Below are 115343 nucleotides of genomic sequence, written 5' to 3' on the forward strand. Positions count from 1 at the left end.
GGGACCAGGGCAAAGAAATGGCCCAGCACAAGAAAACCACCCTGGCCACCGGGATCGACATCTACTTCTGCGACCCCCACGCACCCTGGCAACGCGGCACCAACGAGAACACCAACGGCCTGCTCCGCCAATACCTCCCCAAAAGCACCGACCTCACCCAGCACACCGCCAAGGACCTCGCACACATCGCCACCGAACTCAACGGACGACCCCGCGAAACCCTCAACTGGCACACACCCACCGAAGCACTCGAAGCACTACTCTCAGGCCAACAAACAATGCGTGTTGCAACCACCATGTGAATCCACCAGGCCTTCACGGACCTTCGGCAGCCGACACGTCGCCTCTGCCTTTCCTCACTAAGTCGAACGTTCACGGCGATAGTGACGAGCGGCTTTCGCCCGGTTGCCGCAGGTTTCCATGGAGCACCACCGCCTGGTCCCGTTACGGGTCGTGTCGTCGAAGTACAGCGTGCACACCGGATACGCCGAACACCGCTTGATCCGTTCCGGGCGCGCGCGCAGCAGAGTCAAGTAGCCGTAGGCCGCGAGCCACGCGGGGCGCCAGGACGGCTCCCCGACCTCGATCACCTCTTCAGGGCCGCCCTGTCGCAGTTCCGGCCGCAAGCGCCCTCGCTCCAGCACCGCGTTCAGGGCGCGTTCAGCGGGATCACCGGGCCTTTCGAGCAGCTCGCGCAGGACGGAACGCGTGTGACGTAACGGTTCCTCCGCGCCCGGCTGATCCGGAAGACCCCACTCGGCCAGCCAGACGCCGATCCCTCTGGGTTCGTCGAAGACGTCCTGCTGAACACCACGATCGGGCCACGTGGTGTTCAGCAGATCCAAGGCGATGGGCTCGCCGGACAGAGGACGTTGCAGCACACCGGCATCCTACCCTTCGTCGATCGCTTGACAGGTTAGGTTCTCGCATGCTTGTCTCTAACCGTTCTCAAGACTTTAGCCGGTTAGATCAAGTCTCAAGGAGTACCTCCATGTCCGAAGCCACCCGTCCTGCCAGATCCGGAGAGGTGTTCCACCACACCGCGACCGTCGACGGCCACAGCGTGTTCTACCGGGAAGCCGGCGACCCCACGGCGCCGACCGTGGTGCTGTTGCACGGTTTTCCCACGTCGTCGCAAATGTTCCGCAAGCTGATCCCCGCACTGGCCGACCGCTACCACGTCATCGCCCCCGACCACATCGGGTTCGGCCACTCCGACGCCCCGCCCGTCGACCGGTTCGACTACTCGTTCGAGAACCTGACCGCGATCACGATCGGCCTCGTCGACGCACTCGGCTTGGACCGCTTCGCCCTTTACATCCAGGACTACGGGGCGCCCATCGGGCTCCGCATCGCGAGCCGGCAACCGGAGCGGGTCAGCGCGCTGCTGGTGCAATCCGGCAACGCCTACGTCGACGGCTTCACCCCGTTTTGGGATGTACTGTTCGCGCACGCCAAGGACCGCGAAACCCACGAAGCGGCCGTACGCAAACTCCTGGAGCCCGCGGCGACCCGCTGGCAGTACACCCACGGCGTCCCCGCCGACCGGCTGAACCGGCTCACTCCCGACACCTGGACCCTCGACCAGGCCCTGCTCGACCGCCCCGGCAACAAGGAGGTGCAACTGCAGCTGTTCTGGGACTACCAGTTCAATCTCGACGTGTACCCGGCCGTCCAGCAGTACTTCCGCGAGCACCGCCCGCCGACGCTCATCACCTGGGGCGAGCACGACGAGATCTTCGGTGCCGACGGTGCCCGAGCCTTCCTCCGCGACCTGCCCGACGCCGAATTGCACCTTCTCGACGCCGGACACTTCGCCCTGGAGACACACGGCCCGGAAATCGCCACCCTCATCCGAGACTTCCTCGGCCGTACTTTGCACTGACCTCGATCTGGGCTACTCCGTGCCCGATCAGCCCAGCTTGAGGTCAGCCCAGCCCAGCGCGATGACGAAGCCGGTCGCCAGCACGACGAGGACGCCGATGAGCACCAGTCAGGCGACAGGCATCGCTTTGGACGGCATGGGCTGCGGATGCGAGAGCCCGGATGCCTGAGCCGAGTCGGGCGGTGTGTCACCCGGCGACACACCGCCTCCCGGTTCGAGATCGGGGGTCTTCTCGTATCGGCGGAGTACAACAGCAAGTACCGGCTCGGTGTCTTCACCGCCGACGGCGCATCGACCACCACCTTTTCCGAGGTGAGACCGGCACGCAGGAGTTCGACGCGCGGACCGGTCAGGGTCCGTCCGTCGGCGAGCAGTTTCTGCGACCAGATCGCGGCCCGGGGGCCCGACCGCCGCGCCGTCGCTTTTGTAGAGCCCAGAACCCGCCGTCCGGACCGATTTTGTCGACGCGACGACGCGACCGGCAGCCTCACCGGGTTGCTATCACCGGGAAGCATGCACTTGATCATTCACCCGCTCCTGCTGAATTCATTCGCACGCCAACCGGTGACGCACAATGATACGCACATGCGTATCATACGCAGGACGCAGCTATTTTGGGCTGAGATAACGCGAGGAGCGAGCATGATCAGAGTCAAGTGGATCCCCGGTCAGGCCGCGGACTTCGCCGGAGAGGTGCTGGTCAGCGTCACCGCGTTGACACTCGACGACTTTCGGAGCACGCCGGGCGCCTACCGGGCGGGGTACCAGCTCAGCCGCGCGTGGCCCCGGCTGCCCGGCGCGGTCGGCCAGTGGCTGTGGGCCGAACCGCTGCGCCGGCGGCTGGGCTCGGTCTCGGTGTGGCGTGACCATGAAGGTATGCGCGGTTTCGTCGGGCTGCCTGCCCACGTGGCGATCATGCGTAAGTACCGCGAACTCGGTACCACCCGCGCGACCACCTGGAGCACCGATGACGTCGATTCGCGAGTCATCTGGCAACGGGCGGACCGCTGGTTGAAAGACGCCGTTTGAGTACGGTGGGCAGCCACCAGCTCAAGTCCTCGCCCGAGCTCGTCGACTGGCCGGTCATCGGCCTGACTTTGCCTTGAGGGGTAAAGCAAAGGTGGCGGGTTGCGAAAGCCACTTTCGCAACGTTCAACGTTGCGAAAGTGGCTTTCGCAACGTCGGGGGCAGGGGTTCGGTAGCGAAGAGGGGCTTCGCTGAACCCATGGTCGAGATGCGTCGCGAAAGTGGCTTTCGCGACACCTGGGTGCCCACGGCCGCGAGCGAATCCCCGCGACCCCCACTCCCGCCACCGACTCGACCACATCTCTACGTCTCCGCCATACGGAACGACCGATATGTCGTCGAGGACTACGCGGGCGAACTGGGGCTGCGCTACGGCCGCGTCAAAGCGTAAGACTTACCGACCATCAGGATGCCGTTCCTTGTGGTGACGGACCACGGCGACAGGGCAGGGTGCGTGGTGCACCACGGCACGGCTGACCGATCCCAGAAGAGCACGCCGTAGCGGGCCGCGTCCGTGGCTGCCGACGACGAGCAGCATGGCCCCCTCGGCCTGCTCTGAAAGCGCATGGGCGGGCCGGTCGATCGCGATCACCCGACGGACGGGCACGTCCGGATACCGGTCCCGGTAGCCTGCCAACGATTCGTCGAGCAGGGGCTTTCCGCGTTCCTGGATGATCTCCCTGTCGTGCTCGGTGGGGTTGACCGCCATCGCTTCGAGTGGCAGGTCGGACCAGACGTGCAAGGCCACCAGCACGCACTCGTGCCGGTCGGCGAAGTCATAGGCGAAACCGATGGCTTCGACGCTGGTCTCGGATCCATCGACGCCCACCACGACCTTTTTCTCTTCGTCCGCCGACGGTTCGTCGCTGTCGCGCACCACCACGATCGGCCGGTGGCAGTCGTGCAGGAGTTCGTTGGCCGTCGACCCGACCAGGAGCCTTGGCAGCGCGGTGAGCCCGGATGACCCGATGACCAGCAGCTCCGCGTTCGCCGCGGCGTCGGCCAGCGCATCGGGGGCGCGGCCGGACAGCAACCGGGTCGAGACGGCCAGATCCGGCCACGTCCGGCGGCATTCCTGCGCGACATCGCCGAGCAGCGTTTCCGCGTGGCGCCGTGCCGTTTCCTGACCGGCTTCGAGGAACCCCGGACGGGGCCACGCCCCGCCACCCGGCACCGCCTCGGCCATGGGCGGGAACCCGACGACATGGACGACGACCAGTCCGCGGCCGCGGGCGGCGGCCTCCCCCGCGGCCCAGCGCACGGCCTTCCGCGCTTGCTCGGAGCCGTCATAGCCGACGACGACGGCTCCCTTGTCCACTGTGGATTCCGGTGTTGACATCGCTGCTCCCGTAGTGGTCCCTGCTCGCGAACCCATCCGGGTACCCACTCCGGCCGCGACTCACACACGACGTGCGAATCGACCCGCGCGGTCAGGCCAGTGCCGTGATCAGGCCGATCGCCAGCGCCGTCCGTTCCGGGATGTGCGTCGCGAGGACGTGTTCGAAGCGCGCGTGAGCGCCGCCTCCGACGGCGCCGAGCCCGTCGAGCACCGGGCGGCCCAGCGCGGACACGAAGTTACCGTCACTCGCACCGCCAACGGCGGTCTCGTCCAGGTCCCAGCCCGCTTCGGCGGCCACCTTCCGCGCGGCCGCGAACAGGGCCCGCGATGGGTCGTTCGGCGTCATCGGCGGACGATTCCACTCCCCTTCGACCGCGACGGTCACCCGAGGATCGGTGGCGGCCAGTCCGGCGAACACCTCGTCGATCCGGTCCATTTCGGACGGTTCGGCGACGCGGACGTCGACGCCGCAGACGGCGTTGCCCGCGGTGACGTTGCGACCGGTACCACCGGAAATGGTGCCGACGTTGACCGTGGTCCCGTGTTCGCGCGAACCCGCGGACACGAGCCGTCCGACGACCTCGGCGAGGGCGTGGATCGCGCTCGCTCCCGCGTACGGGTCCAGGCCCGCATGAGCCTCGACGCCGGTGACGGTCACGTCGAACAGGCCGACCCCCTTGCGCGCGGTCTTCAGCTTGCCGTCCAGCGACGCCTCGAAGACGAGCGTGGCGAGCGCGCCTTCACTCGCCGCTTCGATGTACGGCCGCGAGTGGGGGCTGCCGATCTCCTCGTCACCGTTGAAGAGGAACTTCACCGACGGATGCGGAAGGCCGAGTTCGCGGAGGCCTCGCAGGGCCCAGACCGACTGCACCAGGCCGAGTTTCATGTCGAAAGCGCCCGGCCCGGAGATGCGGCCGTCCTCGTCGGCGTACGGCCACTCGGCGAGCGTGCCGGTCGGCCAGACCGTGTCGTAGTGGCTCAGGAGCAGCACTGTTCCCGGCGCCGTACCCGCATAGCTCAGTTCGAGCACGTCGCCGCGGACCAGGTCGGTGTGCCGGGCCTCGGTATCCGGTGCGCCGAGGCGGTCGAAGACCCAGGACCGGATGGTGTCGAGTCCTTTGTCCAGCATCGGCTTGTCGTAGCTGTGGGTCTCCAGCTCGACGATCGTCCGCAGATCGTCGAGCATGCCGGGCAGCGCCTGCCGGGACCAATCCGTGTGTGACACGAGAATCCTTTCTAGCGAATGGGGGCACCGGGGCCGAGCGGGATGCCGAACACCCAGAACACGAAGAACAGCAACGTCCACACCACCAGCAGAGAGAACGCGAGCGGGACGGTCATCGAGAAGAGCGTGCCGATACCGGCCGAACGGCGGTAGCGCTGCAAGAAGCCCAGCGCCATCACGAAGTACGGGCTCATCGGGGTGATCGCGTTAGTGCACGAATCCGCGATGCGGTACAGCGCCTGCGTGGTCTCCGGCGGGATGTCCAGCAACATCAGCATCGGTACGAACACCGGGCCGATCAGCGCCCATTGCGCGGAACCGCTGGTGACGATCAGGTTCACCAGGGTCACCACGACGAGGATGCCCAGCATGATGACCGGCCCGGAGACGCCGGAGGTTTTGAGCAGCCCGGCGCCGTTGATCGCGGTGATCTCCCCGATGCCGGTCCATTTGAAGTAGGCAAGGAACTGGGAGATGGCGAAGAACAGCACCAGGATCGGCGCCATCTCGCGGAATCCGTGCGCCATGAACCCCGGGATGTCGCGGCTGCTGGTCACCGTCCCGGCGACCTTGCCATAGGCCCAGCCCGCCGCCAGGAAGCCGAGCGCGAGGAAGATCGAGATGGAGGTCAGCAGCGGCGACTCGATGATGCTCCCGCCCTTGCCGCGTAACGGCGACGACGCGGGCAGCACCGCCAGCACCAAGGCGACCACGAAGACCGCCAACGCGATGAGCGCGGCGAGCAGGCCCCGCCGCTCCTCACGGCTGAGCTTGAGTGAGCCGAGATCGTCTTCCTCCGCGTCGTCGTCGACGGGCATCGCCTCGGCGCGTCGCGCGAGGACCTTCTCGGTCACGAGCGTGATCACCGCGGCCAGCACGACCGACGAGGCGAGCGAGAAGAAGTAGTTGGCCAGCGGGGTGACCGAGTAAGCCGGATCGATCGTCTGCGCCGCCGCCGTGGTCAGCCCGGAAAGGATGGCGTCGGTCGGCGTGATCAGCGGACTCGCGTCGTAACCGGCGGAGATGGACACGAACGCGACCACGATGCCCAGGATCGGGCTGCGCCCCACCGCACGGAAAGCCAAGGCTCCCAACGGAATCAGCACCACGTAGGCCGCGTCGGAGGCGACGTGGGACACCATTCCGGTGAACGCCAGCGCGAAGGTCACCCACCGCGGCGACACCTTCGAAACACCGGACCGGAGCACGGCCGCGAGCAGACCGGACCGCTCGGCGACCGCCACGCCGAGCATCACCACGAGGATCGTGCCCAGCGGCGGGAACGACGTGTAGCTCTTGACCGCGTCGGTCACCATCATCCGCACGCCGTCGGCGGACAACAGGTTCTTCGCCTCGACGGTCTTGCCCGTCGCAGGGTTCACCGCCGACACTTCGGCCGCGCTGAGCCCCCAGCTGGCGAGCGCCAGCACTCCGCTCAGGAGGACGAACAGCCAGAACGGATGCGGCAGCTTGTTGCCGAGCCGCTCGACGCCGTCGAGCGCGCGCAGCAGGAGATTCATCGGACGTGAGGTGGTTCTGGCCTGGCTGGAACTCACCGGCGCGGCTCCTTTCGCGATCGGAGGCCCATTACAAACTCAAGCGACCGAATAGTGCAACCCTGAATGCGATACCGCTCGGATCAGTCACATGAGCGCACTCAGTGACTGATACATTCACCTCATGCTGACCGAACCCGACCTCGATCTGATCGCGGCGCTTCAGGTCGCCCCACGCGCGTCGGTCGCCACGCTCGCCGAGGCGCTCGACGTTTCGGCCAGCACGGTGGGGCGACGGCTGACCCGCCTCGAGGAACAGCGGATCCTCCGGGTGATCGGCCAGGTCGAGTGGAGGGCGAGGGCTCGCGGGAACCCGCGGCACGTCTGGGTCACGACCGAACCGGGCGCGTCCGGTTCGGCGGCGAAGGCGCTCGCACGGTTTCCCGAGGTCCAGCTCGCGGCGGAGACGGCGGGCCGTTCGGACGTCTACCTGGCCGTGCACGTCCCGGACCGGGCTCAGGCGCGCGAACTGCTCGCCGAGCGCATCCCCGGGGTCGCCGGTGTGGCCGGGACGCATTCGGAGCTGGTGCTACGGGCGCTGACCAGGGCCGACTCCTGGCGGTTGCACCGGCTGAGCGAAGAACAGCAGGAGATCCTCGCCCGCGAACAGGTGGTGCCAGGCACGCCGGACGGATTCGACGCCGACGAAGTGGGCCCGGACGAGCGGCGGCTCATCGGGCTGCTGGCCGGGAACGGCCGGATCACCGCGGCCGAAGCAGGCCGGATCCTCGACCTCAGCCAGTCCACCGCCTACCGGCTGATCCAGTCGACGCTGCGGCGGGGCATCGTCCGGCCGCGGGTCGAGGTCGAACCAGCACAGCTCGGCTACGAACTGGAAGCGGTCATCGCGCTGACCATCACCCCGGGCGCCATCCAGGCCGTGGCCGCGGAACTGGCGCGGCATCCGTCGGCGCGATACGTGTCGATCGTCGCCGGCACCGCTTCGGTCATCCACCAGGGAGTATTCCGCAACGAGGACGAGATGGCCGACTTCCTCACCCGCGACCTCGCGCCCTTACCCGGGATCACCGCACTGCAGGTTTCGGTGGTGCTGCGCATGCTGCGCCGGTACTGGCTGTATCGGGAAGATGGCAGATTCGCCCCGGACAGCGACTGAACCCGGCTCAGCGAGCAGCCGTGGTGACCGACGGCGACGAGGCAAAGGGGACCAGCAGGCGAGCCGCGCCGCCGCCGTCGGCGGGCACGGACCAGATGTCGCTTTCCTTCCCGTTCTCGCGCGGCAGGCCGTAGGCGATCGTGTCGTTGTCGAGCCAGACCACCTGATCGTCCACACTGCGCGTTTCCGCGAGCGGGGTCTCCCGCATCGTGGCCAGGTCCAGCACGTGTTCCCGCCATGGCCGGACGTCGCCGTCCGCCACCCGCTTCTTGAACGCGAGCTTCGTGCCGTCCGGCGACAGCGACGGGCATTCCGCGTTCTCCCGCAGCGTGCGCGCGTTCCAGGCCTCGTTGTCGCCCTGCACCAGGTAGGCCCGCCCGCCGGTGGCGACCGTGGCGTAGAACGTCCGCTGGTCGGCGGCGAACGTGACGCCCCAGTAGTTGACGTCCTCGCCGCGGTGGACCGCGTCGCCGATCCGCAGCGGGATGCCCTCGATATTGCTCGAAAGCTCGTTCCGTTCGCGATCCATGATGGCCGTACGTGTCGAGAAGGTGCCGGGCGTCGAGTACGAGTCACCGGTGACGAAGGTGGTCCAGCTCCCCATCCGGCCGGCGGGCGAGAGCTTCGCGCGGTTGGGGATGCCGGGGACGTCGACCCGCTTGACCTCGCCGAGCGCGGTGTCGACGAACCTGGCGACCGCGCCGGGCATGGGCGTGGGTTCCTTCGCCAGGCACAGGCCACCGTCCGCCGCGGTGTAGAACCGTTCGCAACTCAGCGAACTGACCCGGCGCGGGCCCCCGGGATCGGAGACGGGGACCGAGGCGACGTTCCCGTAGCCGGGCCCCGCCGCGCCGTTGCGGAACAGCAGCCGCCCCGTCTCCCCCAGTACGACCGGCCGTGCGGAATCCACCGCGACCGTCGCGTCGGCCGTCCGCCGTTCAGGGCTGTTCGCCTTGGCCTGCACGACGTACACCACCGAGGCGGCGGCGAGGGCGGCGACACCCGCCAGCGCCACGACGAACTTCATCGGGAGCTTCACCCGGTCTCCTTTCCCCGTCACCGGCAGCGGAACGGGCCCGCCTTGTCGAGCAGTTCCCCGTTGGTGCCGATGATCTCCCAGGAATAGGTCTTTCCTTTGAGTACCAGCTTCATCACTCCGTGCTTGCCCAGGATCTTCTCGACGCCTTCACGGGCCTTGTAATCGAGGTAAAGACTGTCGCCGCCGATGCCGGCGATGACCGAGCGCACGCCGTTGGCCTCGTCGACGTGCCCGTTCACATCCAGCGGCTTGGTCCGCTCGTAATGGTGATCGTGCCCGGCGAACACGACATCCGCCTTTGCCATGGCCAGCTCGTTCCACAGTGGCGCGATGCTCTTCGCGTCTCCGGAATTCCCCGAATTGAAGCGCGGATGGTGCCAATACCCGGCGATGCAGGACTTCTTGGTCTTCGCGAGGTCCTTGCGCAGCCACGCCACCTGCTCGGCGCCACCGCCGTTGTACACCGGGTCCGAATCGAGCGCGACGAAATGGAAGGCTCCGACGTCGAAACTGTAGTACGGCTTTCCCTTGGGTGTCGCGATCTTGCCGAAGTACTGTTTGTACCCCGCCAGCTCGTTGTTCCACTCGTGGTTGCCCGGCGTGGGTTTGGTGATCCTCTTGAACTTTCCCCACGTCTTGTCGTAGTAGTTCCGGAACTCTTCGATGGTGCCGTCGACGTATTGGTTGTCGCCGACCGTCAGCACGTATCGGGGCTTGATCCTGCTCACCAGCTCCGCCGTCCGCTGATGCTCGGACGGCAGCTCCGGCTTGGCGATGTCGCCGGCGAGCGCGATGACGATGCCGTCGGACGCCGACGGCCGAGTGGCCGCCTTCACCGGCACGGTCGCCCCGGACAGGTTCCCGGCCGCGTCCCGTGCCCGCACCGCGTACTGGAAGTCGAAGCCCGACGCCAGCGACGTGTCGGTGTAGGACGTCGTCGCGGTCCGGCCGATGACGTTGCCGTTGCGCAGGACTTCGTACTCCGTGACCCCTACGTTGTCGGTGGACGCGGTCCAGCCGAGCGTGATGCTCTCGGTGGTGGACGACGCCTGCCGGAGCCCGGTCGGCACCGACGGCGGCTGAATGTCGCCGTCGCCCGTCCGGACGCCGTAGACCTCCAGCTCCCACAGCGAGTATCCGTAAACGGTCGCCCGTGCCGTGCCGAAGATCCGGATGTGCCGCGCGGAAGTGTTCAGGCCGGTGAACTCGTCGAGGCCGCCGTCGCTGCCCACGACGGTTTTCACGTCCCGCCAGTTCTGGCCGTCGTCGGACGCCTGGACCTGGTAATCCTTCGCGTGGGCCGATTCCCAGAAGACCTTGATCCGGCTGATGTCCGCGGGGCCGCCGAGGTCGACCGCGATCCACTGTGGATCCCCCTCCAGACTCGCCCAGCGGGTCGTCGAATCACCGTCGACGGCGAGAGCACCACTGAAGCTCTCGTTTTCGACGGTGGAGGTCGTGGTCCGTTTGTTGACCGACAGCAGGGATTCCACCGGTCCGGCCGTGGCGCTGGAAGCGGTCACGGGTTGAGCGAGCAGGACGATCGCCGCGATCGCGGCGGTGCCCGGCTTCACCATTCGATTCACCTGTACTCCTGGATGGACCTACGTCTTCGTGGACAAACACACCCGGGTCCGGCGCCGCGTACGGCACCGGACCCCGGCCGTCAGCGGCAGGTGTACGGACCCGCCTTGTCGAGCACATTCCCGTTCGTGTCGTAGATCTCCCAGGAGTAGGACTTCCCGTTCAGCACCAGCTTCATCACGCCGTGCTTGGCGAAGATTTTTTCCACCCCTTCACGCGCCTTGTAGTCGGTGTAGAGGTAGTCGCCGCCGATACCGGCGATGACCGACCGCACGCCATTGGCCTCGTCGACGTGCCCGTTCACATCCAGCGGCTTGGTCCGCTCGTAGTGATGGTCGTGCCCGGCGAACACCACGTCCGCCTTCGCACTGGCCAGCTCGTTCCACAGGGGCGCCATCTGCTTCTTGTCACCGTAATTCCCCGAGTTGAAACGCGGGTGATGCCAGTACCCGATGACGCACGACTTCGTGTTCCTCGCCAGGTCGTTGCGCAGCCACGTCACCTGCTCGGAACCGCCCCCGCTGTAGATGGGATTCGAGTCCATCGCAACGAAATGGAAGTCACCGATGTCGTAGCTGTAGTACGGCAGGCCCTGCGGGTACCCGATCGCGCCGAAGTACTCCTTGTACCCCTTGAGACTGTCCTCCCACTCGTGGTTGCCCGTCGTGGGCTTGGTGATGCTCTTGAACCTGCCCCACGTCTTGTCGTAGTGCGCGCGGTACTCGGAAATGGTGCCCTTGTGGTACTGGTTGTCGCCAACGGTCAGCACGTACTGCGGGTTCATCTTCGCGACCTGGTTCGCGGTCGCCTGATGCGTCGAGAAGAGCTCCGGGTTGGCGATGTCTCCCGCGAGCGCGATGGTGATGGGCCCGGTGCCGCCGGGTTTGGTCGCCGCCCTGATCGCCGCACTCGCCGCGGAGACGTTGCCCGCCGCGTCCCGTGCCCGCACGGAGTAGCCGAATTCCGCTCCGGACGCCAGCCCGCTGTCGGTGTAGGTGGTCGTCGCCGTGGTCCCGACGACGTTCCCATCGCGGAGCACCTCGTACTCGGTCACCCCGACGTTGTCGGTGGACGCTGTCCAGCCGAGGGTGACGCTGTCGGTGGTGGTGGCCGTCGCGGCGAGGCCGGTCGGCGCCGTCGGTGCCTGCGTGTCGCCGCCGCCGACGCGGTCGCCGTAGATTTCGAGTTCCCACAACGAATAGCCGTAGGTCGTGCCGCGAGCCGTCCCGTGGACGCGGATGTGACGCGCGGAGGCGTTGAGGCCGAGGTGTTCGTCGATGGCGCCGTCACCGCCGACGATCGACTTGATGTCCGTCCAGGTCTTGCCGTCGGCCGAGCCCTGGATCTTGTAGGTCTTGGCGTACGCGGCTTCCCAGTTCAGTTTGACCTTGGTGATGGTCGCGGTACCACCGAGGTCGACGGCGATCCATTGCGGATCCACCATCTCCTCGCTCGCCCACCGGGTCGTGGCGTTGCCGTCGACGGCGTTGCCGCCGGCGAAATCAGGGCCCTCGACCGACGAGGTCGTGGTCGGTTTGCCGGCGGACAGCAGGGATTCCGCCTGCGCGGCGGTACCGGAAGAGATCAGCGTCTGCCCCAGCAGGACCATGGTCGCCACCGCGACACCGGCCAGGGGTGTTCTCCGTTTCATGCGAACTCCTCGACGTTGCGGAGTCGGCGAGTACCGGCGGTGGGCGGCGTCGTGTCGGCCGGAGTCGTCCTGACATTAGTTAAGTAAGTTTCCTAACGATCGCAGTGTAAAAGGTTCTTAAACTCACAGTCAACGGGTGAGCGCCCGGTGGTCGGCACCATTTGGTGGCAAGGTCGCGGTCATGGTGACGCTGGATCGGCTCGTGAACGTCCTCGGTGGATACGGGGCGCGGTTGTGGTGCTGCCCGGTATCGCGCGAGGCGGCCTTGCGCGACGTGGTGATGCACGATGCCGCCGACCCCCGCGACCTGCGCGGGGACGTGTACCTCGCCGTCGGCACGGATTCCGTCACGACGGCCGTGGACCTCGCCGCCGCGGCACAGGCGTCGGTCGTCCTGGTCCGCGGATCGGCGCCGCCGGACCCGGAGGCGGCCGAGCGGGCAGAGCGCGGCGGTGTCGCGGTGCTGCTGGTGGAGCCGGACGTGTCCTGGGGCCAGCTCGCCGGCGTGGTCTACGGGCTGGTGCTGGAAGGTCGCGAGACCGAGTCCGGCCGCGGGCCGACCGACCTGTTCGCGCTGGCCGACAGCCTCGCCGACGCGCTCGGCAGCGCGGTGACCATCGAAGACCGGCTCTCCCGGGTCTTGGCCTACTCCAGCCGCCAGCACCAGGCCGACCGGGCGCGGCTGGAGACGATCCTGGGAAGGAAGGTCCCGGAACCGGTCCGCGAGCTGTTCGAGCGGCGCGGCGTGTTCCGGCATCTCGCCGAGTCCGACGAGCCACTCTTCGTCGAAGCCGATCCCGAGCACGGGCTGACCGGGCGCATGGTCGTCGCGGTCCGCGCGGGCCGGGAGGCGCTGGGCTCGATCTGGGTGGAATGCGACCGGCCGCTGATCGAAACCCGGCGTGCGGTCCTGCGGGACAGCTCGCGCACGGTCGGCCTGCATCTGCTGCGCTCCCGGGCGAGCGCGGACCTGGAACGGCAGGTCGAGTCCGATCTGGTGATCCGGCTGGTGGAGGGCACGCCGGACGCGGCAGCCGTGCTCAGCAGGCTCGGCCTGCCGCCCGGCCGATTCCGCGTGATCGCACTCCAGGCCCACATCGGCGACGAACGCCACGCCGCGCTCCTGCTCGCGTTCGAGCGGGCGACCACCGGTTTCGGCTGGTCACGGCCTGGGCGCAGCACTTTGTTCAGCAACACCGTCTACACGCTCCTGCCAGGGGACGACGTCGAGGCGGCCAGAGCGTGGGTCGGTTCGATCCGCGAGGCACTGCCCCGCCAGGTGACGATGCTGGCCGGGATCGGAGCCGGTGCAACGTCCGTGGAACTGCCTGCGAGCAGGCGGGAAGCCGACGAATGTCTCGCCTTGCACGACGTCCGGCCCGGCACGAAGTCCGCGATCGCCTACGACGAGGCCTGGGACGACATCCTGGTGCAACGGCTGCGAGCCGCCGCCGCGTCCGGCCGTGCACCGGCCCGCGGCCCGATCACCGAGTTGCGACGGCACGACAGCGCGAACGCCACCAATTACGTCGCGACGCTGCGCGCCTGGCTCGAGGCGCAGGGAGACCTCGCCGAAGCCGCCGAGCGGCTCGACGTGCACCCCAACACGATCCGCTACCGGCTGCGGAAGATGGCCGAGGTGACCGAACTGCAGCTCGACCAGCCCGCGAAACGGCTGGCGATGATCATCGAGCTGGCCGTGTCCGAACCTGGCACTTGACCGTTCCGGCCAAAGCCGCCCGCCCTGTTTGTCGGATCCGGACAATCGCCGCGTTCCGGTTCCGAGCCATCCTGACCGCGACAGCACCACTCGTGCAGCGGAGGAATTCATGGGCGATCTCGACCGGATCGACGGCGTCCCGCGTTCGGCGATCGTGATCGGCGCCGGCGTGGTCGGCCTGTCGACCGCGTGGTTCCTGCAGGAACGCGGCGTCGGCGTCACGGTGCTGGACCGCGAAGGAATCGCGGCGGGCGCGTCGTGGGGCAACGCCGGCTGGCTCTCCCCCGGGCTCTCGATCCCCCTCAACGAACCCGGCGTCCTGCGCTACGGGCTGCGGACGCTGCTCGACCGGCAAGCACCACTGCACGTTCCGCCGTCCCCCGATCCTCGGCTTTGGTCGTTCCTCGCCCGCTTCGCCGCGAACTGCACCGGGCGCTCGTGGACTCGCGCTGTCGAGGCGAACTCACCACTGAACGAGGAATGCCTCGAGGCCTTCGACGTCCTCACCGCGAACGGGGTGGACGCGCCGACCATCGAAGCGCCGATCACCGCGGCGTTCGAGACCGCCGACCAGGCCGCGGGGCTGATCACCGAACTGCGGCACATCGGCGAGACCGGACAGGACATCTCCTACACCCGGCTCACCGCGGCCGACCTCGCCGAGCGATTCCCCCAGGCCACGGCGAGGCTCGGCGCCGGTGTCCGGATCGACGGGCAGCGCTACGTGGACCCGGGCCGATTCGTCGAGTCGCTGGCACGAGCGGTGGTCGGCAGGGGTGGCACGATCCGTCACCGGTTCGAAGTCGCGTCCCTGCGCGCACACCGCCACGCGCTGAGCGTGCGCTCCAAGACGGGCCAGACGGTGAACGCCAACGCGGTCGTGCTGGCGACCGGGGCCTGGCTGGGTGACCTGGGGCGGAAGTGGGGAGTCAAGGTCCCCGTGCGCGCCGGACGCGGCTACTCCTTCACCGTGCCGACCGACCGTCCCGTGCCCGGGCCGCTTTACCTGCCCGACATCCGCGTGGCGTGCACGCCATACCGGGGCGGCCTCCGCGTGGCCGGGACGATGGAGTTCCGGAAACCGGACGCACCACTGGATCCCGCCCGGATCGACGCGATCATCGCCTCGGCGCGACCGTTCCTCACCGGCCTGGACTGGGACCGGCGCACCGACGAATGGGTCGGCTCCCGCCCGGTCACCACCGACGGGCGGCACGTGATCGGCGCGACGAGCACACCCGGCCTCTATGTCGCGGGCGGGCACGGGATGTGGGGACTGACCCACGGCCCGATCACCGGACGCCTCCTGGCCGAGCACATCGCCACTGGGAAGCAGCCCGAGGCCCTGCGCCCCTTCGATCCCCTTCGCTGATTTCGGATGACGATGCTTCCAGACAACGAGACCCCACCGGCCGAACAGTCCGAAGTGGACCGGCTCCGCGCCGAGAACGCCCTGCTGCGCACCGAGAAGGACCTTCTGCTGAAGGCCGCGATCGGGTTCGCCACCGACGCGGGAGCCTTCCAGCGGCGGCACGACAAGCCAGAGACCCGCTGACCGACGCGGGACTCACCGAAGGTCTGTGGGGGCCGGGTCCTTTCCGCGCCCGGCCCTCACAGACGTAACGATCGAAAGGCGATCATCCTCATGACCATCGTCTCGTCAGGCCCATGGCTCACCCCGGAAGCGCACGCACGCCTGGTGCGCGAGCTCGCGACGTTGCGGCGCCCCGGCACCGACGACGAGATCGAGCACCTCCTCCACCGGCAGGCACGGATCCGGCAGATCGAGGACATGCTGCGCGGCGCCGTCGTCGGACAAGACCCTCCCGACGACGGCGTCGCCGAGCCCGGCATGGTGCTCACAGTCGAGTACGACGACGGCGACACCGAAACCTTCCTGCTCGGCACTCGCGACGAGGCAGGACACGGCGCTCTCGAGGTCTACTCCCCCGATTCCCCGCTCGGCCGCGCACTGCACGGCGCGAAGCCGGGCGACCGGCGGGAGTATCGCGTTCCCAGCGGCGGGGCCGTGGGCGTCACGCTTCTCGACGCCAAGCCTTACAGCCGCCACCGGGAGGACGCTCACTGACGATTCGGCGATGTCTGGGCTCGCGGTTCCTACTTGCCTTCGAGTAATCACTGTTTCGCTGAGCCTTTTTCTTCCTTGGTGTTCGAGGGTGAGGATGGCTTTGGCGAGGGTGGTGACGCGGTCGGTGCTGCAGCGGGCGCGGTGGAGGACGGCCCAGTTTTTGAGGGTGGCGAAGCCGCGTTCGCCGCGGCAGCGGATGCGGGAGTGTTCGGTGTTGGCGTCGAGGTAGTGCTGGGGTAGGTGTTTGCGTCCTTTGTAGGGGGTGAGCACGTCCTCGGTGATGTGGTGATGGCCGGCGAGGTCGGGAATTGCGTGGTGGCGGGCGGCGGCGGTGTCGTTGATGACGCCGGGTAGCCCTTCTGAGATCCACAGCAGCCGCCCGTAGGGATCGGTTAAGCCTTGCAGGTTGATGCCGTGGTAGCGGTGTTTGCCGGAGTAGTAGGGCTTGTTCGCGGCGATCCGGTCGATCCGGATCACCGTGCCGTCGAGGATGCCGTAGTTGTTGTGGCTCCACGCGAGTTGCCATAACGCACTGGTCAGCGTGGGTGCAGAGGCAGCGAGCAGTTCGGTGGTTTCGCGGACATACCGGAACGCGGTGGCCACGCCGATACCGAACCCTGCCGCGAGCCGGGCGTAGGTGTCACCGTTGCGCAGCTGCGCCAGCACCAGCAACGCCTGCTGATGCGGCTTCAGCCGCCGCCAGGGCGATCCGATCCGCTTCAGGTGATCACGGATGACCTTGACGACATACCGCAGCGTGGTGGTGGACAAGTCGATCGCCGAGGGATAGAACAGCACGCGAAGCTCCTGGTGGCTCCTGGGTTGACCTTGGTCGACGATCCATCTACCGGGAGCTTCGCCACGTTCACAGCCCCAACACACCCACCCCACTACCAGGATGAAAAAGGCTCGCTACATAATCACCCTTCAGTGTTGTTCGTTCGATTTCATTGTTGCTTAAAATTACGAACGCCTGTTCGATTGTTTTGCGGTATTCTTGAGGGGTGTCCGAGCCCTTCCTTCCCGAGTTACCGCAGGAACTGTGGCGCGCTGGCAAGCTGGAGCTTGCCCACGGCGTGCAGCAGTCGTTGCAGGTGATCAGGATGGCCACCGCCGGACTGGGGCAATTCTTGGCGGAGATCGAGTCTCGTGGCGTCAAAGACTTATACGGGTATGGCCGCACGGCGAACTGGTTCGCCGATATAGCGGGATTGTCGGTCGGTGAGGCGCGTGCGGTGGTGAACCGGGCCATCGCCCTGAACCCCACGCGTGCTTTGGACGGCACCGAAGTTCCTGCTGTCGCGCCCGCCACCGCCGCTGTCGCCGCCGAGGGGCTGGTCGGGGACGAGCGGATCGACCAGATCCTGGAGATCCTGAAGAAGCTCCCAGCCGATACTTCAGTTGAGGATCGGGTGAGTGCGGAGAAGATCCTCGCCAACCTCGCCCGCGACGCCGGACCTCGCCAGCTCGCCGACGCCGAGCAGAACCTGCTCGCCTGGCTCGACCCCGACGGTAACGAACCGAAAGACCCCGAACCTACTGAGCCGCGCCGGGAGATCACGCTGGAGCGCCGCAAGGACGGGTTCTGGAAGCTGACTGGTCTTCTCGATGACGAGACCGGTGCTCGCACCGCGGCGGCTTTGGAGGCGTATGCGGCGCCGCGGCCGGTGGACGAGTTCGGCCAAGCCGATCTCCGGATGAAATGCGAACGCATGGGTGATGCGTGGGTCGACATCCTCGACCTGGCGATCGCCTGCCCCGACCAGCCCGGGACCAGCGGCTACCGCACCCTGCTGCATGTCGCCATCGGACTCGACGCACTCAAATCCGGCCTCGGCACCGCCTGCTTGGACTTTGTCGGGACCATGACGGCTCGCGAGGCCCGGTTGGCGGCCTGCGACTGTTTGATGTTGCCGGTCGTGATGAGTGCCGCTGGTGAACCGCTGGATGTGGGGCGGTTGCGACGGTTCGTCACTCCCGGCCAGCGGCGTGCGTTGAACATCCGTGATGGGGGCTGCGCGTTCCCTGGGTGTCATCGGCGGCCGAAGAACTGCCACGCTCACCACATTCATCACTGGGCAGACGGAGGTCCGACGGATCTCCGGAATCTGGTGTTGCTGTGCGGTTTTCATCACCGGCTGATCCATCACGGTGATTGGGAAGTCCGGATGGCGGGCGATGGGTTACCGGAGTTCATCCCACCCCAATACCGAGATCCGCTACAGAAACCCCGGCGCAACACCCTCCACCACGTCTGACCCGAGGAGCCCGCCAGCCACACCGGCGACGGGCCCCTCGCCATGCCCAGCGAACAACACTGGGCCAAGGAAGCGTGGTCTGGCGGCCCTTGCTCAGGCACCTACTCGCAACCTGCGGCGCCCTCGTCTCACGACAGAAAGCTCGCGAGCGCCACGCTGGAGCAGGCGACCCTCCCGAGCGAGGCCCACCTTTGCCTGCTTGAAGTACATGAAGGACCCCTTCACGGAACGTTGGAACCGGAGGTCGTGCTCGAGGGACTCGTATACCCGCTCGCCATCCCGGCGAATGACTCGACCAGACCGTCGAAGCCCACGGCATAGTGAGGCGTCAATTTCACTCCGGCACACAAGCCGACATCGACCGCCATGGACAGGATCTCACCCTCGTCTCCACGAACGACGTCGTGGAGACGAGGGTGTTCCCGTTCCAGCCGATCATCGCAAACGAGACCGCCCTAAGAGTCCGTACGCTGGTTTCTGACGGCTGTCTTGGGGGTGGGCATGGGAAAGGTCGCCATCATCGGCGATGTCGGCGGGCATCCGGATCAGCTGCGCCGAGCCTTGACCTGGCTCGGCGCCACCGAAGAAGGACTTCCGCCCGATCTCACCGTGATCCAGGTCGGCGACCTCGTCGATCGCGGCCCGGACAGCGCGGGGGTGCTCGACATCGTGGCGGATCTGCTGCACGAGCGGCATTGGATCCAGCTCGCCGGAAACCACGAGACGCAATACCTGCCCGGTGAAAACGTCTTCTGGCGCGAGCCTCTCGCGGACGACGACGTGACCCGCCTACGAGATTGGTGGGCCGATGGACGACTGCGAGTGGCCGAGGCTGTACGCACCGCCGAGGGCGAAGAACTATTGGTCACGCACGCGGGTTTGACGCTCGCCGCTTGGCAACGCTTGGGAGAACCGACCTCGGCGACCGAGGCCGCGGAGTTGCTCAACGACCGCCCGGACTTGATCTGGGAGAGGGGTGAAGGGGCCGGTCCCTTGTGGGCCGAATCGGGTGCGGCGCTGCACGAACCCTGGATGGGCTATCGCGGCGTCGTCCCCTTCGGCCAGATCCACGGGCACTCCACGGTCGTGCGGTTCGCCGACCGAATCTGGCGGTGTGCCGGACGGGTCCGGCAACGTGCGGCGGTCGATTGGCACGCCCGCCATGTTCGGGTGCGGGTCGGAGGGCGTGTGTTCACCGGTGTCGACCCAGGGCACGGCCGAACCGGCGCCGCCGAGTGGCGACCGCTGGTCCTCGACGACGCCCGCGTCATGGCCTCGGGTCCGCGCTGAATCGTCCTGTGTGGACCCGAGACGGTGCAGAGTCGGACGCTGTCGATTCCGATGGTTACGGCTCGGCCGCCCAGATACCGCGGACATGCCCGATATGACGCCGCATGAGCGCCTCGGCGCCATCGGCGTCTCGAGCCTCGATGAGGTCGACGAGTTCCGCGTGTTCGCGCGCCGAGGAAACGAGTTGCCCGCGTTCGGCCAGGACCTTGAGACCGTAGATCCGTGATCGGGCACGCAGCGACCGGACGATTTCAACGAGGTGTTCGTTACCGGCCAGGCCGAGCAGCGCGAGATGGAACTCCATGTCGAACCTGACGTGATCGATGAGGTCGTGGTCGACGGAAGCCCGCTCGATCCCGGCCGCGAGTTCACGAAGTCGCTTGAGCGCGTCTGCGTCGCCCCCCGCCTCGGCGATGCGGCGCACGGTGGGGACTTCGATCAGGGCACGCAGCTCGGTGACGTCGTCGAGTTCGTGTTCGGTGGGCTCAGTGACACGGAAACCCTTGTTACGCATGGTTTCCATGAGACCTTCCTTGACGAGGTCGAGCATCGCCTCGCGCACCGGTGTCGCGGACACGCCGAACCGTTCGGCCAGCGTGGGCGCGGAGTAGACGACACCGGGACGCATCTCCCCCGAGATCACGGCACCGCGAAGGGTTTCGATGACCTCGTCGCGAAGGTTGCGACGGCCGCCGATCAAGGGCAGCCCCGTGATCGAACGTTCGTCCCCAGCCATCCTCGTTCCCTTTCACCAGGCGTTGTGTCAGTACAATGTCACATGTTACGTTGCTTCACCATGACCAGCGACGGGATCGACGCGGTGGATTACCACTGCGGTGGCGAACCGTTCAGGATCGTCACCGAGACAACGGAACCAGCCGGGGCGACGGTCGCCGAAAAGCGTGTCGCGGCCGCGGTCGACCCCGAAGTCGACGGACTGCGGCAACTGCTCTGCTCCGAGCCACGCGGGCACGCCGACATGTACGGCGGTTTCGTCGTGGCACCGGACGATCCGGGCGCCCATTTCGGCGTTCTCTTCTGGCATAAGGACGGCTTCTCCGCCGCGTGCGGCCACGGCACGATGTGCCTGGGCACCTGGGCGGTCCAGACCGGGCTGGTGCCCACAGACCCCAGCGGTGTCACCGATGTGGTCATCGACGTGCCCTCCGGACGAGTGACCGCGCGGGTGGCCACGACGGGCTCCAAGCTCACCGCGGTCGACTTCGTCAGCGTCGCCGGCTATCTCCTTCATGAGGACGTCGTGGTGGAGACGTCGCGCGGCTCCACCACTTGCGTGATCGCGTTCGGCGGCGCGATGTACGCCCACGTGGCCGCGGCGGACTTCGGTCTCTCCGTCGACAAGGCCTCGCTACCCGAACTGATCGGTCTGGGACGGAAGATCAAGAACGAGCTCAACACGAGCGCGTACGCCGAGCACCCGCTCGACCCGAGACTCAGCGGAGTTTACGGCGTGATCTTCTTCGACGATCTCGGCGACGACGAAGGCGGCAACGTCCGTCAGCGCAACGTGACCGTCTTCGCCGATGGTCAGGTGGACAGGTCACCTTGTGGTTCGGGGACCGCCTCCCGTGTCGCGGCGCTGCACGCGTCCGGGCGGCTGGCGGCGGATCGCGCACTCATCCATTCGTCGATCGTCGGTTCGACCTGGTCCGCCCGGATCGCGGACACGACCGAAGTCGCCGGGCGGAACGCGGTGATGGCCGTGGTGACGGGCCGCGCGTTCTCCACCGGCCACCACCGGTTCGTCGTGGATCCCGACGACGACCTGGTTCCGGGCTTCGTACTGCGCTGAGGGGAATCAGGAGGATTCATGGACGTCGTCACCCTCGGCCCGGAGGAGATCCGTTCGGCCGTGTCCATGCCCGCCGCGATCGACGCGGTACGGAACGGATTTCTCGCGCTGCGACGTGGCGAGTTCGAGATGCCGACGCGGACCGTGCTGCGCGACGGCGGATTCCTCGTGATGTCCACGCACCACCGGCCGACCGCCTCGGCGATGATCAAGACTCTGAGCCTCGACTTCGACGGGCGCGTACCTGCCATCGTCGGGACCGTCGTCTGGAGCGAACTCGGCCATGGCCGTCATCTCGTCGCCGACGCCACCGAAGTGACCCGCATCCGCACCGGTGCCGTCGTCGGTGTCGCGACCGACCTGCTGGCTCCGCCGGACGCGAAGACGTGCACCCTCATCGGCGCCGGCGGGCAGGCGGCCGATCAGATCCGCGCGGTGCACGCCGTCCGGCCGCTGACCGAGCTCAAGATCGTCGCCCGCGGCCCCGAACGCGCCCGCGCGCTCGCGAAGGTCCTCGGCGAGGAGCTGCGCCTCGACACCGTCCATGTCGAGACCGACGTCGATGAGGCGGTTCGCGATGCCGACATCGTCTGCTGTGCCACGACGTCCACCACGCCACTGTTCTCACATCTGTCGCCGTCCGACCACGCCCACGTCAACGCCATCGGCGCCTTCCGCCCCACCATGCGAGAACTCCCGGACGAGCTGCTCGCCGGAGCGACCGTCGTCATCGACGAACGAGACGCCGTCATCGAGGAGTCCGGGGAGATCATCCACGCACTCGAGGCGGGTGCCATCACCGAGGACGACCTCATCGAGCTCGGCACCGCGCTCACCGACGGGATCCCGAAGCGATCCGGCCGGACGGTCTTCAAGAGTGTCGGGGTGGCCATGCAGGATTGGGCGATCGCCGATCTGCTCGCTCGAGCATGCCTCGGCCGGGCAACGTGAACCCGACCAAGCCCAGGATGCCGGGTGTGGAGATCCGGGACCGCACGTGTCCTGAATCTCCACACCCGCCTACGCCTCGTCGATGAGGTCCTCGATCAGGATGGGGATGTGCCGGACCCGGATTCCAGTGGCGTTGTGGACGGCGTTCGCGACCGCCGCCGCCATTCCGACGATGCCGATCTCGCCCAGCCCTTTCGCGCCGACCGAGTTGTGCAACGTGTCCGGGTACTCGACGAAGTGGACGTCGACCTCCGGGATGTCCGCGTTCACCGGAATCAGGTAGCTCGCGAGGTCACCGTTGGCGAAGCGTCCGTTGTCCTCGACCTCCAGCCCCTCGTGCAGAGCGGCCGACACACCCCAGATCATTCCTCCGATGATCTGGCTGCGCGCCGCCGCCGGGTTGATGATGCGGCCGGAATCGAACACGCCGAGCATGCGGGACACCCGGATCTCGCGCGTCCACTTGTGCACACGCACTTCGCAGAACTGGGCGCCGAAGGAGCTGAACGAATGTTTCGTCAGCTCTTCGCCGGGCGCCGAGGAACCGGTCACCGACAGCGAGGTGCGCTTCAGTGCCCGCAACAGCTCGCCGAAGGTCATCGTCCGGTCTCCGGCCAGCACCTGGCCGTCCGCATAGGACACGTCCATGCCGTCGAACGGTGCGCCGGGGGCCGACGCCAGTGCCAGCAGTTCGTCGATCGCCTTGGCTGCGGCGATCATGATGGCCGTCCCCGCACTCGCGGTGGCCGTCGAGCCGCCGGACATGCCCCCTGGCGGCAGCTTCGAATCACCGAGCCGCGGCGTCACCCGATCCGGCGAGATGTCCAGCGATTCCCCGCCCACCAGGGAGAGCACGGTCAGCAAGCCCGTCCCCGGGTCCGCTCCGCTGGTCGCGACGACGGCCGTGTCGTCGGGCAGCAAGGTGATCTCGACCGTCGCCGGGAACCGCAAGGCGGGGAACATGGCGGTGGCCGTTCCCATGCCAACGAGCCAGTCTCCGTCGGCCCGTCCTTGGGGCGTGCGATCCGCCCAGCCGAACCGCGTCGCGCCGATGCGGAAGCATTCGTCGAGGTGTTTGCTCGACCACTGCAGGTCCTTGCCGGGTGGAGCGGTCGAGTTGTTCCGCTGACGCAGCTCGATGGGGTCCATGCGCAGCGCGACCGCGAGCTCGTCGATCGCGCTCTCCAGCGCGAAAGACCCGGGCGCCTCGCCCGGCGCCCGCATGAAGGTGGTCGGCGGGATGTTCAACGGCACGATCTTCTGGCTGATGGCCAGGTTCCGGGTGGCGTACCACTCGCGCGAGGTGCCGTGTGACGTCGGCTCGACGAACGACCGGTCCTGCGGCGTGCTGCACCACGAGTCGTGACGCAGGGCGTTGAGCGTGCCGTCGTGTTCCGCGCCGAGGGCGATCTTCTGCACCGTCGCGGCACGGCCCGCGGTCGCGGTGAAGACCTGTTCCCGGCTGAGCGCGGCTTTCACCGGCCTGCCGAGGACCCTGGCCGCCGCCGCGGCCAGGAACGCCGGGGTGGACGTGCGGCCCTTGCCGCCGAACGCACCGCCCACGAACGGGTTCACCGCGTGTACCTCGGACGGCTCCGTGCCCAGCGCCATCGCCAGCTCCGCCGCTTGGAGGTTGGATCCCTGGTTGCCGCTGTGGACCGTCAGGCCGTCGGGCCCCCACACCGCGACCGCGGAATGCGGTTCCAACGCGGCGTGGGTCTGGGGCGCGGTGGAGTACGTGGCTTCGACGACCACCGGGCTCGCGGTGAGCGCGTCCTCGATGGACTCGACGCCGGGAGCGAGGATGGCGAGCGTGGATGGTCCGCCGTCCCTACCGGGAGGCGCGTCTTCCGCCGAAGCCAGGCCGTCCTGCAACGAAGTCAGCGCGGGCCTCGGCAGGTAGGAGACCTCGACCAGCATCGCCGCGTCCCGAGCCTGCTCGTAGGTCTCGGCGACCACGAAGCCGATCGGCTGGCCGTAGTAGGCGACTTCCTTGTCCTGCAGAGGAACCCAGGTCTCACCCATGAACTGTGTGGCCGGGGTGCGCAGTTCCAGCGGATCGAACGGCGTGTACACACCGATCACGCCCGGAGCAGCTTTCGCCGCCGTGACGTCCATCGCGTCGATCTCGCCGTGAGCGATCGTGCTGAGCACGACGTACCCGTGGACCAGCCCGGGGAAGGTGTGATCCGCCCCGTACTCGGCCCGGCCGGTGACCTTCAGCGGTCCGTCCACCCGGCTGGTCATCAGCGGCTCCCCTCGGTCAGTTCGAGCAGTGCGCGGACGATGGTCCGCCGCAACAACGACGTCTTGAACCCGTTCGCGGCCAACGGGCGCGCGCCCTCGGCGGCCAGCGCGGCGGCGTCTTCGAAGGCCGAGACCGTCGCGGGCGCGCCGCGCAAAGCCGCCTCGACCGCGGGCAGCCGCCAAGGCACGGTCGCCACCCCGCCGGCCGCGACCCGGGCGTCGACGATGCGCGAGCCTTCGACCCGTAGCGCGACCGCGGCCGAGCACAGCGCGAACTCGTAGGACTGCCTGTCCCGAACCTTGACGTATGTGGAGTTCGATGCCCAATCCAACCGTGGGACCAAGACTTCCGCGATCAGTTCGCCGGGCTGGAGATCGGTCTCCACTTCCGGGGTGTCACCGGGCAGGCGGTAGAAGGAAGCCAGTTCGACGGTGCGGGTTCCCGTCGCGCTGACCAGCCGGAGCCGCGCGTCGAGGGCGACCAGTGCGACGGCCACGTCGCTGGCGTGCGTCGCCACGCACGAATCGCTCGTGCCCAGCACCGCGTGCATCCGGTTGGCGCCCGAGATCGCCGGGCAGCCGCTGCCGGGTACCCGCCGGTTGCACGGCATGGCGACGTCCCGGAAGTACGAGCAGCGGGTGCGCTGCATGAGGTTTCCGCCGATACTCGCCATGTTCCGGATCTGCTGGGAGGCGCTGAGCAGCAGCGCCCGGGAGATCGCCGGATACACCCCGGGGTGCGCGGCGATGTCGCCCATTCGCTCCAGCGCGCCGAACCGGAGCCCGTCGGAGGTGTCGATACCCCGCAGCGGCACCGCGTTGATGTCCAGGACCTGTTGTGGGGTCAGGACATTGAGTTTCATCAGGTCGACGAGAGTGGTCCCGCCCGCCAGGAAGGTGCCGGGCGAGGAGACCGCGGCCTCGACAGTCTCGGGTGCGAGCAGCTCAAAGGGACGCATCGGCCCTCCTTGCCTGCTCGACGGCCGCGATGATGTTCGGGTACGCCGCGCACCGGCAGAGGTTGCCGGACATGAACTCACGGACGTCCTCGACGTCCTGCTCGACGGCGGCGACCGCCGACATGATCTGCCCCGACGTGCAGAATCCGCACTGGAGGGCGTCACGGTCGACGAACGCCTGCTGGACCGGATGCAGCCGATCCTCCGTGGACAGTCCTTCGACCGTGGTCACCGGCTGCTTCACGGTGGCGGCCAAGGTGAGGCAGGACAGCACCGGTCGTCCGCCGACGTGCACCGTGCAGGCGCCGCACTGCCCCCTGTCACAGCCTTTCTTCGGCCCTGTGACGGCGAGCCGCTCCCGCAGCGCGTCCAGCAGGGTCACCCCGGGATCGAGACTCAGGTGTTCCGTCCTGCCGTTGACTTCGAGTGAGATGTCCACTGGATCTCTTTCCGCAGATCGTCCGGGCACGGGCCCGACGGCGTAGGTTGAGGTGGTGGGAGACTGTTCGCGAACCGAAACGGATATTCATCCGCTTCGATTTTCAAGTTAGCGGATTACAATCCGCTTGGCAATGTCGATGCTCCCCCTGGAGTCACTCCAGGTCGCCCGGGTTCCTCGGCTACATTTCACCGGAGAACGGGATCGGCGGACGGGAGGGAAGATGACGACGGGATCGGTCAACCCCCGGCGCGCGGACACCCGGCGCAACCACGAGCGCATCCTCGCCACCGCGGCGAAGTCACTGGCAGGCTCGGGTGAGGTCTCGTTCAACGCCATCGCGAAACAGGCCGAGGTCGGTGTCGGCACGGTGTACCGGCATTTCCCCACCCCGGAAGCCCTCATCCTGGCGGTCTACCAGCGCGAAGTACGCCAGCTCGTCGACATCGTGCCGAGCCTGCTCGAGAAGTTCCCACCAGAGCAGGCTTTCCGGACGTGGACCACCGACCACCTTGCGCACTACATGATGACCAAACGCGGGCTCGCCGACGCCCTTCGCGCCGCGACGGCTTCGCGCGGCGAGCTGCCCGCGGGGGCCTACGAGGCCATGGTCGGCGCGGTCTTCAAGCTGTTGCAGGCGAATATCGACGCCGGCACCGTCCGCCCGGATCTGAAGCCCGAGACCGTCCTGCGTGGACTGGGCGGCCTGCTGTACCTCGACCCGAACGGTGAGTGGCGGCGCGACGTCGCGAGCCTCCTCGATCTGCTGTGGCGCGGGATGGGCACCGACCGATCCTGACGCTGCTCATCTTTTCCCCTGTCCACAAGAGACCCTTTCGAGGGGCCGGTGCCTGATTTGCGCGGTTCACGAGGCCAATTCAGGCTACTGAAAGCAGCAAACCTGACGCGCCGGGTCGGCTGCCGAAGGTCCGTGAAGGCCTCCTTGAGGGACTCTGGGTCCCTCAAGGAGGCCTTCACGGACTTCTGGCGGCCCGCCGACCGTCCACATAGGACGCACCTGTGTCCGCTCAGGGCCGAGGGATGTTGCGGAGGTTCGCGCGGGCCAGGTCGATCATCCGGCCGACACCGCCTTCGAGGACGACCTTGCTCGCGGCCAACGCGAATCCGCCGAGCTGCCCGGCGGTGATGTGCGGCGGGACGGACAGCGCGTTCGGGTCGGTCACGACGTCCACCAGTGCGGGGCCATCGTGGCTCAGCGCCTCCTTGAGAGCCGCGCGCAGCCGGTTCGGGTCGGTCACCCGCTCGGCTCGCAGACCGGCGCCACTGGCGATGGCGGCGAAGTCGACCGGCCGGTGGTCGGTCTGATAGTCGGGCAGGCCGTCGACCAGCATCTCCAGTTTCACCATGCCCAGTGAGGAGTTGTTGAACGTCACGATCTTGACCGGAAGGTCGTGCAAGGCCACGGTGAGCAGTTCGCCGAGCAGCATGCCGAGCCCACCGTCGCCGGACATCGACACGACCTGACGTCCCGGGTAGGCGAACTGTGCGCCGATGGCGTGCGGCAGCGCGTTGGCCATGGTGCCGTGCAGGAACGACCCGATGACCCGGCGCCGCCCGTTGGGTGTGAGGTACCGGGCCGCCCACACATTGCACATGCCGGTGTCCACGGTGAAGATCGCGTCGTCCGCGGCGAGTTCGTCCAGCAGATCCGCGGCGAACTCCGGGTGGATGGGGACGTGCCGTTCGACGTTGCGGGTGTAGGCGTCCACGACCTGCTCCAGCGTTTTGCAGTGCTCACGCAGCATGCGGTCCAGGAAGGTCCGATCGGTCTTGCGTCGCAGGAGCGGCCGCACGGCTCGCAGCGTCTCCCGTACGTCGCCGTGCACCGCCAGTTCCAGCGGGGTGCGACGGCCGAGCCGGGTCGCGTCGTGGTCGACCTGTACGGTCCGGGCCTGGGGAAGGAAGGAATCGTAAGGGAAATCGGTGCCAAGCAGGAGCAGCAGATCGGCGCCGTGCATGGCCCGATAGCAGGCGCCGTAGCCGAGCAGCCCGCTCATTCCGACGTCGTAGGGGTTGTCGTACTGGATCCACTCCTTGCCGCGCAGGCTGTGGCCGACCGGTGCTTGGACGGTCTCGGCCAGTTCCATCACCTCGGCGTGGGCGCCGCGCACCCCGGCGCCGGCGAACACCGTGACGGTTTCGGCCTCGTTGATCAACTCGGCGAGCCGTGCCACTTGGGATTCGGGCGGCATGACCGTCCCGTGTTCGGTGACCGGCACGCCGCTCCCGGTGGGCGCCGCGGCCTCGAGGTGCGCGACGTCGCCGGGCAGCACGAGCACCGACACCTCGCCGCGGGACAACGCGTGCTGCATGGCGATCCGCAGCACCCTGGGCATTTGAGCGGGCCTGCTGATCTGCTCGCAGTAGCCGCTGCAGTCGACGAACAGCCGTTCGGGATGGGTCTCCTGGAAGAACCCGGTCCCGATCTGGGCGGACGGGATATGCGAGGCGAGCGCGAGAACCGGGGCACCGGTGCGGTGCGCGTCGTAAAGACCCTGCACCAGATGCGTGTTGCCGGGACCGCAGCTGCCGGCGCACACCGCGAGCTTTCCGGTCAGCTGGGCCTCGGCGGCCGCGGCGAACGCGCCGGCCTCCTCGTTCCGTACGTGCACCCACTCGATGCCCGGGGTGCGGCGGATGGCGTCGACGACGGGGTTGAGGCTGTCTCCGACCACGCCGTAGATCCGCTCCACCCCGGCCTGCACCAGGACTTGGACGAACTGCTCGGCGACGTTGGGCTTGGCCATCAGGACCCCTTCGATACTCCGGCGGCGGGACTGTCCTTCATGATCCACGTGAGTGCCCCGCCTCGCAGGACCTGGGCGCTAGGTCGGCCGAAGAACCGACCACGACGGCATAGAGATCACCGATCGTGGCGAGGGCGGAACGATGCTGCTCCGCGGCGGTCACCGGGCCGACGGCGGACGGGAGCGCGCGCGTCGCACAGGCGGCCGCCACCACGGTCGGGGCGTTTCCACGCAGGAACGCGCCTTCCGCGGTGAACGTGACACACATATGGGTCATGAACCCGGCCACGACGACGTTCTGGTGTCCGGCCGCGTCGACCAATTCTCCCAGCGGGGTGCCGACGAACGAGTTCGGCGCGGTCTTCACCACGACCTCCTCGCCCGGCGCGGGCGCGACCCGTTCGTGGATCTGGCCGATGTCCTGCTGAAGGTCGTACGGGCTGCCCTCGCCGCCGTCGTGCTTGACGTGAATGACCGTCGCGCCCTCGGCACGGGCGCGCGCCAGCAGGGTGGCCGCCTCGTCGAGCGCCGCTTCCCAGCCGTCGAGTTCCATCACGCCGCGCGTGTAGGTGTTCTGGTAGTCGACGAGGATCACCGTCGCGTCCGAGAGCGTCGCGGGAGTCGTCGGCAGGGTGCTGATCTCGCGGAGAGTGGTGCTGGTCATCGTGTTTCCTTCGCTTTCCGTCGGTACGGTTACCATCGTGGCTGACCCGATCCGATACTGGGATACGGATTCGGGTCGGCTGTGGTCGAGATCGGCCGACATCTGCGAGGAGAGAGATCGATGAGTGCTCCACAGGTGGCCGTCCTGGCGTTCGAGGGGGTCAGCCCGTTCCATCTCGCCGTGCCATCCCTGGTGTGGGGACCTGAGACTCCGGCGGGCGACATGGAGCCGTGGCCGATCACGGTCGTCGCCGTCGAGCCGGGTCGTCTCGCCACGAGCGGCGGTTACGCGATCGACGTGCCCGCAGGCCTTGACGCGCTCACGAGGGCCGACATCGTCGTCGTGCCGTGGTGGTCCGACCCGGAAGCCCCGACACCTTCGCCCGTCGCCGCCGCTTTGCGCGCCGCTCACGAACGCGGAGCGCTTGTCGTCGGACTCTGCTTGGGAGTCTTCGCGCTCGCCGACGCAGGCATCCTCGACGGGCGCGCAGCGACCACCCACTGGAAATGGGTCGGAACGTTCCGGAGGCGCTTCCCAGCCGTGGAGCTGCGCCCCGAAGAGCTGTACGTCGACGAAGGCGACGTCGTGACCGGCGCGGGTGCGACCGCCGGAATCGACACCTGTCTTCACCTGCTCGCCCGCACGGCCGGTCAGGTCGTCGCGAACGGCGTCGCCCGCCGGATCGTCGCCGCGCCCCATCGCCCCGGCGGCCAGGCCCAGTTCATCGAGCTTCCCGTTCCCGCGCCGGACAACGATCCGCTGACCCAGGTGATGAGCTGGGCGCAGTCCCGGTTGGACGTACCGCACACCATCGACGGGCTCGCCGCCCGTGCGCATCTGAGCCGGAGCACCTTCACCCGCTCGTTCCGTGCCCGCACCGGGACCACCGTCCACAACTGGCTTGTCGCACAACGCCTCGCGCGGGCCAGGCACCTTCTCGAAACGACCGTGCTCGGCATCGACGCCATCGCCGCGCAGTCCGGCTTCGGGACGCCCGCCCGTCTTCGCGAGCACTTCGCCGCCGCGCTGGGCACCACACCGACCCGCTACCGGGTCGAGTTCTCCGGCAGTGCGGCTGTCCACTGAGAAAACCTTTTCCCGCGCCCTGCCGGAAAGCGGAATCATTATTTCCGCGAACCGGCGATGCCGTGCGAGCTCGGAAAGAGCCATGCCCTACACTTGCTTTTCGCATCGACGAATAGCTCACCCCAGAGGGTGAGCTCAATCGAGTGCATTGCCTGGCGGAACTGGATCGAAGAACCCACTCCAGGGCAAGATGACCCCGGCACGAGAACCGTTCTGACGGAGGACCATGTGGAACTGTGCGGGACCCCCATCTTCGACTCCCTGGTCGAGGAAACGAGAAGGGCGGCCGCCGGTGATGGCGGACTCCCCCGCGGCGGCGAGGATAATTCCGAATTGACCGAGAACAACACCGATGCCGCTCAGGAAAATCGATGACGACCGCGTACGTGCGCGCCTTCAGCCGATTTCCAATGAATTCACGTCTCCGGGAGAATCCGCCGAATTCCGCAGATCGTCGAGCAACTCCAGCCTGCCGGTGATGACCCCGGTCAGAATCCCGCGCGCGACGGCGAGCAGCTCGGTGATCGACGGACTGGCGAGGGAGTACGACACGGTCGTGCCCTCCTTGTGCGGCACCACCAGATAGGCCCGGCGCAGCACCGCGAGCTGCTGGGACAGGTTGGCCGGCTCGATACCGAGGTCGGCGAGCAGCTCCGAGACGTGATGGTCGCGCTCGCCGAGCAGTTCGAGCACCCGGATCCGGACGGGGTGGCCCAGCGTTTTGAAGAGCTCCGCCTTCGCCTGGTACAGGGGCCTGTTCATCGGCATCCCTCTCTCGCAGGTCCTGCCGTCCGGATGACCTCGATCGTGCCCGACCACACGGTCCACTGAACCGCACCCCGCGCGGAACCGCAGCGACCACACCCGATCAGGGCACGGCCGCGTTTCTTCAGCGCGAAAAATTGCACATTTATGCAAATCTGCACATCAGAGAAAGGTGAGAACACCTGTGAGTCACGGCATGCGGGATTCCGCGAGCCTCTTGTCGATCCCCCGGCCGTCCGCGAGGAGTGGGCGGTGACCACACGGCACTCGGTCCCGGCCGCGGCCAGCCGGGCGCATCTGGTCCTCGCCGCGCTCGCGGCGGAGCTCGCCGACCTGGCCGCGAACGCCGCCCGGGCGGACTCCGCCTCGGATCACTCCGGTCTGGTCGGGTTGACGCAGCAGATCGTCGAGGCCGCCGTGGTCGCCGCGAGGCTCGACGGGAAGACCTGGCAGGAGGTCGCGTACGGACTCGACGGGGAGACACCACGGTCCGTGCGAACCCGCTACGGGCCCGCGGTCGCGCGATTCCGGGCGGATCCTTTTCCGTCACAGGACTCCCGCCGTGAAGGTGTGCCGGACAACACCGAGCGGACGTCCTTCCGCGTCCGGCGGTTGTCTGGCTCGGAACCGCATCCCGACACCACCGCCGGGTCCTCGACGGGAGAGACCCCTTCACCGACCGGACACCTCGCCCTGGTCACGATCCCGCCCGAGCAGGGCGACACCAAAACGGGGCCCGAACCGGCGGCCGCGGACGCCCGGCTGAAGATCGCGGAACGGCTGGTCGCCGCCTACGAGCGGATCGCGACCAACGACCGGCAGCCCCCGCAATGGATCCTCGACGGCCTCGCTCACGCCCGCCGCACGGCCGCGGAACTCCGCGTCCACGCGGGCACGCCGTCTGATTGACGTTCTCTCGGCAGGAAGCTACGCGGTGGTCGCCAGACCGGCTTCGCGGTCGAAGTCGTGCTCGTCGTCGGTCTGCGTGCGCGACACCATCTTCGCGACCAGGTCGAAGATCGGCGTGGCTTCCTGCGGGAAGGTCACGCTCTGCTGGTTCGCGCTCTCGGCGATCATGAACTACTGCTCCTCTAGGGTGATGACTACAGCGACCGTTCACTCTAACGGCCCCGCCGTGGTGACGGGCCGTATTCGGAGTTTTCGGCCGAAACTTTCCAGAGCGCCTCGCACTCACAGGTATTGACTGAGGTCATGGCCCTTCGGGTTCTTGACCCACTCGGTGCCGTCGGGTTTGGTGAACTTGCCGCTGATGGTGTCGAACTTGGTCCCCAGCGGGGGCAGATCCGGCAGCGGGACGTCCATCTTGCTGTCCATCAGCCGTTTGGCGATGTCCGGGGTGATCCCGGTGTACTGGGTGTTGATCTCGACGTGGTCGCGGATGCCGCGTTCGAAGTCGTTGTCCGATTTGGGGAACTTCACCTCGTCGCTGGGCTTGACCCGGAAGTCGATGCCGATGTCGGAGGCGTCCCGGTTCCCCAGGGCGTTTTTGAGGTCGACGTAGGTCTGGAGGCTCGATTCGAGCTTCTTGTAGTTCATGTTCGCGGTGTGGGTCAGCGGGATCATGTTGTCCGAGTTGCCCGGCCCACCCATGTCACCGTTCTCGAGGTGGCCGCGGATCCACTTCTCGTCGGCGCTGAGGAACTGGCTCTCGCCCGGCTTGGGGTTCTTCTTCGGGGTGTTCTCCAGGGTCTCCACCAGCTTCTCGCTCAGGTTGTTCTCCCCGTACACCTCGCCGTTCTGGTCCGTCTTGTTGCGGATGATCGAGTTCTTGTTCAGCGCGTCCACGTCGGTGACCTGCTTGGGGTCAGGCGTGTTGACAAAGTCCTTCCCGCGAGTGGAGTTCTTGTCGTAGGTGGCCCGGACCTCTTCGGTGGTGCCCGCCTGGTTCTTGGTGCGGCCGCCGCGATTGGCGTTGTCGTTCTCGGTTCGCGGACGTTTCGCGCTGCCACCGGTGTTGCCCGCGTTGTGCCCGGTCCCGCTGGTGTCCGGACCGTCGACGTGCTTGCGTTTCTTGTCGCACCACACCAGGCCGAGCGGATCCGAACCCGAGGTCGGGTCATGCGGGTAACCGGCCGGATCGGGCCCGGCGGGGAGGCCGAGCGGATCCTGGCTGAGGTAGCGCGCGGTGGCCGGGTCGAAGTAGCGGTGTAGGTTGTAGTGCAGTCCGCTTTCCGCGTCCAGGTACTGGCCGGGGAACCGCAGCGGCGTGCCGGGGAACCCGGTCAACGGCAAGCCCCACAGCGTCCAGCGGCCGCTCCAGCTCGGCGTGCCGAACGGGTCGAGCAGATCGGTCGGGGTCCCGATGGAGTCGTTCACGAAAGCGCGGAACCGGGCCGGCGCGTTGCCGTGTTCGGTCTGGGTGACGGGTTCCTCGGTGTCCGGCCGCCGCTCCCAGGTGGTGACCGTGGCACCCGCCGGGCCGGTGTGCGCCTGCTCGATCAGCGAGTTGCCGTCCCAGACGAAACGCGTCTGCTCGACGACCCGGCCGTCCGTGGCGAGCAGTTCCTTCGCCGTGCGACGGCCGAGCGGGTCGTAGCGGTACCGCCAGCGGCGGCCGTCCGGCGTGGTGAGCCCGGTCAGCCGGTTGCGCGCGTCCCACTCGTACCGCCAGATCCGGTCACCTTCGTGCCGGGCGGTACGCCGTCCGCTCCCGTCGTGCTCGTAGCGGATCACTCCGGCGCTGGTGATCGTGTTGAGGTCGTACGTGCGCGGCCCGGCTTCGGGATAAGCCATGGTCGTGGTGGCCCACTGCACGACCTTGCCCGCCTGGTCGTAGGCGATGTCCTCGCGCACGTTGTCGACCAGGTGGGTGGTGATCCGCCCGGCCGCGTCGCGTCCGAAGGATTCGCCTCCCGCGGCGTCACGGATCGCGGTGAGGTCGCCGTCGGCCGACCTGGCGAACTCGCGGTGCCGCAGTACGGCGCCTGTCGCGTCGGTGAGGGTCTGGCCGATGATCCGGTCGTCGGCGTCGAACTGCTGCCGCAACCGGGCGCCCTGGTCGACGCGCCGCTCGATCGGACGACCCTCGGCGTCGTAGGCGTAGTCGACGACGTGCTCGGCGGTCGACAGCGCGCTCGGCCGCTCCTCCTTGTCGAAGGACCACACACTCGTTGCGCCGGAAGGGGTTCGACGACTGATCGTCCCCTCCGCGGAGTCGTACGCGAAGACCACTTCCAGCCCGTCGGTGACCGTGCGCACCGTCCGGCCGTTGTCGTCCCGTTCGAACTCCACCACGGACTCGCCGTCGTCCGCACGGACCAGCTCGCCGACCACGTCGTAGGCGTAGGTGGTCTCCGTGTCGTCGGTGCGGATCCGGACCAGGTTGCCGATCAGGTCGTAGCCGTATTCCGTGACTCGCCCGGCGGGGTCGACGGACCGGATCAGCTGGCCTGCCGCGTCGTAGGCGTAGGTATGCGCTCGGCCGTCGAAGTCGGTCTGCCGGATGAGACGGCCCGCGGGATCGTATTCATAGGCCCAGGTCAGCCCGTTCGGGTTGGTCACCACGACCGGCCGCAACTCGGTGTCGTAGGTGTACTGGGTGCGCCCACCCGCCGGATCGATCTCCGCGGTCAGCATGTCGAATGGGCCGTACTCGCGGCGGGTCGTGCGCCCCGCCGGGTCGACGTGTTCGATCTCGTTGCCTTCGCTGTCGTAGCGCCAGCTCTGCCGCTCGCTCAGCGAACCGACCCGCCAGGCCCGCAGCCCTTCCACGGTCCAGCCGATCCGGGCCCGTCCCCTGCCGTGCGGGACCGAACGCGGCCTGCCGAACAGGTCGTGGTCCTCGGTCCCGGAGTCGTCGGATGCCGGGCCGGTCTCGAGGTTGATCGAGCCGGAAACCCCGACCGGATCCTGCCGCGGATCCGGCCCCAGACCGTCCGGGTAGGCCCGGTAACGGGTGTGGTCACCTTCGTCGGCCACCAGTCCGTCGACCGCGCCGTCGTCGGACCGGTTCACCAGCACCACACTGCCGTCGGGCCGGGTGACCTTCGAGATCTCGCCCTCGGCGTTGTAGCTGAACCGCGTGGTCCGGCCGAGCGGATCCGTCTTCGACCGCATCCGGTCCCGCTCGTCCCAGGTGAAGACGGTGGTCGCGCCGAGCGGATCCGTCTCGCGCACCACGTGATGCGCGGCGTCGAGCTCGAAGACCGTGACGTGGCCGAGGGAATCCGTGTAGCGCGTCCGTTTCGGCTCGTATTCGAAGGTGCAGTCGAGGAATCCGCGATCCCCGACCGTGCGCACACAGCGTCCGGCCGCGTCGTAGACGTAGCGGTACCAGATCCCGTTGCGGTCCTGCCATTCCGCCAGCCTGCCGTCAGGGTCGTAGTCGAACCGCAGTGCCCGGCCGGAGGAGTTGGTCACCTCGGTGAGGTTGCCCGCGTCGTCGTAGCCATAGCGCATGACGAAGACGTTCTGGCCATGCACCGGATCGGTCATCCGCAGGGCCTGGATCCGGCCGCGGGCGCGGTCGATCTCCAGTACCCGCCCGTCGGAATGCCGCCAGCGCGCGCCGGCGCCGTCAGCGTCGTGGTCCACCTCGATCCGCGGCCCGTCTTCGCCGAGCTCGAACGCGGTCACCGGCAGCACTCGTGACGGCGCACCCGGGACCGGAGCGAAGTACAGGGTGATCCCGGAATCCCAGGTCTCCAGCCGATAGGTGCCGGCCTCGTCCACGAGCAGCGCTCGCGAAGGCCCGGCCGTCGATTCCGTCGGCCGCCCCGGCTCCGGCAACGGGAACGTCGGCGCCGTGCCGTCGTCGGAAAAGAACCGGGCGTGTTCGGCGGTGAGCTCCAGCCGTAGATCAGCGGTCGATGCCCAGGAGCGGCCGAAGCCGGTGCCCGACCGATAGCTCGACATGTGGGTGCGGCGGATCCGGATCGGCAGCGGTCCGGCCAGCGACAGATCGTCCTGCACCATCACGACCTCGCCGGTGGCGATGTCGATCGGGTCGCCACAGAGGTTCATCTCGTCGGGCGCGGACTGCTTGGGCGGCGGGTCGGTGCGGGCCGGGGGCGGGTTTCCGTTGCTTCCGCCGCCACGGCTGCCCCCCGCCCCCGATGGGGTGACGTTGTCCCCCGCCGGACCGGTGTTGCCGTTCCTGTCCCCGCCGCCCGAACCACCTCTGTCCCCGCCGGATCCGCCCTTGTCCCCGGATGGGCCGGTGTGGTCGCCAGAGGGGCTGGTGCCTTCCTCGTCGGGTTTGGGTTTGGGCTTCGGCTCGGGGGATTTGACGTTGATGTCCTTGGGCTTGCCGGACGGCGTGACCGTCCCGCCCTTGAGGTTCTTCAACGCCTTCCCGGCGTCGTCGAACAGATCGCCCGCCTTCTTCAACAACGGGACCAGGCCCTTGAGCGCCTTCACCAGCTTCGTGGTGAGACCGGCGATCTTCGACGCGGTCTTCGCCACCGCCGCCACCACCTGCGGTACCACCCACGCCAACCCGATGCCGAGCGTGAACACCACCTGCAGCGCCCAGGAGATCAGGTGCCCGATGAGTTCGGCGATGATGTCCCGGACCAGCGTCCGGACCGCGGCGACGACCTCCCCTGCCGTCTTCACCCCGCTGCCCGCGCCCTCGCTCCCCTTCTGCGCGCTCTCGATCAGCGTGGAGGTGTTCTTGGCCTGTTCGCGGTACGCGTCGGCCGCCTCCCCCGTCCAGCTACCGAGATCCTTCTCGACCAGATCCACCAGCTCGATCGAAACGGTCCCGAGTTCCTTGGCGATGTTCGTCCAGGTCTCCGCCTGCGCCGCGATCTCGTCCGCGTTGCCGGTGAGCGCGTTGAGCGCCTCCTTCAACGGGCCCACGTGCTCGATCAACCAGCCCACACCGGCGGCGAGAACCGCGCCGAACGGGTCCATCACGGCCGTCAGCGCGTCCAGCGCGGTGCCCACCGCGCCCATGGCGACCGAAGCCCAGTCGCCGCTCTCGATCGCCGACTTCAGGTCGAGCGCGCCTTCCAGCAACGGCACGCCCGACACCGCAGTCGTCGAGTCCTTGACCGGCGCGACCAACGGATTGCTCATGACTTGATTCAAGCATGAGCCGAAACGACCGCCGTCGACACCGGTTCAGGCGATCGTCACGGTGCCGGGAAGCCGACACCCTGCCGATATCCCAGAGTGTCACTCGAGTACATGTTGTAGACGCCACCGATGTTCGTGCCCGTGACGCTGCCTGTTGTGCACATCGATGCTGCCCGAAAGGGCAAAGCGCGTGCCGAAGATCACTCGACGCGCCCGGAGTCCTTTGTGGACAGAGGGGCGACGGGCGTCTCGTGCTCGCGCCGGGTGAGCAGCAAGGGCCCGTCTTCGGTGATGGCCACCGTGTGTTCGGAGTGGGCCGTGCGTGAACCGTCCGCGGAACGGATGGTCCAGCCGTCGTCGTCGAAGATGATCTTGTCCGTCGTGCGGGCGAACCAGGGCTCGAGCGCGACGGTCAGTCCCGCCTGGAGCTTCAGGCCGCGGCCCGCTTTGCCCTTGTTGGGGATGTGGAGTTCCTCGTGCATGGTGCGGCCGATGCCGTGGCCGCCGAACTCGGTGTTCACCGGATAGCCGTAGTCGCGGGCGACCGCCCAGATGGCCGCGGAGATGTCACCCAGCCGGTTGCCGGGACGCGCCACCTCGATCGCCGCCTCCAAGGCCTCCTCGGTGGCGTGGATGATCCGCAGGTCCTCCTCGGCGGGCGTCCCGACGATGATCGTGCGCGCCGAGTCGGCCGCCCAGCCGTCGATCTTCACTGCCAGGTCCGCGGTGAGCACGTCTCCGTCGCGCAGCGAGTAGTCGTGGGGCAGGCCGTGCAGGACGGCGTCGTTGACCGCCAGGCAGATGACGTTGCGAAACGGGCCCTTGCCGAAGGACGGCGCGTAGTCCCAGTAGCACGACTCCGCCCCGCGCCGCTGGATCATGCCGCGCACGTGGTGTTCCAGGTCCATCAGGTTGACGCCGACGTCGGCGATGCTGCCGACCTCGGTGAGCACCTCGGCGACGAAACGCCCGGTCACGTGCATGCGGTCGATCTCGGCGGGCGTCTTCAGTTCGATCATGGGATCCTCGCGTGGCCGGTGGTATTATTATACCAGCACCCTAGCACTTGCCGGTATAATAATACCAACCAGTGGCCCTGTGGCGCGCGATCACCTCGGCGCCCGCCTCGCCGTGGGGGCGTGCGTCATGACAGTCTCCTTGCCACCGCGGTGCTCTCTTCCGCCGTGTCGAGTTCGACCGCCGGATTGGCGTGCCAGCGAGTGCGGGCCGGGGCGGCGGTGCCCTTCATCAGGAACGCGTCCGCCTCGGCGATCGCCCCGTCCGCCATCGTCACTCCATAGTGGACGAACGCGCCGGTGCCGATCGTGCACCCCGCGCCGATGGTGACGTAGTCGGACTTGAACAGGCCGTCTTCGAGCGAATGTCCTTGGACGACGGTGTGCAGGTTGAGCACGCAGTCGTCGCCGATGCTCACCAAGGACCGTTCGGGGATCGCGCATCCGTCGTCGAAGACACGCCGACCGATCCGGACGCCGAGGCAGCGCAGAAGGAAGGGTTTGAACGGAGTCCCGTCGAACAACGCGAGGTAGCGGGCGGGGCTGAGCTTCCAGAACCGCTCGTGCCGCCAGAAGGCCGGATCGTAGATCGAGCAGAACCGCGGCCGCATCGACCGGAAGCCCTGCACTCCGAGTTCCGCCAGCATGAGGAACGAGACCGAGAACACCAGTGTCGCCACGATGCCGGCGCCGATGGCGAGTGGGCCGAGCCGCTCGTGCAGGGCACCGGCGGCCGCGCCGATCAGCAGGACCCCGAGCAGGTGGAGCCAATGCACCAGCAGGTAGACGAAGATGGTGACGGTGTTGTGCCGGTTTTTCGCTCGCAGGCCACGGCGCAGGGCGTCCCCGGTGCTGAGATGGTCGAAACCGGTGTCACGGCGGACGGTCCGGGGGATCTCGAACGCGGGTGACCCGAGCAGGCCGACGTTCTCCCTGATCGGCCCGTCCAAGGGCACGAGGACCTTGGTGGCCAGCAGGCAGTTCCGGCCGATCCGCGCGTCCGGTGGATAAGCGATCTCGTTGCCCAGGAACGCCTGTGGTGCCACGGAAGTCCTGCGCAGCCGGAACGACGAGGCCGAGAAGTCCGCGTTGAGCAGCGAAAGGCCGTCCGAGACCATCGTCCCGGTACCGACCGTGCTGAGGAACGGCGTTTCGTGCTTGACCTCGACCCCGAAGTTGGATCCGGTCTGCTGGACCTTCGACAGGTCGTACCCCAACGCGCGCAGGTAGTGCACGATGTAGCTGCTGTCGCCGAAGAGGTAGGTGAACGCACGGAGGTTTGTCAGCCGCGCGATCAGCCGCTGGATCGCGAAATGCCTCCCGTAGAGCGGGTAGACCCGGTCCGGCCGGAGGAACAGGCCGAGCAGACGTGGGATCGTGAGGACGACGGCCAGCCCGGCGCACAGTGCCCCGAAGTACACCAGCGCCGAGTCGGCGATCTGGCCGCGGTAGAAGGCCCAGCTCGTGAAGTCCGCCGTCTTCGTGAACAGTCGCTCGGCGAGCACGTCCGCGCCGCCCAGCGTCGCGGGAAGCGTCACCAGCAGCAGGAGCAGCAGGCTGGACGCGCTGAAGACGAACGGCCTGAGCCTGCCACGTGCGACGATCGGCAACGCCCGGTAGTCCACGGTCGAGAGACGGGCGGGTGACCCGTGCCAGCTCTCGCCGTCAGGGACGGACTGTCCGGCGTTCAAGGACGACGAGTGGCCCAGTTGTGCGTTGTCGCCCAGCGTCGTGCCGATGTCGAGCACGGTCATCTCACCGACGAAGGCGTTGTCGCCGAGGGAGACCCGGCCGGTCTGGATCCTGCCCGCCCTGGCGCGGTAGCACGAGAAGTAGGCGTCCTTCCGGATGACGGCCCCGTCGCCGATGCTGAGCAGATCGGTGCAGACCGGCGGGTTCCGGGACAGGATCACGGCGCCCTTGCCGATGTCCGCGCCGAGCGCCCGCAGATACCAGGAGTACAACGGCGTGCCGGTGAACAGCATCAGCGGGCTGAACCTGATGAGTGTCTTGACCGTCCAGAAGCGCAGGTAGCCGGGACTCCACAGCGGGATCTCCCCCGGCTGCCATCGTCCGACGAGTGCCCACTTCGCCAGGATCGGCACCACGGAGAGGACGACGAACACGACGAGCCCGAGCCCGACGGCCCGCGCGTAGCCGTCGACGAGTCCGGTCGCGGCGGCGAGCCAAGTGAATCCCGTGTCCAGGATCCAACCGGAACCGGCGGCGTAGGCGAGGAAGGCCAGGAGCTGGAACACTCCACAGAGGACATACGACGCCGTGGAAGCCCGGCGCGGCTCCTCGGCACGAACGACCGTGACCTGGACCGACGTAGAAACCGACTCGGCGAGACCGCGAACAGTGGGGTTGAGGTAGACGTCTTTCGCCGACAACGGCGCGACGTCGCCGCGTTCCCGGACCAGGGCGCAGAACTTGGCCAGCAGCAGAGAGTCGGCGCCGTAGTCGTCGAAGAAATGTCCCGTCACCGAGATTCGCTCGATCCCGAGTACCCGCCCCAAGGCCTCCGCCAGGTGCAGCTCGGTCTCGGTGGCCGGTGCCACGTAGCCGACGTCGCTCGCGGTTGTTCGCGAGCCGCTGGGTGCCGGGAGATTCTTGCGGTCGGCTTTGCCCGCCGGTGTCAGCGGGATGTGGTCGAGTCGTTCGAGATAGGCGGGCACCATGTAGCCCGGCAGCAGTTCCGCCAGGCGACGGCGTAGCTCTCCGGAATCGATGTCCGCCCTGCCGTGTCGGAGGCTGTAGTAGGCGACGAGTTCGGTCGTGCCGCCGTCGGGATGGTGGGTCTCGACCACCGACTGGGCGATCCCGGGGATCTGGAGCAGTACCGATTCGATCTCGGTCAGCTCGACTCGGTAGCCGCGGATCTTCACCTGGGTATCCGCACGCCCGTGGTATTCGATCTCCCCGTCCGGGGTGATCCGGCCGAGGTCTCCGGTGCGGTAGATGCGGTGGGACGGGTTGTGCCCGATGCCGAGGAAGTCCGGGATGAACGCCCGCTCGGTCAGGTCGGGACGGTTCAGGTACCCCCCGGCGAGGCCGATCCCGGCGATGCCGATCTCCCCCAGTTCGCCCGCGGCCAGTGCCCGCGGCTCGTCCGGATCGAGGATGACGACCGAATACGTGGGCAGCGGCACCCCGATGGTCACCGGCCGGTCCGGCCGCAGCACCGACCACGTCGCGGTGACCGTGGCCTCTGTCGGGCCGTAGACGTTGAGGAACCGCCTTCCCGCTCGGTACCAGCGGCGCACGAGGTCTTCGGGACACGCTTCACCGGACACCAGGAGAAACCGCAGCCGCGGCAGGTCCTCGTCGAGGCTGGCCAGCAGGGTCGGAACGCAGCACAACGCGGTGATCCGGTTCTCCCGCAAGAATTCGAGAAGGTCGTGGCCGACGAGGGCCGCGCCGCCGGGTTTCGGCACGAGCGTCGCGCCGCACAGCAACGGCACCCAGATCTCCTCGACCGAGAAGTCGAACGCGATCGTCATGCCCTGGTACATCCGGTCGGCGCCCCGGATGCCGTAGACGTCGGCCGCGACGCTGACGAAGTTGCAGATCGAGGCATGGTCGATCGTCACGCCTTTCGGCCGCCCTGTCGAACCGGACGTGTAGACGACGTAACAGAGTTCGTCCGCCGGAGCGCCCTTCTCGGCCACGATGAGCCGCTCACCCGGAAGGGCGGCGATCCGGTCCGCGTCCTCGTCGAGGCAGACCAGCTCGACGCTGCCCGGATCGAACCGGTCACGCAGACCGGAGATCGACACCACCAGCCGGACATCGGCGTCGCGGACGATGTACGCCAGTCGGTCGTCCGGGAAACCCGCGTCCAAGGGCACGTACGCCGCGTTGGCCTTGAGCACGGCCAGCATCGCGACGTAGGGATGAACAGGTTCGTCGAAGAGCAGCCCGATCCGATCGCCGGGCCGCACTCCGCGCGCTCGAAGGTGGCGGGCGAGACGATTGGCCCGCTCGTCCAGTCCGGCGAAGGTGAGCTTCGTGTCCCCGGCGTCCACCGCGAGGCGATCTCCGAGGCCTTCTGCGCGCAGCCGGTCGCAAAGCCGCTCGTACAACTGCTCGAGCCGATCACCGGCCTGCCATCGAACCCGCTGTTCGTGGCCGTCGCAGGTCAGGACCAGGCCATCGGTGGTGAACAGGCCCGACGGCTGTCCGTACGGGCTCATGTCCTGTCCTCCGCCAAGCCGAACGAGTCATGAAGGGCGCGGACCGTCATGTCGATGGCGTCTGCGGGGATCACTGCGGTGAGCCGCGACTGCGACGTCGTCAACGACGGCACCGTGACCCGGTGGTCGGCGAGGACTCGCAGCAACTCGGGCAGGAACCCGGGGTGGTCGAGCAGCGCGGTGCCGACCACGGAGACCGAGCCGAGCTCGTCGAAAACCGAGGAGCGGGCGTCCAGCTCCATCGCGAGTTCGGCGATCGGCAGGCGAGGCTTCGAACCCCGGACGGTGAACCGGAGTTCGCCGGGATCGGGCCAGCTCAAGTTGTCCGGTCTCACCCCGCACCTCGCGAGCATCGTGAGCACGCGGGCGTACCGATCCGGGCCGTCGGCGGAAACCTCGACCCTGACCAGCCGCACCTCGCGTTCGTGTGCGATGCCGATGACCCGGGGAGTGCCTTCCAGGGACGGTTCCTCCTCCGTGACGACGGTGGACGGGCCGGGGTCCGAGGAGTGCATCACCCGCACCGCCAGCCCGTGGCGGCGCGCGAGCTCGACGGATCTGGGATGCAGCACGCGGGCGCCGAGCCCGGCGAGCTCGGCCATGGTGTCGTAGGAGATCGTCCGGACGGGACGCGTTTCCGGGACGATCCTGGGGTCGGCCGTGCGAACGCCGTGGACGTCGGTGCGGATCTCGCATTCGGCACCGCCGAGCGCGGCCGCGAGCGCGACCGCGGTGGTGTCGGAACCGCCCCTGCCCAGGGTCAGCAGCTCGCCGTCGGCGTTCCGTCCCTGGAAACCCGCGACCACGACGACCTGCGATTCACTCAGCCGTGTGAGGATCTTGCCGGGGTCGACCCGCACGATGGTCCCGGCCCCGGGTTCGCCGGTCACCTCGATTCCCGCCTGGTCACCGGACAACGACACGGCCCGCACCCCGCGCTCGGCCAGCGCCATGGCGATCACCGACGCGGAGACCTGTTCGCCTGTCGCCATCAGCTGGTCGAGTTCTCGAGGATGCGGTGGCTCGGCGAACTCTCCGGCCAAGGCGATCAGCCTGTCCGTGGTGTCCCCCATCGCCGATACGACCAGGACCAACCGGTTCCCCGCTTCGGCGATCGCGGCCACTTCGGCGGCCACGTCGCTCACCATTGCCGGCGTGGCCAGCGAGGAGCCACCGTATTTCCGTATGACCGGCCCTTCGCTTCGCGTCTTCCGTAAAGGCAGGTCCAGGCTGAGCTCGAGGTCCGGAGAAGAATTCACCAGTTTCCTTAGTGGATCGCCGCGGCGGCCGGGTTCGAATTCGGACAATCAGCCCGCAACGAATATTCTTCACGCAGGGCGGGATCTACGACATCGGCGTCGAAGTCCCCGCCAGAGAGGACTTCCGTGACTCAGTCTGCGCGGTCGGGCTGTCAGGAATGGAAAGTAGTGCGAGGAACTTTGAACGGGTACCTCCGTAAGTACGAAAGACCGGTCGTCCATTTCTCGCAGGTCATAACCTGACAGCATCGCGCAACGTTATAGCTGCGAACAGCCGAGTTCGATGGAATCGGGCCGAAAGAATGACGTATTCCCATTGCCTTCGAAATTCGAAAGTGCGACCGCGGCAAGGAACGAATCTTCCCCTTCCCTGGAAGTCGCGGGATCCTTTTACGTGTTCGCAGCCGTCGAGGGAATGCCCAACCGTCCATCGTGGACTTCGACGATCCTGTCCACCGCGGCGAGGTGGACTCGGTCGTGGGTGACCAGGACGGTGGCGGTGGCCCGCTGGCGGGTGAGGCGGGTGATCAGCTCGATGACCGCGGCGCCACGGTCGTGGTCGAGGGCGCTCGTCGGTTCGTCGACCAGCAGCACGGTGGGTTCGTTCATCAGCGCACGCGCGATGTTCACCCGTTGCCGTTGCCCACCGGAGAGCTGATGCGGGCGCCGTCCGGCCTGCGGGGCGAGCCCGACGGCGTCGAGCAGGTCCATCGCCACACCCCGTGCCGCCGCCGGGGAGCGGCCGTCGATCCGGGCCATGACCTGAAGTTGTTCGGCCGCCGTGAGGGAGGGCAGCAGATTCGGTTGCTGGAAGACGATCCCGATCTTGCGGCGGCGAAGTTCGGTGAGTTCGGCGCGAGACCGGCCGGTGGTCACCGTGTCGTCGATCGTGACGGTCCCGCTGTCCGGGCTGATGAGTGTGGCGGCGACGGCGAGCAGGCTGGACTTGCCGGAACCGGAGGGCCCGGCGACAGCGGTGAGCGCGCCGGAGGGGACGTCCAGCGTGACGTTGTCGAGTGCGGTGAGGCGGGAGTCGCCGTCGGGATAGGTGAGGGTGATGCCGGTCAAGTTCAAACTCATCGGGCACTCCCGAGTGCGGTCAGCGGGTCGACGGAGGTGATACGGCGGACGGAAAGCGCGGCCCCCAGCGCGCCGAGCAGGATCATCACGGCGGCCGGGACGAGAACGGTGGCGGGTGTCAGCAGGAAGGGCACGGCGGAGCCGCCGACGACCGCCCCCAAGCCGACGGCCAGTCCGGTTCCGACGGCGGTGCCGCCGACGAGTAGTACGACAGCCTGGCCGAGCGCGTCCTTCAACAGGAAGGCCGTACTCGCTCCGAGCGCCTTGAGAACGGCGATATCGCCGCTGCGCTGGATGGTCCAGACGGTGAAGAAGGCGCCGATCACGAGGGCGGAGATGGCGAACAGGAAGCCGCGCATCAGTTGAAGTGAACCGTTTTCGGAGGTGTAGGAGCCGATCGCGGACAACGAGTCGCTCTTCGAAACCGTCTGGGTGCCGGCGGCGCGGTCGGTGGCCGCGAGATCGGCATCGGCGGTGGTGTTCAGCGCGAGCACGGTCGCACTCGGCTCGCCGCCCGAGGGCGGCGCCGTCTTCGCCCAGACGTCGAGGGCCGCCCACACCACCGGGGTGTGACTGAACCAGGCGTCCCCGGTCACGGCGCCGACCGTCAGCGGACGTCCGGCCACGGTGATGGTGTCCCCGCTTCGCACGCCCAAGTCTTCGGCGGCGGACGTCGACAGCACCACCGAATCACCGGTGATCCTCCCGCCGTCCGGGGCGAGTGCCGAACCGGTCCGCACGCCGAACACGGAGATCCCGGCGCTGCGGTTCCCCGCGGTGGCCTTGGTGGTGGCGATGCCCAGGGGTTCGGCGCCGGTGACGCCCGGGGTCTCGGCCCAGCGCTGTCGTTGTGTCTCGGTGACAGCGGAGTTGGCGTAGGAAAGGCTCTGCCCGTCACCGGGAGCGGCGAAGACGATCTTGTCCGCGGGCAAGCCGGTGATCGCGGAGATGTTCTGCTCGCCCAACCCCGCGGTGAGCCCGGATAACAGGCCGACCAGCAGGGTGATCAGCACGACGACGGCACCCATCAGGGCGAACCGCCCCTTGGCGAATCTCAGGTCTCTCCAGGCGACGAACACGGTTCTGGTCTGTCCTCTCCGGCAGGTGGGCTGGGTACCTCTCCACGATCGCCGCCGGGACCGGCGAGGACATCTGGCCGGAGATGGCACTTCGTCCGTCGGAAGACGGCACGCCGCCTCTACCTTTGGATAGAGGCGCTCGCCGAACTTGCTCCGTAATCTGGACGCATTGTGATCACCACGCCTGCTTTGACCCCGACCAGCCGGGTGCTGACCTGGTGTCTGCACCTGCTGTTCGCCGCGCTGCTCGCGTTGGCGGCCACGCGGGCGGTGGCCGGCGGCTCGGCCCACGCGGTGGCCGTCGTCGCGACGGCGCTGGTGTGCGGTGTGGTGTACGCGGCCGGGCCGCTCCTGCCCCGCGTCAGGTCGTCACGGCAGGCTGCCCTGTGGTGGCTGATCGCCGTGGGCATCGTGTGGCTGGTCCTGTTGGCGCTGACCGCCGACGGTGTCTGGCTCGCCTTCCCGCTGTATTTCCTGCAGTTGCATCTGCTCCCGCGCCGTCAAGGTCTGTTCGCGGTGATCGCGACCGCGTTGGCCGCCATCGCCGCGTTCGCCGCCCACCAGGGTTCCTTCGTCCCGGCGGCGGCGATCGGGCCGGCACTCGGCGCCGCCGTCGCGGTCGCCGTCGTATGGGGATACCAGGCGCTGTACCGCGAAAGTGAACAACGCCGCGACCTGATCGAGGAGCTCACCGCCACCCGTGCCGACCTCGCCGAGGCACAGCACGCGGCAGGAGTGCTCGCCGAGCGGGAGCGGCTTGCCCACGAAATCCACGACACCCTCGCCCAAGGGCTGTCGAGCATTCAACTCCTGTTGCGGGCCGCCGAGAGAACTCTCCCCGACACCGCCGGGAACGCCGCCCGGTATGTCGAGCAGGCACGTCAAGCGGCCGCGGACAACCTCGCCGAAGCCCGCCGCTTCGTCGTCGCCCTGTCCCCTCCCGCGCTCGACGACACCACACTGGCCGACGCGCTGGAACGGCTCTGCGCCACCACGAGCGCCCGGCACCGGCTCATCGCACGCTTCCGCCTCGCCGGGGCTCCCGTTCCGCTGCCGACCGCGCACGAGGTCACGTTGCTGCGCATCGGCCAGGCGGCCCTCGCGAACACAGTCCGGCACGCCGACGCGTCCACCGCCGAGATCACCTTGAGCTACCTCGGGGAACACGCCACCCTCGAGGTCGTCGACGACGGCATCGGCTTCCACCCGGAGCACAGCGGCTTCGGGCTCAGCGCGATGCGCACGCGGACCGAAGCACTGGACGGAACGCTCACCGTCGAGTCCTCCCCCGGCCACGGCACGACCCTGTCCGTGCGGCTGCCCGTCGATTCGGAGGAACGCCCGTGACCTCACCCCCGATCCGGCTGCTCCTGGCCGACGACCACCCCATCGTCCGGGCGGGACTGCGCGCCTTGCTGGAAACCGAACCCGGTCTCGTCGTCACGGCCGAAGCCGCGACCGCGGAGGAAGCGGTGGCTCGCGCCGCCGAGGGCGACATCGACGTCGTGCTGATGGATCTGCGGTTCGGCCCCGGCATGACCGGGGCCGAAGCCACCGCGGTGATCACCGCGCGGCCGGACGCACCTCGCGTCCTGATCGTCACCACCTTCGACACCGACGCCGACACGCTGCCCGCCATCGAAGCGGGTGCCACCGGCTATCTCCTCAAAGACGCCCCTCCCGAAAACCTGGCGGCCGCCGTGCGCACCGCCGCCGCCGGACGCACCACACTCGCCCCGACCGTGGCCGACCGGCTCATGAACCGGATGCGGATGCCCTCGGCCGCGCTGACGCTGCGCGAGATCGAAGTACTGGTCCTGGTCGCCGACGGTCTGTCCAACCGGGCCATCGCCGAGCGGCTCCACCTGACCGAAGGAACCGTGAAGTCCCACCTGGCCCGCAGCTACTCCAAACTCGGCGTGGACTCGCGCACCGCCGCCGTCGCCACCGCGACCGATCTCGGCCTCATCCGCCGGTGAACGTCTCGCGAGTCCCGCGGATTCCGGCTGCGGTTTGATCTCGGGCCCGGTCCGTGAAGGCCTCCTTGAGGGACTCTGGGTCCCTCAAGGAGGCCTTCACGGACTCGATGATCGCCACATATGCCCCACCTGCACCAGCAGTCACAGCGGTTGCGCGTGAAGGCCCCCTTCCCTCGGCTCAGCCGAGGAAACTCGACCTTCACACCTTGCCGAGTACATGAAGGCCGGGCAAGAGGGCACCGGTACCGACCGGTCAGGGCTCGTGAGTGGTAAGGACGGTCAGAGCCAAGGTTGTCTTAGGTACCTACGGCGGGTGAGCCGGTCTCGCGAGTCTGTGAAGGACTCCAGTCAGGCGCTCACGTAAGTGGTCGCGGTCGTCGGGATGTCGTGAAGGGCACCTTTGAGACGATGAAGGTCTCAAAGGTGCCCTTCACGACATAAGAGCTCGGCGCCGGGACCATCGGAAGCGCTGAAGGAGCCGTCCGCTCATCCTCGCGTCTCGTGAGCGGTAAGAACGGTTAGAACCTTCCTTACCACTCACGAGTGGGTCAGTGCCCGAGGACGCCGCTCACCTCGTTCGGCGTTCCCGGAATCGTGCCGGTCGCGGTCTTCGTGCCCGAGGCGAGGTCCACCGAGTGGATCTCCTTCTTGCCAGGATCGGTGACGTAGGCGGTTCCGCCCCGGACGAAGATCGCCGGACGCGGCTGCTGCCACTCGATCGGTTCCTGCCAGGTTCCGAGGACGGCGATCTTCCGCGTCACGGCACCGCTCACCGGGTCGATGACGTGGATTTGACCGTCGGTGCCCAGCACCAGCGCCTCGCCCTGCGGGCCGCGGGCCAGCGACCGGAAGGTGTAGCTGGTCCCGATGTCGACGTGCTTGAGCGTCGCCTTCTCAGTGTCGATCAGGGAAATCCGGGTCGGGCGTTCGAGCTCGGCCGCTTCGTCGACCTTGTAGTCGCCCAAGGTGATCGGGGAGACGTCCGAGCCCGCCTGGTTCCCGATGCGGCCGTAGGGATCCGGGCTGGTCACCTTGGTGATGGCACCGTTGCGGTAGATCAGCACACCGGTCTGGCATCCGACCACGACCGCTTCGCCACGCGCGGCGGCTTCACCGTGCACGCCGGGGCACTGCTCGTTGCGGGCGATCTCCTTCTTGTCCTTGTCCAGCACCACGATTCCGGATCGCTTGTCCTTGTTCCCGACGGTGGTGACCAGCTCGCCGTTCGCGAGTTCGACGGCCACGCCGTGATGCGCTTCCGGCGTCTTGTGCTTCGGCGCGGGCAAGGCCGCGGTGCCGATCGTCTTCGGGTCGAAGACCGTCACCTCGCCGGTCCCGTCGGCGAACAGCACCGTCTTGCCCGCGTGCCGGACGACGTGTCCCGGCTTGGCCGCCTTCACCTCGTTGTCCGTCAGCACGGCACCGACGGCGTCCAGGACCCGGAACCCGGTGGAGGTCGAGACAAGCAGGTGCCGGTCGTTCCCGGCGGGGTTGAGCCGGTTGAAGCCCTCCAGCGGAAGGTTCTTGGCCTCCTTCAAGGTCTTCCCGTCGAGGAGGACGATGCCACCGTCATAGGTGACAGCCACGGGATCGGCGACGACCGGTGCCGGAGCCGCGCCCTTCCCGGCCTCCGCCGCCGGCTGTTCGGTCGCACAGGCGGCGAGCGCGAGCGTGCTCGCCGTCGTCGCCATCAGCGCGAGGTATCGGGTTTTCCGTGCCATTTCACTGTGCCTTTCGTCTGTTCCGATCAGGAACGGGTCAAACCGGTGGTGATCGATTCGGTGTTGGCGCGCATCATTTCCAGATAGGTGGCCGCGCCCTGGCCTGGTTCACTGAGCGACTCCGAGAACAACGGGGCCACCTGGACATGCAGCCCGGCTTGCTCGGCGAGCACCCGCGCGAGCCGGTCCGGTTGCGAGGAATCGGCGAAGATCACCGGAACCCCCGCCGCACGGACGGTGTCGGCGAGTGCTTTCAGATCCGAGGAACTGGGGGAAGCGAGTGTGGTCCCGCCGGGGATCACCGCGCCGACGACGTCGAAGCCGAACCGCTGGGCCAGGTACCCGAACACGTGGTGATTCGTGACCAGCTTCCGGCGTTCGCGCGGAATCCTGCCGAACTTCTCGGCCATCATGGCGTCGAGCGCCTCGATCTCGCCGCGATAGCGTTCGGCGTTGGCGCGGATCACCGCTTCGTCGACGCCGTCGACATGCGCGACGACCTCGTCGGCGATCGTCTTCACCGTGTCGCGCACCCGTGCCGGATCCGTCCAGAAATGGGGGTCCGGCTTGTTGTCGGCGTAGCTGATCGGGTTCGCCCGCTCCCCGGCGGGCAGCGACGGCACACCGTTTTCCTCGGCTGTGCGGACGGTGCGCAGCATGCCCTCTTCGAGTCCCAGTCCGTTGTAGACGATCAGTCCGGCGCGCTCGACCTGGGCCGCCTGCTGTGCGGAGATGCCGAAGGAATGCGGATCGGCGTTCGGCTTCATCAACACGGTCACTTCGGCCTGATCGCCGACGATGGCGCGGGTGATGTCGCCGAGGATGTTCGTCGTGACGACGACCGACTTGCCGCCGCCGGCGGAGCATCCGGCCGCCGCCAGCAGCGCCACCGCGAACAGGGCGAGCGCCAGCCGCCTCATCGGCCGGTCTCCACGATGTGACCCGCCTTGCCGCCGACCTTCAGGGTCCGGGCGCGACGGAGGTTGTCGTTGTAGTCGATCTCGTACACCTCCGCCGAAAGCGGGTTGTTGAGATAGGCACGGGTCGTATCGACCTGGATCGTGGGAGCTTCGGCGGCGGCCGCTTCGGGCGTCAGGAGCGGGATCGCCGCCTGTTCCTTCCCTGTCCCGTCGAAGGAGCGCAGCTTTCCGTCACGGGACAGCACCAGCAGCGGGCCGCCCTCCCCGACGGCGTTCACCGCGGCGACCGGTCCGGTCTCGACGTACTGCCAGCTGCGGCGCGCGACGTCCAGCGACCACACGGCGGACTCCCCCGCCCGCGCCGCGAGCGTGGAGCCACCTGGCCGGTGGAAGAACGCGGTGGCGCGTTCCTGCGCCGTGACACTGCGCGGGTACGGGATCTTCACCCCGGCGAACGCACCGTCCTTTTCGGTCACGAGCAAAGCGCCGTCCGCGCAACCGAAGACGACACCGCGCCGGGTCACCGCCTGCCCTTGCAGGTCAGGGCACGGTTGATCGATCTCCGCCACGGTCTTGCCCTGACGGTCATGGACGCGCACTCCGCGACCGAGCGGCTTTCCGGCGTCGGCCACCGTGGCGACGATGTGCTCGCCATAAGGGATCGCGATCCCGGCGTGCGGTTCGCGCGTGATCTTCCCCAGTTCGGTCACGGACCCCTTGTCGAGCGCGGCCCGATCGAGCAACGTCGTCGTACCGTCCGAATAGGACAGGGCGGAAACGGCGGGATCGCTGTAGGCCGACAAAAGCTGTTTGCCCGGTGCCACGCCGATGTCCCGGACCTTCGCCCGGTAGTAGTGGACGTGGTCACCGTGGTCGACCATCCAGGAACCGCTGTCGATCACCCGGATGGTGCCGTCGCGAGCGGTCAGGTAGCCGAAGCGGCCATCGCTGGTCACGGCCTGCACGCCGTCGACTCGTCCGACTTCGTGCACCTCCTCGGTGATGAGGTCCACGACGCGGACCGCGCCGGTGTCCGTGTCGGCGACGATCAGCCGTGACTGCGCCTCGGCCGCTTCTTCGGCGCCTTCGACATAGCCGTGCGGGACTTCCGCGGTCACCTCCTTCGGCTGCTCCGCGCCGCACGCCGCCAGGGTCAGCGCCGCGACGACCGCCGTCACTGCTTTCAGTTTCATCGTGAGCACTCGATCTCCGGTGTCAGGGAACGGAATCGCTGTCGTACGAAGGACAGGAACGCGGAAAGGAAGAACAGGAGGACCGCGCCGGCGGCGATGGTCGCGCCCGCCGCGGTGCCCCAATGCCAGGACACGAGCAGGCCGCCGACCGTGGCGGCGACGCCGAGCAACGCCGCGATGAGCATGATCGTGGTGATCCGCCGCGACCAGAAGAGCGCCGCCGCGGCCGGTGCGATGAGCAGGCCGAACACCAGCAGCGTCCCCACCACGCGGAACGACGCGACGATCGTCAACGTCACCAGCCCGAGCAGGACCGCGTTGGCCAGACGTGGCCGAAGCCCCAGCGTGTGCGCTTTGCGGACATCGAAGGTGAGCGCCGTGAACGAGCGGTGTCCCGCCAGTGCCACCACCCCCACGACGAGCAGGGTGATCGCGAGGCCCACCAGGTCGCCGGATCCGACGGCGAGCACGTCACCGAACAGGAATCCGGTGAGATCCACCGCGAACGACCGCGAGTGCGACACGATGATCACGCCGCTCGCGAGCATGCCGACGAAGAGCAGCCCGATGGTGGTGTCCTCGGACAGCCGCCGCGAACGCCCGAGCGCCGTGACGCCGAGCGCCATCACCCCGGCGCTGATCGCGGCGCCGATCAGCAGGTTCACACCGGTCAGCGAGGCGATCGCCACGCCGGGCAACATGCCGTGCGACATCGCGTCGCCGATGAAGGCCATGCCGCGCAACACCACCCAGGTACCCACGACGGCGCACACCGCCGAAACGAGCACTCCCGCCACCAGCGCACGCTGCACGAACGACACCTCGAAGGGGATCAACAACCACTCCACGCGTCACACTATAGTGGTAATGATTGTCATTATCTGAAAGAGGGTGGGATGACCCCGGACACAACGGCACTCACGATCGACCGCGCGCACGCGCACTACGGGCCCCGCGAAGTGCTGCGCGGGATCACGGCTCAGGTGCCGTCGGCCCGGCTCACCGCCGTCGCCGGCGCGAACGGCGCGGGCAAGTCGTCGCTGCTCAACCTCGTCGCGGGTGTCCTGCCGCCGACCAGCGGTTCGGTGACCCGGCGGAATCCGGGGCGCGTCGCCTACGTGACCCAGCAGAGCGAGGTGTCACGATCGCTGCCGATCACCGTGCGCGCCACCGTGACGATGGGACGCTGGGCGCACCGCGGTCACTGGCGACGACTGTCCAAGGTGGACCGGCAGATCGTCGGAGAGTGCTTGGAGCGGCTGGAGATCACGTCGATCGCGGACCGGTTGATCGGCACCCTCTCCGGCGGGCAGCGTCAACGGGCACTGGTGGCGCAGGGGCTGGCCCAGCAAGCCGGACTGTTGCTGCTCGACGAGCCATCGGCCGGTCTCGATCTGCACGCCCGCGGCCTGATCGACGAAGCCCTGCGTGCCACCGTCGCCGAGGGCACGACGATCCTGCGTGTCACGCACGACCTCGAGGTGGCGGGCCGGGCCGATCACTGTCTGCTGCTGCAGGACGGCCGCCTCGTCGGCGAAGGCGCGCCGGCTTCGGTGCTGACCCCGGAGCGCGTGGCGGAAGCGTGGGGCCTGCCTGCCCACATCCAATCGCCCGCTTTCGCGCCGGAGGCCGCCGATTCTCGCTAGGGTGGTCCGCCGAGTGAAGGGGGCACCGGTGGAAGAGACGTGGCGGCGCATCATGGCCTTGTTGTCCGAACACGCGCCGGTCACCGCGCGGGAGATCCGGCCCCCGGCGCCGGTCTCGGACCTCGATCATCTCCGAAACCGCGTCGGCTTCGAACTCCCACCCGAGCTGCTCGCCTGGTGGGCACTCATGGACGGCGTCGACGACCAGCGCGTCCGCGGAGCTGGGTACCTGATTCCGAAGGGCTACCTGCCTCTTTCGGTGACGCGAGCCGAGGACGAGTACGCCAGGCAGTCGCAGTACCCCGACCCGGACTGCTGCACCGCCGAAGGAACGCACCGCAAGAAGGCAGGACAGGACGGATTCCCGTTCTGCACAGCCATTCTCCCCATCGGCCGGGCCATCGACGGAGGCCTGCTGTGCGTCGACCTCCGGCCGGGCGAGCACCACGGTTGCGTCATGGAGTGGTACGCCAGCGACGGGATCTACTGGTCCGACTGGGCGTGCGTGACCGAGATCCTCGACGAGATCGCCGAGCGGCTCGACAACTACGTCCACGACCGTGAACTGCCCTACCGCGAACGGCATCCCGTCATCAGCGAAGGCGAGCTCAGCTGGCCTTGACCCGCGAAAGCCACCTCGCGGTGACGTCGAGTGCTTCCCGCGCGGTACTCCCGAACCCGTGCCCCGCGCCGGCAAGAGAGTGCCAATCCGTCGCGGGTCGCGCGAGAGCGGTCTCCCGCGCGATGTCGTGGGAGACGTGCTCGTCCCCCGAACCGTGGACGACGAGCGCGGGCATCGTGGACGCCAGGAAGCCGCCACGCGGGTCGAGACGAGCGAACTCCTCGAACAGCGCGGCCCCGAGCTTGAACCGTCCTTCGATGTCCAGGAACCCGTTCTCTGCCAACGAAGTCCGGTCCGAGTACAGGACAACACCCCGGGGCAGCTCCGGCTCCAGGAAGGTCCGCCGCAGGTCGAGCACCGGCTGCCAGAGCACGATCCGACACACGGGTAGCGACACCAGTGACAGTGTCGTGCTCACCGCGCCGAAACTCGAAGCCACGACCGAGACGGGTCCGTCCGCCGATTCCACCACAGCACGCAGATCGAGAAGTTCGCCCGCGATGGTCATGTCCCTCGGCCGGCCCTCACTGCGGCCGTGTCCGCGAAACGAGAACCGCAGCACCGCGAATCCCGCCGCGGTGAGCCTCGGGGCCAGCGCGGTGAAGAGTCCATTCTCCTCGAGGTCCGCGGTGATCCCGTGGACGAGCACGACGGTCTCCGGGCCGCCTTCGTGCCGGACGTGGTCGAGCCGGAGCCCGTCGGACGTCGTGATCACAGGTACAGCACCGCCGTGAGCACCATGCCGCCCAAACCGACCAACCAGGTGTAGGGCAACGTCGAGACCATCGCGCGCTCAGGCCGGACACCGGCGTACTGCGACGCCCACACCGTCTGGGTGCTGGTGGGATCGGAGACGCTGAACACCTGGTTGTAGGACGCCATCAGCCCGACGACGGCCGGAAGCGGATAGATCCCGCCGGTCACCAGCACGCCCGCGACACCTGCGCCGAGCCCGAACACGTTGAGCGGGCCGCGGAACAGGCAGAGCGGGACGAGGGCGGCGAAGACCACGACGAACCACACCGCGCCGGACGGGCTGATCGCCGCCACGATCGGTGTCAGCGCGCCCTTCGCGCCGGGAAGTTTCACCGCGGCGAGAAGCATCCCGATCGCCACGAACAGCGCGATCGGCGGCGCCGCGACGTCGAAAGCCTTGTACAGCGAACGCAGACCGCGTCCGCTGAGCTCGCCCCATTTGGTCGTCGTCACCAGTGCGTAGACCACGCCCGCCAGGAGGGACGGCACGATCGGCACCGCGAACCCGAGGGCGAGGACGATCGGCAGGAGTGGCGCCAGGAGCGCGTACCAGGGCGCGTCGCCGCGTCGGACGCGAGCCTTCGGCCTGTCCAGTTTCACCGCCCACGTGTGCCGGGCGCCGCGCCGCGTCTGGATGAGGACGTACGCGATGCCCACGACGAGCGCCAGCGGGAACAGTTTGATCATGATCGACTTGACGTCGGAGACCGGCGAGCCCAGCGCGTCGGACAGGAACTGCCACACGGCGAGTTCGAGCGGCGAACCGGCGGAAATGCCCATCAGCACCGTGCCGCCCGCGGCCACCGGGCTGACGCCGACGGCGATCATGGCAGGGATGCCGACGACACCGGCGAGCATGGCCGCCGGAGCGGAGCCGGTGATGCTGCCGCACAGGATCGACACGGCGAACACGCCGAGCGCGACGACCGACGGCCGTTCACCGCCGAACTCGACGATCTTGCGCACGAGCGTGCCGGCGATACCGGTCTCGTCCATGAGCGTGCCGAGCCAGGATCCGAGCAGGACGGCGATCATCGTGGACGCCAGCGTCGCGGAGCCGGTTTGGAGCACGCCGGTCAGGATGCTGTCCTTCGCGCCGGCCAGCGGCGCCCCGGCGAGTACGGCGATGCCGAGCGCCAGCAGCACCAGCGCGAACGCGGTGGGCAGCACCCGGGTGAGCATGAGCACCACGCCCACCGCCATCAGGACGAGAATCGCGATACCCATGGTCAGTTCCCTCCCGCGAGCGCGGTGGTGATGAGCAGCGGGCTGACGGCCAGACCGCTGCGGTGATGGGCGAACCGGTGCGCGGCGATCTCCTCCGCACCGGCGACGTGTCCGCGCAGCCGCAGCGGGCCGAGCCGGATCGCCAGATGACCGAGCCGTCGGTTCAGCTCGCGCACGTCGAGCCGATGGTGCGCGAGTTCGTGTGCCACGGCGGCACTGCGCAGTGCTTCGCGGGTGACCGGCCATCCGCGTGCCTGTGCCAGTTCTTCCACCCGGCGCAAGGCCTCGGTGTACACCACGACGGTGCCGCGCTGATGCTCGGCGAGCAGCAGTACATGGTCGCCGACGCCGCCTTCCCGTTCCACGACCTCGATGTCGCCGGAATCGCTCCCGGCGGCCAGCTCGTCGCCGTAGGCCAGCGCGATCTCCGCCCAGGTGCGCAGCTGTTCGTCGGAACGGTTCTCGTGGGTGGGCGTCGCCCGCAGCAGGCAGACGGCCAGATCGACGTCACTCATCGACGGTCCTGGATGATCATGACGACCGGCTCGTCACTCGCCCGGGTCTTCAGCTCGGCTCCGGCGAGTGCGAGCAGCTGGTCCCTGTCGAGCACCCCGGACAGATCCGCGATCTTGGGTCCCACGAGCAACCAGACCGCCGGTGCGCGGGAACCGCCGTCGCCGTAGCGGGTGTGCTGATCGGCGAGCGTGGCCAGCCGCCCTTGAGCGGCACCGGCGTCGGAGGTCTCGACGACGGCCCCGGCACCGTGCAGCCGGATCACGCCTTCGCCATCGACGACCCGTACGTGCCGGACCGGCTTCGTGAACCGGCCGAACAGGCCCTGGCGCCGGGCGGACGCGGCGAACACGCGATGGTGCGCGGTGGCCGCGACGTGCCTCAACCCGTCACGCCCGACACCGATGCTGCGCGCGACCGCGGCACCGACCGTCTCCTCGTCCACTGTGGACGCTCGATCCTTCGTGCGCAGTTCGGTGGCGCCCGTGGCCACCGCCCGCACCAGGTTGCGCTGCGGGTCCACCGTGACGTCGACCTCGACACCGGCCGGATCGGCGCCCTGCGCGACGACCGCGGCCTCGGCTTCCGTCCGCACGGCGAGGATGTCGGCGTTGGAGGGACTGGGCACGATCCGCTCGACCGACTCCCGGACCAGCGCCAGCGCCGCGCCGAGCGGGCTGATCACCTCGGCGTGCGCGGCGATCCGCCACTCGTGCCCGGAATCCTCGCCGAGGAACGGGGTGACCGCGGCGGCACCGCCTCCGCCGCCGACCAGGGTCGGCCGGTCCAGCCGGTACTCCCGGATCAGCTCGTCGACGACCGCGCGCACCGGCTTCACCGCCTGGCGCAACACCGCCCGCGCGGCTTCCTCGGCCGAAATGCCCAGGGCCGCGGCGAGTGGTGCCATCGCCAAGTGCGCGGATTCCGCCTCGGAACGCGCGTAGGAGTCGGCAGGCACGACACCGAGCGCGTTGGCGGCGCACGTCAAGGTGAGTGCGTACCGCTTGCCGTCGGCCACCTCCAGCGCCACGTAGTCGTTCGGATCGTCCGGCCGTGGAGAAACGGCGACCAATTTCGCTCCGGCCAAGGCCGACGCCGGCGCGAAACACGCGTACGGCAGGCCCGCGATATGCGCGCTGCGTGGCCCGACGTCGGTCACCGCGCGTCCGGAGAACCGGATCAGGGAACCGCCCCCGATGCCGATCGTGCGCACGTCGAGCGCGGGCAGGTAGGTTTCGTGCCCGCCGAGGTGGGCGTGACGCACCAGCACCCGGCCGCGGCGGACCACGCTGATGTCGGTGGACGTACCACCCGTCTCGAGGAACAGCCCTTCGCTGAGCTTCTCCCCCATCAGCGCCCCCGCCACTCCCGCGGCAGGTCCGGAAAGCGCCGTCAGCAGCGGACGGCGCCGCATCTCCGGCAGCGACATGACCCCGCCGTCGCCGCGGACCACCATCAACGGCGCGGTCACGCCCGCCCGGCGCACACTCGCCTCGACCAGGTCGGCGGTCGACACCATGCGCGGCATGATCCCCGCGTTCAGCACGGCGGTGCGAGCCCGCTTCGTGAGGCCGTAGAGGCCGGTGATCTCGTGCGTGGCCGTGGCGAGCAGACCGCGGTCCCGCGCGGCGGCCGCCACCGTCCGCTCCCCTTCCGGATCGTCCACACTGAACGGTTCGACGGCGACGACCACCTCAGCCCCTTGACGGACCAGGTCCTCGACGGCCGCGCCCGCGTCGGAGAGGTCACGCACCGGCGCGAACCGCACCGGGAGTTTCCGCCCGGGCGCCAGTTCCGTCTTCGCGAACGCTCCCAGCCTTCGCGTGGCGAAGGCGTCGAAACCGGTCCCGACCCCGGCGATCCCGACCGTCGCCACGTCACCTTCCAGCAGCGCGTTGGTCGCCTGGGTGGTGCCGTGCGCGAGGAACGAGACGTCCTCCGCGCCTATGCCGACGTCGGCGCGGAGTTTCTCCAGCGCCTCGAGGATGCCGTGGGCGACACCGTCTTCGTGGTCGTGGCTGGTCGGGACCTTGACCTGGCCGAGCAGCTCGAACGTACGCGCGTCGACGGCGACCGCGTCGGTGAACGTGCCACCGACGTCGATGCCGACGCGAACCGGAGTGGGCTGGGACGACTCGGACCTCACTGTCCGCACCTCCTGGGGAATGGGTCAGTAACCGCGGACTTCCGGCCAGCGCCGTTCGACACCGGCGCGGTCCAGCACCCGGGCGAACTCCTCGAACCGCGCCGGCTCCTCGCGGACCGCGTGTGGTTCGCCGCCTCCGCGCAGTGCGAACCCGGCGAGGTGGCCGGCGACCTCGCCGACGTTCCACTCCACGGGGTGCAGCCGGTGGCAGCCGTTGGTGATGTGGGTCGTGCCGATGTTCTTGCCCGCCGGCAACAGGTTCCGCATCCGCCGGGGCAGCAGCGCGCCGAGCGGCAGCTCGAACGGCACGCTCGGGACGTCGACGTAGGTGTCCCCCGCCGTGGACGGATGCAGGTCGATCCGGTAGCTGCCGACGCCGACGGAATCCTCGCGGCGTTTGCGGCCCGTGGGCCCGAGCACGTCGAGTGAGACGTCCTGCTCGACGATCGTCGTGACGGCCAGGATCCGCCGTGCTTCACGCACATAGGCGGCTTTGGCCAGGCCGTCTTCCGTGTCGACGATGTCCCGGCGGAGTTTCAGCCCGGGGAAACCGGTGCCACCGTCGAGCCTCGGCGCCTCGGTCTGCAACCAGTACAGCACCGACAACGAGAGCTGTTTGGCCTCGTGATGCGCCAGCGCCACGTCCTCGGCGGTGCTCACGCCGTCGATCTCGACCGCGGGCCGCAGCCAGTAGTCGTTGAGCGGCCAGTTCACCAGCGTGACGTCCGAGTCGAACGCGCCCGGCCGGTGCAGTTTCCTGGCGAGGATCCGGCGGAAGCCCCACAGTTCCTTGTCACCGGCGTCGGCGCTCTGGTCCGCGCTCACCGCCAGCGGATCGGTGTCCGGGTTCGGGGCGAAGGTGCGGCCGACCGGCGCCAGCGAACGCGGATCCGGGGCGAGGAAGCCGAGCAACGGGCCCGGCCAGAAGTCCGGCTGGTATTCGCGCCAGAAGCCGAACATCTCCGGCCGGTCGATCGTGTGGTCCTCACCCGCGTGGTGCGACAGGGCGAAGCAGTAGGTGATCCCTTGGAGATTGCCGGGATCGGCCTGCTCAGGGGCGTGAGGTTCGCCGTGGTCGGACTGGGCTTCGGCACCGATGGCGAACTCGGTGCCCGTGAGCGGCAGTAGGTCGCCGTTCTCGGTCGCGTCGAGCACGTACTCCGCGCGCACCGTGGTGCGCTCCCCGCCCGGCCCCTCGAAGGTGACGGCGTCGACCCGGTCGCCGCTCACCTCCGCCGCGACCGGCCGATGCCTCAGCAAGACGGTCAGCCGCCCGGCGGCCCGGTGGGGTGCCAGCATCGCCTCCAGTACGGCGAGCGCCACCCGCGGTTCGTGGCACAGCTTGCTCACCCTGCCTGCTCCGGGGTTCAAGTCGGCCAACGCGGCCGCCTCGGCACGCAACGGGTAGTGCCGCCGGTAGTAATCGCGCACGCCCTCGCGGAAAGCGCGATAGGTGGCCGTACCGCCGAAGCGTTCGATCCACGGGTTCTCGTCCGGGGGAACCGCCTGTGCGGTGAACTGACCGCCGAGCCAGTCGGTCTCCTCGGTCAGCACGACGTGATGCCCCGCCGAGGCGGCGGCCAGCGCGGCGGCGACGCCGCCCACCCCGCCGCCCGCGACGAGTATCTCGGTGCCGAGTTCGAACATGGTTGGTCCTATCGGGATCGAGGTGGGCCGACCTGTACGCCGTCCACCTGTGGGCATCGCAGCAACTGCTGCGGCGCGGTCGTCTTTTCGGTCACGAGGTCGACCAGCAGCCGCACCGCGCGTCTGCCCATCTCCCGCATGGGGACCTCGAAACCGCTCACGGCCGGCGGTCCGCCGAGCACCGCCAGCGAAAGATCGTCCGGAGTGGAGAGTCCGGCCATGTCGACGGCACGCTGGACCGCCCGGTACGCCGTGCCGGTGTCGGTTCCCTCCACCACCACGGCGGTGACCCCGTCGTCGACCCAGCCACGCACGGTCGTCGCGGTCAACTCCATGCCCTGTAACCGGACGACGCCGGTATGTGGGGCCGCTCGCAGCACTCCACGCTGCCGGTCCTCCGACGACGGCGCCTCGTCGGCCTCGCGCACATAGCGGATCTCGCGGTGGCCGAGATCGAGCAGTCGCCGTAGCACCAGCGCCGACGCGGTCACGTAATCCGCGCCGATGTAAGGGATCCGGCCACCGAGTTCCGGACGCCGTCCGATGTAGACCAACGGGAACCCGTCGTCCACCAGCCGCGACACCGGCCCCTCCGGCACATGCCTGCCGAAGAACAGACAGCCGTCGGCCAGCCGGGTGCGGCGGATCGCGGCCTCCTGGCGGGCACCCGGTCCGCTGGTGCCGGTGAACAGGATCAGGTCCTGGCCGAGATTGGCCGCCTCTTCCTCCACACCGGACAGAATCGGGTGGTAGGTATCCGTTTCGTCGGTAGGGAACGCACTCCGGAACGTGTAGAGGCCGAGCAGGTTCGACCGTGACCGGGCGAGCCGGGTGGCCACCGGATGCGGCACGTAGCCGAGATCCTGAGCCACTTCCATCACCCTCCGCCGGGTCGACTCGGCCATCCGCACGGAACGGTTCCCGCCGAGCACCACGGAAACGGTCGCCTGTGACACCCCGGCGATGCGGGCGATGTCCGCCTGCCGCGGCGGACGGCGTCCTGATGCCATTCCGTCTCCTCCAGGTGTGCTAATGCGGTTTAGCCGAGCATCTGTGCGAGATCCGGCGAAATCAAGGAAACGGGCCGATCCTGTCCGGTGTCGCCATTGAGCAGGACTAATACGTATTAGCGCCTTGACGGTGCACGGGGCGCTCCGAATGGTTGGACGAGCACGTCAACGCCGACGAGAGGGAGTGTCCGCATGACCGAACTGTCCCGCCGCGCTGCTCTGCGCGGAGCCGCCGGAGTAGGCCTCGGCCTGGCCGCGATACCCGTTCTGGGTGCCGGATCCGCGGTCGCGGCACCGGCCGGATTCCCGGAGTACCGCTACCTGCGCACCGCGTTCGACAAGAGCAAGCTGAAGTACAACCCCACCGGCGAACTGATCTTCCCGTGCATCCGCGGTGTCGCGGGCCGGGTCGCGAACCCGTTGGGCCGCTACTACCTGTACTACGCGCCGCACGACGCTCCGGGTGGGATCTGCCTTTCCTACGCGGACAGCCTCGAAGGTCCCTTCACCGAATACCCGGGCAACCCGATCGTCAAGAGGACCTGGAATCCGCACTACGACGTCTCACACGTCTCGTCGTCGCACGTGCTGTGGAACGAGGACGCACGCGAACTGTGGCTGTACTTCCACGGTGAGAACACCACGACCCGGCTCGCCCGGTCGAAGGACGGCATCCACTTCACCTACGACAAGGTCGTGCTCTCCACCGCGATGCTGCCCGCCGGCACCACGGAGACCTCCTACGCGCGGGTGTTCCGCCACAGCCTGCCTTCGCGCGGCGCGAAGTTCGTGATGGTCTTCATGATCAACGACAGGAGCAACCATCGTTCGATCGGCTGGGGCTGGTCCGCCGACGGACGGAACTGGACGTTCTCGCAGACCCCGCTGATCCGTCCCGAAGAAGTCGGTGCGAGCAACATCGGCGCCCCGACCATCGCCGAACGTGGCGGCTCGACCTACGTCATCTACCACGAGAACATCGAAGCCGGCGGCAACATGCTCATCACCGAGGTCGGCACCGATTTCGGCAAGCGCGAACACCTCGGCGTCTTCCATGCCCCGATGTCGGGCGCGCCGGACAACGGGCGCTGCGCGGCTCCTTCGTTCGGGACCATGGACGGGAAGGAGTACATGTTCTACGAAGGCGGCGCGAGGCTGGACGGCTCGATCGCGATCGCCCGCGCGGTCTGATTTCCGAGCAACACCGCGACGGCCTCACGCGCCTGCCGGGCCGGAGCCGGGTCACCGCTGATGCCCGCCGTCACGATCGCCCCCTCGGCGAGCAGGTACACCGGCTCGGCCATGGCCGACCCCGCGGCCAGCACCCAGGTCTCGATCTGCTCGTGGAACGCCTGTTTGTGTGCTCGCACCTCGGCAAGGACCGCGTCGGAGGCAGGACCGACCTCGCCGTGGGCGTTGATCCAGGCGCAACCGCGGAAACCGGGTTCGGCGAACCAGCAGCCAAGCCAGTCGAAGATCGACAGCACCCGCTCGCGGGGGTCCTGGACCTGCTCCACGTGGGCGGCCAAGCTCCCCCGCCACCGCTGATCACGCCGTTTGAGCATCGCCACCACGAGGTCGTCCTTGGCTTCGAAGAACCGGTAGATCCGCTTCAGCGACAGGCCGGACGCAGCGCGGAGCTGGTCCATGCCGACCGCCTGGATGCCGTTCTCGTAGAAGAGTTCCTCGGCGGCGTCTAGCAGGGCTTCGCGGTCCACGCGGTTCTGCTCGTCGGTGACGGCGGCCGGCATCGGGACTCCCTTGACGTTGAGAACGGTCGTTCCCTATCGTAGGCGCCAGACGTAGAGAACGCCCGTTCTCAACATGAGGAGGCCGAAGATGCCAGAAGATCGCCCGCCCTACCCGCCGTTCACGCGGGAGACGGCGCTGCGCAAGGTCCAAGCGGCCGAGGACGGCTGGAACACCCGCGATCCCCGCCGGGTGGCGACGGCGTACACGCCGGACTCCGTCTGGCGGAACCGGGACACGTTCGTCCGCGGCCGCGAGGAGATCGTCACGTTCCTGACCGCGAAGTGGGAGCGGGAACTGGACTACGCGCTACGCAAGAACCTCTGGGCGTTCACCGACGACCGGATCGCCGTCCGGTTCCAGTACGAATGGCATGACCACGCCGGTCAGCGGTGGCGCAGCTACGGCAACGAACTGTGGGAGTTCGACGAGCACGGGCTCATGAGCCGTCGCGAGGCGAGCATCAACGACGTGGCCATCTCCGAGAGCGAGCGGCGCATCCGCGGCCCGCGCCCGAAGGAGGAACACGGAACCGACTTCCCACTCCGGTGAGGCACCTCGCCGATCAGTCCACGATCGCGGCGATCTCCCACAATCCCAAGGACTTGTCGGCATAGGACCCGCCCTCTTCGGTACACCCTTCGACCAGCACGGCCAGCGGCTCCGGGAACCCGAACGGTTCCCTGCACAGGTTCAGCGGCCGCCAGTCACCCGTCGTGATGTCGGTGTTGGTGCCCAGCTCGGTGAAGGTCGTGGTCAGCAGGTACCGGGAGCCGCTTCGCCTGAGATTTCGCAGCGCCCGCTCGATGTCGGCGAAACTCAAGTGCACCAGGCAATCCCGGCACAGCACGAGGTCTGCCGACGGCAGCGGATCACCGGTCAGATCGAGCACCCGGAACTCGTGGACCGGATCGTCGTGGAACCGCGCGGCGTTCATCTCGATCAGGTCGGGGACGATGTCGGCGCCGATGTACCGGTCGAGGTCGAGGTCCACTTCACTGAGCCAGCCATAGTCCCCGCACGGGAGGTCGAGCAGGGTGCGCACCCCGAAACGATCGAGGAGGCCGGGCAGCCGGTCGCTCAGTTCCCGCGTCTGGACCGACTCGGAACCCGGCCCGGAGACCGACGAGGAACTCCACAACCGGGAGCGGAAAATGTAGGTGAAACGATCCTGGGTCCCCATGGTTTCGAGCTCTTCGGCGACCCGCCGGAAGTTGCGCTGCGCTGTGGTGATCGGTCGTTCGTCCACCCCTGGATGGTAGATCGATTCTCACGATTTGCCGGAAGACGGCATCAGCGCGTTCTCCTCGTGGTCGAGTTCGGTTTGCAGGATCCGCAGGCTGGCATCGGGCAACCGGCCGGCGTCACGCCAGCGAAGGAGCTCTTCCCGCTGCGCCTCGATGATGCTGTGCCGGGCGCGGACGGCCGCCTCGTATCCCGGAGCCCGGGGCGTGAGCGGGTTGTCCTCGAGGTAGGCCAGCCGCGCCCGGTAGCGCCGCTGACGGCTTTGAAGGTTCTTGCGCAGCGCCGCCACCGCCTCGTCCGGCACGTCGTCCTCTTCGACGAGCTGGTCCAGACGAGCGAGCGCCGCGTCCACGGCGGCGCTGCGTGCCTGATTACGCAGCCGGGCCTGATCCTGGACGTCGGCGCGCAGGCCGAGCCGTTTCAGGAGTGGCCCGAAAGTCACCCCTTGGCCAACGAGCGTCACCAAGACCACCAGGAATGCCGAAAACAGCAGCAGATCGCGCGCGGGGAACGGACTGCCGTCCGCGGTCACGACGGGGATCGCGAACGCGGCCGCGAGCGTGATCACCCCTCGGGTGCCCGCCCAGCTCAAGCCCGCGATCTCTTTGACCGTCAGCGCCCGCTCCGCTGCCTCCCCCGTTTCGTCCGCGCTGCCGAGCCGGGCGTGCAGCCGCCGCGGGAAGAGTTGGGTCAGCACCAGCCACAGCGGCCGGACCAGCAGGACCGCGCCCACGGTGACCACCGCGGTCAAGACCACCGAACCGGCCGGGTAGCCACCGAGCCCGGCGATGACGGCGGGCAACTGCTGGCCGATGAGCAGGAAGACGAATCCTTCCAGGAGGTAGTTGACCAGGCTCCACACCGCGCCCGTCTGCAACCTGCTCGCTCCCGTCTGGAGGCGGGGCGTCTGATGTCCGACGATCAACCCGGCCACCACGACGGCCAGGACACCCGAACCGTGGATGGTCTCGCCGAGCACGTAGGCGGTGAACGGCGTCGCCAGCGAGACCGCGTTCGCCGACAGGGGATCCGCCAGGACGCGGCGGGACAACCGCACCAGGAACGCCACGACCACACCGACCAGCAGGCCACCGATCGTGGCCAAGGCGAATTCGCCGGTCGCGAGCCCGAACGAGAAACTGCCGCCGACCGCGACAGCGAGCGCCATCTTGTAGACCGTCAGCGCCGTGGCGTCGTTGAGCAGCCCCTCGCCCTCGATCAGGGTCGACAGCTTCGCGGGCAGCCCGACCCGGCGGCCGACGGCCAGCGCCGCCACCGGATCCGGCGGCGCCACCGCCGCACCGAGCGCGATCGCGGCCGCGAGCGGGATCGCCGGGACGAGCCAGGTCAGCAACCCGCCGACCGCGAAGGCCGTCGCCAGCACCAGCAGGACCGAGAGACTGACGACCGAGCGCAACCTGCTGCGGATCGCCAGCAGACTCGAACCGAGCGCGGCGTTGTACAGCAACGGCGGAAGGATGACGTCGAGAACGAACTCTGGTTCCAAATGCAGATTCGGCCCGGGGAGCAAGGCGTAGACGAGCCCGACGACGGTCAGCAGCACCGGATCCGGCAAGCCGATCCGGTGACTGATCGCGCTCACCACGACGATGACGCCCAGCATGACCAGCACGAATCCGATTGCACCCAGCATGCCCCTTGTTCTACCTGACGGAAAAACCCGGCCGCGCGCGTGTCGTCCATCCAGTCACGCGTGTCGTCCGTCTGATCACACGTGCCGTCCCGTCAACCACTAGCCCCAGCAGCACGATGGCGCGTGAAGGCCTTCCCAAGTACGTGAAGGACCCCTTCACGTACTTCGTGCGACCACCGACACCGACCGTGCCACCTTTGCCTTACCCCTCGATAACACCCACGAGCCCCGGAGCAGACCGATGACCGAATGGGACGTCGAAAGAGACCAGCTGTTGAAGGCGAATGCCGGTGCACTGGCCGGGACCGCGCTGTCGAACGTCGTGCGCGAGTACCCGCACCACGAGAGCCACTGGCATCTCGAAGGCGTGCCCATCCTCTCCCCGCGCCTGTCGCATCCGTGCTTCTACGGCAGTTTCGACTGGCATTCCTGTGTGGAGATGTTCTGGGTGCTCGTACGTCTGCTGCGCCACCACGCCGAACTCGTACCGGCCGAGGAGATCCGCGAGTGCCTCGACCAACACCTGACCGTCGACGCCCTCGCGGGTGAGGTCGCCTACTTCGCCCCCGAGGAACACCGCACCACCCAACGGCCGTACGGCTGGTCCGCGCTGCTGGAACTCGCTTTCGAAACCGCCACCTGGGACGACCCGGATGCCGCACGCTGGTCAGCCGCGTTACAAGAGTTGAGCGCGGTCTTCGTGACCCGCTACCTCGGCTGGCTGCCGCGCACCACGTACCCGATCCGGTACGGGGTGCACGACAACGGCGCGTTCGGGTTGTCCCGCGCCCTGCCCTACGCCTGTCACCTCGCCGAGCAGGGCGACTCACGACTGCGCGACGTCATCGTCGAGACCGCCTGGCGCTGGTTCGGATCCGACCACGACTACCCGGGTGCTTGGGAACCGTCCGGAGCCGACTTCCTGTCCCCCGCCCTCGCCGAAGCCGAACTCATGTCCCGCCTGCTGCCCGCGACCGAATTCGCCGAATGGCTGGACAGGTTCCTGCCCGGCATCGCCGAGCGGAAACCCTCGTCACTTTTCACTCCGGCGACCGTGACCGATCCTTCCGACGGGCAGATCGCCCACCTGCACGGCCTCAATCTGCATCGCGCCTGGTGCTGGCACCGTCTCGCGTGCACCCTCCCCGAGGGCGACGACCGGATCCCCGCCATACTCGGGACCACGCACGCGCACACCCATGCCTCACTTTCACAGACCACCGGCGGTGCCTACATGGTCGAACACTTCCTGGCCTACTACGCACTCCTGCTGCTTGGTTGAGCCGGCGATGACCTGGTCGTTCCCGCGAATCACCATCGGCGCCGAACGCCGGCTGCTCGAAGCCATGCTGGACCGCAACCGGGCCGAACTGGTCGGTTCGGTGCGCGGTTTGTCGGAAGCCGACTCCCGACGGCGGCTCGTCGCGTCGATGACCACACCGATCGGCCTGCTCAAACACGCGGCGGTCGCCGAACGGATCTGGTTCCACCACGTCCTCGGCGGCGTGCCCGAGAACGAATGTGACGGTGACACGACGCCGGGCGACGCCAGTTTCGTCGTCGGGGACCACGAGACGCTGGCCGAGGTGATCGCCGAGTTCGAGCGCGCCAGTGCGCGTTCCCGCGTGATCGCCGCGGACTTCGACCTCGACGAGATCAAGACGCATCCCCGCGTCGGCGACGTGAGCCTGCGGTTCGTCCATTTGCTCTTGATCGAGGATTTCGCGCGGCACGCCGGGCACGGCGACATCCTCCGCGAACAGATCCTGTCCGAGGGGTGACCACCCGGTCAGACCAGTCACTCGCTGTTGGTGAGCCGAGTGAGGTCACAACAGGTGGCGGGACGACCGATCGAGTGAACCCACCGTGAGCACGGATGCTCGGGTTTGGCTGAAATTGACCGTAACCCGCTCTTGCGATCAGCATTCTGCATAGTGCCAAATCGTCGCGCACGACGACGAATATTCGGTACTCCACCTGCGAAGATCAGCTCGGCGGCAGATCGCGCCACGACCTGGCTCGACACCGGAAAGGCAAGTCGCCGGGCCGTCGAGGCCTCTCGACGTCATTGGGCCATTCGGCGCCACCCGCTACTTTTAGTAGTTTTCTGGGTCACCCAGACCGTTGAGCGACGCGTGCATACCGTTCAGCGCGACACACGCTGTACGACTGAACGGTCACAGTCCGCTTTCGCCAAGATGTTCTCAGCCGCACCGGTAAAGAACCGGTAACGCACGCGTGGCCCCCTGCTGTAACAGGAGGCCACGCGGATGTCCATTCGCCCGCTCGCTAGAACAAGGACAGGACAGCCGTGACCATACAGCCTGATAACGCGAAGACACCAGACAACGGTCCGCCCCGACGGGTCAAAGTCGTCATCGAGCACGTCGAAAAGCCGGCGCGGCGGGTCGCCACCTCCGCGGAAATGCTCCGCGCGGCGCGGCCTCTCCTGAGGAGCCCCGGGCGCCACCGCAAGGAGCAGACCAGGGACAGCTGGCTCTGCCTGGCGATGACGGTTCTCGCCGGCTGGGCGCCGACGCTGCGGATGTGTCTCCTCCTGGCGATCGGCGGCGGGATCGTCGTCGGCGTCATCAAGATCAGCACACCGGAGATCGGCGCTTCGGCGGGGACCTTCGTCGGTCTTCTGACCCTCTTCGGCGCCTGGATTGTCAAAGCCCGCCAAGGAAAACACCGGCGCGAGCCGAGTCTGTAGCCCGAACCCACGCCCCGTGCCGGTCGCGTCGCCGGCACGGGGCTTCGACATAGTCGGAAATTCTCCACATCCGGCCGGCGACCTCCGGTTGAATGATCGCGAAGTCCCGACATGTGAGGAGATCTCGTGCGGACAGCTAGAAGACTGGGGGCCGTGGCCGTTTCGGTGCTGGCAGCGGCCACGGCATTGAGCAGCCCGGCGTCGGCGGGCACCGTGCAGTCGTTCCACACCACGCTCGACCCCGCTTCGGTGCGGGAGTCGGTGCGTTACCTGGTCGAGAACTACCAGGTCGACGAACAGGAGGCGATACGCCGTCTGGAATTGCAGACCGACGGTGTCAAGCTGGACGAGCTGCTGCGCCGCGATCGCGGCGCCGAGTACGGCGGCATGTGGCTCGACCAGGAAAAGGGACAGCTGGTCGTGGCGATGACCGAGCCCGCGGCCGCCGAACCGTATCTGCGGGCGATGCCCGCCCGTTCCGACGTTCGCACACAACGGGTCCAGCACTCGTTGCAGCAGCTCACGGCGGCGAAGGAACGCGTCGCCGCGAAGGTCGGCGCCGGGCCGGAAGCCGTCTACCTTCCGGCGGTGAGCGAGTCCGAGAACCGGGTCGTGCTGTGGGAACGCGGCTGGGTGGCACAGGAGAAGGCGGCCATGCGCGCCGTCGCCGCCGAAGTCGACACCGCTCGCACGGCCGCGGCGGCGGAATCCGGCATGGTCGTGTCGCGCGTGCTGGCGAATCCCAACGCGCTCTCCACGCCGAACGTGGACTTGGGTTTCTGTCATCCGCTTTACTGCACCGGTTACGGCCCGATGCGCGGCGGAATCCGGCTGGATATGAAGCGGGACAACGGCACCTGGGGCGGCTGCACCAGCGGTTTCAACCTGCGGTCCACCGGCGGCGGTTTCCCCGGCAAGGGCTGGGTGCTGACCGCGGGACACTGCATGCGGACGAAGACCAACAACACGCCGACTCAGCACAACGGCAACGATGTGCTGCAGCAGCACGGCATCGAGAAGAGCTCGTACCCGTACGACTACGCGGCCTTGCCGTACGTCAACGACGCGGCGGCGACGAACTGGCTCGAAGGCCAGACCGGCCGCAACCGGGTGCTGAAGTACTGCCGCAACGGTGGCATGGACAGCAACGGTGACACCCCGTGCGGCGCGCAGGCCACCTCGGTCGACGAGTACATCACCGGCGCGCACAAGCTCGCCGACATCAAGGCGGGCTGGGTCGTCTGCGCCTCGGGGACCGCGTCGAGCGCGGTGAACTACCCCGATTCCGTGGACAGCGGCGCGGGCGCCGGCTACCTGGTCGGAACCCGCTGCGGTCGTGTCCTGTCCACGGACGTCGGCATCAACACCGACCTGTGCGCCCGTCCCGGCGACAGCGGCGGACCGCTGTTCAGCCAGGCCGATCACGCGGCGCTGGGCATCCTGGTCGGCAACCAGCAGTCCCGGTCGGGCTCCTGCCAGGCCGGTGAGCTGAACAACTACGCGCCGATCGAGACGATCACCACCGATCTCAGCGAGCGGATCGCGAGCCAGGGGTCGAAGTTCGCGGTGATCACCACTCCGAACGGCTGATCCTCAAGTACGTGAAGAGGCCCCCTTCGTCGCGAGACGCGATGAAGGGGGCCTCTTCACGTAACTTCTCAGGACGTCAGCAACGGACCCTCGTACCGCAACGAGTCATCCTCGCCGTACACCCGGACCGTCAACTCCGGCGGCTCCCACGGCGCGAACACTTCGTCGACCGTCTGGGGCACCGGCCCCAGGTCGACGTCCACCGCGAAGGTATGAGCCACGATGTCGGCTCCGACGACGGCGCCACCCGCATCGGCGACCTCCAGGCGGCTCACCCCGGCGTCGATCGCCCCGAGAACACCCGGCCTGCTGCTCCAGACCGCGAATCCGCGCTCGGTGGTGTCACTTCCGTACCCTCTGCTCATGATGTTGAACAGCGTGCTCTCTCCCTCCCGGAAGACGCACTCCGCCTCGGCGCCCGAATCGTTGTAGGCCAGCAGCCGCCCGTTCGCGCTGCCCGCCAAGAGCCGTGCGCCGGTGTGCCATCCGGCGTGTGACACCGCCTCCGTCGAGCCCGCGGTCTCCGCCGACCGATACAGCTCACTGAGGGCCGTCAACTCCGCTATCCACTGCTCGACTTCTTCATCCCTTGCTGGGGCCACTACGCGTGAACTCTCCTTTCCGACTGTCCACAATGGTCACCATTGAGGCTGACACACCCGGATGTCGATCACATCGGGGTTTCCCCGGAGATCGCTGGGGCCCGCTGCACGGTTCCGTGCAACCGACAGGCGTTAGGCCGGGCAGAGCAATCTCACGGCTTTCCCGTCATGGGGGTTTTGGTCGCACGTCGGAGTGTCGCCGGGGCAATCCCGGCGACACTCCGACGCAGAGGGGTACGGCTGATGACCGCGCAGCGCACGATCATGGACGAGATCGGCGAAATCGGTGTCTGGCTGACGGGCGAATTCGGCGGCCGCGTGTCCTCGACCATGATCAGCCGGGTGCTCAACGCGAGCAAACGCGACCTCGAAGGACGTATCGACCCCGAGGAACTGGGTGAGATGTTCTACACCCTCTGCCGGTTCCGGCTCCAGCGGATCGTGGCCGCCGACCAGCGGATCACCGTCAAGCTCCCCTGACGTTCACGGTGACGGTCTTGAGCTCGACGTACAGAGCGAGGGCCCGCGGCACCGTATTCACGGCCGAGGCCACTGGCCTTGAAGCCACCGAAGGGGCCGTCGAACCCGATAGATGCACCGTCGACGTGACCGTGCCGGTGCGGATCCGCCGTACGACGGCGAGCGCACGACCCTCGTCGGCCGACCAGACACCGCCGGAGAGCCCGTACTCCGAGTCGTTGGCGATGCGGACCGCTCTGCTGATCCAGCCCCTCCATCTGCCTCGAAGGAGGACATGGCCGCTCCGCGTGCGGCGGATCTGCTCGTCGACCCCTTCCTGGGTGGAGTTGGTGCGAGCTAGCGTCCGCCCTGCCCATGAGGATTCCGTCGCGTCAAGTGCCCGCTTCGCGACGATGGCGCGCTCACATCCTGCTTCTTGACGCCTTCGATCGGGGCGGGGACCTCCGGCGCCCGAGAAGTGGATCGGTGGCGGTTCACCCGATCAACGATCCCGGGCAGCGTCGTGCCGGACCAGAGCGTGAATGAGGCGTGAGTTAGGCGTGAATGTGGCGCACGGTTCCCTGAACAGGCTTTTCACAGACGATGCCGCCCACTAGGAACTTCGTCACCCGCTCCCCCCATGGAGCGGCGATGTCACGCTGAGTGTGCGATGGTGACGACATGGCCGCTTCGCGCAGACGATTCCCCGTGTCCTGGACCACCGTCATGCCGGTCCTCGCCATCGTCGTCCTGGTGCTGAGCTGGGGCCGCGAACTGGGCCCCGTGCCGGTGGTCGTCGTCGCGCTGGCGCTCGGCGGGACCGTGCTGGCCGCGGTCCACCACGCCGAAGTGGTCGCGCATCGCGTCGGCGAACCCTTCGGCTCGCTGGTGCTGGCGATCGCGGTCACGGTCATCGAAGTCGCGCTGATCGTGACGATGATGTCCTCCGGCGGCCCCGAGGCAGGCACACTGGCCCGTGACACCGTGTTCGCCGCGGTCATGATCACGATGAACGGCATCGCCGGCATTTCGCTCATGGTCGGCGCTCGCCGCACCGGCGAGACGCATTTCAACCCGGAGGGCAGCGGCGGTGCGCTCGCCACCGTGGCGACGCTCGCCACCGTCAGCCTCGTCCTGCCGACGTTCACCACCAGCACCCCCGGCCCTGCCTTCAACGGCACGCAGCTGACCTTCGCCGCTGTCGCCTCACTGCTGCTCTACGGCCTTTTCGTGCTCACCCAGACGGTGCGTCACCGTGACTTCTTCCTACCGGTCGACAGCGAGGGTTCTGTCAAGGAGGAGGAACACGCGGAACCGCCGACCGACAAGGCGGCGCTGACCAGCCTCGGGTTGCTGCTGGTGGCGCTGGTCGCCGTCGTCGGACTGGCGAAGGTCGAATCACCGGCGATCGAAGCGGGGGTCAGGGCGGCGGGCTTCCCGCAGTCGTTCGTCGGCGTCGTGATCGCCATGCTGGTCCTGCTGCCGGAGACCCTGGCCGCGTCCCGGGCCGCCCGACGCGACCGGATGCAGACCAGCCTCAACCTCGCCTACGGTTCGGCGATCGCGAGCATCGGGCTCACCATCCCGACCATCGCGCTGGCGTCGATCTGGCTGGACGGGCCGTTGATGCTGGGCCTCGGCGCCACACATATCGTGCTGCTGGCGCTGACGATCGCGGTCAGCGTGCTCACCGTCGTCCCCGGCCGCGCGACCCGGCTGCAGGGCGGGGTGCACCTGGTCCTGCTGGCCTCGTTCCTGGTCCTCGCCGTCAATCCGTGACACGAGTCCTCTTCGGACGGTGTTCTGTCGGTGGTCGCGGGTAATCTCTGCCCGGTGAACGCTCGGGACCGCATCCAAGAACTCGCCGATCAGATCGTCGTCCTTCGCGACGCCTACTACCGGGGCTCGCCGAAGGTGTCCGACGCCGACTACGACGCGATCGAAGACGAATTGCGCGGCCTCATCGAGGCCAACCCCGAGCTGACCCCGGATCCGAACCCGCTCGACCAGGTCGGCGCGCCCGCCATCCTGCACGCGCCCATCCGGCACTCGCGCCCGATGTTGTCGCTGGAGAAGGCGACCAAGCCTGAGCAGGTCGCGGCGTTCTTCACCCGCTTCCCGGGGCAGTCGGTGGTCGTCATGCCCAAACTCGACGGCCTGTCGCTGGCCCTGGTCTACGAGAACGGGCGGCTCGCCAGGGCCGTCACCCGCGGCGACGGGACCACCGGTGACGACGTGACCATGCTGGTGCGGGCGCTTACCGACGGCGTCCCGGACAAGGTCGACGCACCAGGCCGGGTCGAGGTCCGCGGCGAGGCCGTCATGCTGCGTTCCACTTTCGCCGCCTACAATAAGGTCCACCCGGACAAACCGCTGATCAACCCGCGGAACGCCGCCGCCGGAACGCTGCGTGCCAAGGACCCGGCCACCGTCGCCGAGCGGCGCCTCCAGTTCTTCGCCTTCGACCTCTCCACCGAACCCGACAGCGCCGAAACCGATCTCGACGGCGCGCTGAGGACGCTCGGGTTCGCCGCCGCCGACATGCGGCACTGCGAAGACGCCGATGCGGCGCAGGCCGTCATCACGACCATCGAGCAGCAGCGCAACGACCTCGATTACGACCTCGACGGTGCCGTGCTGCGCCTGGCCGATCGCGACGCCTACGCGGCCGCCGGAACCCGGTCCAGCTCACCGCGCGGCGCACTCGCGTTCAAATTCGCCGCGGAGGAGAAGACCACGGTGCTCGCCGACGTGGTCTGGGATGTCGGCAAGACCGGCAAGATCGCTCCCGTCGCGTGGCTGGAGCCGGTGTTCGTCGGCGGGACCACCGTCACCCGGGCGACACTGGCCAACCAGGAGGTCATCCGCGCCCGCGGCATCAAGATCGGCGACACCGTGCTGGTGCGCCGCGCCGGCGACGTGATCCCGTTCGTGGCGGGTGTCCTCGACGCCACCAAGCGCACGGGCGAGGAGCTGGAGATCGTGCCGCCGTCGGTGTGCCCCTCGTGCGAAGAACCGCTGACCGAACAGGGCAACAGTCGCGAGCTGTTCTGCACCAACGTCGCCTGCCCCGCACAGACCGTCCGGCGGCTGATCCACTGGGCGTCGCGTGCCGCCGCGGACATCGACGCGATCGGCGGGGTCTGGATCGAGCGGCTCGCCGAGGCCGGGATTCTCGAACACCCGTCGGACTTCTACCGGCTCACCAAGGAAACACTGCTGGAGTTCGACCGCATCGGCGAGATCTCCGCGACCCGCATGATCGAGTCCATCGACAAGAGCCGCGCCGTCGGTCTGCGCCGGGCGCTGATCGGGCTGGCGATCCCGATGGCCTCCGAAGGCACCGCCGCGCGCCTGTGCCGCGCGGGATTCGGTTCGCTGGAAGACGTCGCCGACGCGGGCGAAGAGGGCCTCGTCGCCGTGGAGGACATCGGCCCGAAGGTCGCCGCGTCCCTGATCGAGCACCTCACCCGACTGCGCCCGGAACTCGAGCGGCTGCGGGAGGCCGACGTCTCACTGGACGTGCGCGAAGAGGACCTTCCGCCGGTCGTCGCGGCCGGCGCGCCGCTGGCAGGCAAGACGGTCGTGGTCACCGGATCGATCAGCGACCCCCGTTCCGGAGAGAAGGTGCCGCGCCCCACCTTCCAGCGGTTATGCGAAAAGGCGGGCGCGAGCATCGCGTCGTCGGTCTCGGCGAACACGGACCTGCTCATCACCGGCGCCGACGTCGGGGCGAGCAAGCTGACGAAGGCCGAAAAGCTCGAAGTCGAGGTCGTGGACCAGGGCGTCATCTGGCAGCAGTTGATCGAGGCGGGCGTCGTTTAGCAGGAATCTCGTGAGTGGTAAGGACGGTTCTGGCCAAGGGTGTCCTATTGAGGGGTAGGGCAAAGGTGGCGTGAATGGGGTCGCCAAGGAGCCTGAAGCGCTCTTGACCGTCCATAAAGGACGCCAACCAGGCAACGGTGTCCATTTGGGTACTTCGCGTGGGGGTCGTGAGTGGCAATGAGGGTTCTAACCGTCATTGCCACTCACGACCCCCACGCGAAACCGTTCATATAGGCATCAACCAGACATTTCACCACTCGAAAATGTCCCTTGTGGACACTCAAGGGCGCGGCTGGCACCCGTAGTCGGTCCAGAGCCACGATACGAAGGCCTCCTGCCCACCTCGAAGCCATCGAAGGGCCCTTCCCTCGGCTCAGCCGAGGAAACCCGACCTTCACACCGTGCCGAGGTACATGAAGGACCCCTTCACTGCGACAGGCGCAAGGAAGGGGTCCTTCATGTACTCAAGAGGGCAAGAACACTGGTACGAGCCGGTCAAACCCTCGTTACCCCGCGGGCTTCGTCCGGTACCGCGGGCTCGTCGAGTGCCATTCGAAACCGCCGCCCATCCATCCCCGTAACCCGCGTAGGAACCGTTGCAGTTCAAGGGAAGGCACAGCGCTCAGCTTCTCGTGCGCCGCCTGGAAGTCCCGGACGACGTCGTTGTGCAGTTCGACGGTGATCGCCGTGGCCTCTTCGATCGAGCATTTCCGGTCGTCGGCGATCAGCAGGACCGCGTTGCAGGGCGGCGACTCATCCTCCAGGTCCTTGGCGACCGAGTGCACGTCGTTGACCAGCACGGACGCCGTGCCCGCTTGGATCGCCGCCTCACGGACCCGCGGGTCGTAGTAGAGGTTCGACGTCAGTTCGTAGCCGCCGAGGACGTCGATCAACGTCATCGACGTGTAGAAGCTGTCGTGCTGCCGGGCCGCGAGGTACTCCCAGGCGGGCGGGGATTTCCCGCTGTGGCGCCATGCCGCGTAGGCACTCCAGCTCACGAACATCGCGAAGGTCGAATAGCAGACCCGTTGGACCTGCGCGGCGGTCCCGGCTTGCCGCAGGAAGTCCGTCCCCGAGTTGAGGGCCACCAGAACCCGGTCGTTTCGCAGCGTTTCGTCGAGGTCGCGGCTGAATTCGCCCAGTGACGGCACCGGGTCCATGGCGGCCATCGCGAGCGCGAGCTTCGGCGGCAGCTCCGCCGGCACCGCACCGAGCGAGGTGTCATCGGCGTAGAGGTCGTCGGCCGCCCACCAGGCGGCGTTGAGCCGCGCGGAGATCAGCAGTTTGTCGGGATCCTCGCAGTCCGGGTGGGCGAGCATGACGAGCCTGCCGAAACCCGCCTTCCCGATCTGCTCGCATTCCTCCTCGCCGAACCCACACTCCCCCGCCCACAGGATCAGCCGTCGGTCGACCTCCTCGGCTAGCGGATCGTTGATGCGTTCGGTGACGGGGCAGTACAACGGCGGCGCGGACCCGTCGCCCCACGGCCGGTACGCGTACGCCGGGTCGAGAGCGGGTTCCCCCGGCGGCGGAGTTTCCTCCACCGCCTGGGGAACAGCGGTCAATCGGGCCACCAGCCGAGCGGCTGACGTGCCCAGTCCGCTCGGACCGGCCAGTAGTGTGGCGAGCGCACCCTGTTCGGTCATCGCTTACTCCGATGGTCTCGCGGGATCAGACGCGGTCCGCGGCGATCAGCAGGTAGTGGAAACTGCCTTCGCGATAGGCGTCCAGGAACGGGCCCTCGATCCCGGTCGCCACCGAGGACTTCGCCCGCAGTTCCCAGTACGGGATCGTGTCCGGCGTCAGGTCCACCACCGAGATCGGCACCAGGTCGTTGGCCGTCATGGCCTTGAAGTACTGGCTGCGCGGATGGATGTTGCAGGTGTAGTGCTGGTCGATCTGCGCGACGGCCTTGGACCGGCCACCGGTCACGTCGTTGTAGCAGCCGGTGATGGTGACGTAGCGCCCGCCGAACTCCAGCTGTCGCGCGTGCTCGGCGAAGAGCTCGTGGAGGTCCACGTACATGGTGCTTTCGTTGTTCCAGATCGCCTTGCGCGAACCGGTTTCGAAGCCGGTGTCGAGCATGTTCCGGAAGTGGTAGCGCACCCGGTCGGCGACGCCCCTGATGTCCGCCTGGTGATTGGCGAACTCGACCTGCTTCTCCGAGATCGAGATCCCGTCGACGTGGCAGCCGAACCGCGCGTTGGCCATGATGCTGGACCCGCCGCGCCCGCAGCCGGCGTCGAGGAGCCGGTCGTCCGGTTTGACGTCGCCGAGGTGATCGAGCAGGACGTCCGCCTGCGCGGTCTCCAGTCGGTGCATTTCGGCGATGATCCGCTCGTCACGGGTGTTCTCGGGGCCTTCCAGCACCGACCAGTCGACCTCGCCGATCCCGTAATGGTGGTGATAGAGCCCGTCCACATCGCCAAGACGCAGGTTGACCGGGTCCTTCTCCTTGTTCCAGTACGACGCCACCGACTTCTGGTATTCGGTGCGCAGCACCTTTGCGGGAGCGGGGGTACGGGCGATGGTCACGTGTGTGGTCCTTTCTGAAGCATTGTTGTTCGTCGTCGTGGCCGGCCGGGGCGTCAACGCGCGACCTCGACGTTTTCCAGAACGCCGAGCGCGTCGGGCACGAGCACGGCGGCGGAGTAGTAGGTGCTGACCAGGTAGTTGGCGACGGCCTGTTCGTTGATGCCCTCGAAGCGCACGTTCAGACCCGGCTCGTATTCGTCGGGAAGGCCGGTCTGGTGCAGCCCGATCACGCCGTTGTCCTCCACGCCGGTCCGCATGGCGAGGATCGAGGACGTGCCGCTTTCGGTGATCGGGATCTTGTCGCAGGGCAGGATCGGCACCCCGCGCCACGCGTTGACCACCTTGCCGTCGACCGTGGTGCCTTCCGGATACAGGCTGCGGCGCGTGCATTCCCTGCCGAACGCGGCGATCGCGCGCGGATGGGCGAGGAAGAACTTCGTCTTGCGGCGACGGCTGACGAGTTCGTCCATGTCGTCCGGCGTCGGCGGGCCCGACCGGGTCTGGAACCGCGATTTGAGATCGGCGTTGTGCAGCAGCCCGAACTCGCGGTTGTTGATCAGGTCGTGTTCCTGCCGCTCCCGCAGCGCCGACACGGCCAGCCGGAGTTGCTCGTCGAACTGGTCCATCGGCCCGTTGTAGAGATCGGTCACCCGCGTGTGCACCCGCAGCGCCGTCTGCGCGACGGCCAGGTCGTACTCGCGTGGCGAGATCTCGTAGTCGGCGAAGGTGCCCGGCAGCAGCGGCTCGCCGTCGTGCCCTGACGACATCCCGATCTCGGCCTCGCCCTTGGCGTTCTGTGGCTTTCCCTTGTGCGCCAGCATGTCCTGCACGTGGCGGCGCATCGCCTCGGACCGGCCGTTGAGGTCGGCGAAGTCATCGGCGCGCAGGGTCAGCACGATGACCGGGGTGACGGCCTTGACGGTGAACGGCCAGTTCCGGTCGATGCCGGCGAGCATTTCGTCACCGAAGTGGTCGCCATCGGCCATGCTCCCGATGGTGGCTTCGGTGCCGTACTCACCGGGCGCCACCTTGGCGACCTTGCCGTGCGCGACCAGCACGACCTCGTCGAGCGGCGAACCGTGGCTGACGATGGTCTCGCCGGGCCGGTACTCGTGCTGCACGAACCGGTCGGCGAGCGCGGTGAGGGTGTCCTCGTCGTCGAAACCGCGCAGCAGCGCCAATTCCGCGAGTTCCTGCGGGACGACCCGCACCTCGGTGCCGACGTTGGTGAAGGTCACCCGCCCGTCACCGATGGCGTAGGTCAGCCGCCGGTTGACCCGGTACGTGCCGCCGTTCGCCTCGACCCAAGGCAGCATCTTCAGCAGCCACCGCGGCGTGATGCTCTGCATCTGCGGCCGCGTCTTGGTGGTCGTCGCCAGGTTCCGCGCGGCGGCGGGGCCGAGACTGAGCCGCCGGTCGGCCTCCGGCGTCATGGCGGTCATCCTTCGCGGCCGAGTTCGGCGGCTTCGAGGACGGCGAGCGCGTCCGGTACGAGCACGGCGGCGGAGTAGTAGGTGCTGACCAGGTAGGAGATGATCGCCTGCTCCGAGATGCCCATGAACCGGACGTTCAGCCCGGGCTCGTATTCGTCCGGCAGGCCGATCTGACGCAGGCCGACCACGCCCTGGCTCTTCTCGCCGGTGCGCATCAACAACACGGAACTCGTGCTGGTCTGGCTCACCGGGATCTTGTTGCACGGCAGGATCGGGACCCCGCGCCACGACGGCACCTTGTGCCCGCCGAGATCGGCGCCGGTCGGGTAGATGCCGCGTTTGCTGCACTCGCGGCTGAACGCGGCGATCGTGCGCGGATGCGCGAGGAAGAAGCCGGGTTCCTTCCACACCAAGGCGAGCAGGTCGTCGAAGTCGTCCGGAGTGGGCGGACCGGTGCGTGTCGCGATGCGCTGGGTGAAGTCGGCGTTGTGGAGCAGGCCGAAGTCCGAGTTGTTGATCATTTCGTACTCTTGGCGCTCGCGCAGCGCCTCGATGGTCAGCCGCAACTGCTGCTCGGTCTGGTCCATCGGCTGGTTGTAGAGGTCGGAGACGCGGCTGTGGACCCGGAGCACGGTCTGGGCGACGCTCAGTTCGTATTCGCGCGGCGAGGTCTCGTAGTCGACGAAGGTGCCAGGCAGCAGCGGCTCGCCGTCGTGTCCGGACGAGATGTCGATCTCGGCCTCGCCGAAGTCGTTGGCACGCCCGGAGTCCTGCGTCGCCTGCTCGATCTGGGCCTGCAGCGATTCGGACTGTTCCAGTACGCGCTCGAAGTCCTGGCGGGCCAAGGTGAGCACCGTGCAGGCGGTGGCCGCTTTGGCGGTGAACTCCCAGATGCCGTCGTCGGCGACGAGGGCCTGCGCGCCGAAGTAGTCGCCGTCCTTGACCACGCCGAGCGCGGTCTCGTCACCGTACGGGCCGGGGCCGGTCTTGGTGATCTTGCCGTGCGCGATCAGGAAGACCCGATCGGCCCGGTGGCCGAATTCGACGAGTACGTCGCCTGCCGCCACCTCCTGCTGTTCGAAGCGGCGGGCGAGTTCGGCGAGTACTTCTTCGTCGTCGTATCCCTTGAGCGGCTTCAGTTCTCCCAGTTCCGCCGGGATCACCCTCACCTCGGCGCCGGCCTTCGAGAAGGTCACCCGCCCGTCGCCGACCGCGTAATTGAGCCGCCGGTTGACCCGGTAGGCGCCGCCGTTCACCTGAACCCATTCGAGCATTTTCAGCAGCCAGCGGGACGAAATTCCCTGCATCTGCGGAACGGATTTGGTCGTGGTCGCCAGGTTGCGCGCGGCGGCCCGGCCCAAGCTCAGCTGCGGATTTTCCGGCCCCTGGACACCTTCGGCGGCAGTGCCCGATTCGGTGACGGTCACAGCAAGGTCCACCCTTCGATAGTCGTGCGAACAAACAAGAACCACAAGTCGCGGCGTGCCGGTCGTACCCCGAAGTGCGGCCCCGCAGGATCAACATAGCAAGGTGTTTTTCCCGCACAAGCGCACTTTCAGGTAATGCGCCAACGCCACCCGAATGCCGCTTTTCCCATTGCGCAGTAACACTTTTGCCGACGTTACTCGACACTTTAAAGCCGCCACGCAATCGGTCCACCGATTGTTCATAGGTGTTATGCGAAGCCGCGCCGGAACTCCCGGGTGTACCCGCAATGCGGCCGTTGGAGTGGACGCGCGGAACTCTTTCGGGTCGCCTCCGCGCCCGTGTTCGGCGACAACTTGACCGACAGCGACAAAACAGAGGGTCGCGTTCGGACACTCCGTCGTGTCACGGTTCAGCCCCCTTGCCGACATGTCAGCGGTGACTGTACTGTCTTGCCTGTGCTGACATGTGAGACCCAGGGCGCAGCGCTCGCCCGGCTCGGCCGTGCCCTGGCCGACCCGAACCGCTGCCGGATCCTGGTCGCCCTGCTCGACGGAGTGAGTTATCCCGGCAGGTTGGCCGACGAGCTCGGCTTGAGCCGCTCGAACGTGTCGAACCACCTGGCCTGCCTGCGTGGCTGCGGACTGGTCGTGGCCACCTATGAGGGCAGGCAGGTCCGCTACTCGCTGGCGGACGCGCATCTGGCCCGCGCACTGCGGGAACTGGTCCAGGTCGTACTCGCCGTCGACACCGCCGAGCCCTGTGTGGACGACGCCGCCCTTCAGGTGCTCCGATGAGTTCCTGCGCGGACGGCTGCTGCGCCACGAAGTCCACAGTGGACCCGGATCGTCGTGTGGTGCTGTCGCGCCGGGTCCGGCTCCTGGTCGCCGCGACGATCACCTACAACGTCATCGAGGCGGTCGTCGCCATCTCCGCGGGAACCATCGCCTCCTCGACCGCCCTGATCGGCTTCGGCCTGGACTCGATCATCGAAGTCGCGTCCGCCACGGCCGTCGCGTGGCAGTTCTCCGGCAAGGACCCCGAAGCCCGCGAACGCACCGCGCTCAAGGTCATCGCGGTGTCGTTCTTCGCGCTGGCCGCGTACGTCGCCGTCGAATCGGTACGCACCCTGTTCGGTGCCGACCACGCCGAGCACTCCCCCGTCGGCATCGTGCTGGCGGCGGTCTCGCTGCTCGTGATGCCTTTCCTGTCCTACGCCCAGCGTCGCGCCGGGCGCGAACTCGGCTCCGCGAGCGCCGTCGCCGACTCGAAGCAGACCTTGCTCTGCACCTATCTTTCCGGTGTGCTGCTCGTCGGGTTGCTGCTCAACAGCCTCTTCGGCTGGTACTGGGCCGATCCGCTGGTCGCGCTCGTCATCGCCGCGGTCGCGATCAAGGAAGGCCGCGAGGCCTGGCGCGGCGAGCACTGCTGCTGAAAGGACCGTCATGACCCGGCCCGCACGATGGAACCGTTACTGGGACGGCAAATCCCAGAACTACGACCGGGAGATGCAGTTCCTGGACCGCAAGCTCTTCGGCGATTCCCGCGCGTGGGCCTGCGGCCAGGCCACCGGCGACGTCCTCGAAGTCGCCGTCGGGACCGGCCTGAACCTGCCGCTCTACCCCGAAGGCGTCACGCTCACCGGCATCGACCTCAGTGACGGCATGCTCGCCATCGCCCGCGGCCGCGCCGAACGCCTCGACCATCCGGTGACGCTGCGGCGGGCCGACGCGCACGACCTGCCCTTCGACGCCGATTCGTTCGACACCGTGGTCTGCACGCTCGGGCTGTGCGCCATCCCGGACGACGGCAAGGCGTTGCGGGAAATGGCCAGGGTCCTGCGGCCGGGTGGCAGGCTCATCCTGCTCGACCACATCGCGAGTTCGTCGCGTGCCGTGCGCGGTCTGCAGTGGCTCGCCGAACGGGTCACCGTGCCGATGGCGGGCGAACACTTCCTCCGGCGCCCGCTCGACAAGATCGGCGGCCTCGGCCTGGCCGTGGAGCGCCGGGAACGGTTCAAACTCGGGCTGGTGGAACGGCTCGTCGCCCGCAAATGAGCCGTGTCATCGGAATTTCATCGACGCGGTCGATCATGGTGACGTGACCTACCCTCAGCAACAGCCACCCATCTGGCAGCAGTACCCCGTCGCGCCGCCCAAGAAGGGCCCGAAGACCGGACTGATCGCCGGGATCGCGGCCGCGGCGCTCGTCGTCACCGGCGGGGCGATCGCGGTGACCGTCGCGATCACCACCGGCGGCAGCACCCCCGGTGACAGCGCCGCCGGGGGCAGCGCGCCCGAGGTCGATCCCGACCCGTTCTCCGCGCAGGCCGGAGACTGCATCTCGGCCGACGAGGACGCCGGGAGCAACGGTGCGTTCAGCGCCAGCGCCGTCCGGGTCCACTGTTCGGACAGCGCGGCCAACTACTCGGTGATGGCACAGCTTTCGTCCGGATCCGGTTCGGACTGCGCGTCCGTGCCGGGTTACGAGTACGGCAACCCCGTCGTCTACGACTTCAAGTCGGGACAGCCAAGGGAACTTTGCGTCATGCCGAAGGGCTGACGGTTTCCCAGGCCGCTTCGATCATCCGGAAGATCTCGTCGACCGCGGCCTCGGGATCGGCCGCCTCCCTGCCGATCGAATAGGCGTCGATCACGAACCGCGCGATCGTGCGACAGGCCGTCGTCGACCGGGCCAGGGCCGGATCTGCAGCGATGGCCGCCGCCAGCGATTCGGCGTGGCGCAGCCGCATCGAGTCCTCGTACTCCCGCAACGCCGGCGATTCGTCGATCATGCGCCGGATCGGAGCGGCGCCGTCCGCCGTGCAATGCCGCACCATCGCGTGGATCTCGCGGCGCAACGCGGGGACGAGGGGCTCGTGCGGGGCCCGTGCGGTGACCGCCCGCGTGAGACCTTGCTCGAAGTCCGCGTCCTGTTCGAACACCAGGGCCTCTTTCGAGGCGAAGTGGGAGAACAGCGTGGTGACGGCGACGTCCGCCTCCGCGGCCACCTCGCGGATGCCCACCGCGTCGTATCCACGTTCCAAGAAGAGCCGGAGAGCGGTGTCGGCGATCTTCTGGCGGGTCGCGGCCTTCTTGCGCTCACGACGTCCGGTCGGCACGGTCATGCGGTGACGCTATCAGATCCAAAACACTAACGGTTTCAAACACCTAACCGTTAGTGCTACGGTCGGTCGCATGAAGAAAGTGATCTTTACCGAGTTCGGTGGTCCGGAAGTTCTGCAGGTCGTCGAGGCCGAGGATCCGCACGCCGGTCCCGGCCAGCTGCGTATCGCCGTGCGGGCGGCGGGAGTGAACCCTGTCGATTGGCGTGTGCGTGAGGGGCAGGTCCTCGGTGCCCATCCGACCGTGCTGCCGTCCGGCGTGGGCCTGGACGCCGCCGGCGTGGTGGACGAGGTCGGCGAGGGTGTGGTCGATGTCAAAATCGGGGACTCGGTATTCGGCGAGGGTTCGAACACCTACGCCGAGTTCGCCGTGCTGACGGCGTGGGCCGTGATGCCCGGGGGACTCACGTTCGAGGAGGCCGCCGGATACCCCTCCGTGGTCGAGACCGCACTGCGCCTCATCCGCGAAGTGGGCGTGCGACCCGGCGAGACACTGCTGGTCAGCGGTGCGTCCGGCGGGGTCGGTTCGGCGGTGCTGCAGCTCGCCCGCGAGCGCGGCATAGCGGTGATCGGCACGGCAGGCGCCGCGAACCAGGACTATCTGCGCGGCCTGGGCGCGGTCGCCACGACCTACGGGGAGGGCTGGGTGGAGCGAGTGCGGCGGCTCGGCCGGGTCGACGCGGCTCTCGACCTGGCCGGGTCGGGCGTCATCGCCGAACTGGTCGAGCTGACGGGCGATCCGGACAAGGTGCTCACCATCGCCGATCTCAGTGCGCCCCAGCTCGGCGTCCGGTTCTCCGGAGTGGCCGGGAGCGTGCCGGACGCGCTGGCCGAAGCCGTCGACCTCATCTCACGGGGCAAACTGCACATCCCGGTCGAGAAGTCCTACTCACTGGCCGATGCCGCGGCGGCCCACGTCGACAGCCACGCCGGGCACACCCGCGGCCGCCGGGTCATCGTCGTCTGAGCCGGTTCAGGCGGTGGTCGCGGGAAGGACCACGACGCCGTCGTCATCGGCGTAGAGCGTGTCGCCGGGAGTGAAGGTCACTCCCCCGAAACCGACCGGGACGTCGACAGCGCCGACGCCCGCCTTGGAACTTTTGCGCGGGTTGGTGCCGAGCGCCTTCACTCCGAGCGGAAGCCCGGCGAGCTCGGCGCTGTCACGGACCGCGCCGTTGACGACCACGCCCGCCCAGCCGTTGTCCACGGCGGACTTCGCGATCATGTCGCCGGTCAGCGCGCTGTGCAGCGAGCCGCCGCCGTCGACCACCAGGACACCGCCGTCACCGGGGGTGGCCAGCAGTTTCTTGACCAGGCCGTTGTCCTCGTGGCAGGAGACCGTCCGGATCGGGCCCGAGAACGTCCGGTGCCCGCCGAACTGGCGGAACTGGGTGTCGCAGACGCGCAGCCGGTCGCCGTGTTCGTCGACGAGGTCGGCGGTGGTGAAGGAATCGATCACGCGCTGGAGTTTCTCACGTCGCCTCGGGAGAGAACACCGAGTCCAGCACGTGGGTGAGGATGGCGGCGGGGTCGGCCGCGGGCGCGACCGCCTGACGCAGGGCGAGCCCGATGCCCAGGGCGCCCAGCATCACGACGGCCTCATGGAGTGGCAGGGCGGGTTCGAGGCGGAGCCGTTTCGCGTGTTCGGCGAGCAGGGCGACGACCTCATCGTCGTGGCGCTGCTGGATGGCGGCGACAAGGGCGGCGGTTTCGGGCTGCTGTGCCGTCGCGGCGAGCACTTCCGCGGCCGCCGCGCTCCATTTGGCGGCATCCTTGTCCACCACGTCGACCGGAGCCAGTGCCGCGATCACGTCGTCCCGGCCGGTGGCGAGGGCAAGGGTCCTCCGCAACTCCGCGAGGTGACTTTCCGCGCCGGCTTCGATGATCGCCAGCCACAGCCCTTCCTTGCCGCCGAAGTGCTTGTAGACGGCACCGCGGGTGTACCCGGCGTCGGCCGCGATCTCCTCGACCGTCGCCGCCAGGAAGCCGCGCCGCAGGAAGACCTCCCGACCGGCCTCCAGCAAGTGTTCGTGGGTGCGCCGCTGCTGTTCGGCCCGCGTCAGCCTGGTCATCGCCCGCCAATTCAGTAACAGAACGTTTCTGGATACACGATGTTACTGTATCGTCCGGTGCATGGAGTTCCTGGCACCCGTGGCCGCGTTTCTCAGCCTTCCCCTCTTCCTGGCCGGATTCGCTTGGTACGCGGCGCGTGCCCGACGGGCGGGCGTCAGCCAGTCGCTGTTGGCGCCGATCGAGGAGATCTGGGACCCGATCTCGCACAAGACCAACATCGAGATCCAGATCGAGGCCGAACGGAGCCCGGAGACGCCATCGCCCGGAGACCCGCCCGAGCTGAAGTGGCGGCTCTAACCAGGGGCAAGGCAAATGTGGCTTATGGGTCGCGCGCTCTCCGGTCGGGTGCCTTACCCCTCAACAACCTCAGTAGCCGACGGTGAAATGCCGGTCCTGGCCCGGATTCTCGAGTTCGTCCACGACGGCGACGGCGAGGTCCTCCGCCGAGATCCCGGACGAACCGTCCTCCGCGGTGACGATGGTCGTCGTGCCCCGCCGATAGGCCCCGGTCCGGACACCGGGCTCCAGCATCGCGGGCGGACTGAGGTACACCCAATCGCCCGTGTGGGCCTCGCAGGCCTGGAGCTGACTCAGACTGGCCGAGGCGATGGTCCGCCACGCCGGCGGCACGAACGCCGGATCGTCGATCACCAGCCCGCCGGACGGCGACCGCAACGGTCCGGCGCCGCCGACGACCAGGACACGCCTGCCCGCCGCGGCGTCGAGCAGGGCCGTGACCGTGGCGGCGACGGCGTCTTCCGTGCCGGGCGCGGGTCTCGTCGCGCCCACGACGGCGTCGACTCCCCCGAAAACCGCGCTCATGTGGCTGACGTCGGTGACGTCGCCGCGTACGACGTCGACGTCCGGATGCGGGGATTCCGGTGCAGTGCGGCGAAAGACGGCTGTGACGTGGTGTCCGCGCGAAACGGCCTCGGTGACGATCCGGGAGCCTGCCATTCCCGACGCTCCGACAACGGCGATCTTCATCGGACGATGCCTTCCATCTTGGTCTTCGGGGTGATCTGGCCGGCCACGATCGAGGCAAGGGCGAGGGCGAAACCGGCAAGCTGGACCGGGCCGAGCGACTGACCGAGCAGCACGGCGCCGAGCACCGCGGCGACCATCGGCGAGAGCAGGCCGAGGACCGCGACCGACGTGACCGGCAGGGACGTGATGCCGCGGAACCACAGGACGTAGGCGAGCAGGCCGCCGATCAGGCCGAGCCAGAGGTAACCGAGAGCCGCGTCCAGGTCGATGGCGGGCGGGGCGCCTTCGAACAGGAAGGTCACCGGCAGCAGGAACAACCCGCCCGCGGTGAGCTGCCACGAGGCGAACGCGGTCGGCCCGACGTCGGCCGGACGTCCCCATCGTTTGGTGAGGGTGACGCCGAGCGCCATGGTGCCGGCGCCACCGAGTCCGGCGATGACCCCGACGAGGTCGAAACCCGCGGCGGGGCCGATCACGACCAGGCCGACACCGACGATTCCGACGATCCCCCAGGCGAACCGCCACGCGGACGGGCTCTGCCGCAGCACCGCCACGGCGAGGATCGCGACGAGGAGCGGCTGGGCGGCGCCGAGGGTGGCGGCGACCCCGCCGGGCAGCCGTTCGGCGGCGACGAACAGCAGCGGGAAGAACATCCCGATGTTGAGGCCGCCGAGCGCCGCGGCCTTCAGCCACCATGTGCCGCGCGGGAGGGTGCGGGTGATGGCGAGCGCGATCAGTCCCGCGGGCAGGGCGCGCATGAGTCCGGCGAACAGCGGATGTCCTGGCGGGAGGAGTTCGGTGGTGACCACGTAGGTCGTTCCCCAGACCATGGGAGCGAAGGCGGTCAGCGCGGTACCGGCGAGACCGGCGGCGAGGGGTGTGGTCGTCAGCGTTTTCACGCTTCTCAGCTTCGACGCCGACGATCAATGAGTCCAACACATGTTTGTCACTTGATCCATCGTGATTCAAGATGGATCCATGGAGCTTCAGCAGATGCGCTACGTCCTGGCGGTGGCGGAGACGAACAGCTTCACGCGCGCCGCGGAACGCTGTCTGGTCGTGCAGTCGGCGCTGAGTCACCAGATCGCGCGGCTGGAGCGTGAACTCGGCGCGCGGCTGTTCGAGCGCACGAGCCGCCGAGTGCGGCTGACCGCAGCGGGCGAAGCTTTCCTGCCCGCTGCCCGGCAATGTCTCGAGGCCGCCGAACGGGCCGGTTCGGAGGTCGCCGCGGCCGTCGGCGAGATCCGCGGACGACTCACCGTCGGCGTCATCCCGACCGTCGCGGCGGTCGACGTCCCGGCGGCGCTGCACACCTTCCGCGGCCGGTATCCCCACGTCCGGATCGGACTGCGGGTCGGGGCGAGCGAAAAGCTGGTGGAGCAGATCAGGGACGGGGCGATCGAGGTCGCGTTCCTCGGCCTCCCGGTGTCCGACCGGCCCCAAGGCGTGGCCACCTGCGAACTGGGCCGCGACGACCTCATCGCCGTGGTGGCGCCGGGGCATCCTCTCGCCGTCGAGTCCGAAGTGGACCTGAAGCGGCTTTCGACCGAGGTCTTCGTCGATTTCCCCGCCGGATCGGCGGGACGGGCCCAGACGGATCAGGCCTTCGCCGCGGCGGGGATCACGCGGGAGGTGGCCTTCGAGGTGACGGCCGCCGATTTCATGGCGCGGCTCATCCATCAGGGACTGGGTGTGGCGCTGCTGCCGTCGAAGTACGTGCCGAGCCTGACCGACGTCGTCACCGTGCCGGTGCGGGACGCGCCCGCGCGGATCGAGCACCTCGTCTGGAACCGCTCCACGGTCACTCCGGCCGCGAAAGCGTTCCTGGACGTACTGGGCGTGGCGCAGGCCAACGGTGTCGAACGGGTCGTTCCGTGAAGGCCTCCTTGAGGGACCCAGAGTCCCTCAAGGAGGCCTTCACGGACCGGCGATGCGCGCCGTGAGTCAGGCGACTACTCGCGCCCTTCCTTGATGATCTCGTAAAGGCTGGTCCACGAGCTGCGCCCGTGTCCCGCGGCGATCGCCCGGTCGTAGTGCGACTTGATCGCCTCCGGCAGGACGACGTCGATCCCGGCGTCCCGGCTGGCCTGCACGATGTGGTCGGCGGACGCGCCCATCATCGTCACGTTGGCTTCGTCGCCAGGGTGCTCGCCCTTCTCGACCTGCTCCGCGGCGGCTTCCAGGTAGAAGCCCATCATCGCGAAGTTCTCCTTGGCGTACGGGAGGAACTTCGCGATCGGCACCCCGGCCGAGCGGATGAGCGCGGTCGCGTGCAGGAACACCGAAAGCGCGTTCAGGAAGATGTCCAGCTGCGCCTGGTAGAACAGCTGCGCCAGCCGGACGTCTTCGCCGAGGAAGTCCGGCCGCCCGATCAGCGCCAGGATCTCCCGGTACTTCTCGAACACGTCGGTGGGACCGCTGTAGAAGACGTACGCCTCCTCCTTGCCCACCAGCGGGGCCGGCACCATGACGCCACCCGCGAGGAACTGCCCGCCGCGGGCCTTGACCCAGTCGGCTGCTTCGCGGGTCTTCTCCGGGGTGTCCGAGCTGAGGTTGACGATCACCTTGCCCGCCAAGGCGTCTTCGGCCTTGCCGAGGATGTCGTACATCGCCGCGTAGTCGGTGAGACTCAGCAGCACCAGTTCCGACGCCGCCACCGCTTCCGCCGGTGTCCCGGCTCGCACGGCACCCGCGGCGACGAGGTCGTCCGCACGGGCGGCGGTGCGGTTCCAGACGGTCACTCCGTGGCCGTTCTCCAGGAGTACGCGGACCATGGCCTGTCCCATCGGGCCGAGCCCGATCAGTGTGATCATTGTGTTTTCCTTACTTCTTGAGGAGTTCGATGACGCCGATGAGGTCTTCGGTGCCGTGTCCGTCGGCGACTCGTTTGTCCATCAGCGGCTGGAGCGGCGTGAGCAACTCGGCGCTGATGCCCTGGTCCTCCGCCGCCTGCGCCAGGTTGGGGTAGGCGGCGGCCTGCATCCCGATGTTCGACACGACGTCGGTCAGGTAGTCGCCGTCGTCGATCTGTTCGGCCGCGCGCTCCAGGAAGCCGCTCATCGCGTCGATCCAGCCGCGGAGCAGCGGCGCGAATTCACGCGCCTTGACCCCCGCCGAGCCGACGAGCGCGTACGCCTGGATGACGCCGATGAAGTACCCGTACATCCCGCTGAGCAGCGCGATGTCGTGCAGTGGTGCCAGCCCGGGGTCGGCGCCGAGGTAGTTGACGCCGCCGAAGGTGTCGAGCGCGGTGCGAGCATGGCCGAAGACGGTGCCCGATCCGCTGTAGAAGATGAACGCCGCGGGAGTGCCGATCATCGGCGGGACCGCCATGATCCCGCCGTCCAGGTACTCCGCGCCCAGGTCTTCGGCCCAGGCGGCCATTTCGCGTGCCTGGCCGGGGGTGCCGTTGGTCAGGTTGATCAGCTGCCGTCCCGCGAGCTCGGCCGCGACCGGGTCCAGGACCTCGTGCACCGAGTCGTAGTCGAGCAGGCAGGCGATCACGATGTTGTTCGCCGCGAGAGCCTCCGAGATGGTCGAAGCGACCGAAGCTCCCTTCGCCGCCACCGCCTCGGCGCGGCTCGTGGTCCGGTTCCACGCGGTGACCGGATGTCCCGCGGCCAGTAGTGCCTCTACGAGCGCGGTTCCCATCGCGCCCAGCCCCAGTACCGTCACCGGGGTCTTGCCGTGTTCGCTCATGGGACCACCGTGACGCCGCCCGCGCACGGAACGCTGCGGGTCCACGCACGGTCTTGTCGGTGGTCCGCGCTAACGTCGGTTTCGTGCGTTTCGGAGTACTGGGACCGCTCGCCGCGTGGACGACCGCGGGCGAGCCCGTCGTCGTGCCCGAGGCCAAGGTCCGCCTCCTGCTCGCCGCGCTGCTCAGCCGGGAGGGCAGGGCGGCGTCGGTGTCGTCGTTGACGGACGATCTGTGGGGCGAGCATCCGCCGGGCAATCCGGGCAACACACTGCAGACCAAGGTCTCCCAGCTGCGCCGCACGCTGGATCGGGCCGAGCCGGGTGCCAGGGAGATCGTGACGCATCAACCGACCGGGTACGTCCTTGCCGTCGAGGCCGGTGACCTGGACGTCCACCGGTTCCGCGCGCTCACCGCCCGCGCGCGTGACACCGTCGATCCGCGCGCGCGTGCCGCGCTGCTGGCGGACGCGCTGGCCTTGTGGCGAGGCCACGCGTATGCCGGATTCGAGGACGAACTCTTCGCCGTGGCCGCGGCACAGCGGCTGGAGGAGGAAAGGCTGCTCGCCGAAGAGGACAGAGCCGAAGCCCGGCTCACGCTCGGCGAACACGGCCTCCTGACCGGGGAACTGGCGGCCCTGGTGTCGCGGCATCCGTTGCGCGAGCGGCTCCGCGGCCTGCTGATGCGCACCTTGTACGCCGCCGGGCGGCACAGCGAAGCGCTGGAGTCCTACGCCGAGCTCCGGGCTCGTCTGCGTGACGAGTCCGGTCTCGAACCGGGACCGGACCTCGCGGCCCTCCACCAGGCGATCCTCACCCGCAGTCCGGACCTCGAACCCGTCCGCGCCGCCGAGCCGGTGCGCGGGAACCTGCCGGAGTCACTCACCGAACTGATCGGCCGCACCACGGCGGTCAAGGAGGTCGGCGCGCTCGTCACCGACACGCGGCTGGTCACCCTCACCGGTCCCGGTGGCGTGGGAAAGACCAGGCTCGCCATCGAGGCCGCCTCGAAGCACGCGATGGCCGACGGCACCTGGCTCGTCGAGCTCGCGGGCCTGGACAACGTCGAGTGCCCGACGTGCCCGCCCGAAGACCTCGTCGCCGTCGTCCTGGCGGCCGTGCTGGACCTCCGCGAGGAGGCCACGTCGGCGAAGTCGGTTACGCAGTCGCTGGCCGATGCCTTGCGAGACAAGGAAATCCTGCTAGTCCTCGACAACTGCGAACAGGTCGTCGAACCGGTCGCGGCGCTGGTGGAACGGCTGCTCGCGGCGGCGCCGCGGCTGCGTGTGCTCGCCACCAGCCAGGAACCGCTCGGATTGCCCGGCGAGAACGTCTGGGCGGTGCCGCCGCTCGAACTGCCCGAGCAGGCGGATTTCGCCGCCGTGCGGGAATCGAGCGCCGTCCGGCTGTTCACCGCCCGTGCCGCGGCGGCCGCTCCGGGGTTCACGCTGGACGCCGAGAACGCGGCCGTCGTCACCCGCATCTGCCGCACGCTCGACGGCATCCCGCTGGCGCTCGAACTCGCCGCCACCCGGGTCCGGACGCTCGGTGTGCACGAACTCCTCGCCCGCCTCGACGACCGGTTCGGCCTGCTGTCCTCGGGCAGGCGGGGCGGGCCGCGCCGCCAGCAGACGCTCCGCGCGATGATCGACTGGAGCTGGAGCCTGCTGAGCGAGCCCGAGCAGATCGTGCTGCGCAGGCTCGCCGTCCACGCCGAAGGCTGCGGGCTCGACGCGGCCGAGTCGGTTTGCTCGGGCGGCGGAATCGCCGCCGCCGACGTCATGGACCTGGTGTCCCGGCTCGTCGACAGGTCGCTCGTGGTCAGCAGGCCGGGCAGATCCGGCGAACCGCGGTTCCGGCTGCTGGAGTCCGTTTCGGCGTACGCCTTGGAACACGCCGAACGGGCGGGCGAACTCGACGAACTGTCCTTACGGCATGCCCGTTTCCACGTCGAACTGGCCGAACGCGGTGACACGGGGCTGCGTGGGAAGGAGCAGCGGCGCTGGCTCGACAGGCTGGACGCCGAGGGCGCCAACACCCGGCGTGCGCTGGAAACGCTGCTGAGGCTGGGAGAACACCGGCTCGCGTTGCGGCTCGTGAACGCGACGACCTGGTTCTGGTTCCTCCGTGGACGGCTCAGCGAGGCCCGTCGCTCGCTGAACCTGGTACTCGACACGAAGATCGACACCGGCGACGAGTACGCGCAGGCTCTCGGCTGGTGCACCGGCATCGCCGTCCTCGACGGCACCTGCACCGAGGGCGCGGCGGAGGACACCGTGTGGGGCATCGCCGATTCTGTCGCGCGGGCACGGACGCTGTGGTTCCTCGGCTACGCGTGGTCCACGATCGGCGACCTGTGCCGGGCGGAGAAGCTCACCCTCGGCGCGCTGGAAACCGCCCGCGACATCGGCGAAGACTGGAGCGCCGCGGCCGCGCTGAGCGACAGGGCAACCCATCTGATCGCCGGTGGGGACCTCACCGGCGCCGGCCGGATCGCCGCTCAGAGCGCTGGGGTCTTCGATGGGCTCGGCGAACGCTGGGGCTGGCTTCAAGCGTCGTTCGTCGTCGGTGTGCTGGCGTCGATAGCCGGGAATTACGACCACGCCGCCCGTGTCCATCGGGAAAGCCTTCGCCGCGCGGAGGAACTCGAGCTGTGGCCGGAGGTCGCCTACAACCTGTCATGGCTGGGCCGGACGGCACTGCTCACGGGCGACTTCGAAGGGGCGAAGGAGTTCCATGAGCGGGCCAGGACGTTGGCCGTCGAACACAGTTTCAAACCCGGCGAGGTCTATGCCGAGACAGGGCTCGCACTCGGCGAGCGACGTCAGGGGCTGTTCGAGGAGGCCGAACAGCGCCTGCTGTCCGTACTGGACTGGCATCGCCGCGTGGAGTCCGAAGCGGGCAGCACGCTCATCCTCGCCGAGCTCGGGTTCATCGCCGAGCAACGCGGAGACACGGCGAAGGCGAAGCGGCTCCAGCTGGACGGCCTCGTGATCGCCCGTCACAGCGAGGATCCCCGTGCGATCGCCCTCGGTCTGGAAGGTCTGGCCGGGGCGGAGGCAGCAGCCGGCTCGTATCGCGCGGCCGCGCGGCTGCTGGGTGCCGCGGCGGCTTCGCGGCGATCGGTGGGCGCTCCCCTGCCGAAGGGGGAACGTGGCGACGTCGACAGGATCACCGGCGTCGTGATGGCGGCGCTCGGAGAAACCGCATTCTCGGCGGAGAACGCGGTGGGTGAGCGGACACCGATCGATCAGTTGGTGACGGACAGTCAGTAGGCGCGCACCCGTATCACCACAATGGACCAGGCCTTACTTCACGTCAGCAACAAACGGTGATTTCTTTCTGTCGCCAAAGCCCCCCGACCGGTAGCGTGCGTAGCCATGCGGGTGAGGTGGGGGGCTCCCGGCGGGCCCAGGGTGACAATGCCGTGGCGAGCGGCTCCGAGGGCGGCACTGACCAGTCCTCTGACTTTGATCATCGCCGCGGTGACCGCCTTACTCGCCTGTTTCCTCGGCACCGCCGCCATCCTGCAGGCTTCGGCCGCGGGCGGTGCCGCGGTGACGTACCAGTCCGGCATCGCGTGCCCGGACTACTACGGTCCCGTCTTCAGCAAGGACACCGTCCCCGCCGCGGTCGCTCCGCAGGTCGTCGACTCGGTCCGCCGCAACGCTCCGGCGCACGGTTTCGCCGCGCCGGTCACCTCCCGGTACACGCCGTACCTCACCGGCACCGAGTTCAACGGCGACCCGAACTACAAGGTCGTTCTCGCCCACCGGGATCAGGCTCTTCCCGGCCATCTCGACCTGACGGACGGGTCGGCGGGCGCCGGATTCTGGCTCGGCACCGTCGTGGCCGGGGCCGAAGGGATCAAAACCGGGACCACGCCGAGCGTCCGCGGCACCCCGTTGCCCCCGGTGACCGGGTTGTACCGCGACCTCGCCGACCCGGCGCCGCGCTGGTGGTGCTCGCAGCAGCGGAACGCCGTCGTCAGCAGGCTCGCCAACGACCCGCTCGACTCGGTCATGTTCGCCACCGACGGGAAGACCTTCGACGACACGGTCCGCGCACTGGGCATCCCGGTGATCAAGACGCTGCACCTGTCGTTCTACGAGGCTCCTCCCAAGACCGTGAGCGAGGCCGAAGACCTGCAGGAACGTTCGAAGGCCCTCATTGCCGCGGTCAAGGCGGATCTGGGTGCCCGAGGCCTCGGTGACGCGATCGTCGGCTCGCTGCCGTTCGAGCGTTCGGTGGAGATCAGCAACCAGGCCGAATCGAATGTCCTGATCTCGATCCTGCCGCTGGCGGCCATCAGCATCCTGGTCGGCTGCGCGGGGATCGGCACCGTCGCGTTGCAGTGGTACCAGCGGCGGCACCCGCAGCTGAGGTTGCTGTCCGCCCGGGGCAGCGGCCCGGGTGCGTTGGGCCTGCTCGCGGTCGCCGAACTCGGGCTCCCCATCGTCGCCGGTGGAGCCGCGGGCGGGGTCCTCGCACGGCTGTTGCTCGGGGTGTACGGACCACCAGGTGAACTGGACGACGGGGCGATGGTGTGGGGGTCGCTCGTCGCGGCCGCGATTCTGCTCGTTTCGCTCGCGCTGCTCGCCGGGGTGATCGCGCTCCGCACCCATCGGGAGTTCGAACTCGGCCGCGTCCGCTCGGGAGGTCGCCGGCGGGTGAAGTTCCTGGCGTTCTTCCCGTGGGAACTGCTCACCGCCGGGGTCGCCCTGCTCGGCTGGAACCGGCTGGTCGACTACAGCAAGGGATCCCGGATCGGCAACCCGCTCCCCCAGGTCGACCCGCTGGCGCTCACGTACCCGGTGTTCGTCGTGCTCACCGTCGGGCTCGTCGCCGCACGGCTGGCCTGGCTCGCCTTGCACGCGTCGCATCGCGCGCGGCTGTGGTCCCGGCCGGCGCTGCAACTGGCCATCCGACGGCTCGCCAGCGCCCGCGCGCCGGTTACCGGCGTGCTCGTGATCGGCACGCTGGCGATCGGGACACTGGCGACCGGGATCGGTATCGCCCGCGGCCAGGAAGAGGCGCTGCAAACGAAGTCGGCCATTTTCGTCGGGGCGGAGACGAGGGTCGACACCGAAAGCGTCGTCGGCACCGGACAGGTCCGGCTGCCTGCCTCGGTCGCCGACAGCACCACGATCGTCGGCGAACTGACCGGCACCGGCAATGTCGTGCTGGTCGTGGACCCGCGGACGTTCCGGCGCGCCGCCACGCTCGGCCCGCTCGACGGCGCCGAGGTCGACCGGTTGCTGAGCGGCCTGTCCAGCGCCGGCGCCGGTGTCCCGGCGATCAGGATCGGCAGCGACGCCGCCCGGAAGACCGCGCTGCCCGCCGGCCTCGGGGACGCCAGGGAGATCGGCGAACTGCCGATGTTCCCGATCATCGGCACCAAGGCCGGGTACGTGATCTCCCGGGATTCGCTCGGCGCCGCACAGCTGCGCGGCGTGCCCAAGTGGAGCGTGCTGTCCAGCTCGTCGATGACCCAGGTGACCGAGGCGCTGAGCTCCGTGGGGGTGGCGACGGCGGTCAACCGCGTCACCCGTGAGTCCGCACTCGACGCGCTCCCGTTCTACGTCGTGTCCTGGACGTTCTCGTTCATGGCCCTGCTCGGCGCCGTGCTCGGGGTGGTGGCGGTGCTGTCGCTGCTGGTCGCGGTCGAAGTCCGCCGACGCCAGAACGCGCTGGCCGGGGCGCTGGTGCTGCGGATGGGGATGCGGCCGCGTGCCCTGATGGCGAGTCATCTGATGGAACTGGGCGCGCTCAGCGGGCTCGCCGTGGTCATCGGTGTCGTCTGCGGTGTGTCGGTCGCGGGGCTTTCGGTGCCACGCTTCGATCCGGCGACCTTTCTCCCGCCGCAGTCGGCGCTGCCGGACCCGACCCCGCTCGCTTTGACCGTTCTCGCCGTCGGTGTGCTCGTCGTGGCGCTGGCGGGCTGGATCGCGATGCGCTCGGTGCGCACCGCCCGGACCGCGGAGTTGATCCGTGCCTGAGAAACCCATCTTCCGGCTGCGCGGGATCGGCGTCGACTACCAGACCCCGGCGGGCACCGTCACCGGTGTCGACGACGTCACCATCGACATCCCCGCGCGCGGGATCACCGTGCTGGCGGGGCCGTCCGGCTCCGGCAAGTCCACCCTGCTGCGGACGCTCGGCCTGTTCGAGCAGCCCGTGCGGGGCACGATCTCCTTCCAGGGCACCGAAACCGGCAAGCTTCGGCATCGCGACCGGCGAGCGCTACGGCGAAACCACCTCGGCCTGGTGTTCCAGAACCCGACCGACAACCTGCTCGCGTACCTGAGCGTCGCCGACAATCTCCGCGCGGCGGCGGAGTCGGCGGGGACCGAATGCCTGCCCGACGACATCCTCGATCAGCTCGGTCTCGGCGGGACCGGCAGCTGGCGGATCTCGGCACTGTCGGGCGGGCAGCAGCAGCGGCTCGCGTTCGGCTGCACCCTGGCTCGCCGCTCCACCGTCGTCCTCGCCGACGAGCCGACGTCCCAGTTGGACGAAGGGTCCGCCGACCGGGTGCTCGACACCCTGAAGTACCTGGCGGGCCAGGATTTCGCCGTCATCGTCGCCTCGCACGACGACCGGCTCATCGAACTCGGCAGCCGGGTCGCCCGGATGCACAAGGGCAGACTGGAAAAAGTCGAAGAACGGGAGGTCGTGCCGTGACGGCGGAACCCGCCCTCGAGGCCGTCGGGTTACGCCGCCGGTTCCCCCACCCCAGCGGCGACGTCGAAGTCCTGCGCGGGCTCGAACTGCGCGTGGCCGCGGGCGAACTGGTCACCGTCTCCGGCCGGTCCGGTTCCGGCAAGAGCGCGCTGCTGGCGCTGCTGTGCGGCTTCGACTCGCCTGATTCCGGCAGTGTCCTGCTGGACGGCATCCCGATAGCGGGCGCGCCGCCGTGGCATACGTGCGCCGTCCTGCCGCAAGCACTCGGCCTCGCGAACGAACTGACGATCGCGGAGAACGTGGCGCTGCCCTTGCGGCTCCGCTCCGACGTCCCCAAACCCAGCGCGAAGGACATCCACGCGCGGGTTTCGGGACTGCTGGAGGAACTCGGGATCGGTGAACTCGGCGACCGCTACCCGCTCGAGGTCTCGTTCGGGCAGCAGCAGCGGGTCGCGCTCGCCAGGGCGGTCAGCGGGCGGCCGCGGGTCCTGCTCACTGACGAACCCACAGCGCATCTGGACGCCGGGAGCACGCCGCGGGTGCTTCGGCTGCTGCGGCGATGCGCCGAGGAGGGCGCCGCGGTCATCGTGGCGACGCACGACGAGGACGTGCACCGGATCGCGGACCGGCGGGTCCGCCTGCTGGACGGCGTTCTTTCCTGACCGGTTATTGAGCGGTGTCGTGTCAGACGGTCGGTCAGCGTTTCCTCGGGAGGTTGTGAGTCGCTCTGGCGAGTTCTCTCTAGGTGCCCGCCCCAGGTACATGATGGCCCCCTTCCTGTACCTAGGCGCAAGGATGGGGTCCTTCATGTACTTGGGAAGGGGCCTTCACGCGCTGCCTTCGCGGCTGCTGGGACTGCTAAGGAGCGACAGGACCCGCCTTCCCGTACAGGTCGTTCCCGGCCCAGTGCACGATGTCCTGCGAAGGCCGCGATGGCGGGACCGGCACGAAGTTCGCGGCGTCGTCGACGCTTCCGGTGCCGTCGTACTTGGCCTGCAGCGGGTACGGGAACACCGGCCGGGTGCGGAAGACCTTGCCGTCCGCGTCGCGGCCGGTGGCGATGGTGCGGTCCGGTGCGGTGCCGCGTTCGACCCAGGACACCAGTTCCTTCAGCGGGTCGTACTCGGTCAGCTTGTCGCCGGTCGCGCAGTGGTACAGGCCGGGCACCATGAACAGCCGCGCCCAGCTCTGCGTCGCCGCGGGGCCGCCGTTGGCGCGGGTGAGCCGCTGGTAGTAGTCGATGCTGCCCGCGGCGGGGATCGCCTGGTCGGCCCAGCCGTGCCAGATCACGAGTTTCCCGCCCGCACGGCGGAATTCGCGCAGGTCCGTCGACATCGCGTTGGAGCGGATGCCTTCCGGGGTCAGCCGGTCGAATTCGCGTGCGGTGAAGGCGAATTTCTCGACGGACGAATGCGGTGTCCCGATCGGGTAGGCCATGTACTTCAGGTAGTTGTCGGCGAGCGCCTGCGCGAAGGGGACGCCGCCGGTTTCCGGTGACGGGATGATCCAGCCGTACCAGGAGAGCTCGGAGCCGACGGTCTGGCCGCCCGGGTACAGCTTGCGGCCGCGTTCGTCGGTCGGCGGCGCGTAGATCTTCTTGGTCGCCTGGACCTGTGCCGCGGTGAGGCAGCCTGCGTTGTCGGTGCCCGGCGGGCAGGCGATGGTGGCCGGGTCGAAGCGGCAGGTGCGCGGGTCGTCGATGGCACCGTCGCCGAGGCCGTCGGACTTGTCGCATGTGGACAGTGCGGCGGCGTGCAGGGCCGGGAGTTTGTCGGCGGTCAGGATCGGCTTGCCGTCGGCACCGGTGTTCACCTTCGCGAGCCAGGTCTGGTAGACGCCGAGCAGCGGGCCCCAGTATCCGGCGGGCGCGCCGGCGACGATGCCGTCGAAGTCGTGAGGGTAGCGCTGGGCCAGCAGGAGCGCCTCGCGGCCGCCGTCGGAGCAGCCGCTGAAGTAGGACTTCTTCGGCGGAGCGCCGTAGAACGCCGCGATCAGTCGCTTGGACGCCTTCGAGACCACGTGCGGCGCACGGAATGCGAAGTCGTCACGGGCGGCCTGGTCGTTCTCGGCCCACTTGCCGTCGTCGACCACCGAAGGGGTCTTGCCGACATGACCGTCGTCGGTGGCCGCGACCGCGACGTCACCGCCGTGCGGGAGGCCGCAGTCGGCGAACGGCGGCGTGTTGACCACGCCGCAGAACCCGCCGCAGCCGAACTGCAGGTACCGGCCCGCGTAGGTCTTGGTCGGCAGCCGGAGCTGGAACCGCACCGCCGGTTCGACGTAGCCGCGGACGTCGCAGTTCTCCGGTTCGGTCGCCGTCGCCGGCACCACGGTCGCGGTCTTGACGTGCGTGACCGCGCCGGGAAGGTCGTAGGTCCGCACGAGATCGGCGCAGGTGCGCACCGGGCGGAAGGTCGTTTCGCCGGCGGTGGCCGCCGGAGCCGTGAGTATCGAGCCCGCCGTGACGAGCGCTGCCACGCCGAGCATGGACAACCGCCGCATTTCCCCACCCCAGTTTCCGGATCGGCTTCAGTTGGCTCATTCACCCTGGCCCCGCTCCCGTCCGTTGTCCACCAGGTTTGGAGACATCCGGGTTGTCCACTTCGGGTCAGGTTTGTCCGGGTGTCTTGACATCGATGTCACAACCGAGTTTTTCTCTCTTGGCGTCACCGGTCCCCCTGCGAGAAAGCATTGGTGCAACGATGCCCCGAAGCGTCAGACCTTGGGTCTGCAGCCTTCTGAGTGCCACGGTCGTGGCGTCCGGGCTGGTAGCCCTCCCCGCCACCGCCGCGGCCGAAGAGGCCCCACCGGACTTCTACTCCTCGTTCGAGCGGGGTGAACCGGAGCCGACGTGGAGCGACACCGTCGACATCGACCCGTCGGGCAAGCCGAAGGCCTTCGGCGTCGACGGCGCGAACGCCACCACCATCCCCGGTGACATCCGCGGCAAGGTCACCGAGACCTCCGCCAACAGCGAGAACACCCCCAACGAGGGGGTTTCGAACCTCGTCGACGGCTCGACCGACACCAAGTGGCTGGCCTGGACGCCGACCGGCTGGGCGCAGGTCACGCTGTCCGAGCCGACGTCGATCACGCGGTACGCGCTGTCCTCGGCGAACGACTTCGACAACCGCAACCCGCAGGACTGGACGCTGCAGGGTTCCGCCGACGGCCGGACCTGGACCGAGCTGGACAAGCAGACCGGGCAGAAGTTCAGCGAGCCGTTCCAGACGAAGGAGTACCGCCTCGCGGCCGGGAGTGCCGCGTACAAGTACTTCCGGCTCGATGTCACCAAGAACAACGGCGGCCCGATCATGCAGCTTTCGGAGCTGCTGCTGGCCAACGAGGACCCGGCCCCGCCGGCGCTGCCGAACATGCGCAGCTTCGCCGACAGCGGTCCGGGCAGCGGCTACACCAGCAAGAACCGGGTGGGCTTCACCGGCCTGCGGGCGTTCCGCTACTCCGGCAGCCACAAGGCGCAGGGGCACGGCTGGTCGTACAACAAGATCTTCGACGTCGACATCCCGGTGGCGGCGACCTCGGAGCTGTCGTACAAGGTGCAGCCGGAGTTCATCCGCGGCGACCTCAAGTACCCGAGCACGAACGTCGCGGTGGACCTGGCGTTCACCGACGGCACGTACCTGAGCCAGCTCGGCGCGGTCGACCAGTACGGTTTCGGGCTCTCGCCGCAGGGCCAGGGCGCGAGCAAGGTGCTCTACACCAACCAGTGGAATCTGGTGCGCTCGCAGATCGGCGTGGTCGCGAAGGGCAAGACGATCGACCGGGTCCTGGTCGGCTACGACAACGCCGACGGGCCGGGTTCGCTGCAGGGCTGGCTGGACGACATCAAGGTCTCGGCGACGCCGACGCCGCCGGCGAGCCTTCGCCCGTCCGACAACGTGCTGACCACGCGCGGCTCGCTGTCGAACGGGTCGTTCTCGCGGGGCAACAACATGCCCGCGACCGCCGTGCCGCACGGGTTCAACTTCTGGATCCCGACGACCGACGCGGGCACGTTGAGCTGGATGTACTCCTATCACTCGCGCAACAACGAGCAGAACCTCCCGGCGCTGCAGGCGTTCTCCGCGAGCCACGCGCCGAGTCCGTGGATGGCGGACCGGCAGACCTTCCAGTTCCTGCCCTCGACCGCGTCCGGGGTGCCGAATCCCGACCGTGAGGCGCGGAAGCTGCCGTTCAAGCACTCGAACGAGACCGCGCGGGCGCACTACTACGGCGTCGACTTCGAGAACGGGATCAAGACCGAGGTGGCGCCGACCGATCACGCGGCGCTGTACCGCTTCAAGTTCCCCGGCGCGGACTCGAACCTGATCTTCGACAACGTCAACAACAACGGCGGGCTCACCCTCGACCCGGCAGGCCGGGCGATCACCGGGTACAGCGACGTGAAGAGCGGGCTGTCCGCCGGTGCGACCCGGATGTTCGTCTACGCCACCTTCGACAAGCCGGTGACCGCCGGTTCGAAGCTGTCGACCGGTTCGGGTGACCAGAAGCGGGACAACGTCCTCGGCTATCTGAAGTTCGACGCGGGTGCCGACAAGACGGTGAACATGCGGATCGCGACCTCGCTGATCAGCGTCGATCAGGCGAAGAAGAACATGGAGCAGGAGCTCGCCCCGAACGCGACGCTCGAGTCGGTCGCCGACACCGCGCAGAAGGCGTGGGACGAGAAGCTCAAGGTCGTCGAGGTCGAGGGCGCGTCGAAGGATCAGCTGATCACGCTGTACTCCAACCTGTACCGCCTGTTCCTGTACCCGAACTCGGGCTTCGAGAACGTCGGCACGGTCGAGAAACCGGTGAAGAAGTACGCGAGCCCGGTGTCGCCGAAGACCGGCCAGGACACTCCGACGCAGACCGGGGCGAAACTGGTCGACGGCGAGTTCTTCGTCAACAACGGGTTCTGGGACACCTATCGCACGGTGTGGTCGGCGTACTCGCTGCTCAGCCCGGAGACCACCGGCAAGCTGGTGGACGGTTTCGTGCAGCAGTACCGCGACGGTGGCTGGATCTCGCGCTGGTCCTCCCCCGGTTACGCGGATCTGATGACCGGGACGAGTTCGGACGCTGCCTTCGCGGACGCTTATCTGAAGGGAGTCAAGGGTTTCGACGTCCAGTCGGCCTACGACTCGGCGATCAAGAACGCCACGGTGACCCCGCCGAACGGCGCGGTCGGCCGCAAGGGCATCGACGAGGGCACGTTCCTCGGGTACGCGCCGAACACCGCGGACCACGGGTTCTCGTGGGCGATCGAGGGCTACGTCAACGACAACGCGATCGCGAACATGTCGAAGAAGCTCTACGACGAGGCTCCGGCGAACGACCCGCGCAAGCAGGAGTACCTGGACAACTACGGGTACTTCACCGAGCGGGCCACGCAGTACGTGAACGTGTTCGACCCGAGTGTCGGCTTCTTCCAGGGCCGTGACGCGGCGGGCAAGTTCACCCGGAGCAAGGAGGAGTTCGACCCGGAGGTCTGGGGTATCGACTACACCGAGACCAACGCGTACGGCATGCGGTTCTCGGTCCCGCAGGACGGGCAGGGCCTGGCGAACCTCTACGGCGGCAAGGCGGGGCTGGCGTCCAAATTGGACGAGTTCTTCGCCAAACCCGAACAGGGGCTCAAGTTCGGCACCTACCCAGGGGTCATCCACGAGATGACCGAGGCGCGGGACGTGCGGATGGGCATGTACGCGCATTCCAACCAGGCCGCGCACCACACGCTCTACATGTACGACTACGCGGGGCAGCCGTCGAAGACGCAGGCGAAGGTCCGCGAAGCGCTGTCCCGGCTGTATGTCGGCAGTGAGCTGGGCCAGGGCTACGGCGGTGACGAGGACAACGGTGAGCAGTCGGCGTGGTGGCTGTTCGGCATGCTGGGCTTCTACCCGCTGCAGGTCGGCAGCTCGGACTACGCGATCGGCTCGCCGCTGTTCACCAAGGCGACCGTGAACCTGCCGGGCGGCAAGAAGATCGTGGTCAACGCACCGAAGAACAGCGCTAAGAACGTCTACGTGCAGGGTCTGAAGGTGAACGGCAAGCCGCAGACCTCGACGTCGCTGGCGCATTCGGCGATCGGAGGAGGCGGGACGCTCGACTTCGACATGGGCCCGAACCCGTCGTCGTGGGGTACCGGCCCGGACGACGCGCCGAAGTCGATCACCAAGGGCGACGCGGTGCCGACGCCGGTGCACGATCTGACCAAGCCGGTCTCCGGTGGGGACGCTGCGTTCTTCGACAACACGTCGCGGACCGAGGCGAAGGTGAAGGCGCCGATCCAGTATCAGGTGCCCTCGACGAATGAGGCGGGTTCGTTCTACACGCTGACTTCAGGCAAGGGCGCGGGCGACGCGAAGAGCTGGGTGCTGAAGGGTTCCTACGACGGGAAGACGTGGGCGGTCGCGGATCAGCGGACCGACCAGACGTTCTCGTGGCGTCAGCAGACCAGGGCGTTCAAGATCGCGAACCCGGCGCACTACGCCCACTACCGGCTCGAGGTCACCGCGACCACGGGCGGGGAGGCGTCGCTGTCGGAGTTCGAGGTGCTGGGCAAACCCGACGCGGCGTGCACGCAGACGATCACGGGCGAGCGCAAGGGACCGCTGACCGTGCGGGACGGGGTGACCTGTGTGGACGGTGCGACGGTGTCCGGTCCGGTGTCGGTGGCGGCGGGCGCGAGCCTGATCGTCCGCGGCGGGACGATCTCCGGTCCGCTGACCGCGAACGGTGCGGCGCAGATCGTGCTGGACCGGACCAAGGTGAACGGTCCGGTGGCGATCTCCGGGGCGACCGGTCCGGTCTCGATCGAACTGACCGAGATCGGCGGGCCGGTGGCGTTGACGGGCAACAAGGGGCCGGTGCTGACCGCGAGCACGATCGGCGGACCTCTGGCGTGCGCGGCCAACTCCCCCGCTCCGACGGACTACGACCTGCAGAACACCGTCCGCGGCCCGGCCGCCGGGCAGTGCGCGAAGCTGTAGTCCTCCGGTAAGTACGTGAAGGCCCCCTTCATTGCGTCTAGCGCCGTGAAGGGGGCCTTCACGTACTTAGGGCGTGTCGCAATTCGTCATCTACTTGCGGCCGCGGAGGATGCCGAAGCCGACGAGAGCCGCTGAAAGCAGGGTGAGTGCGAGACCGGCGTAGGTGATCGCGTGCTGGAAGTCCGCCGATTGCCGAGCCGTCGTCAGCGCGCCGGGGAAGACCAGCGCCAGGATGGTGCCGCTGAGCGCGATGCCGATCCCGATGGTGACCTCGCCGGCGGTGTCGACGAGTGCGGCTCCGATGGTGGTCCGGTTCGACGGCAGGCCACGCATCACGTTGGTGCCCGCCACGACACCGACCACGCGCATACCCGCCGCGACGAGGGCGAGAGCGACGGCGATCCAGACGTAGCCGAGCCCGCCGAACGCGGTGTAGACGGCGAGCCCGCACACGACCGCGCAGGCGCTGAGCCAGGCGGTCTTGGTGAGCCCGACGTGGGTGATCAGCGGGGTGACGAGGGTGCCGCCGGCGATCAGCACGACGACCTGGGGCAGCATCCCGATCGCCGCTTGGGCGGGCGCCCAGCCGAGACCGAACTGCAGGTGCAGCGTCACGAGGTAGCTGAGGCCGGCGGTCGCGAGTCCGGCCGCGGCTTTGAGCGCCAGGCCGCTGGAGACGAGTGGCCGGGCGATGAGCTTCAGATCCAGCAGTGGATGCCGTGCGGTCTTCTGGCGGAAGACGAAGCAGGTTCCGGTGACGAGCGCGGCCGCGGCGACGCCCCAGGGCGGCGCGGAGGCGGTGCCGGCTTCGACGAAGAACGTGGGAGTGAGAAGAGTGAGGATGATCGTCGTGGTCCCCAGCGCGGCGCCGGCGAGGTCGAACGGATCGCGGTGCAGGCCGGCGGGGTCATCGACCGGGATACCCGCCCGGATGCCGAGGAACGCGAGCGCCGCGACGGGCACGTTCACCAGCAGCAATGCTTGCCACGGCGCGAAACCGAGCACGAGGCCACCGGCGGTGGGGCCGATGGCGAGGCCGACCAGGCCCACGGTCGAGATCAGTGTGGTCGCGCGAACGCGCAACACGTCGTCGTCGAACAGGCGGAACGCGAGGGCGAGCGATCCCGGTGTCGTCATCGCGGCCGCGACACCCATGACGGCCCGGACGGCGATGAGCTGCCACGCGACGGTGACGAACATCGTGGCCAGGCTCGCCACGCCGAGCAGTACGAGCCCGGCGAGCATGACCTTGCGCCGTCCGATCCGGTCGGCCAGCGCACCGAAGGCAGGCATCAGCCCGCCGAACACGACGGAATACACGCCGGTCACCCATTGCAGGGTGGTCGTCGAGGCGGAGAGTTCGCGGCCGATGGTCGGCAACGCGACGTTGAGGATCGAGTTGTCGAGCATCTCGAACAGGAATACGGCCGAGAGCCCGGCCAGCGCCGGCCACGCTTCGACCAAGGACCGGCTTTGAACGTGGGTACGCAAAGAAAAACTCCTTCACTAGGAAGGAGTGACGGTTCATTCGATACCGCGTGTGCGTGTGCCGATCGGACAGCACATTTCTACCCCGATACCGTGATCTTACCATCGCTGCTCTGTTCGAGTGGGATGTGTTTCCCGCTACTGCGGGTAAGGAGCGCCGGACGCTAGCGTCGGCTGGGGAGAGCATTCGCGCTTACAGGGGAGATTTTTCTTATGGTGCAAAGAAAATCGTTGCGACCTTTGCTGAGAACCCGGCTCGTTGCCGCGCTCACCGTCGCCGGGTTGATCGCCACCACGGGTACCGCGCTCGCCGACACCAGCGCCGACCGCGCGGTCGTGCAGGAGGCACTGGACCAGATCACCGTGAACGGAGCGCTCGGCGTGCAGGCCAGGGTGACCGACGGCGTCCAGCGGTTCACCGCTCGCTCGGGTAAGGCGGAGCTGGGTTCGAATCGCCCGGTGCCGGAGAACGGCCGGTTCCGCGTCGGCAGCATCACCAAGACGTTCGTGTCGACAGTGCTGTTGCAGATCGCGGGCGAAGGCAAGCTCGACCTGGACGCGCCGGTCGTCCGTTACCTGCCCGGCCGGATCGACGGCCGCATCACGGTCCGCCAGGTCCTGCAGCACACGAGCGGCCTCTACAACTACACCAGCGCGTTACCGCTCGACCCGGACGAATTCGAGCAGATCCGCTACAAACACTGGGCGCCAGAGCAGCTGCTCAAGATCGCCACCGACAAGCCACTCGACTTCGACCCCGGCACCCGGTGGAGCTACTCCAACACCAACTACGTGGTCGCGGGTCTGCTGGTGGAGAAGCTGACCGGCAAGCCGTACGGGAAGGCGGTCGAGCAGAGGATCCTGAAGCCGTTGCACCTCGACGGCACCGAGGTCCCTGGCGACAACGTCGAGATCAAGGGCCCGCACGCCCACGGTTACGTGACCGTGGCGGGCAAGCCGAACGACGTCACCCGCATCAACCCGTCGGTCGCGTGGGCCGCCGGCGAGATCATCTCCACCACGCGTGATCTGGACACGTTCGTCGTGGCGCTCGCGAGCGGCAAGCTGCTCAAGCCCGCGCAACAGCGGGAGCTCAGCAAGACCACCACGGTCAGCCCCGAGTACGGCCTCGGCCTTCAGGTGCAAACCCTGCCGTGCGGCAGCAAGGTGTGGGGACACGGCGGCGGCATCCCCGGCTACTCTTCGCAGCTGCTGACCACACCGGACACCAAGAAGCGGCTGGAGCTCTCGGCCACGAGCGCGCCGACCGGGGGCGACCCCAACCCGGCGCTGCTCAAGCTGCTCGACGAAGTCTTCTGCTGAGATCTTCCGGGGTAGTGCCTGCAGTGGGTCGAGCGTGGAGGATTCAGGACGCTCAACGTCTTGAATCCTCCACGCTCGGGGCGTGTCAGGCGGGAGCGCCCCGCACCGCCAGTTTCTGCACGTCCATGTACAGGCAGCCTGCCGTCGTGGGCTGCGGCGAGCAGGCCCTGCCCGGGTAGAACGACAGCTGGTTGGACGAAACGGTCAGCCGCACGAACAGCACCCCGGTCGCGCTGCCCGGCGCGAGCTGGAGCGCGGTGAGCTTGTTCAGGTCGGCGGGTTTGAAGTCGCCGGTGCCCGCCTTCACCCACGTCGTGCCGTCCACCGAGGTCTCGACGGTGACGTCCTTGGCCGCGGCGGGCGGGTCGTCGCCGCAGACATTGGACGGGTCGATCTCGATGGCGCTGACATTGACCGGTTTGCCGAGTTTGATCGTGACGAATCGCGTCTCGACGGTGCCGTCGGCCCGGACGACCTTGTCGGTCGACCAGCCACCACCGCCGAGCACCGACGACTTCACCAGGTCACCGGGACCGCAGCCGTAGGGCGTGAAGTCCTCGCCGTTGAACGCGGTGACACCGGCACCCGCGTCGGTGGATGCCCAGTTGAACCGCAGTGACCAGTCGACCTTGGTGGTCCCCGAGCGCACCGAGACCGCGCGGGTCTCGCTGTCGGCGCCGCCTCCGGAGGCGTAGACCTTCGGATAGGTACCGGGGAGCACGCCGGAGATGGTGTAGCCGCCGCCGGTGTCGGTGACCGCGGACAGCGAGCCGCCGAATCCGGAGTCGTGCCCGCTGAACCGGACGGCGACGCCGCCGATCGGGGCACCGCTTTCGCGTTCGGTGACCTTGCCGGTCACGGTCCCGGTCGGGGTACCGGCGGGCGGCGGAGTGGAGAAGTCCTCGGCCGGTGCGGTGTCGGCGCCGGTGATCGACGCGGCGAAGTAGCCCATGCCGCGCGCGGCGAAGGTCTTCCACAGTTCGGCGTGTGCGCGGCCGCCGTTGATCACTGTGTCGGCCTGCAGGATCGCGTTCCGCATGTCGAGGAACGACGGCGACGCGGGCGAAAGCTCCATCGCGCGGGTGACCAGCGCCCGCGTCAGCTGCACACCGAGCGCGGAGCGGAGATCCCACAGCGCGCTCGCCCAGATCTCACCGTCGGCGTGCACCTCCGGGAAGCCGACGATCCGGCCGAGGTCGCCGTAGGTGTAACCGCCGGGCCCCGCCCCTGGTGTACCGGGACACTGTGGCGCACCGGCGCCGACCGGGCAGTCCAGCGGCTGGGTGCGGGCGAGGGGGACGCCGTTGCTCACGTAGTCGCCGCCGAGGAGCTCACCGGGCGCCGAGGTGTCCTTGATCGCGTTACGCCCGACGAGGTAGTCGAAGGCGTACCAGTCGCTCCAAGCCTCACCCATCGCACCGGACTGGAAGGAGTTCAGCGTGGAGTTGCCCTGCGCGTCGACGACCAGCCGGTTGGACAGGCCGTGGCCGTACTCGTGGTGGATGATCGTGGCGTCGTCGGCGGAGTTCGCCGCGAGGAACGGGTCGGTGGGGTCCCGGGGGTCGTGGAACAGGAACATCCCCATCGTCGGCGGCTGCCCGTCCGGCGGGGTGCCCATGAACGCGTTGTCGTAGTAGCCCGGTTCCTGCGCGCCCAGCAGGGTGTGGACCTGGACGGCGTCGCCGTCGACCTTCTCGAAGTTGCCCGCCTCGCGGGTGAAGCCGATCGGGAAGGAGGCGAGGTGGTCGTGGAAGCTCCCGACGTAGGCCAGTGCCTGCACGGCGTTCTGTTCGCGGTTCTTCGCCCACGAGCCCGGCGTCTTCGGGTCCCAGGAACACGGCCTCGCCGTCGAGCACGGCGGGCCGACGACGCCGGTGAAGTCGGTGAACCGGTAGCGGTAGGTGCCGTCGGTGTTCGGCCCGATCTCCTCCTGCGGCTGGAATTTCAGGTCGCCGTTGACGTCGGCGGCGACGTGCGCGACGTTGCCGTCCAGCGTCTTGGCGTCAGCGGGCAGCCAGCCCTTCTGGGTCAGGTCGACCTGCTTCTGCGGGCCCGGCTGGGCTTCCCAGGCGAGGCCTTTGGCGCCGGCAGCGTCGTTGACGTCGTTGGCGTGGTTCACCAGGTTCTTGCGGTAGAGCAGCTTGCCGGTGCCGGCGTCGGTCACCTCCTGGAACATCTTGTCCACGGCGGGTTTGGCCAGCGTGTACCAGGCGGGCCGGAGCCCCTCGCCGGTCAGGAAAGCGACCTTTTCGGAGTCCGATGCGGGGGCGGCCAGCGTGGCCACGCCCAGCGACGCGGGAAGATCACGTACGGGCGCCCCGTCCAGCTGGATCAGCCTGCCGTCCTTGGCCACGTGCGCTTTCAAGCCGTTGCCGAACACCGGAACCCCGCCGACGGACTGGGTGAACGACAGGTGGTGGGTGCCTTCGACGTCGACGTAGTCCTTGCGCAGGTTCAGCTTCGCGGTGTCTCCCGCGCTGAGACCGACGAGGCCTTCTTTCTCCCGCAGGTAGTTCAGCACGATGTCGCGGGGTGATTTCCCGCTCGGTCCGGTGAGGAACCCGTCGGTGCGAGCGAGGACGCGGGGTGTGCCGGTCAGCTCGTCGTAGTCGAGCACGGCCTGGTTGCCCAGTTCGGCGCGTGCCTTCGCGACGGAATTCGCCCGTGATGCCGAGAGCCGGTCGTGCGCGCCGAGGACGCGCGGGCTGGTTCTCGCCGTGTCGCGGACATCGATGTCCTTTCCGGATCTGTCCGGTGTGGTGTGCACGGCGCCCGGTGCCGGTGCCGCTCCGGCTTGGGGCGCTGTGACCAGCGCTAATACTGTGATGGCGGTCGCGGCGCACAACGAGGTACGCGAACGCGACGAACGTGACGTCACTCCAGACCCCTCTCTCGGTGGTGACGCAGACGTTCTCTTCGTACCGATACAGTCACAGCCGACGTCAGCGCCGATCAGGTACGGAATTCCCGGTGAGCGGGACCCACGCGCCTGGGCGTCCACAGTGGATTCAGCGGGATTCGTAGGGGAAGATGGACAACGCCACAGAATTCGAGCGGCTGCGCCCTGCCATGTTCGGTCTCGCCTATCGCCTGCTCGGTTCGGCGGCGGAGGCGGAAGACGCCGTTCAGGACGCCTATCCGAAGTGGGCGGGCGCCGAACGCGGGTCGATCGCGTCGCCGCGGGCGTGGCTGGCGAAAGTGGTCACCAACCTCTGCCTGAACCGGCTGACCTCGGCCAGGGCACAGCGAGAGCGGTATATCGGGCCGTGGCTGCCCGAACCGGTCCTGACGTCGGATGACGCGCTCGGTCCGCTGGAGACGGCGGAGCAGCGGGATTCGGTGTCGCTGGCGATGCTGGTGTTGCTGGAACAGCTCAGCCCGGTCGAGCGGGCGGTGTTCGTGTTGAAGGAGGCTTTCGCATACAGCCATCGTGAGATCGCCGAGATCCTCGACGTGTCCGAGGTCAACTCACGTCAGCTGCACAGCCGGGCGCGACGGGCCTTGAACCGGTCGGACGAGCGACGGGCGCCGAACCCGCGACACCTCGAGAAGCTCGTCGAGAGCTTCCTGTCGGCGGCGCGGGACGGCGATCTGCCCGCTTTGGAGAGCTTGCTGACCGCCGATGTCACGGCGTGGTCCGACGGCGGCGGCAACGTCACCGCCGCCCGGCGTCCGGTGCACGGCGCGGCCAAGGTCGCACGGTTGTACGCCGGGATGTTCGCCGGCGTCGGACAGGTGTCGATCGAGATCCTCGAGGTCAACGGCGGTCCGGCGGTGGTCGCGACGGCCGGTGACGTCCTGTACGGCGTCCTCGGGTTCGAGGTGGTGGACGACCGGATCTCGGGGCTCCGCGCGGTCGGGAATCCGGACAAACTGACGTTCCTGTCGGGGCAGTTGTCACATTCCGGGTGGCCGGCCGGTTCTTGAGGGTGGAAGCTCTCGTGAACGGAGGATCAAGGTGACGAACCCGATTCTGGTGACCGGCGGTACCGGCGACCTCGGCCGTGAGGTGGTGCGGCGGCTGGTCGCCGGAGACCGGCCGGTCCGGATCATGAGCCGGCGGCCGCGTCCCGCGGCGGAACCGAACGAGTGGGCGCGGTGCGATCTGAAGACCGGTGCCGGTCTCGCCGAGGCTGTCGACGGTGTCTCGGCGATCATCCATTGCGCGTCGACGCTGGGTCGCGGGGACGAGCTGGTGACCCGGAACCTGGTCGAGGCTGCGCGGCGCGCGGGCGGCCCGCATCTGGTGTACATCTCGATCGTCGGCATCGACGTGATCCGGTTCTTCTACTACGACGAGAAGCTGGCCTCGGAGAAGGTGATCGAGGAGTCCGGTCTGCCGTGGACGGTGCTGCGCGCGACGCAGTTCCACGAGCTCGTCGCGCGGGCGTCGTCGGCGCAGCGGCGGCTGCCGGTGACGGTCATGCCGTCGGGATTCCGGTTCCAGCCGGTCAGCACCGGCGACGTCGCGGACCGGCTGGTCGAGCTGACGTCCGGTGCGCCGTCGGGAAGGGTGCCGGATATGGGTGGTCCCGAGGTGCGGAGCGCCCGTGACCTGGCGGAGGCGTACCAGCGGTCGGTGGGGCGCCGGAAGCCGATCGTGCCGCTGTGGCTGCCGGGCAAGGCGGCGCGGGCGTTCCGGGCTGGCGGCAACCTGACCCCGGAGAACGCGACCGGCGCGGGCACCTTCGAGGAGTTCCTCTCCTCACGCGTGTAGTCCTCTGCACGCGGCACACCGAGCCGGGCTCACGCGTGCGAGTTACGGTGGCCTGGTGACGATCACCGGGTTCTTCTCCTCCTTCGAAACGGGTGATCCGCAGCCGGTGGATCCGGCCTTGCGCGTCGGCACCGGGCCGCGGTCGTCACCGACCGCGAAGACCGGCGTCGGGTTCACCGGCGCGCACGCCCTCCGCTACGAGAACACGCTGCGCGCCACCCTGTTCGAAGTGGACATCGAGGTCACCGGCGACACCGAACTGTCCTATGTGGTCTTCCCCGGAGCCGGGACGGACTACAGCGGCACCTTCGTGGCCCTGGACGTCGAGTTCACCGACGGGACGTCCACCGGGTTCACCGCCGCCGGGCAGGGCATGGACAAGACGCTGTACGTGGACCAGTGGAACCTCGTGCGCCGCAGGCTGGGTGAGTTCGCCGGACGACGGATCGCCCGGATCGTCCTGATCAGCGAACCCCCGGACGGCGAGAGCGCGGGCTGGGTGGACGACGTCCGGATCACCGACCGCGTCATCGAGATCCGCGAGCCGGTGGACCACGTCCGCACCACCCGCGGCACACATTCCAGCGACAAGTTCTCGCGGGGCAACAACTTCCCCGCGACCGCCGTCCCGCACGGCTTCAACTTCTGGACCCCGGTCACCGACGCGAGCGCCACCAACTGGATCTACAGCTACCACCGGCACAACGACGCCGCGAACCGTCCCGCGCTGCAGGCGTTCGCGCTGTCGCATCAGCCGAGCCCGTGGATGGGCGACCGGCACACCTTCCAGGTGATGCCGGGGATCGGCCCGGTCGAGTCCGACCGGGCCCGCCGCGCGCTCGCGTTCTCCCACGACGACGAGATCGACCGGCCGCATCACTACGGTGTCCGGTTCGCCAACGGGATCACCACCGACATCGCCCCGGCGGATCACGCGGCGCTGTTCCGGTTCACCTTCCCGGGTGACCGCGGCTGGCTGCTGTTCGACAACGCCCGCAACCGGGGAGGGCTGCGGCTCGCCCCGGCGAACGGTGTCCTCACCGGTCACACCTGGGTGCGCAGCCGGTTGTCGGCCGGGGCGCGGCGGATGTTCGTCCACGCCGAGTTCGACGTCCACGCCGAAAACGGCGGGAGGATCCGGCGCCCGGTGTGGCGCACGGTGACCGGGTTCCTGGAGTTCGCGGCCGGCGAGGTGACGATGCGGATCGCGACGTCGCTGATCAGCCTCGCGCAGGCCAAGCGGAACCTCGACCGGGAGATCCCCGCCGGAACGACCTTCGAGCAGGTCCGCGATCAAGCCCGCGCGCGGTGGGCCGAGGTGCTGGACCGGGTCGAGATCGAGGGAGCGACCGAGGAGCAGCGCACGACGTTCTACTCCAATCTCTACCGCCTGTTCCTGTATCCGAACTCCGCGCACGAAGACACCCCGAAGGGCGTCCGCCACGCGAGCCCGGTCGTCCGCCGCCTCTGGCCCAGCACGCGCACCCGGACCGGCGCGAAGGTCGTGGACGGCGAGATGTACGTCAACAACGGCTTCTGGGACACCTACCGCACCACCTGGCCCGCGTACGCGCTGCTCACCCCCGGCCGGTGCGGGCGGATGATCGACGGGTTCGTCCAGCAGTACCGCGAAGGCGGCTGGATCTCACGCTGGTCCTCCCCCGGCTACGCCAACCTCATGACCGGCACCAGTTCCGACGTGGCGTTCGCCGACGCGTACCTCAAAGGCGTGCGCGGATTCGACGTCGAGGCCGCCTACGAAGCGGCACTGAAGAACGCGACGGTGACGCCGCGCGGGCAGAGCGTCGGCCGGAAGGGCCTGCACGAGTCGATCTTCCTCGGGTTCACGCCGACGTCGGTCCACGAGGGACTGTCGTGGGCGCTGGAGGGCTGCGTCAACGACTTCGGCCTGGCCAATTTCGCCGAGGCACTCGGACACGACGACGACGCCGCGTACTTCCGGCAGCGCTCGCAGCAGTACGCGAACCACTTCGACCACCTGATCGGGTTCTTCCAGGGCCGCAACCGGGACGGCAGCCGCCACTTCGCCGCCGAGGGCTACGACCCCGAAGCGTGGGGCGGCGACTTCACCGAGACGAACTCCTGGAACACCGCCTTCTCCGTACCCCACGACGGCGCCGGCCTCGCGGCACTGCACGGCGGGGCGGAGGCACTCGAGTCCAAACTGGACACGTTCTTCGCGACGCCGGAGACCGGCCGCAAACCGGGTTCCTACGGTGGGCTGATCCACGAGATGACCGAGGCGCGCGACGTCCGGATGGGACAGTACGGGCATTCCAACCAGCCTTCGCACCACATTCCCTGGATCTACAACCACGCGGGCGCGCCCCCGAAGACGCAGCGGATCGTGCGGGAGGTCCTGCGGCGGCTCTATGTCGGGAGCGACCTCGGCCAGGGCTACCCCGGCGACGAGGACAACGGCGAGATGTCCGCTTGGTACGTCTTCGCCGCACTCGGGTTCTACCCGCTGGCGATGGGCAGCCCCGAGTACGCGATCGGCGCGCCGCTGTTCACGAAGGCGACCGTCCACCTCGAGAACGGGAAGGACCTGGTCGTCGAGGCGCCCGGCAACACCGACGACACCGTGTACGTCCAAGGGCTGACGATCGACGGACGGCCGCACGAGAGCACCACGCTCCCGCATTCCGCGCTGGCCGAGGGCGCGAAACTGGAGTTCACGATGGGCGAGCGGCCGTCGGACTGGGGCCGCTCCCCCGTCGAGCCCGCCGACCCGCGACCGCTCACGGACATCACGGCGGGCGACGGACCGCTGTTCGACGACACCACCAAGACCGAGATCACCTTCCCCGGGCGAGAACCCGTCATCGAGTTCCCCGTCGAGGACGCTTCTCGCGACGTCGTCATGTACACGCTGACCTCGGGAAGCCGCCGGGGTGATCCGCGTTCGTGGGTGCTGGAGGGATCCGACGACGGCGAGCGCTGGACGCTGCTGGACCAGCGTGAGGGCGAGACGTTCCGATGGCGCCGCCAGACGCGGCCGTTCGCCCTCGCCGAGCCGGCACGACACGCCCGATACCGTCTTCGCGTCACCTCGTCCACCGCCCGGCGGGTCACCCTCGCCCAAGGAGAGCTGCTCGCCCGATGATCACCCGCATCACCCAGGCCACGACCGACCGTCTGGTCGCCTCCGATCCCGGCCTGGTCCGGCTCCGGCTCGGCTTCTCGGCCGTCCTCAGCATCGTCGTCGCGGTGCTGGCCATCCTGCCGTTCCACCAGCCGCTCACGGTCACCCTCGTCGCCGCCATCGCCGCGATGACCTCCGCCTTCACCGTCAACGACGAGACCCCCGGGAAGCAGGCGGTGACGCTGGTACTGGGACTGCTGCTCGGTGCGGCGTCACTCACCGCGGCCAGTGTGGGATCGGCGGTGCCGCCGCTGGACAGCGTCGTGTTCGTGCTGCTGATCTTCGTCGCGGTCTACGCCCAGCGGTTCGGTTCGCGCGGGATCGCACTGGGCTCGCT

At 68.3% G+C, this 115343-nt stretch carries 94 protein-coding genes and 3 pseudogenes (1 of these 97 running past the window's edge); 45 read left to right on the top strand and 52 right to left on the bottom strand.

Going from position 1 to position 115343, the window contains the following annotated elements:
- Positions 1-302 (top strand): IS30 family transposase (locus DL991_RS29305; RefSeq protein WP_125787594.1); only part of this gene is annotated, 302 nt, incomplete at its 5' end.
- A 57-nt stretch (positions 303-359) separates the two neighbouring features.
- Here the strand turns inward: DL991_RS29305 and DL991_RS29310 are convergent.
- Complete coding sequence (locus DL991_RS29310) at positions 360-881, bottom strand: CGNR zinc finger domain-containing protein (RefSeq protein ID WP_125787595.1); 522 nt, start codon at positions 879-881, stop codon at positions 360-362.
- Positions 882-991: 110 nt separating this feature from the next.
- On the opposite strand from DL991_RS29310, the gene DL991_RS29315 reads away from it, so the two are divergent.
- Positions 992-1885, top strand: coding sequence for an alpha/beta fold hydrolase (locus tag DL991_RS29315; RefSeq protein ID WP_125787596.1), 894 nt, complete (start codon positions 992-994; stop codon positions 1883-1885).
- Positions 1886-1912: 27 nt separating this feature from the next.
- Here DL991_RS29315 and DL991_RS44065 read toward each other — a convergent pair.
- Positions 1913-2086, bottom strand: a pseudogene (locus DL991_RS44065) (DUF6480 family protein).
- Positions 2087-2527: 441 nt separating this feature from the next.
- Here DL991_RS44065 and DL991_RS29325 point away from each other — a divergent pair.
- Positions 2528-2914 (top strand): hypothetical protein, encoded by a 387-nt coding sequence (locus tag DL991_RS29325; RefSeq protein WP_125787597.1) that lies wholly within the window; start codon positions 2528-2530, stop codon positions 2912-2914.
- Positions 2915-3305: 391 nt separating this feature from the next.
- Here DL991_RS29325 and DL991_RS29330 read toward each other — a convergent pair whose 3' ends face one another.
- The 3 genes from DL991_RS29330 to DL991_RS29340 form a co-directional block, all read right to left on the bottom strand.
- Positions 3306-4250 (bottom strand): universal stress protein, encoded by a 945-nt coding sequence (locus DL991_RS29330; protein ID WP_125787598.1) that lies wholly within the window; start codon positions 4248-4250, stop codon positions 3306-3308.
- Between the two features lie 91 nt (positions 4251-4341).
- Positions 4342-5436 carry a M20 family metallopeptidase gene (locus DL991_RS29335; RefSeq protein WP_125787696.1) on the bottom strand — a complete coding sequence of 365 codons (1095 nt, stop codon included), beginning with the start codon at positions 5434-5436 and terminating at the stop codon, positions 4342-4344.
- 50 nt (positions 5437-5486) lie between these two features.
- Positions 5487-6995, bottom strand: a complete 1509-nt coding sequence (locus DL991_RS29340) for an AbgT family transporter (protein WP_125787697.1) — start codon at positions 6993-6995, stop codon at positions 5487-5489.
- Between the two features lie 160 nt (positions 6996-7155).
- Here DL991_RS29340 and DL991_RS29345 point away from each other — a divergent pair, with 160 nt between their 5' ends.
- Complete coding sequence (locus DL991_RS29345; protein ID WP_125787599.1) at positions 7156-8148, top strand: Lrp/AsnC family transcriptional regulator; 993 nt, start codon at positions 7156-7158, stop codon at positions 8146-8148.
- A gap of 7 nt (positions 8149-8155) precedes the next feature.
- Here DL991_RS29345 and DL991_RS29350 read toward each other — a convergent pair whose 3' ends face one another.
- The 3 genes from DL991_RS29350 to DL991_RS29360 all read right to left on the bottom strand — a co-directional run bounded on the left by DL991_RS29350 (position 8156) and on the right by DL991_RS29360 (position 12422).
- Positions 8156-9187: a hypothetical protein gene (locus DL991_RS29350; RefSeq protein ID WP_125787600.1), complete on the bottom strand. Its 1032-nt coding sequence runs from the start codon at positions 9185-9187 to the stop codon at positions 8156-8158.
- A 17-nt stretch (positions 9188-9204) separates the two neighbouring features.
- Entirely contained in the window at positions 9205-10764 is a 1560-nt protein-coding gene (locus DL991_RS29355) for a discoidin domain-containing protein (RefSeq protein WP_125787601.1), read from the bottom strand.
- Positions 10765-10853: 89 nt separating this feature from the next.
- The gene (locus DL991_RS29360) at positions 10854-12422 is read right to left on the bottom strand and encodes a discoidin domain-containing protein (RefSeq protein WP_125787602.1); all 1569 of its coding nucleotides are present in this window, start codon (positions 12420-12422) and stop codon (positions 10854-10856) included.
- 181 nt (positions 12423-12603) lie between these two features.
- Here DL991_RS29360 and DL991_RS29365 point away from each other — a divergent pair, with 181 nt between their 5' ends.
- The 4 genes from DL991_RS29365 to DL991_RS29375 all read left to right on the top strand — a co-directional run bounded on the left by DL991_RS29365 (position 12604) and on the right by DL991_RS29375 (position 16231).
- Positions 12604-14142 carry a CdaR family transcriptional regulator gene (locus DL991_RS29365; RefSeq protein WP_125787603.1) on the top strand — a complete coding sequence of 513 codons (1539 nt, stop codon included), beginning with the start codon at positions 12604-12606 and terminating at the stop codon, positions 14140-14142.
- Positions 14143-14251: 109 nt separating this feature from the next.
- Positions 14252-15514, top strand: coding sequence for an FAD-binding oxidoreductase (locus DL991_RS29370; protein ID WP_125787604.1), 1263 nt, complete (start codon positions 14252-14254; stop codon positions 15512-15514).
- Between the two features lie 6 nt (positions 15515-15520).
- Positions 15521-15697 carry a hypothetical protein gene (locus DL991_RS43045; protein WP_199749100.1) on the top strand — a complete coding sequence of 59 codons (177 nt, stop codon included), beginning with the start codon at positions 15521-15523 and terminating at the stop codon, positions 15695-15697.
- A gap of 90 nt (positions 15698-15787) precedes the next feature.
- Positions 15788-16231 (top strand): GreA/GreB family elongation factor, encoded by a 444-nt coding sequence (locus tag DL991_RS29375; protein WP_125787698.1) that lies wholly within the window; start codon positions 15788-15790, stop codon positions 16229-16231.
- 78 nt (positions 16232-16309) lie between these two features.
- On the opposite strand, the pseudogene DL991_RS29380 reads toward DL991_RS29375, so the two are convergent.
- Positions 16310-17029 (bottom strand): annotated as a pseudogene (locus DL991_RS29380) (transposase family protein); the annotation flags it as partial.
- A gap of 206 nt (positions 17030-17235) precedes the next feature.
- On the opposite strand from DL991_RS29380, the gene DL991_RS29385 reads away from it, so the two are divergent.
- Positions 17236-18489 (top strand): HNH endonuclease signature motif containing protein, encoded by a 1254-nt coding sequence (locus DL991_RS29385; protein WP_125787605.1) that lies wholly within the window; start codon positions 17236-17238, stop codon positions 18487-18489.
- 501 nt (positions 18490-18990) lie between these two features.
- Complete coding sequence (locus DL991_RS29390; protein WP_125787606.1) at positions 18991-19779, top strand: metallophosphoesterase; 789 nt, start codon at positions 18991-18993, stop codon at positions 19777-19779.
- A gap of 55 nt (positions 19780-19834) precedes the next feature.
- Here the strand turns inward: DL991_RS29390 and DL991_RS29395 are convergent, their stop codons facing one another.
- Positions 19835-20515, bottom strand: coding sequence for a GntR family transcriptional regulator (locus DL991_RS29395; RefSeq protein WP_125787607.1), 681 nt, complete (start codon positions 20513-20515; stop codon positions 19835-19837).
- Between the two features lie 60 nt (positions 20516-20575).
- Here DL991_RS29395 and DL991_RS29400 point away from each other — a divergent pair, with 60 nt between their 5' ends.
- Both DL991_RS29400 and DL991_RS29405 read left to right on the top strand, forming a co-directional pair.
- Positions 20576-21592, top strand: coding sequence for a proline racemase family protein (locus tag DL991_RS29400; RefSeq protein ID WP_125787608.1), 1017 nt, complete (start codon positions 20576-20578; stop codon positions 21590-21592).
- A gap of 18 nt (positions 21593-21610) precedes the next feature.
- Positions 21611-22543: an ornithine cyclodeaminase family protein gene (locus tag DL991_RS29405; protein ID WP_125787609.1), complete on the top strand. Its 933-nt coding sequence runs from the start codon at positions 21611-21613 to the stop codon at positions 22541-22543.
- Between the two features lie 69 nt (positions 22544-22612).
- Here the strand turns inward: DL991_RS29405 and DL991_RS29410 are convergent, their stop codons facing one another.
- From DL991_RS29410 to DL991_RS29420, 3 genes are read right to left on the bottom strand one after another with little or no spacing between them, the layout of a single operon-like run.
- Positions 22613-24790, bottom strand: coding sequence for a xanthine dehydrogenase family protein molybdopterin-binding subunit (locus DL991_RS29410; RefSeq protein WP_125787610.1), 2178 nt, complete (start codon positions 24788-24790; stop codon positions 22613-22615).
- Positions 24790-25749 carry a xanthine dehydrogenase family protein subunit M gene (locus DL991_RS29415; protein WP_125787611.1) on the bottom strand — a complete coding sequence of 320 codons (960 nt, stop codon included), beginning with the start codon at positions 25747-25749 and terminating at the stop codon, positions 24790-24792. The genes DL991_RS29410 and DL991_RS29415 overlap by 1 nt, the downstream gene beginning before the upstream one ends.
- Positions 25736-26188, bottom strand: coding sequence for a (2Fe-2S)-binding protein (locus DL991_RS29420; RefSeq protein ID WP_125787612.1), 453 nt, complete (start codon positions 26186-26188; stop codon positions 25736-25738). Before DL991_RS29420 ends, DL991_RS29415 begins: the two co-directional genes overlap by 14 nt.
- 223 nt (positions 26189-26411) lie before the next feature.
- On the opposite strand from DL991_RS29420, the gene DL991_RS29425 reads away from it, so the two are divergent.
- The gene (locus tag DL991_RS29425; protein WP_125787613.1) at positions 26412-26987 is read left to right on the top strand and encodes a TetR/AcrR family transcriptional regulator; all 576 of its coding nucleotides are present in this window, start codon (positions 26412-26414) and stop codon (positions 26985-26987) included.
- 229 nt (positions 26988-27216) lie between these two features.
- On the opposite strand, the gene DL991_RS29430 is transcribed toward DL991_RS29425, so the two are convergent.
- Together DL991_RS29430 and DL991_RS29435 are read right to left on the bottom strand one after the other, a co-directional pair.
- Entirely contained in the window at positions 27217-28956 is a 1740-nt protein-coding gene (locus DL991_RS29430; RefSeq protein WP_125787614.1) for a pyruvate dehydrogenase, read from the bottom strand.
- A 37-nt stretch (positions 28957-28993) separates the two neighbouring features.
- Positions 28994-29620 carry a cysteine hydrolase family protein gene (locus DL991_RS29435; RefSeq protein WP_125787615.1) on the bottom strand — a complete coding sequence of 209 codons (627 nt, stop codon included), beginning with the start codon at positions 29618-29620 and terminating at the stop codon, positions 28994-28996.
- 120 nt (positions 29621-29740) lie between these two features.
- Here DL991_RS29435 and DL991_RS29440 point away from each other — a divergent pair, with 120 nt between their 5' ends.
- On the top strand, positions 29741-30706 hold the full coding sequence (locus DL991_RS29440) for a helix-turn-helix domain-containing protein (protein ID WP_125787616.1): 966 nt from the start codon (positions 29741-29743) through the stop codon (positions 30704-30706).
- 396 nt (positions 30707-31102) lie between these two features.
- Here the strand turns inward: DL991_RS29440 and DL991_RS29445 are convergent, their stop codons facing one another.
- Positions 31103-31468 (bottom strand): helix-turn-helix transcriptional regulator, encoded by a 366-nt coding sequence (locus DL991_RS29445; protein ID WP_125787617.1) that lies wholly within the window; start codon positions 31466-31468, stop codon positions 31103-31105.
- A gap of 255 nt (positions 31469-31723) precedes the next feature.
- Here DL991_RS29445 and DL991_RS29450 point away from each other — a divergent pair, with 255 nt between their 5' ends.
- A complete protein-coding gene (locus DL991_RS29450; protein WP_125787618.1) occupies positions 31724-32380 on the top strand; it encodes a hypothetical protein in 657 nt (218 codons plus the stop codon).
- A gap of 18 nt (positions 32381-32398) precedes the next feature.
- Here the strand turns inward: DL991_RS29450 and DL991_RS43050 are convergent, their stop codons facing one another.
- The 7 genes from DL991_RS43050 to DL991_RS29480 form a co-directional block, all read right to left on the bottom strand.
- On the bottom strand, positions 32399-32548 hold the full coding sequence (locus DL991_RS43050) for a hypothetical protein (protein ID WP_199746781.1): 150 nt from the start codon (positions 32546-32548) through the stop codon (positions 32399-32401).
- A gap of 114 nt (positions 32549-32662) precedes the next feature.
- Positions 32663-37513, bottom strand: coding sequence for a DUF6531 domain-containing protein (locus DL991_RS29455; protein ID WP_125787619.1), 4851 nt, complete (start codon positions 37511-37513; stop codon positions 32663-32665).
- Between the two features lie 200 nt (positions 37514-37713).
- A complete protein-coding gene (gene map / locus DL991_RS29460; RefSeq protein ID WP_125787620.1) occupies positions 37714-38532 on the bottom strand; it encodes a type I methionyl aminopeptidase in 819 nt (272 codons plus the stop codon).
- 125 nt (positions 38533-38657) lie between these two features.
- Positions 38658-42725 (bottom strand): Pls/PosA family non-ribosomal peptide synthetase, encoded by a 4068-nt coding sequence (locus DL991_RS29465; RefSeq protein WP_125787621.1) that lies wholly within the window; start codon positions 42723-42725, stop codon positions 38658-38660.
- Positions 42722-43984, bottom strand: a complete 1263-nt coding sequence (locus DL991_RS29470; RefSeq protein WP_255433379.1) for an aspartate kinase — start codon at positions 43982-43984, stop codon at positions 42722-42724. The genes DL991_RS29465 and DL991_RS29470 overlap by 4 nt, the downstream gene beginning before the upstream one ends.
- Before the next feature lie 390 nt (positions 43985-44374).
- Entirely contained in the window at positions 44375-45064 is a 690-nt protein-coding gene (locus DL991_RS29475; RefSeq protein WP_125787622.1) for an ABC transporter ATP-binding protein, read from the bottom strand.
- Positions 45061-46143 (bottom strand): ABC transporter permease, encoded by a 1083-nt coding sequence (locus tag DL991_RS29480; RefSeq protein WP_125787623.1) that lies wholly within the window; start codon positions 46141-46143, stop codon positions 45061-45063. Before DL991_RS29480 ends, DL991_RS29475 begins: the two co-directional genes overlap by 4 nt.
- Before the next feature lie 171 nt (positions 46144-46314).
- Between DL991_RS29480 and DL991_RS29485 the strand changes: the two genes are divergently transcribed.
- Together DL991_RS29485 and DL991_RS29490 are read left to right on the top strand one after the other, a co-directional pair.
- Positions 46315-47490, top strand: a complete 1176-nt coding sequence (locus DL991_RS29485) for a sensor histidine kinase (RefSeq protein ID WP_125787624.1) — start codon at positions 46315-46317, stop codon at positions 47488-47490.
- Complete coding sequence (locus DL991_RS29490) at positions 47487-48122, top strand: response regulator transcription factor (RefSeq protein WP_125787625.1); 636 nt, start codon at positions 47487-47489, stop codon at positions 48120-48122. Before DL991_RS29485 ends, DL991_RS29490 begins: the two co-directional genes overlap by 4 nt.
- Before the next feature lie 548 nt (positions 48123-48670).
- On the opposite strand, the gene aztD is transcribed toward DL991_RS29490, so the two are convergent.
- Genes aztD through aztB form a run of 4 tightly spaced genes read right to left on the bottom strand, consistent with a single transcriptional unit; the run spans position 48671 to position 52804 of the window.
- Positions 48671-49843: a zinc metallochaperone AztD gene (gene aztD, locus DL991_RS29495; protein ID WP_125787626.1), complete on the bottom strand. Its 1173-nt coding sequence runs from the start codon at positions 49841-49843 to the stop codon at positions 48671-48673.
- Between the two features lie 26 nt (positions 49844-49869).
- Positions 49870-50763 (bottom strand): zinc ABC transporter substrate-binding protein AztC, encoded by an 894-nt coding sequence (gene aztC / locus DL991_RS29500; protein WP_125787627.1) that lies wholly within the window; start codon positions 50761-50763, stop codon positions 49870-49872.
- Complete coding sequence (locus DL991_RS29505; protein ID WP_125787628.1) at positions 50760-51956, bottom strand: hypothetical protein; 1197 nt, start codon at positions 51954-51956, stop codon at positions 50760-50762. The genes aztC and DL991_RS29505 overlap by 4 nt, the downstream gene beginning before the upstream one ends.
- A complete protein-coding gene (gene aztB / locus DL991_RS29510) occupies positions 51953-52804 on the bottom strand; it encodes a zinc ABC transporter permease AztB (RefSeq protein ID WP_125787629.1) in 852 nt (283 codons plus the stop codon). Before aztB ends, DL991_RS29505 begins: the two co-directional genes overlap by 4 nt.
- A 48-nt stretch (positions 52805-52852) precedes the next feature.
- Here aztB and aztA point away from each other — a divergent pair, with 48 nt between their 5' ends.
- Positions 52853-53602, top strand: coding sequence for a zinc ABC transporter ATP-binding protein AztA (gene aztA / locus DL991_RS29515; protein ID WP_125787630.1), 750 nt, complete (start codon positions 52853-52855; stop codon positions 53600-53602).
- Positions 53603-53630: 28 nt separating this feature from the next.
- A complete protein-coding gene (locus DL991_RS29520; RefSeq protein WP_233599055.1) occupies positions 53631-54224 on the top strand; it encodes an SMI1/KNR4 family protein in 594 nt (197 codons plus the stop codon).
- Here DL991_RS29520 and DL991_RS29525 read toward each other — a convergent pair.
- The 6 genes from DL991_RS29525 to DL991_RS29550 are packed head-to-tail and all read right to left on the bottom strand — an operon-like array spanning position 54211 to position 61523.
- Positions 54211-54939, bottom strand: coding sequence for an alpha/beta fold hydrolase (locus tag DL991_RS29525; protein ID WP_125787631.1), 729 nt, complete (start codon positions 54937-54939; stop codon positions 54211-54213). The two genes, DL991_RS29520 and DL991_RS29525, sit on opposite strands and share 14 nt — an antisense overlap.
- Entirely contained in the window at positions 54936-56207 is a 1272-nt protein-coding gene (locus tag DL991_RS29530) for a transporter (RefSeq protein WP_125787632.1), read from the bottom strand. The genes DL991_RS29525 and DL991_RS29530 overlap by 4 nt, the downstream gene beginning before the upstream one ends.
- 2 nt (positions 56208-56209) lie before the next feature.
- Positions 56210-56722 (bottom strand): hypothetical protein, encoded by a 513-nt coding sequence (locus DL991_RS29535; RefSeq protein WP_125787633.1) that lies wholly within the window; start codon positions 56720-56722, stop codon positions 56210-56212.
- A complete protein-coding gene (locus tag DL991_RS29540; protein WP_125787634.1) occupies positions 56719-58866 on the bottom strand; it encodes a hydantoinase/oxoprolinase family protein in 2148 nt (715 codons plus the stop codon). The genes DL991_RS29535 and DL991_RS29540 overlap by 4 nt, the downstream gene beginning before the upstream one ends.
- Positions 58867-58890: 24 nt before the next feature.
- Positions 58891-60513 carry an FAD-dependent oxidoreductase gene (locus tag DL991_RS29545; RefSeq protein WP_125787635.1) on the bottom strand — a complete coding sequence of 541 codons (1623 nt, stop codon included), beginning with the start codon at positions 60511-60513 and terminating at the stop codon, positions 58891-58893.
- A gap of 8 nt (positions 60514-60521) precedes the next feature.
- A complete protein-coding gene (locus DL991_RS29550; protein ID WP_125787636.1) occupies positions 60522-61523 on the bottom strand; it encodes a LacI family DNA-binding transcriptional regulator in 1002 nt (333 codons plus the stop codon).
- Positions 61524-61715: 192 nt separating this feature from the next.
- On the opposite strand from DL991_RS29550, the gene DL991_RS29555 reads away from it, so the two are divergent.
- Positions 61716-62714: a hypothetical protein gene (locus DL991_RS29555; protein WP_125787637.1), complete on the top strand. Its 999-nt coding sequence runs from the start codon at positions 61716-61718 to the stop codon at positions 62712-62714.
- Here DL991_RS29555 and DL991_RS29560 read toward each other — a convergent pair.
- Positions 62660-63274, bottom strand: a complete 615-nt coding sequence (locus DL991_RS29560; RefSeq protein ID WP_125787638.1) for a TetR/AcrR family transcriptional regulator — start codon at positions 63272-63274, stop codon at positions 62660-62662. The two genes, DL991_RS29555 and DL991_RS29560, sit on opposite strands and share 55 nt — an antisense overlap.
- A gap of 88 nt (positions 63275-63362) precedes the next feature.
- Here DL991_RS29560 and DL991_RS29565 point away from each other — a divergent pair, with 88 nt between their 5' ends.
- Positions 63363-63824 (top strand): nuclear transport factor 2 family protein, encoded by a 462-nt coding sequence (locus DL991_RS29565; protein WP_125787639.1) that lies wholly within the window; start codon positions 63363-63365, stop codon positions 63822-63824.
- Positions 63825-63837: 13 nt separating this feature from the next.
- On the opposite strand, the gene DL991_RS29570 is transcribed toward DL991_RS29565, so the two are convergent.
- Positions 63838-64521: a class I SAM-dependent methyltransferase gene (locus tag DL991_RS29570; RefSeq protein WP_125787640.1), complete on the bottom strand. Its 684-nt coding sequence runs from the start codon at positions 64519-64521 to the stop codon at positions 63838-63840.
- A 21-nt stretch (positions 64522-64542) separates the two neighbouring features.
- A complete protein-coding gene (locus DL991_RS29575) occupies positions 64543-66171 on the bottom strand; it encodes a Na+/H+ antiporter (RefSeq protein ID WP_125787641.1) in 1629 nt (542 codons plus the stop codon).
- A 241-nt stretch (positions 66172-66412) separates the two neighbouring features.
- Here DL991_RS29575 and DL991_RS29580 point away from each other — a divergent pair, with 241 nt between their 5' ends.
- The 4 genes from DL991_RS29580 (at position 66413) to DL991_RS29595 (ending at position 70474) form a co-directional block, all read left to right on the top strand.
- Entirely contained in the window at positions 66413-67453 is a 1041-nt protein-coding gene (locus DL991_RS29580) for a DUF2891 domain-containing protein (RefSeq protein ID WP_125787642.1), read from the top strand.
- A gap of 7 nt (positions 67454-67460) precedes the next feature.
- On the top strand, positions 67461-67952 hold the full coding sequence (locus tag DL991_RS29585) for a DinB family protein (protein ID WP_125787643.1): 492 nt from the start codon (positions 67461-67463) through the stop codon (positions 67950-67952).
- A gap of 530 nt (positions 67953-68482) precedes the next feature.
- Positions 68483-68884 (top strand): hypothetical protein, encoded by a 402-nt coding sequence (locus DL991_RS29590; RefSeq protein ID WP_233599056.1) that lies wholly within the window; start codon positions 68483-68485, stop codon positions 68882-68884.
- Positions 68885-69010: 126 nt separating this feature from the next.
- On the top strand, positions 69011-70474 hold the full coding sequence (locus DL991_RS29595; RefSeq protein ID WP_233599057.1) for a trypsin-like serine protease: 1464 nt from the start codon (positions 69011-69013) through the stop codon (positions 70472-70474).
- 68 nt (positions 70475-70542) lie between these two features.
- Here DL991_RS29595 and DL991_RS29600 read toward each other — a convergent pair whose 3' ends face one another.
- Positions 70543-71031 carry a hypothetical protein gene (locus DL991_RS29600; RefSeq protein WP_233599058.1) on the bottom strand — a complete coding sequence of 163 codons (489 nt, stop codon included), beginning with the start codon at positions 71029-71031 and terminating at the stop codon, positions 70543-70545.
- Positions 71032-71319: 288 nt separating this feature from the next.
- On the opposite strand from DL991_RS29600, the gene DL991_RS29605 reads away from it, so the two are divergent.
- Positions 71320-71556 carry a hypothetical protein gene (locus DL991_RS29605; protein WP_125787645.1) on the top strand — a complete coding sequence of 79 codons (237 nt, stop codon included), beginning with the start codon at positions 71320-71322 and terminating at the stop codon, positions 71554-71556.
- Here DL991_RS29605 and DL991_RS29610 read toward each other — a convergent pair.
- A pseudogene (locus tag DL991_RS29610) lies at positions 71543-71791 on the bottom strand (aldehyde dehydrogenase family protein); the annotation flags it as partial. The gene DL991_RS29605 and the pseudogene DL991_RS29610 sit on opposite strands and share 14 nt — an antisense overlap.
- A gap of 425 nt (positions 71792-72216) precedes the next feature.
- Between DL991_RS29610 and DL991_RS29620 the strand changes: the two are divergent.
- Positions 72217-73314 (top strand): calcium:proton antiporter, encoded by a 1098-nt coding sequence (locus DL991_RS29620; RefSeq protein ID WP_125787646.1) that lies wholly within the window; start codon positions 72217-72219, stop codon positions 73312-73314.
- 54 nt (positions 73315-73368) lie between these two features.
- Positions 73369-75360: an NAD-dependent DNA ligase LigA gene (ligA, locus tag DL991_RS29625; protein ID WP_125787647.1), complete on the top strand. Its 1992-nt coding sequence runs from the start codon at positions 73369-73371 to the stop codon at positions 75358-75360.
- A gap of 506 nt (positions 75361-75866) precedes the next feature.
- Here the strand turns inward: ligA and DL991_RS29630 are convergent.
- Genes DL991_RS29630 through DL991_RS29645 form a run of 4 tightly spaced genes read right to left on the bottom strand, consistent with a single transcriptional unit; the run spans position 75867 to position 80755 of the window.
- Positions 75867-77006, bottom strand: a complete 1140-nt coding sequence (locus tag DL991_RS29630; RefSeq protein ID WP_125787648.1) for a family 2 encapsulin nanocompartment cargo protein terpene cyclase — start codon at positions 77004-77006, stop codon at positions 75867-75869.
- Between the two features lie 25 nt (positions 77007-77031).
- The gene (locus DL991_RS29635; protein ID WP_125787649.1) at positions 77032-77895 is read right to left on the bottom strand and encodes a geranyl diphosphate 2-C-methyltransferase; all 864 of its coding nucleotides are present in this window, start codon (positions 77893-77895) and stop codon (positions 77032-77034) included.
- A 53-nt stretch (positions 77896-77948) separates the two neighbouring features.
- Positions 77949-79337, bottom strand: a complete 1389-nt coding sequence (locus DL991_RS29640) for a family 2B encapsulin nanocompartment shell protein (RefSeq protein ID WP_125787650.1) — start codon at positions 79335-79337, stop codon at positions 77949-77951.
- Positions 79334-80755: a family 2B encapsulin nanocompartment shell protein gene (locus DL991_RS29645; RefSeq protein ID WP_125787651.1), complete on the bottom strand. Its 1422-nt coding sequence runs from the start codon at positions 80753-80755 to the stop codon at positions 79334-79336. Before DL991_RS29645 ends, DL991_RS29640 begins: the two co-directional genes overlap by 4 nt.
- A 456-nt stretch (positions 80756-81211) precedes the next feature.
- Here DL991_RS29645 and DL991_RS29650 point away from each other — a divergent pair, with 456 nt between their 5' ends.
- The 4 genes from DL991_RS29650 to DL991_RS29665 are packed head-to-tail and all read left to right on the top strand — an operon-like array spanning position 81212 to position 83315.
- A complete protein-coding gene (locus tag DL991_RS29650; protein ID WP_125787652.1) occupies positions 81212-81550 on the top strand; it encodes a helix-turn-helix transcriptional regulator in 339 nt (112 codons plus the stop codon).
- Positions 81547-82188 carry a cation transporter gene (locus DL991_RS29655; RefSeq protein WP_125787653.1) on the top strand — a complete coding sequence of 214 codons (642 nt, stop codon included), beginning with the start codon at positions 81547-81549 and terminating at the stop codon, positions 82186-82188. Before DL991_RS29650 ends, DL991_RS29655 begins: the two co-directional genes overlap by 4 nt.
- A 10-nt stretch (positions 82189-82198) precedes the next feature.
- Complete coding sequence (locus DL991_RS29660; protein WP_125787654.1) at positions 82199-82810, top strand: class I SAM-dependent methyltransferase; 612 nt, start codon at positions 82199-82201, stop codon at positions 82808-82810.
- A 43-nt stretch (positions 82811-82853) separates the two neighbouring features.
- The gene (locus DL991_RS29665) at positions 82854-83315 is read left to right on the top strand and encodes a hypothetical protein (RefSeq protein ID WP_125787655.1); all 462 of its coding nucleotides are present in this window, start codon (positions 82854-82856) and stop codon (positions 83313-83315) included.
- On the opposite strand, the gene DL991_RS29670 is transcribed toward DL991_RS29665, so the two are convergent.
- Positions 83299-83880, bottom strand: a complete 582-nt coding sequence (locus tag DL991_RS29670; protein WP_125787656.1) for a TetR/AcrR family transcriptional regulator — start codon at positions 83878-83880, stop codon at positions 83299-83301. The genes DL991_RS29665 and DL991_RS29670 overlap by 17 nt on opposite strands.
- A 70-nt stretch (positions 83881-83950) precedes the next feature.
- Between DL991_RS29670 and DL991_RS29675 the strand changes: the two genes are divergently transcribed.
- Positions 83951-84844, top strand: coding sequence for an NADP-dependent oxidoreductase (locus tag DL991_RS29675; protein ID WP_125787657.1), 894 nt, complete (start codon positions 83951-83953; stop codon positions 84842-84844).
- Between the two features lie 6 nt (positions 84845-84850).
- Here the strand turns inward: DL991_RS29675 and rraA are convergent, their stop codons facing one another.
- Complete coding sequence (rraA, locus tag DL991_RS29680; protein ID WP_125787658.1) at positions 84851-85336, bottom strand: ribonuclease E activity regulator RraA; 486 nt, start codon at positions 85334-85336, stop codon at positions 84851-84853.
- A 13-nt stretch (positions 85337-85349) separates the two neighbouring features.
- Entirely contained in the window at positions 85350-85949 is a 600-nt protein-coding gene (locus DL991_RS29685) for a TetR/AcrR family transcriptional regulator (RefSeq protein WP_125787659.1), read from the bottom strand.
- Between the two features lie 61 nt (positions 85950-86010).
- Here DL991_RS29685 and DL991_RS29690 point away from each other — a divergent pair, with 61 nt between their 5' ends.
- Complete coding sequence (locus DL991_RS29690; protein ID WP_034318480.1) at positions 86011-86247, top strand: hypothetical protein; 237 nt, start codon at positions 86011-86013, stop codon at positions 86245-86247.
- 69 nt (positions 86248-86316) lie between these two features.
- On the opposite strand, the gene DL991_RS29695 is transcribed toward DL991_RS29690, so the two are convergent.
- Together DL991_RS29695 and DL991_RS29700 are read right to left on the bottom strand one after the other, a co-directional pair.
- Positions 86317-86937 (bottom strand): NAD(P)-dependent oxidoreductase, encoded by a 621-nt coding sequence (locus tag DL991_RS29695; RefSeq protein WP_125787660.1) that lies wholly within the window; start codon positions 86935-86937, stop codon positions 86317-86319.
- Positions 86934-87836: an EamA family transporter gene (locus DL991_RS29700; protein WP_125787661.1), complete on the bottom strand. Its 903-nt coding sequence runs from the start codon at positions 87834-87836 to the stop codon at positions 86934-86936. The genes DL991_RS29695 and DL991_RS29700 overlap by 4 nt, the downstream gene beginning before the upstream one ends.
- Positions 87837-87915: 79 nt before the next feature.
- Between DL991_RS29700 and DL991_RS29705 the strand changes: the two genes are divergently transcribed.
- The gene (locus tag DL991_RS29705; protein ID WP_125787662.1) at positions 87916-88815 is read left to right on the top strand and encodes a LysR family transcriptional regulator; all 900 of its coding nucleotides are present in this window, start codon (positions 87916-87918) and stop codon (positions 88813-88815) included.
- A 74-nt stretch (positions 88816-88889) separates the two neighbouring features.
- Here the strand turns inward: DL991_RS29705 and DL991_RS29710 are convergent, their stop codons facing one another.
- Both DL991_RS29710 and DL991_RS29715 read right to left on the bottom strand, forming a co-directional pair.
- On the bottom strand, positions 88890-89750 hold the full coding sequence (locus DL991_RS29710; RefSeq protein WP_125787663.1) for an NAD(P)-dependent oxidoreductase: 861 nt from the start codon (positions 89748-89750) through the stop codon (positions 88890-88892).
- Between the two features lie 10 nt (positions 89751-89760).
- Positions 89761-90636: an NAD(P)-dependent oxidoreductase gene (locus tag DL991_RS29715; protein WP_125787664.1), complete on the bottom strand. Its 876-nt coding sequence runs from the start codon at positions 90634-90636 to the stop codon at positions 89761-89763.
- Between the two features lie 83 nt (positions 90637-90719).
- Between DL991_RS29715 and DL991_RS29720 the strand changes: the two genes are divergently transcribed.
- From DL991_RS29720 to DL991_RS29735, 4 genes are all read left to right on the top strand, one after another.
- Positions 90720-93908, top strand: coding sequence for a BTAD domain-containing putative transcriptional regulator (locus DL991_RS29720; protein WP_125787665.1), 3189 nt, complete (start codon positions 90720-90722; stop codon positions 93906-93908).
- Positions 93909-94055: 147 nt separating this feature from the next.
- Entirely contained in the window at positions 94056-96632 is a 2577-nt protein-coding gene (locus DL991_RS29725) for an FtsX-like permease family protein (protein WP_125787666.1), read from the top strand.
- A complete protein-coding gene (locus tag DL991_RS29730; protein WP_125787667.1) occupies positions 96625-97317 on the top strand; it encodes an ABC transporter ATP-binding protein in 693 nt (230 codons plus the stop codon). Before DL991_RS29725 ends, DL991_RS29730 begins: the two co-directional genes overlap by 8 nt.
- The gene (locus tag DL991_RS29735; RefSeq protein WP_125787668.1) at positions 97314-97979 is read left to right on the top strand and encodes an ABC transporter ATP-binding protein; all 666 of its coding nucleotides are present in this window, start codon (positions 97314-97316) and stop codon (positions 97977-97979) included. Before DL991_RS29730 ends, DL991_RS29735 begins: the two co-directional genes overlap by 4 nt.
- A 196-nt stretch (positions 97980-98175) precedes the next feature.
- Here DL991_RS29735 and DL991_RS29740 read toward each other — a convergent pair whose 3' ends face one another.
- On the bottom strand, positions 98176-99804 hold the full coding sequence (locus DL991_RS29740) for a tannase/feruloyl esterase family alpha/beta hydrolase (protein ID WP_125787703.1): 1629 nt from the start codon (positions 99802-99804) through the stop codon (positions 98176-98178).
- Between the two features lie 215 nt (positions 99805-100019).
- Here DL991_RS29740 and DL991_RS29745 point away from each other — a divergent pair, with 215 nt between their 5' ends.
- The gene (locus DL991_RS29745) at positions 100020-104312 is read left to right on the top strand and encodes a GH92 family glycosyl hydrolase (protein WP_125787669.1); all 4293 of its coding nucleotides are present in this window, start codon (positions 100020-100022) and stop codon (positions 104310-104312) included.
- A gap of 90 nt (positions 104313-104402) precedes the next feature.
- Here DL991_RS29745 and DL991_RS29750 read toward each other — a convergent pair whose 3' ends face one another.
- Entirely contained in the window at positions 104403-105803 is a 1401-nt protein-coding gene (locus tag DL991_RS29750) for an MFS transporter (protein WP_125787670.1), read from the bottom strand.
- Positions 105804-106013: 210 nt separating this feature from the next.
- On the opposite strand from DL991_RS29750, the gene DL991_RS29755 reads away from it, so the two are divergent.
- Positions 106014-107123 carry a serine hydrolase gene (locus DL991_RS29755; RefSeq protein WP_125787671.1) on the top strand — a complete coding sequence of 370 codons (1110 nt, stop codon included), beginning with the start codon at positions 106014-106016 and terminating at the stop codon, positions 107121-107123.
- Between the two features lie 85 nt (positions 107124-107208).
- Here the strand turns inward: DL991_RS29755 and DL991_RS29760 are convergent, their stop codons facing one another.
- Positions 107209-110001 carry a M36 family metallopeptidase gene (locus tag DL991_RS29760; protein WP_125787672.1) on the bottom strand — a complete coding sequence of 931 codons (2793 nt, stop codon included), beginning with the start codon at positions 109999-110001 and terminating at the stop codon, positions 107209-107211.
- Positions 110002-110153: 152 nt separating this feature from the next.
- On the opposite strand from DL991_RS29760, the gene DL991_RS29765 reads away from it, so the two are divergent.
- The 4 genes in view from DL991_RS29765 to DL991_RS29780 are tightly spaced (at most 55 nt apart) and all read left to right on the top strand, a layout consistent with a single transcriptional unit that may run on beyond the window.
- Positions 110154-111050 carry an RNA polymerase sigma-70 factor gene (locus tag DL991_RS29765; RefSeq protein WP_125787673.1) on the top strand — a complete coding sequence of 299 codons (897 nt, stop codon included), beginning with the start codon at positions 110154-110156 and terminating at the stop codon, positions 111048-111050.
- Between the two features lie 31 nt (positions 111051-111081).
- Entirely contained in the window at positions 111082-111840 is a 759-nt protein-coding gene (locus tag DL991_RS29770) for an SDR family oxidoreductase (protein WP_125787674.1), read from the top strand.
- Positions 111841-111895: 55 nt separating this feature from the next.
- Positions 111896-114967 carry a GH92 family glycosyl hydrolase gene (locus DL991_RS29775; protein WP_125787675.1) on the top strand — a complete coding sequence of 1024 codons (3072 nt, stop codon included), beginning with the start codon at positions 111896-111898 and terminating at the stop codon, positions 114965-114967.
- Positions 114964-115343 carry the beginning of an FUSC family protein gene (locus DL991_RS29780; RefSeq protein ID WP_125787676.1) on the top strand. Its footprint extends 1708 nt past the window's final position, so 380 of the gene's 2088 nt are visible here — the first part of the coding sequence; the start codon lies at positions 114964-114966; its stop codon lies beyond the right edge, outside the window. The genes DL991_RS29775 and DL991_RS29780 overlap by 4 nt, the downstream gene beginning before the upstream one ends.

Source organism: Amycolatopsis sp. WAC 01375 (assembly GCF_003947325.1).
Lineage (GTDB): Bacteria > Actinomycetota > Actinomycetes > Mycobacteriales > Pseudonocardiaceae > Amycolatopsis.

Excerpts from the sequence above, each read along its gene's own strand:
- DL991_RS29315 (WP_125787596.1), top strand. The coding sequence starts at position 992 with ATGTCCGAAGCCACCCGTCCTGCCAGATCCGGAGAGGTGTTCCACCAC.
- DL991_RS29325 (WP_125787597.1), top strand. The coding sequence starts at position 2,528 with ATGATCAGAGTCAAGTGGATCCCCGGTCAGGCCGCGGACTTCGCCGGA.
- DL991_RS29330 (WP_125787598.1), bottom strand. The coding sequence starts at position 4,250 with ATGTCAACACCGGAATCCACAGTGGACAAGGGAGCCGTCGTCGTCGGC.
- DL991_RS29335 (WP_125787696.1), bottom strand. The coding sequence starts at position 5,436 with ATGCTCGACGATCTGCGGACGATCGTCGAGCTGGAGACCCACAGCTAC.
- DL991_RS29340 (WP_125787697.1), bottom strand. The coding sequence starts at position 6,995 with ATGAATCTCCTGCTGCGCGCGCTCGACGGCGTCGAGCGGCTCGGCAAC.
- DL991_RS29345 (WP_125787599.1), top strand. The coding sequence starts at position 7,156 with ATGCTGACCGAACCCGACCTCGATCTGATCGCGGCGCTTCAGGTCGCC.
- DL991_RS29355 (WP_125787601.1), bottom strand. The coding sequence starts at position 10,764 with ATGGTGAAGCCGGGCACCGCCGCGATCGCGGCGATCGTCCTGCTCGCT.
- DL991_RS29360 (WP_125787602.1), bottom strand. The coding sequence starts at position 12,422 with ATGAAACGGAGAACACCCCTGGCCGGTGTCGCGGTGGCGACCATGGTC.
- DL991_RS29365 (WP_125787603.1), top strand. The coding sequence starts at position 12,604 with ATGGTGACGCTGGATCGGCTCGTGAACGTCCTCGGTGGATACGGGGCG.
- DL991_RS29370 (WP_125787604.1), top strand. The coding sequence starts at position 14,252 with ATGGGCGATCTCGACCGGATCGACGGCGTCCCGCGTTCGGCGATCGTG.
- DL991_RS43045 (WP_199749100.1), top strand. The coding sequence starts at position 15,521 with ATGACGATGCTTCCAGACAACGAGACCCCACCGGCCGAACAGTCCGAA.
- DL991_RS29375 (WP_125787698.1), top strand. The coding sequence starts at position 15,788 with ATGACCATCGTCTCGTCAGGCCCATGGCTCACCCCGGAAGCGCACGCA.
- DL991_RS29390 (WP_125787606.1), top strand. The coding sequence starts at position 18,991 with ATGGGAAAGGTCGCCATCATCGGCGATGTCGGCGGGCATCCGGATCAG.
- DL991_RS29395 (WP_125787607.1), bottom strand. The coding sequence starts at position 20,515 with ATGGCTGGGGACGAACGTTCGATCACGGGGCTGCCCTTGATCGGCGGC.
- DL991_RS29400 (WP_125787608.1), top strand. The coding sequence starts at position 20,576 with ATGACCAGCGACGGGATCGACGCGGTGGATTACCACTGCGGTGGCGAA.
- DL991_RS29405 (WP_125787609.1), top strand. The coding sequence starts at position 21,611 with ATGGACGTCGTCACCCTCGGCCCGGAGGAGATCCGTTCGGCCGTGTCC.
- DL991_RS29410 (WP_125787610.1), bottom strand. The coding sequence starts at position 24,790 with ATGACCAGCCGGGTGGACGGACCGCTGAAGGTCACCGGCCGGGCCGAG.
- DL991_RS29415 (WP_125787611.1), bottom strand. The coding sequence starts at position 25,749 with ATGCGTCCCTTTGAGCTGCTCGCACCCGAGACTGTCGAGGCCGCGGTC.
- DL991_RS29425 (WP_125787613.1), top strand. The coding sequence starts at position 26,412 with ATGACGACGGGATCGGTCAACCCCCGGCGCGCGGACACCCGGCGCAAC.
- DL991_RS29430 (WP_125787614.1), bottom strand. The coding sequence starts at position 28,956 with ATGGCCAAGCCCAACGTCGCCGAGCAGTTCGTCCAAGTCCTGGTGCAG.
- DL991_RS29435 (WP_125787615.1), bottom strand. The coding sequence starts at position 29,620 with ATGACCAGCACCACTCTCCGCGAGATCAGCACCCTGCCGACGACTCCC.
- DL991_RS29440 (WP_125787616.1), top strand. The coding sequence starts at position 29,741 with ATGAGTGCTCCACAGGTGGCCGTCCTGGCGTTCGAGGGGGTCAGCCCG.
- DL991_RS29445 (WP_125787617.1), bottom strand. The coding sequence starts at position 31,468 with ATGAACAGGCCCCTGTACCAGGCGAAGGCGGAGCTCTTCAAAACGCTG.
- DL991_RS43050 (WP_199746781.1), bottom strand. The coding sequence starts at position 32,548 with ATGATCGCCGAGAGCGCGAACCAGCAGAGCGTGACCTTCCCGCAGGAA.
- DL991_RS29455 (WP_125787619.1), bottom strand. The coding sequence starts at position 37,513 with ATGAGCAATCCGTTGGTCGCGCCGGTCAAGGACTCGACGACTGCGGTG.
- map (WP_125787620.1), bottom strand. The coding sequence starts at position 38,532 with ATGATCGAACTGAAGACGCCCGCCGAGATCGACCGCATGCACGTGACC.
- DL991_RS29465 (WP_125787621.1), bottom strand. The coding sequence starts at position 42,725 with ATGAGCCCGTACGGACAGCCGTCGGGCCTGTTCACCACCGATGGCCTG.
- DL991_RS29475 (WP_125787622.1), bottom strand. The coding sequence starts at position 45,064 with ATGAGTTTGAACTTGACCGGCATCACCCTCACCTATCCCGACGGCGAC.
- aztD (WP_125787626.1), bottom strand. The coding sequence starts at position 49,843 with ATGGCACGGAAAACCCGATACCTCGCGCTGATGGCGACGACGGCGAGC.
- aztC (WP_125787627.1), bottom strand. The coding sequence starts at position 50,763 with ATGAGGCGGCTGGCGCTCGCCCTGTTCGCGGTGGCGCTGCTGGCGGCG.
- DL991_RS29505 (WP_125787628.1), bottom strand. The coding sequence starts at position 51,956 with ATGAAACTGAAAGCAGTGACGGCGGTCGTCGCGGCGCTGACCCTGGCG.
- aztA (WP_125787630.1), top strand. The coding sequence starts at position 52,853 with ATGACCCCGGACACAACGGCACTCACGATCGACCGCGCGCACGCGCAC.
- DL991_RS29530 (WP_125787632.1), bottom strand. The coding sequence starts at position 56,207 with ATGGGTATCGCGATTCTCGTCCTGATGGCGGTGGGCGTGGTGCTCATG.
- DL991_RS29535 (WP_125787633.1), bottom strand. The coding sequence starts at position 56,722 with ATGAGTGACGTCGATCTGGCCGTCTGCCTGCTGCGGGCGACGCCCACC.
- DL991_RS29545 (WP_125787635.1), bottom strand. The coding sequence starts at position 60,513 with ATGTTCGAACTCGGCACCGAGATACTCGTCGCGGGCGGCGGGGTGGGC.
- DL991_RS29550 (WP_125787636.1), bottom strand. The coding sequence starts at position 61,523 with ATGGCATCAGGACGCCGTCCGCCGCGGCAGGCGGACATCGCCCGCATC.
- DL991_RS29555 (WP_125787637.1), top strand. The coding sequence starts at position 61,716 with ATGACCGAACTGTCCCGCCGCGCTGCTCTGCGCGGAGCCGCCGGAGTA.
- DL991_RS29560 (WP_125787638.1), bottom strand. The coding sequence starts at position 63,274 with ATGCCGGCCGCCGTCACCGACGAGCAGAACCGCGTGGACCGCGAAGCC.
- DL991_RS29565 (WP_125787639.1), top strand. The coding sequence starts at position 63,363 with ATGCCAGAAGATCGCCCGCCCTACCCGCCGTTCACGCGGGAGACGGCG.
- DL991_RS29575 (WP_125787641.1), bottom strand. The coding sequence starts at position 66,171 with ATGCTGGGTGCAATCGGATTCGTGCTGGTCATGCTGGGCGTCATCGTC.
- DL991_RS29580 (WP_125787642.1), top strand. The coding sequence starts at position 66,413 with ATGACCGAATGGGACGTCGAAAGAGACCAGCTGTTGAAGGCGAATGCC.
- DL991_RS29585 (WP_125787643.1), top strand. The coding sequence starts at position 67,461 with ATGACCTGGTCGTTCCCGCGAATCACCATCGGCGCCGAACGCCGGCTG.
- DL991_RS29605 (WP_125787645.1), top strand. The coding sequence starts at position 71,320 with ATGACCGCGCAGCGCACGATCATGGACGAGATCGGCGAAATCGGTGTC.
- DL991_RS29620 (WP_125787646.1), top strand. The coding sequence starts at position 72,217 with ATGGCCGCTTCGCGCAGACGATTCCCCGTGTCCTGGACCACCGTCATG.
- DL991_RS29630 (WP_125787648.1), bottom strand. The coding sequence starts at position 77,006 with ATGACCGAACAGGGTGCGCTCGCCACACTACTGGCCGGTCCGAGCGGA.
- DL991_RS29640 (WP_125787650.1), bottom strand. The coding sequence starts at position 79,337 with ATGACCGCCATGACGCCGGAGGCCGACCGGCGGCTCAGTCTCGGCCCC.
- DL991_RS29655 (WP_125787653.1), top strand. The coding sequence starts at position 81,547 with ATGAGTTCCTGCGCGGACGGCTGCTGCGCCACGAAGTCCACAGTGGAC.
- DL991_RS29660 (WP_125787654.1), top strand. The coding sequence starts at position 82,199 with ATGACCCGGCCCGCACGATGGAACCGTTACTGGGACGGCAAATCCCAG.
- DL991_RS29670 (WP_125787656.1), bottom strand. The coding sequence starts at position 83,880 with ATGACCGTGCCGACCGGACGTCGTGAGCGCAAGAAGGCCGCGACCCGC.
- DL991_RS29675 (WP_125787657.1), top strand. The coding sequence starts at position 83,951 with ATGAAGAAAGTGATCTTTACCGAGTTCGGTGGTCCGGAAGTTCTGCAG.
- DL991_RS29685 (WP_125787659.1), bottom strand. The coding sequence starts at position 85,949 with ATGACCAGGCTGACGCGGGCCGAACAGCAGCGGCGCACCCACGAACAC.
- DL991_RS29690 (WP_034318480.1), top strand. The coding sequence starts at position 86,011 with ATGGAGTTCCTGGCACCCGTGGCCGCGTTTCTCAGCCTTCCCCTCTTC.
- DL991_RS29695 (WP_125787660.1), bottom strand. The coding sequence starts at position 86,937 with ATGAAGATCGCCGTTGTCGGAGCGTCGGGAATGGCAGGCTCCCGGATC.
- DL991_RS29705 (WP_125787662.1), top strand. The coding sequence starts at position 87,916 with ATGGAGCTTCAGCAGATGCGCTACGTCCTGGCGGTGGCGGAGACGAAC.
- DL991_RS29710 (WP_125787663.1), bottom strand. The coding sequence starts at position 89,750 with ATGATCACACTGATCGGGCTCGGCCCGATGGGACAGGCCATGGTCCGC.
- DL991_RS29715 (WP_125787664.1), bottom strand. The coding sequence starts at position 90,636 with ATGAGCGAACACGGCAAGACCCCGGTGACGGTACTGGGGCTGGGCGCG.
- DL991_RS29725 (WP_125787666.1), top strand. The coding sequence starts at position 94,056 with ATGCCGTGGCGAGCGGCTCCGAGGGCGGCACTGACCAGTCCTCTGACT.
- DL991_RS29740 (WP_125787703.1), bottom strand. The coding sequence starts at position 99,804 with ATGCTCGGCGTGGCAGCGCTCGTCACGGCGGGCTCGATACTCACGGCT.
- DL991_RS29745 (WP_125787669.1), top strand. The coding sequence starts at position 100,020 with ATGCCCCGAAGCGTCAGACCTTGGGTCTGCAGCCTTCTGAGTGCCACG.
- DL991_RS29755 (WP_125787671.1), top strand. The coding sequence starts at position 106,014 with ATGGTGCAAAGAAAATCGTTGCGACCTTTGCTGAGAACCCGGCTCGTT.
- DL991_RS29765 (WP_125787673.1), top strand. The coding sequence starts at position 110,154 with ATGGACAACGCCACAGAATTCGAGCGGCTGCGCCCTGCCATGTTCGGT.